Origin of the sequence: Brevibacillus sp. SYP-B805 (assembly GCF_011059135.1) — a bacterium.
In the GTDB taxonomy this organism is placed as follows: domain Bacteria; phylum Bacillota; class Bacilli; order Brevibacillales; family Brevibacillaceae; genus Brevibacillus_F.
On record NZ_JAALGD010000005.1, the window covers coordinates 73,300 to 188,642 of the forward strand.

Genomic DNA, 115,343 nt, shown 5'->3' on the forward strand with positions numbered 1-115,343 from the left:
CCACCCTCCTGTGCGGAGGCAGGCGCTTGACGGAAAACGGGCTGGGCAGGGGCTTCTTCGTGGAGCCGACCATCTTTACCGATACCCATCCCGGGATGAAAATCGTGCAGGAAGAGATTTTCGGCCCGGTGCTGGTGATCCAAACCTTCAAGACCGAAGAAGAGGCGGTTGCCCTGGCCAACGGGACCAAATACGGCCTGGCGGGCGGCATCTTTACCTCCGATGTGGCCAAGGCCCATCGCGTCATTCGGAAGCTGCGGGCGGGCATCACCTGGATCAACACATACCATCCGACCTTCAATGAAGCGCCGTGGGGCGGCTACAAACAGAGCGGCATCGGCCGCGAGCTGGGACCGTACGGGCTGGAGGAATACCTGGAAGTGAAGCAGATCAACGTGAACCTGAACGTGGTGCCGAGCGGCTGGTTCAAAAAGCGGAGCCCGGTCACCTCCTGATGCTGCATGGCACGGTTCGTCAATCAACATAACAGGCTGAACTTCCCGTGGAAAAGGGGAACCGGTGAGCCACCTTGCCTCCGTTGAGAGCAGGGTGGCTTTTCGCGTGGCAGGCCGAAGACCGCTGATGCGGTTGCAGCAAGATTTGCTATTTTCAGCCACTCCGGAATCGTCTAGGATAGAGGGAAGAGAGAGAAAGTGGATACAGATATTGGAAGGAGAGAAAACATGTCAGCGAAAATCGTCTTTTTTGACGTTGACGGCACCCTGCTCAATGACAACAAACAGCTGCCGGCGGATGCGAAGGAAGCGGTGCGCCTGCTGAAAGCGCAGGGCATCCGGACGGCCATCGCCACGGGACGGGCGCCCTACCACCTGAAGGATCTGGCGGCGGAACTGGGCATTGACACCTACGTCAGCTTCAACGGTTCCTACGTGGTATGCGAAGGCAAGGTGATCTACGAAGATACGCTTAAAACGGAGACGCTGGCCGAGATTGAAGCGATGGCCGATGCCCGCTCCCATCCGCTGGTGTTTTTGAACGCGGAGGAGTTCAGCTCCAATCGCGACAACCATCCTTATGTGCTGGACGCCTTCTCCCACTTAAAGCTTGCCATCCCTCCCTATGACCCCGACTTCTACCGGAAGAAGACGGTGCATCAGGGCTTTCTGTGCTGTCCGGAAGGCGAGGAGAAGGACTTTGTGGATACTTTTGCGGATGTCAGCTTTGTCCGCTGGCATCCGTATGCCATGGATATTCTCCCGCGCAACGGCTCCAAGGCCCGCGGCATCGAAGCGCTCCTGCACCATCTGGGCATTGCGGCTGCGGATGCGGTCGCGTTCGGCGACGGGCGCAACGACAAGGAGATGCTCGCCTTTGTCGGGATCGGCATCGCGATGGGGAACGCGCATGAAGAGTTGAAACCGTACGCCGATCTCATGACCAAGCATGTGGATGAAGGCGGGATCCGGCATGGTCTGGAAATGATCGGCTTGTTATAAGAAACGAGCATCCCGGACAAACAGGAGGGTATGGGCATGAAAAAACAGGTTTGGCGGGGGATAGCGGCGCTTTGCCTGAGCGCGTCGCTCATGTTGGGGAACACGAGCGCTGCCGCCGCAGCGGCTCCCGCCAAAACATCCATTTTGCTCGACGGATTCCCTCTGCCATTTCCGGTCGAGCCCGTGATCGTGCAGGGGAGCACGCTGGTGCCGTTTCGCGCGATCGCCGAAGCGATGGGCATCCAGGTCCAGTGGAACCCGCAGGATCAATCGATTACGGCGCGCAAGGAGAGCAAGGAAGTTCGCTTGTGGCTCAATAAACCGGTGGCGCTGGTCAACGGTCAGGCGGTTTCCCTGCCGGTCAGCCCGCGGGAAGTGAACGGGAGCACGCTGATTCCGCTCAGCTTCTTCAGCAATCAGTTTGGCGCGCAGGTAAGCTGGGACGGCGCGACGAAGACGGTGTCGATCGTAACGCCGCCGAAGCGGCTGTACAGCATGGCGTTTTATGCCATCTCGTCCTTTGCGGAAAGGGCGGCGATTCCCTCCTTTGATGCGGTGTCGTTCGGCTGGAGCCGCATTGACGGGGAGGGCAGGCTGACGCTGGCCGGCAAAGATTTTTACTGGCCGCAGCCGGCCGGAGAGGTTACTCCGGAGAAGATCGTGGCGGAGACCAGGGCCGGGGGGACGACGCCCTATCTGATGGTGTTCGCCAGCGACGGGACCGGGGAGCTGAGCAAGCTGCAGGCTGATCGGACGCTTCGGGACAAGGCGATCGCGCAGATCGTTCAGCTTGCGCAGGAAAAGGGATTTGCCGGGATCACGCTGGATTTCGAGGGGCTTGGCCTGGACGGGGATACCGCCCAGGCGAAGCTGCAGTATACGGAATTTGTCAGCCTCCTGTCCGAACAGGCGCGGCAGTTGGGGCTGAAGCTGGCGCTGGTGCTTCATCCGCTGAACGGCGCTTATCAGGGATATGACTACTTCACGCTGGGGGCGCTTGCGGACGAGCTGATCGTCATGGCGTACGCCTATGAAAACGAGAAGCAGCCGGAACCGCTCGCCAAGGTTAATGAAGCGATCCGGCTGGCGCTGGCGGAAGTGCCGAAAGAGAAGCTGCTCCTCGGCATCTCGATGGGCAGCGAAAACGAGCAATCTGTCGGGGCGAAGCTGGGACTTGTCAAGCGCTACGGGCTGAAAGGGATCGCCATCTGGCGGCTCGGCCTGATCGGCCAGCCCGCTTTTGCCGAAATGAAAAAAAGCATTGCGATGAAAGGAAACTGAGTGTGTCCCATACCGCACTCTTACAAGGAATGAGGGAATGATCTTGCAGCGTCTTACCAACACACGCATTGTCACCATCGCGGTGATGATCGCCACGTTTTTGGCGGCGATTGAAGGCACGATCGTCTCCACCGCCATGCCTACCATCGTTGGGGAACTGGGCGGGCTGACGATGATCAGTTGGGTCGTCTCCGTCTACATGCTGACGTCGGCTGTGACGTCGCCCATCTATGGCAAGCTGGCCGACCTGTTCGGCCGCAAGGTGGTGTTTGCCGTAGGCACGCTCCTGTTTCTCGCCGGCTCCATGCTGTCCGGTCTCGCCCAGACGATGGGGCAGCTGATCTGGTTCCGGGCAGTTCAGGGGATCGGGGCGGGGTCGATCACCCTTACCTACACGATTGTCGGAGATATCTATCCGTTCGAACAGCGGGGCAAAATCCAGGGCTATATGAGCGGGATCTGGGGCATTTCCGGCATCCTCGGGCCGCTGACGGGGGGATTTCTCGTCGATTACGTATCCTGGCGGTGGATTTTTTACATGAACCTGCCGTTCGGGATTCTCTCCGTCATCCTGATCTGGCTCTATCTGCATGAGAATCTGGAGAAAAAGCGGAAGCATGTCGACTATCCGGGGGCGCTTGCCTTCACCATCGGCATGAGCGCCCTGCTGTATGCGCTTCTCAGCGGCGGAACGACCCATCCGTGGGGGGCGCCGCTGATGGTGGTGCTGTACGCGGCGGCCCTTGTCGGCCTGGCGCTATTCCTCTATATCCAGTGGAAATCGCCGGAGCCGATGCTGCCGCTCATTCTCTTCAAAATCCGGGCGATCACGGTCTCCAATGCGGCCGGTTTTCTGCTCTCATCCGTGCTGGTGGCGATCTCCTTCTATCTGCCGGTGTGGATTCAGGGCGTGTACGGCCAGGGGGCTACCGCATCGGGCATGACGCTCTTGCCCATGTCGATCGGCTGGCCGCTGGCGGCCTCGTTGAGCGGCAGGCTGGTGGTCAAAATCGGCGCGCGCCAAACGTCCCTGATCGGGGCCGCCACGCTGGTGATTGCGGCGGGTTGGCTGGCGACGATCAGTGTGCATACCCCGCACTGGATGCTGTATGTCATGATGTTTCTGGTCGGCTTCGGGTTTGGCTTTACGTTCACCTCGTTTACGGTGACCACCATCTCGGCGGTGGATTGGCATCTGCGGGGGGCGGCGATGGCCTCCAGCACGTTTATTCGCGCGCTGGGGCAGACGCTGGGCATCGCCGTGTTTGGCACGCTGTTCAACCATGCGCTGACCGGGCGGCTGCCTGCCGATCTGGCGGCGCAAGGGTTTGACATCAACAAGGTGCTGCATCCGGATGGTGCGGCGAGCCTCCCGCCGGAGACGCTCCAGGCGGTCCGCGAAGCGCTGGCCTACGGGCTGGAACGGGTATTTCTGGTGCTCGCGCTGATTGCGCTGGCGGGTTTGCTGGTCACGCTTGCGTTTCCGAAGGCGGCGGACATGCGGCAGCAGTCGCAGTGAGGGGCGAGGAAGCAGGAAATCGCCGGATGGGGTACATATACGGGATCGATACCACGGGAAAAGAGGGGAAGCCGTGCGCGCCATTCTGCTGGGGATATTGTCCGCCTTCTTTTTTACCTTTACCTTCGTGCTGAACCGGGCGATGGATCTGTCGGGAGGCAGTTGGATCTGGAGCGCCTCGCTGCGATATCTGTTCATGGTTCCCTTTCTGCTGGCCATCGTGGCTGTGCGCGGAAACCTGCGGGAACTGTTTGTCATGATGAAGGGGAATCCGGGGGCCTGGCTGGGGTGGAGCTTCGTCGGGTTTGGACTGTTTTACGGGCCGCTCTGCTTCGCAGCCGCCTACGGCCCGGGGTGGCTGATCGCCGGTACGTGGCAGATCACCATCGTTGCCGGTTCGCTGCTGGTCCCTTTCTTCTATGAAGAGATCCGGACGGCCGAAGGGACGCGCCGGGCCAGACAGCGCATGCCGGTCAAGGGGCTGCTGATGTCGCTGATCATTCTGGTGGGAGTAGGGCTCATGCAGATGGAAGAAGCGGGGAGCCTGTCGCCGGGCGCAGCGCTCTACGGGATTGTGCCGGTGGTAGTCGCGGCGTTTGCCTATCCGCTGGGCAACAGGAAAATGATCGCGATCGCGCAGGGGCGCCTCGATGCGTATCAGCGGCTGCTCGGCATGACCCTGGCCAGCTTGCCCTGCTGGCTGCTGCTTGCCGCGTACGGGCTGGTGACGGAGGGGCTTCCAAGCGCGGGGCAAGCGGCGCAGTCGCTGGTTGTGGCGCTAAGCTCCGGAGTGATCGCGACGGCGCTCTTTTTCAAGGCGACGGATATGACGGAGGGACATGCGCAGAAGCTTGCGGCCGTGGAAGCCACGCAGTCGGCTGAAGTGGTGTTTGCCGTGCTGCTGGAAGCGGTGTGGCTGTCGGCGCCGCTGCCATCCATACAATCGCTCGTCGGCATCCTCCTCGTCATGGCCGGGATGATCCTGCACAGCTATTTCTCACACAGCCGTGCGGGAAAGAAACCGATCAACCCTTCAGCCTCCGTCCCGTAATCTCAGCCGCCGCAGGATCATCTTCTCCAGCCAACGCCAGGGCAGCAGGTTTTTGGCAAGGATCGCGACCGCGACACTTCTGCCTACCGGATAGCGCAGGCGCGGGGAAGGGTCCTTGGCTACCTGGACGATCAGCTTGACGACCTCGTCAGGAGGGGGAGCGGTTTCCGCAATCCGGCTGACGATCCTGTTCAGCGCCGTCATCGGTGCGGCATAAGGCGATCGGGGATTGACGGGCGCTTGCGGCCTGCTTTTTTCCCAGATCTCCGTCTTGTATGAACCGGGTTCGATCAAGGCCACATAGACGTTGCAGGGCAGCATTTCCAGGCGCAGCGCTTCGCTGAACCCTTCCACCGCGTGTTTGGACGCCGCGTAGGGGGCCAGGCCGGGAAAAGCAAACCGACCGCTGATGCTGCTTACATTGATGATCGTGCCCCGCCGCCGCTGCCGCATGTGAGGCAGCACCGCCCGCGTGACGGCCACCAGCCCGAAGAAATTGGTCGCAAACTGCTTCTGCCAGTCAGCCTCGGGGATCTCCTCGACAAAACCGCCGACGGCAATGCCGGCATTGTTGACCAGCACGTCAATGCGGCCGTGCCGTTCGATGGCGAAGGCAACGGCGCTGGCGATACTGTGCGAATCGGTCACGTCCAGGGAGATGATGTCGATCCTTTCGGCTACGCCGGCCTGCCTGGCCGCCTCTTCAAGCGGCCCGCGCCTTTCCGGATCGCGCATGGACGCCACCACGCGAAACCCTTCCCGGGCCAGCGCCACGCAGGCTTGCAGGCCAAATCCCGACGATGATCCGGTGACAAATGCGACTGCGTGATGCACCAGACACTCCTCCGATCATTCAACAATTTGGTGAACAATTTGCCACAAAATTGTTAACAGAATTATAACAAATAGTGATTTATATCACCCCACTTTCTTTGTATACTAAAGTGTGTTGGTGATGTAGGCGGGCTTGGGGGAGCAGTGACATGTCGGTGTTGACGCTTTACTCAAGGGGATGGCGGCGTGTTTGCTATTTATTTTCTTTATTGGATATCATAATGGATAAAGAAAAAAAAGACTCGCTGCCTGTTGCGCAAAGGGAATAATAGATTTCATGTCGGCTCTGCCGCTGGGTCTATTACAACACGAAAGAAAGTGGGGTTAAATTGTATGAAGAGTCGATGGCAACGAAACTGGCGCCTGCTCTCCATGTTGATGGCATTGGCGCTGGTGCTGACGGGATGCGGGAAAGAGAACCTTTCCACCTTGATCCCGCAGGGTCCGGTTGCGGAGAAGCAGTTCTTCCTGATGGTGCTTACTTCTTCGATTATGACTGGCGTCTTCCTGATCGTTATCATTATTTTGACCTACGTCCTTATCCGTTACCGTCAACGTCCGGGGCAGACGGGTATTCCCAAGCAAGTGGAAGGCAGCCACAAGCTCGAAATCTTGTGGACAGTCATTCCATTCCTGCTTTTGATCGTCATGGCTGTACCGACAGTAGCCATCGCTTTCGATCTGGCGAAGGAGTATTCCAATAAAGACGCGCTGCAGGTAAAGGTGACAGCGCATCAGTTCTGGTGGGAATTTGAATATCCGGACCTCGGCATTGTGACCGCTCAGGATCTGTACATACCTGCGGGCAAGAAGGTCGAGTTCACCGTCACTTCCGCAGACGTCATCCATGCCTTCTGGATTCCGGCGTTGGGCGGCAAGATCGACACGAACCCGGGTCTCACCAATAAAATCTGGCTGCAGGCTGACAAGCCGGGCACGTATTTCGGTAAGTGCGCGGAGCTGTGCGGCGCCTCCCACGCTTTGATGGATTTCAAGGTGGAAGCGCTTGAACCTGCGGCATTCGACGCATGGGCGAAAAAGATGAAGGCGGCGGAAGCAGCGCCGGCTCCAACGGCTACTGCTGCGGCTGCGCAAGGCCAGGAGATTTTCCGGAAAAGCTGTATGGGCTGCCACGCGATCGGCAACGAGGGGGGCAAGCTGGCTCCGAACCTGACCAATTTTGCCGAGCGTCATAAAGTGGCAGGAATCCGTGACAACAAAAAAGAGTTCGTTGCGGAATGGCTGACGGATCCGCAACAGGTGAAACCGGGCAACACCATGCCGAACCTGCATCTGAGCCCGGATCAAGTCAACGCGCTCGTTGAATATCTGTCTACACTGAAAGTGAACCAATAGTCGGGCAACCACATTGCGAGACGTTCAATAAGGAGGTAAAACCGTGTCTGATCATACACACGCAGCACCGAAACGGTCAGGTTTGTGGGACTGGTTGACCACCGTTGACCACAAGAAGATCGGGATTCTGTATCTCTTGGCCGGTGGCATTTTCTTCCTGTTCGGCGGAGTTGAAGCCCTGCTCATCCGTCTGCAGCTCTTGTATCCGGAACAGCAGGTTGTCGGTGCCGACACCTTCAACCAGCTGATTACCATGCACGGTACAACGATGATCTTCCTGGCCGTCATGCCGGTGATCTTCGGATTCATGAACGCGATCGTGCCGCTTCAGATCGGCGCGCGCGATGTGGCGTTCCCGTTTGTGAACGCGCTTGGTTTCTGGCTGTTCTTCTTCGGGGGATTGCTGCTTAATACGAGCTGGCTTCTCGGCGGAGCGCCGAACATGGGGTGGACGGCATATGCCACCCTGGCCTCCAACCCGAAATTTACCGGGCTCGGGGCAGACTTCTATGTGCTGGGTCTGCAGATCGCCGGTCTGGGTACGCTGCTGGGGGGTATCAACTTCCTGGTAACGATCATCAACATGCGCGCGCCGGGCATGACCTTCATGCGCATGCCGCTCTTTACCTGGACATCTTTCGTTACTTCCGCGCTGATTCTGTTTGCATTCCCGGCATTGACGGTTGGTCTCGTCTTCCTGATGTTCGACCGTCTGTTTGGCGCCAACTTCTTTAACCCGGATGCGGGCGGGAACGTGTTGATCTGGGAGCACATCTTCTGGATCTTCGGTCACCCGGAAGTATACATCCTGATTCTGCCGGCGTTCGGTATCATCTCGGAGATCGTCAGCACCTTCTCGAAAAAACGGCTGTTTGGTTACAGCTCCATGGTGTTCGCCACTATCCTGATCGGCTTCCTTGGCTTCATGGTGTGGGTTCACCACATGTTTACGTCCGGTCTCGGCCCGATTGCCAACACGCTGTTCGGGATCGCGACCATGCTGATTGCCGTACCGACCGGGATCAAGATCTTCAACTGGCTGTTTACCATGTGGGGCGGTCATATTCGCTTCACGACGGCCAACCTGTTTGCCGTAGGGTTTATCCCGACCTTTACCATCGGCGGGATGACAGGGGTTATGCTAGCAAACCCGGCGGCCGACTATCAATATCATGACACCTACTTCGTCGTCGCTCACTTCCACTACGTGATCGTCGGCGGTCTGGTATTCGGTCTGATGGGCGGTCTTTACTACTGGTGGCCGAAGATTTTCGGCAAGTTCCTGAATGAAACCATCGGGAAGTGGAACTTCTGGACGTTTTTCATCGGCTTCCACCTGACCTTCTTCCCGCAGCACTTCCTGGGCCTGATGGGGATGCCGCGCCGCGTCTTCACCTATCTGAAAGGTCAGGATCTGGAACTGGGCAACTTCATCAGTTCGATCGGTGTGCTTGGCATGGCGATCGGTACGATTCTGCTCTTTATCAACATCTTCGTGGCAGCGAAAAGTGCGAAACGCGCTCCGGCAGACCCGTGGGATGGCCGCACGCTGGAATGGGCGATTCCTTCCCCGGCTCCGGAATACAACTTCGCCCAAACGCCGCTGGTTCGCGGCCTGGATGCGCTGTGGACGGAAAAAATGGCTGGAAACAAGGGCATGACGCCTGCCGAGCCGCTTGGCTCCATCCATATGCCGTCGCCGTCGTTTATCCCGTTCGTCATGTCTGTCGGGCTGTTTATCGCCGGATACGGCTTCATGTATGCAAGCACCTGGGGAACCTACATCGTGGGCATCATCGGTCTCGTGATCACGCTCTTCTGCATGCTGTTGCGTTCCCTGTACGATGACCATGGCTATCATATCGAACCCGACGAGATCGAAGAAAAGGGGGTTAAGGCGTAATGGCAGCTGATCACGCTTTGCACACGGCGCTTCCGGATGAACCGGAAAAAGCCACCCTCGAAGGGAAGAACAAGGTGCTTGGCTTCTGGCTCTTCCTCGGGGGAGAAACCGTTCTCTTCGGTACGCTGTTCGCTACCTTCATCGCCCTGCGCGATCAGGTAAACGGCGGTCCAACTGCAAAAGAATTGTTTGAAATGCCGATTGTGGCCTGGGCAACCTTCCTCTTGTTGACCAGCAGCCTGACCAGCGTGTTCGCGACCCTTGCCCTGCACAAGCACAATCTGAAGCAGGTGCAGGCATGGCTGGTCGTGACCGTTCTCCTCGGCCTCGGCTTCCTGGGCCTGGAGATTTATGAGTTCGTTCACTATGTGCATGAAGGACACAAGATTTCCAGCAGCGCTTTCGGTTCCGCCTTCTATACGCTCGTCGGCTTCCACGGCGGCCACGTGGCGTTCGGGGTGCTCTGGATCACGACCCTGATCATCCAGTCCTTCAAAAAAGGCCTGACCGTTGTGACCGCACCGAAATTTTATGTAGCGGGCCTTTACTGGCACTTTATCGACGTGGTATGGGTATTCATCTTCACGGTCGTCTACCTGATGGGGATGATTGGCGGAAAGGCGGTGGCCTAAACCAATGGCAGCACATGCAAATCAGGATATGACACAACGGAAACCAAAGATCAAGAAAGAAGGCGCCAAGCGTCATCTGGTCGCTTTTGCGGCATCCATTATCCTGACGATCCTTGCCTTTGTCGCCGTCGCCTACGATGTGGTGCCGGCCGGATTCACGGTGCCGTTCATCATCTTCCTGGCCATCGTGCAGGCATTCTTCCAGCTTTATGTCTGGATGCATCTGGATCAAAAAGGACATGAGTTTCCGCGCGTCGGGATTTACGCAGGTATTTTTGTCATCGCGTTTATGATCTTTACCTTTGTTTACTGGGTATGGTAGGTTTTGTCGGGGGCGATAAGGATTGCCCCCCTTTCTTTTGGGACAGGTCAGCACAATCCCGTTCAGCTCTTTCATGACAAAGAGGAGGTTTGACGAATGCCCCAGCATCAACATGGCGGGCACACGGTCGATCCCGGGTTTTTCGGCATGTGGAGTCCTGATATCTTTCTGCTCACCGTCCTGGCTGCTGTCCTTTATCTGGTGATCGTGGGACCGTGGCGCAGCAGTTTTGAAGGAGCGGCACCGGTCAGTTCCGGAAAGAAAACGGTTTTTCTGCTGGGCCTTGCCTTCTTTTACATCGCGCAGGGTAGCCCGCTGAATTATTACGGGCATCAGTATCTGTTCAGCGCCCATATGGTGCAGCAGTCGTTTCTGTATCTGGTGGTGCCGCCGCTATTGCTGATCGGGACGCCCGAGTGGCTGCTGCAGGCGGTTTTCCGGGCGCGTGTGGCACGGAAAATCCTTGCCGTTTTCACCCATCCGATCGTGGGTGCGCTGGCGTTCAACCTGCTGTTTTCGTTTTACCATCTGCCGTTCATCTTTGATGAAATGGCGGTGAACCATACGGCGATGACCGCGTATCACGTGGGACTGCTGCTGGCGGCTTTCATGATGTGGTGGCCGATCGTCAGCCCGCTGTCGGATCAGACGCAGCTGTCCGAGCTGCGCAAGATCGCCTATATCTTTGCCAACAGCGTCCTGATCACCCCGGCATGCGCCTTGATCATCTTTTCGGGCAGCCTGCTGTACACCACCTACAGCCATGTGCCGGAGCTGATTCCCGGCCATACCGCCCTTGATGACCAGAAGCTGGGCGGCATCCTGATGAAACTGATCCAGGAAGGGGTCTACGGTTCCGTCCTGGCGTACACATTCTTTACCTGGTATCGAAAAGAACGGGAGAAGGACAAGATGGAATTTGCCGAGATTTTCGCGGCGAAGACCGGTGACAGCAAGAGCCGGGCATAACGAATCTCCCTGACATCATGGAGGAAGCATATGGCGACGTTCATACTGCCTACCATCAGCACCTCGTTTATCGCCCTGAGCGCCATCTTTGTGGCGGTGGGGTGGGTCTCCATTCGCAAGGGGAACCGGGAAGCCCATCAAAAATGGATGACCGTCGGATCGGTATTGGCAACCCTTTTCTTTCTGACCTACGTCTCCCGGACGGCTTTCGTCGGCAACACGATGTTTGGCGGACCCGACGATGTGAAAGTGTACTACCAGATCTTCCTGGTCTTTCATATCGTGCTTGCCACGGTGGCGGCCGTTATGGGCTTGATCACCCTGTATCGTGCCTACAAGAAGCAGTTTGACCGGCATAAACGGATCGGGCCGTGGACGGCCATCATCTGGTTTGTCACCGCGATCACAGGGGTCACGGTGTATGTCCTGCTGTATGTGCTGTATCCGGGGGGAACTCAGGACAGCGTAATCAAGGTGATCTTGGGTTGGTGAACAAACGGGAAAGACCGCTGCTGACCAATGGGCAGAGCGGTCTTTTTCCTTGATGGAGCTCCATCTGCCGCCAGCGGTTGGTGCGGCATCGGGGAGAAAATCGGCGTGTGCATATGTTGCAAGATTGTCAAGAATGACCGTTCGTGAACGGCGAAACATTTGCTACACTAAAGAAAGCAAGGGGGTTCATTCCCAGCCGTGTGAAGTTGACCCCACTGCTGGGATTGGCTACAATGGGTATCGGGATTACACCGATGCCTGGACGTTGACAGGCATAAGGCGAGCGTTGGCATTATCCCAGTTTGCTATGCCGGTTAGGAGGGTAACCAGTTGGATCAACAAGCAACCTACGAAGAGTCCATCGGTACGGAATCGTCCATGCAAATAGAGACGGTAACACCGGCAACCTGGCGGGATTATCTTCACCTGACAAAGCCGGGGATTACCATATCCAATTTGATGACGACGTTCACCGGGATGTGGCTGGCGGCGAAGGGCATGCCGGATCTGAAGCTGATGATTTTTACGCTGCTTGGCTCAGCTTTTTTTATTGCTTCCGGTGCGACGCTGAACAACTTTTATGACCGCGAGCTTGATCAGAAGATGAAGCGGACCAAAAACCGCGCCATTGCGTCGGGCAGAATTCACCCGCGCAATGCGCTGGCGATCGGGATCGCGCTGCTGGTGGCCGGTCTGATCGTGCTGGCGGTGTTTGCCAATCCGCTGGCGGCGGTCTGGGGCCTGGTCGGCCATATTTTCTACGTGTTGATTTACACGCCGCTGAAACGGGTCACCTCCCTGAATACCGTGATCGGCGGCATTTCCGGTGCGGCTCCCCCGGTTATCGGCTGGGTGGCCGTGACCAACAGCATGGATCTGGGGGCGTGGCTTCTCTTCCTGATTCTGTTCCTCTGGCAGCCGCCGCACTTCCTGGCGCTCGCCATGATGAAGGTGGAAGATTACCGGGCGGGCGGAATCCCGATGCTTCCGGTCGTGAAGGGTTTCTATGAAACCAAGCGGCAGATGTTCTTCTACGGCGCGGCACTGCTTCCGGCCTCCCTGCTCCTCTATCACCATTCCGAGGTAGGCCTCCTGTATCTGGCGACAGCATTTGTGCTGGGGTTGATCTATCTGGTTCTGTTAATGCAGGGGTTCAAGACGGAGGACGATCTCGCCTGGGCGAAGAAGCTGTTTGGATATTCGCTGATCTATCTGACCGTCCTCTGCGGTGCGGTGATCTTGAGCGTATTGCTGTAGGAAGCCGGTCGAAAACGGACATGCAGGCAACATCTCTTGCGCGGCAAGGGATGTTTCTCTGTGGAGAGTTGCATGGCAGCAGGAAATGAGGGAAAGGTATGGATAGATCGCTGAGATGGCTGGCGATAGCGGCGACGCTCGTCATGTTTGTGGTGATGGTCGCCGGTTCGCTCGTCACCAAGACGAATTCCGGGATGGGCTGCGGCAATGACTGGCCGCTGTGCAACGGCAAATGGGTCCCTGAATATACACTCGCTTCCATCATTGAGTACACCCATCGGGTCACCACGGGCCTGAGCGGAATTGTCGTCATTGTTTTTATGGTTGCGGCCTGGCGGCGATTCCCAGGGAACCGGGAAGTGAAGGGTCTCGCGATATTCGGCCTCTTTTTCATCGTGCTGGAGTCGCTCCTGGGGGCATCGGCCGTCATATGGCCGCAGTCATCGCCGGTGCTGGCGCTGCACTTTGGCTTCTCGCTGCTGGCCTTTACCGGCGTGCTGATGCTGACCATTTTCGTCTTGCAGCGGCATAAGCTGGAGCGGCTGCTGAAGCAGCGGGCGGGCCGGGGATTCCGCAACTACGTGTGGGCGGTCACCATCTATGCTTACGGAGTCGTCTATCTGGGGGCGTATGTGCGACACACCGGCTCGATGGGCGGCTGCGGCACGGACTGGCCGCTGTGCAACGGGAAGCTGATTCCCGAACTGACGGGACAGACGGGCATTCATTTTCTCCACCGCTTGGGCGCCGCGCTGCTGTTTTTCCTGGTGATCAGCGGCGCGGTCCATGCGATTCGCCGCTATCGCGAGACACGGCGCGACCTGTACGTCGGGAGCATTCTCGCCGCGCTGCTGATGACGCTGCAGATCCTGAGCGGCGGACTGGTCGTCTTTTTCAAGATGCATCTGTATGCGACGATCTTTCATTCGATGGTGATCACCTGTTTGTTCGGCACGCTCGCTTATCTGTGCGTGCAGGTGTTGAAAAGCCCCGCAGCTGACGTAAGCAGAGGGCGGGAATAGAAAAAAACGGTCGGGCTGCCGATAAGCTGGTCAAGTCATGGGTGTTGGTTCCTGCTCGCTCTCTTGACGACCCGCGAAGAAGTTGGCCATGTCCGCTCCGAAACGCGACGCGGGCAGGGGGCTCAACATCTGGGTGTTTCAGCGAAGTGAGACTCACGCCCCCTGTTGCCCCGCGTCTTACGTTTCTTCGCTGAGTTGGTCGTCAAAGGAGCGAGCTTGGCCCCATCACACCATGCTGTTTGATCGATCGGCAGTCCGCCGGCCTGTGGATTGGAGAAATGATACATTCCTTGCGAAACCTCGCTAAACAATAAAACGTTCGTCCTCATTCTGAGGTTGTCGATAAAATCGGCAGCCATTTTTATTTTGAAGCCCTCTCCTGCTGTTCATGCCAACCGTTTGCCGGCTGTTCGTCGGAAGCGGTTTTTTTCATGCGGCTCCAACCCGCTGTCTTTTGGTACAATGAAGAAGCAAACAAATGATCGATTGAGGTGGAGGCTGCGGATGCGCATATTGCATACGGCCGATTGGCATTTCGGCAGAACGCTGGAAGGGCGGGACCGCCGGGAGGAACAGACGGCTTTTATTGATGAACTGGTGCAGATCGTCGAGGAGAAGCGCGTGGATCTTGTCCTGATCGCTGGGGATGTCTACGACTCGGTCAACCCGCCTGCCTGGGCGGAGGAGCTGTTTTACGATGCGCTGGAGCGGTTGTCCGCAGGCGGCAAGAGGGGTGTGGTCGTGATCGCGGGCAACCATGACCAGCCGGAGAGGGTGCGCGCGGCGGCACCGCTTGCCTACCAGCATGGCATCGTGCTGCTGGGACTGCCGAAGGAAGCGCCGTTTGTGAGCGCTCCCCCGGCAGGAGAGGAACGGGTGCGGATCATCGAAGCCGGACCCTCCTGGTTTGAGCTGGCCATCCCCGGCGTCCCGCATCACGCGGTGGTGATCGCCCTGCCGTATCCCTCGGAGTCCCGCTTGAAGGAACTGATTAGCGAGCGCTTCACGCAGGAAGAGATGCAGCAGGCCTTTTCGGAGAGAATCGCCCGCCTGATGAACGAGTATGCGCAAAAGTTCCGGGAGGATACGGTCAATCTGGTCACCAGCCATCTGTTCGTCATGGGAGGCATGGAGAGCGAGTCGGAGCGGCCGATACAGATCGGAGGGGCGCTGACGGTGGCGCCGTCCGCTTTCCCCGCCAGCGCCCACTATGTGGCGCTGGGGCATCTGCACCGGCTGCAGAAGCTGGGCGACGCGCCGCTGATTCGCTACAGCGGTTCCCCCCTGGCCTATAGCTTCTCCGAGGCGGGGCAGAGCAAAGCGGTGGTGGTGGTCGACGTCATTCCGGGGGAGCCTGTCCGGGAAGAGATCGTCTACCTGGCGAGCGGTCGTCCGCTGGCGCGCTGGAAGGCGACGGAGGGCATCGCCCAGGTGGAGAAGTGGCTGGCGGAGGGCCGGGACGCAGGCGCGTGGATCGAGCTGGAACTGGTGGTGAGCGAGGCGATCGACCCGGCGGAATTTCAGCGGCTGCGCAAGCTGAGCGACGATTTCGTCAAGATCCAGCGCGTGCTGGTGCGCGATGAGGAGGAGAAGCAGGAGGCGCAGGCGGCCGGCAAGCGGGAAGAACTGAGCCCCGAGCAGCTGTTCCGCCGCTTTTATGAAAGAAAGCGCGGCGTCCAGCCGGATCAGCGGGTGGTAGAGCTGTTTGCCCGGTTGATGGCGTCCGCCCGGGAGACAGAAGGAGGGGAGCGGGAGTGAAGCCGATACGCTTGAAGCTTTCCGGCATGCACAGCTACCGGGAACTGCAGGAGATCGATTTCGAAAAGCTTTGTGAAGCGGGATTGTTCGGCATCTTTGGGCCGACGGGAAGCGGCAAGTCGACGATTCTGGATGCGATCACGCTGGCCCTGTATGGACAGGTTGTCCGCCAGGGCGGGAAATCCCACCCGCTCGAAGCGCTGAACCAGCTGGAGCAGCGGCTGTTCGTCTCGTTTACCTTCGAGATCGGAAAGGAGGGCGAACGGCGCCGCTACACGATCGAGCGGGAATTTGGCCTGGACAGGAAGGGGAACAGGCGGCAGCCGGAAGTGCGCCTGATCGAATGCGGCCGGGGGCCGGAGGAAGAGGACAGGGTGATCGAGTCCAAGGCCAATGCCGTGACGGCGGCCGTCGAGAACCTGATCGGCCTCACCCTGCAGGACTTCACCCGGGCGGTCGTGCTGCCGCAGGGGCAGTTCGCCCGTTTCCTCACCCTGAAGAGCAGCGAGCGCAATGACATGCTGCAGCGCATGTTCAACCTGCATGAATATGGCGAAAAGCTGAACGAGCGCCTCCGCGACGCCTACGAAACAAACAGGCAGGAGCGGCATCGGCTGGAGCTGGAGCTTGCCGCGCTCGGCGATGTCGGCCCGGAAGCCCTGGCATCGGCGAAGGAGGAATGGGAAGCGGCCAGCCGGCAGGAGAAGCTGTATCGCGACCAGCAGGAAAAGCTGGAGGAGCGCAGGCGGGAAGCCGAGCAGATCCATGGATGGCAGGAAGAGCTTGCGGCCATTCGCCAGCGTCTGGCTGATCTGGAGGAGCAGAAGGAGGAGATGGAGGCGCTGGCTGCCAGGGTCGCGGCGGTGGAAGCCAGCGGGCAGGTGTGGCCGCTCGTGCAGAAAGCCCGGCAGTTGGACGAGGAGTGGCGGCAGGCGGAAGAGGCGCTGCAGGCGCGGCGGCGCGAGCATGACGCGGCTGTCGACCGGATGGCCGAGAGCGAGCGGGATTATCAAACGGCTGCGGGGCGGCTGCGGACGGACGAGCCTCGCCTGATCGAACAGAAAAGCAAGCTGGCAGAAGCCGTGCAGCTGGAAGAAGAGCTGGCGGCGCTGCGAGCGGAGCTGACGGCGGGCAGCGAGGAACTGGCTGCCCTGCAGGGAGAGCTTGCCCTGCTGACGGAACAGATCGGCCGACAGGAAGAGGAGATCGCCGGATGGGAGGCGGAGCTGAAGGAACTGGACGGCAAGCTGCAGGAGGCAACCGTCAGTCCGCAGCGGCGCGCCTACCTGCAGGAGCTCCGTGATGCCAAGCAGGCGTGGGAACGGGAGCTTGGGAAGCAGCGGGAGCTGGAGCGGGAGTGCGCGGATGCGGAGAAAGCGATACATAAGCTAGACGCGCAGCTGAAGACGCTCCTTGCCTCCTGGCAGGAAGCCGCGCGCGAACGGGAGGAGACGCAGCGGCGCCTGGCCGAGGCGGAAGAGCAGCCGGTCGCCGACGAGCGGGAACTGGAAGCGGCGCGCGAAACGCTGGCGCAGGTGAAAGCGCTGGGCCGGGAATGGCGCGACGCGATCCAACGCCTTGCAGATTGGCAGAGAAGATGGACGGAGAACGAACCGCTCTGGCAGGCGGCCGCGTCCCGGGCGCAGGCGGCGGGGCAGCGGGCGGCCGAAGCGGAGGAGATGCTGGAAGGGAAGAAGCGTGAGCTGGAGGAGCTTCGCACCGCTTGGCTCGCCTGGCAGAAGGAGAATATGACCCGGCTGCTGCGAAGCACCTTGGCCGAGGGCGAAGCCTGCCCGGTATGCGGCTCCACCCATCATCCCTATCACGGGGAGGAAGTGGCCTGGACGGCGGCGGAAGCAGCCCGGCAGGAAGCGGAGGAGAAGGAATGGAACGAACGGCTGCAGACGGCCGAGGCGGCATGGAAGACGGCCGAGGAGGATCTCACAGGGGCGCGTGAGAAATGGCATGCGGCAAAGGTGGAGCAGGCTGCCGTCGAACAGCGCAAAATCGCCCTGACGGAAGAAAAGGCGGCGCTTGATGCCCGCATCCAGGCCATTGCCGCCGAATGCGGCCGGTTGGGCCCCTCCTGGGTGGTAACGGAGATCGAGCAACTGCTCCAACGCTACCGGGAAGCGGAAGCGGCGCTGCGGCACAAAACGGAGGAACGGGAGCGGCACAAGGCGCTGCTGGAAGAGATGCGGGACCTGCTCGCCCGGCAGCGTGAACGGGAGCTGGAACAGAAGGCGCTTTATGAGAAGCAGGCGGCCGTGCTGGGCGAATGGCAGGAAAAGCAGCGGCACTTGGCGGAGCGTTTGCAGGAAGCGGCCGGGCAGGCGGATCGGTTGGAAGCATCACTGCGGGCGCGGTGCACGGATATGCCGCTGGAGGAGATCGAAGCCGCCTATGCGCGCGTGGCGGAACTGGACAAGCTGGGCGCGCATTTAAAGAACCAACGGGCGCAGCGGGAAGAGCAGCTGCAGCAGGCAAAGGCAGCAGCCGAACAGGCCAAGTCGGAGCGGACGAAGAGGGAGATCCGGGAGGCGGCGCTGCGCGAGCGCCTGCAGGAGCGAAAGCTGCTCTGGGAGGAGAAACGGAACCGCTGGCTGGAGCGTACAGCGGGCCAGCAGGCCGCGCAGCTTCTCGCAGACGTGGAAGAGCGGCTGACTTCCCTGCGCAGCGCTTGCGCCGAAGCGGAGCAGAAGCATCTCCAGGCCGTCGAGCAGCGCCAAACAGCGCATGCGCTGCTGGTGAAAACGGAGGAAGCTTGCGCACAGCTGACCCGTCAGCGGGAGGAAGCGGAAGCCTCCCTGCAGCAGGCGCTGCGGGCGCACGGGTTTGAACAGATCGAGCAGGTGGAAGCGCTCTTCGGGGAACGGGAGCAGCTTGCCGGGTGGAAGGCGCAGATCGCCGAGTTCCAGACACTGCGCACCCAGCTTGCCTACGAAGCGGAACGGCTGACGCAAAAACTTGCGGGCCGCTCCATCACCACGGAGGAATGGCAGTCGGTCATGCAGGGATGGGCGGAGTTGCAGGAAGCGCTCCAAACGGCGCGGGAGGCCGTAGCCGTCGCGCGGGAGAGAGTGACCAACATCACGGCCAGCCACGAGAAATGGCAGACCCTGCAGGCGCAGCTGCAGGACGCGGCGGACGAGCAGAGCCGTCTGGAAGAGCTGCGCAAGCTTTTTGAAGGCAAGGCGTTTGTCCAGTTTATCGCGGAGGAACGGCTGGCTGCCATCGCCCGCGATGCCTCCTATCATCTGAAGCGCATGACGAACAACCGCTATGCGCTGGAGCTTGGCGATGACGGCGAATTTGTCCTGCGGGACGAGGGGACGGGCGGCATCAGAAGGCCGGTCAGCACCCTCTCCGGCGGGGAGACGTTTTTGACATCGCTCGCGCTCGCCCTGGCCTTGTCCGTGGAGATACAGATGCGGGGCGGGAGACTGGAGTTCTTTTTCCTGGATGAAGGCTTCGGCACGCTTGATCCGGAGCTGCTGGAAGTGGTCATGGATGCGCTGGAAAGGCTGCGGATGAGCGACTTTACCATCGGCTTGATCAGCCATGTGCCCGAGTTGCGGGTGCGCATGCCTCGGCGCCTGGTGATCACGCCGGCCGAGCCTCTGGGCGCAGGCAGCCGGATCGCGCTGGAAATCGATTGAAGGAGGGGCAACCATGGCGCTGCAGTTTATTCTTGGGCGCGCCGGCACAGGCAAAACCACACGCATCGTCAGGCAGCTGCGGGAACGGTTGCAGGAAAATCCGTTCGGCACACCGTTGATCTACATGGTGCCGGAACAGGCGACGTTTCAGGCGGAGTACAGGCTGGCTACGCTGCCCGGCCTTCACGGCATTATCGGGGCGCAGGTGCTCAGCTTCGGCCGCCTTGCCTACCGGCTGCAGCAGGAACTGGGCGGCACGACGCTGCTGCCGATCGACGAGATGGGCAAAAAGATGGTGCTGCGCATGCTGTTGGAGCGGCTGCAGGGCGAACTGGCGCTGTTTCACCGCAGCGCCCGGCAGCCCGGGTTTATCGGGCAGCTGGAGCGGATGATCAGCGAGTGCAAATCGTTCGGCATCACGGCGGAGCAGCTGGAGAGGGAAGAGTGGGGCAGCGGCACGCTGGCGCAGAAGCTGCACGATCTGCGGCTGGTGATGAACGCCTATGATGGCTATCTGGCCGGCAAATATTACGACACCGACGAGATGCTGGCGCGGGTGGCCGGCTTGGTGGCCGATTCCGCCTATATCCGGGAGGCGGAGATCTGGCTGGACGGGTTCAGCGGCTTTACCGTCCAGGAGTTGCGCATCCTGGAGCAACTGATGCGCCATGCCCGCCAGGTGACGATCTCGCTTTGTCTGGATCCGGCGGAGCGGGAAAGCGCGGCGGACGATCTGGCCCTCTTTTCACCCACCCTGAAAACGTACCGGCGGATCACGGAGATGGCCCGGGAAGCGGGTGTCGCCATCGAGCCGCCGATCTTGCTGGAAGAGACGAAGCGCTTTGCGTCCAGTCCACGGCTTGCCCATCTGGAACGGTACGCCTTCGCGTGGCGGAAGCCCAACGTTTGTCCGGAGCCGGCCCGTGAAGACGAGGTCGCCATCTGTCTGACGGCCAACCGTCGGGCCGAAGTGGAGGCGGCCGCCCTGCGGATTCTTTCCCTCGCCCGCGAGGAAGGGTACCGCTGGAGGGAGATGGCGATCATGCTGCGCGAGATCGGGCCGTATGCGGATGAGATCGCCAGCGTCTTTACCGATTACGGGATTCCGTACTTTCTCGACCACAAGCGATCCGTCATGCACCATCCGTTGATCGAACTGGTGCGGTCTGCCCTGGAAACCATTGTGACGCGCTGGCGTTACGACGCGGTGTTCCGCGCACTGAAGACGGACCTGATCGCGCCGGAGGACATGCCTGATCGCCTGCTGCGGGCGGAAGTGGACCTGTTGGAGAACTATGTATTGGCTTACGGGATTCAACCCGGTCACTGGGCCGCCCAGGAGGCGTGGATCTTTCACCGCGAAAGGGCGGAGTATGAAGGAATCGACGAGATCCGCAGACGGTATGCCGGCCCGCTGCTCAGGCTGGAATCGAGCCTGCGGGAGGCGGAAGTTTCCGATGTCCGCAGCATCACGGCAGCCCTGTATCATTTCCTCATGGATCTGGGGGTCCCGGCCAAGCTGGAGAAATGGCAGGAGCGGGCCGAAGAAGCGGGTGATCTGGAAAAAGCGCAGGAACACGGGCAGGTATGGAGCGGCCTGATGCAGTTGTTTGATCAGATTGTGGAGGCGCTGGGCGACGAGACGATGGATCTTTCCACGTATGCCCGCATTCTGGACAGCGGGCTCGAAAGCATCAGCCTGGGGCTGGTGCCGCCTGCCCTGGATCAGGTGCTGGTCGGTTCGATGGAACGTACCCGCCAGCCGGACGTGAAGGCCCTTTTCCTGCTGGGGGTGAATGACGGCGTCATACCAAAGCGGCATGTGGAGGACGGCATCCTGGACGAGGCGGAGCGCCACCGTCTGAATGAAGCCGGGATCGAGCTGGCTCCCGGCGCCAAGCAGCGGTTGATGGAGGAGCAGTATCTGCTGTACCGGGCGATCACCAGTCCGTCCGAGAGGCTGTGGCTCAGCTGCGCGCTGGCCGACGAGGAGGGCAAGGCGCTGCTGCCGTCCGCGGTGCTGGAGCAGGTGAAGGAGACGCTGCCGGGGATCGGCCTGCGCGTTTTCCATAACGAACCCACGGGAGAGGCCGAGACGGATGCCTTTCTGCTGGGACGGCCCGGCCAGGTGTTTGGCCATCTGCTGACCCTGTTGCACCAGTTGAAGAAGGGGGGATCGCTCTCCCCGTTCTGGTGGGAGGTATATGACTGGTTTGTTCGCCGCTCGACGGATGTCTCGCGGGAGCGCTGGCTGCTTTCCGGGCTGCGCTACGCCAACCGGGCTGCGCCTCTGTCTCCTGCCATCAGCCGGGCCTTGTACGGCACCGAACTGCGCATGAGCGTATCGAGGCTGGAGCGGTTCCAGGCCTGCCCGTTTGCCCATTTCTCGTCCCACGGCCTGCGGCTGACGGAGCGGGAGGTTTACCGGCTGGAGCGCTTTGACGTGGGAGAATTGTTCCACGAGTCGCTGAAACGGGCCGTGGAAAAGATGAGGCAGGAGAACCTGGAATGGGCCGGGCTGTCGGAAGCGGGCAGCATGAGGCTGGCAAGCGAGGTGGTCGATGAGGTGGTGCCGGCCACGCGCAGCAACATCCTGCAGCGGACGGCGCGCTACCGCTTCCTCACGGGCCGCTTGAAGCGGGCGGTAGGCAGAGCCATCTATGTCCTCGGCGAACATGCCAAGCGCAGCCGGTTCGTTCCGGTCGGCCTGGAGGTATCGTTCGGCCCCGGCGGCGATCTGCCGGGCTTGGACCTGCCGCTCGATGACGGCACCCGCCTGCAGCTGATCGGCCGGATCGACCGGGTGGATCAGTCGGTGGATACCGAGCAGCTGTATCTGCGGGTGATCGACTACAAGTCGGGGCCCAAGAGGCTGGCGCTTGCGGATGTGTGGAACGGGCTGAATCTGCAGCTTCTGGTCTATCTGGATGTCGTCCTCAGCCATGCGAAAGCGTGGTTGGGGCGGCCGGCCGAGATCGGCGGCGTCTTTTACTATCAGGTGGCGGACCCGATGATCACGGCGAAGCGCCTCTTAACCCCCGAGGAAACAGCCAAAGAGCGGACGGCGAAGCTCAAAATGAAAGGCTTGATGCTGGCCGACACGGAAGTGGCCAGATTGATGGATGCGCACGTGGAGGCAGGCTATTCCGATCTGCTGCCCTTCGGCTTGAAAAAAGACGGTACCTTTACGTCCGCCTCTTCCGTTGCCACGCCGCAGCAGTTTCAGGCGCTGCAGCAGTATGTGCGGAAGACGGTGAAGGAGCTGACGGCCCGGATGGTGGAAGGGGAGATCAGCGTGGCACCGTATGCGCAGGGGACGTTTACCGCCTGCCAGATCTGCGCATTCAAGCCGGTCTGCCATTACGATCCGCTGCTGGAAGGAAACCAGGTGAGACAGCTGGGGAAATGGAAGGACAAACAGGTGTGGAGCATGCTGACCACAGAGACGGGGGAAGGAGGAAATGGCGATGGCACAGCAGCAGACGAAGCCTGACCGCTGGACGGAGGAACAGTGGCAGGCGATCACCAGCCGGGGGAACAATCTGCTGGTGGCGGCGGCTGCCGGATCGGGGAAAACATCGGTGCTGGTGGAGCGGATCATCCGCAGGATCACCGATCCCGATGAACCCGTAGGGGTGGACGAGCTTCTGGTTGTAACCTTCACCAATGCGGCTGCGGCGGAGATGCGCCACCGCATTGGCGACGCGCTGCGGAAGGCGCTGGAAGCCAACCCCGGCTCCGCCCATCTGCGGCGGCAGCTGGCCCTGATTCAACGCGCGACGATCACCACCCTGCATTCCTTCTGCCTGGAGCTTTTGCGGCAGTATTATTATCTCGTCGACCTGGATCCCGCTTTTCGCATCGCCGACCCGATGGAGGCGGAGCTCATCAGGCAGGATGTGCTGGAAGCCAAGATGGAAGAATGGTATGAGCGCGATCCGGAGTTTCTGGCGCTGGCCGACGTGATGCTGGACGGGCAGGATGATGCGGCGCTGGCCGGCCTGCTGATGAAGATATACGACTTTTCCCGCAGCCATCCGGAGCCCGCGGCGTGGCTGAACGGGGTGGCGGCTGCGTTTGAAGTGGAGGAGAGCGCTGCGCTCGACAAGCTGCCCTGGGTGCGCAGCATCGTTCGCGCCCTGCAGCTGGAACTGCAGGCCATGGCTTCCCTGCTGGCGAAGGCGGCCGCGCTGGCCTCGTCGCCGGAAGGGCCGAATGCCTATGTGCCTGTCCTGGAACAGGAGCAGCAGATGGTGGCCCAGGCGGCATCCGCTGCGGGGCTGGGATGGGAAGCGCTGCATCGCGCTGTGCAGGGCATCGCCTTTCAGAAGCTTCCCCCCGCAAGAGAAGCGGATCAGGCATGCAAGGAGCAGGTGCAGGCGCTGCGGGAGCGCGTGAAAAAAAGAATCAAGGCGCTGGCGGAAGAATATTTCGCCCAGGAGCCGGCCTCCTATCTGCGCGATCTCGCCAACATGGCCCCCCATATGAAGACGCTGGTCCGGCTGGTAGACGAATACGGCCGGGCCTACCAGGCAGAGAAACGGGCCCGCTCGCTGGTCGATTTCGGCGATCTGGAGCATGTGGCGCTGGCGATCCTCCAGGAGCGGGACGCGGACGGCAGCCGGCGGCCATCCGAGGTGGCGCTTGGGCTGCGTGAACGTTTTGCCGAAGTGCTGGTGGACGAGTATCAGGATATCAATCTGGTGCAGGAGACCATCCTGCAGCTGGTATCGCGGGAACGGCCGGCCAACCGCTTTATGGTGGGGGATGTGAAACAAAGCATTTACCGCTTCCGTCTGGCAGAACCCAAGCTCTTTATGCAAAAATATCAGGCATATCGAAAAATCGAAGAGGCGGATGATACCGCGCAGGGATGGCGCATCGATCTGGCCGCCAACTTCCGCAGCCGCCGCGAGGTTGTGGACGCGGTCAACTTCCTGTTCCGCCAGATTATGACGACCGGCGTAGGGGAGATCGGGTACGGACCGGAGGCGGAACTGATCTTCCGGGCTTCCTACACGGAGGTGGAACCGGAGCGCCTGCAGGCGGAAGTGCACCTGATCGACCGGCAAACGCATGAAGAAGCGGCCCAGACCGGCGACGAGGGAACCGAGCAGGAGCAGGATGGCGAAGGAACGGAGCCGTCCCCGGCGGCCGCGCTGGCCGAGGAAGCCAGCATGGCCCAGCTGGAGGCGCGGCTGATCGCCCGCCGCATCCGCCAATGGATGGAACCGGGCGCAGGGGAGAAACCGCTCCTGGTGGAGGATCGGAAGGCGGGAGGACTGCGGCCGCTTGCCTATCGGGACATCGTCATCCTCGTGCGGGCCGCTGCGGGTTGGGCACAGGTGATGCGGGAGGAGCTGCGCGCAGCCGGCATCCCGGTCTTTGCTGAGGAAAGCGGCGGCTATTTCGCCGCCCCGGAAGTGGATTTGATGCTCTCGCTTCTGCGCGTGATCGACAATCCGCTGCAGGATATTCCGCTGGCTGCCGTCCTGCGGTCCCCGATCGGGCATGTGAAGGAAGAGGAACTGGCCCGGGTGCGGATTCATTACCCGACCGGCCCGTTTCATCAGGCGGTGCGGCTGTACATTGCGGAACAGCCGAAGGACAACGCGCTCTGCCGCAAGCTGAACGCTTTCTTTGCCCGGCTGGAGGCGTGGCGGACGCAGGCCAGACAGGGTTCGCTTGCCGAGTTGATCACCCGCATCTACCGGGAGACGGGGTATCTTGATTATGTCGCGGGGTTGGAAAACGGCCAGCAGCGCAAGGCCAACCTGCGGATGCTGTACGACCGGGCCAGACAGTATGAAGCGGGGTCGTATCGCGGCCTGTTCGGCTTTTTGCGCTTTGTCGACCGGCTGCAGCAGGCCGGCAGCGACCTCGGGGAGGCGCGCACGGTCTCGGAGAGCGAAGATGTCGTGCGGATCATGACCATCCACAAAAGCAAGGGGCTGGAGTTTCCCGTGGTGTTTGTGGCCGGATTGGGCAAAGCGTTCAACACCCTGGATATCAAGAGCCCGTTTCTCCTTCACAAGGATCTCGGCTTCGGCCCGCAGGTGACCGATCCCGATCTGCGGCTGCGCTACCCCAGCCTGGCCATGCTGGGGATCAGGCAGGAGCTGCGTCGGGAGCTCCTGGCGGAAGAGATGCGCGTGCTGTACGTGGCCCTGACGCGGGCGCGGGAGAAGCTGGTGCTGGTCGGCACGGCGAAAGATCTGGGGAAAAGCATCATGGCGTGGGGGCAGCAAACGACGGAGGGAGAGACGCTGGCGGATGAAGATTTGCAGCAGGCGAAGGGGTACCTCGACTGGATTGGCAGCTCCCTGCTGCGCCATCCGGCTGCCGGGCCGCTGCGTACCTATCCGCAGGCGCAGGGAATTGCGGCGGAGCCTGTCCCGGTACGGACGGTTCCCGACGATTCCCGCTGGTCGTTTCATTTCTATCCGGCTGCCGAGCTGGCCGCCTCCGATGCGGAGCAGGCTGCCGCAGAGGCTTGCCTGGAACAGATCCTGAATCGGGAACAGGTTGCCGACAGGCCGCAGGATGAAGCATGGCGGGCGGTGATCGATCGGGCGCTGTCCTGGAACGATCCGCATCAAGCCGCCGCGCAGACGGCGGCCAAATGGAGCGTCAGCGATCTGAAGCAGCGCACGGCAGCGGCAGGCGGCATGCCCTATCGTCTGCCCCGGATCACCCAGAAGCCGCAGTTCCTCGCCAACGGCCAGAAGAAAGGGTTCACGGCGGCGGAAATGGGGACGATCATGCATACCGTGATGCAGCATCTCGACCTGCGCAGCCCCCTGGATGCGGCAGATATTCGCCGGCAGGTGGACGGGCTCGTGGCTCGACAGCACTTGACCGTGGAGCAGGCGGAAGCGGTCGAGGCGAGGCAGGTGGCCGCCTTTTTCGCCTCGGAGCTGGGACAGCGGCTGAAGCGGGCGAGCCGGGTCTACCGGGAGCTGCCGTTTACCCTGGCCGTCGCGGCGCGGGAGATCCGGCCGGATTGTGGTGCGGAACTGGAAGACGAGAAGGTGATCGTGCAGGGGGTAATCGACTGTCTGTTTGAAGAAGCGGACGGCAGGCTGGTGCTGCTGGACTTCAAGACAGACGGGATCGCCGCCGAGCCGACCCCTCAGGCGATCGCGCAGCTCACCGACCGCTACGCGGGCCAGCTCCGCTACTACGCGAAAGCGGTGGAGGAGATCTGGAGGCGTCCCGTCGCGGAATGTTATCTCTACCTGTTTGCGGGCGGATTTGCCATCACCATCACCCGCTAAGCATGCAAAAAGAACCGGTCTCTGCCAGCAGAGGCCGGTTCTTTTCGTGTGGTGACATGCGTCCAAGCAAGGGGTGCCCTTTCGGAATAAGGTATGAAAAATACCCATGAAGGAGGGGGCCCGGTTGCAAGCGGGAAGCAAGTGGGAACAGGAAATCTTTTTGGCCGCCGTCTGTTATCAGGCGATGGAGAGGTATTGGGACAAACGTCGTTTTGTGTTGCCGAAGGGATATCGGCTGGTTGCATCCCTGGGAAACAGCGGCTTTCCACGGCTGGGAATCATCCTCGCATCAAGGCGAAACATCATTGTGGCATTCTGCGGGACGCAAAATCTCCCTGGGCTGGCGGCTGATCTGGATGTCGGGCGGGTGCGATTCCCATTTCTCTCCAATAGCGGAAAAACGGCACGCGGCATAACGGAATTGTACGCCGAAGTGATCCGCCCAAAAGTGTTCGGCACGCTGAAGAGGCTGCCGCAGAAAAAAGTGGTGATTACAGGCCACAGCATGGGCGCTGCGCTGGCGACGCTGTGCGCCCTCGATGTGGCGGCAAACACCAGGTTTTCCCGACCGACCGTGTGCACGTTCGGCTCACCGCGTGTCGGCAGTCCCCGATTTGCGAGGGTTTTTAACAACAGGGTGGGCCGCAGCATTCGTATCGTCAACGCCTATGATGTGGTCCCTCGGCTGCCTCCCGGTTTGTTCGGGTTAGGCTACCGGCACGTTCAGCGGAAACAGGTGGTTTGCTTCCAAAACGGTAATCCGGTTGCCAATCACGAAATCCGCCGATACTTCGACGCCTTGTGCAGGGAGAACCCCTCTTACTGCCGCAAGCTCTGCAGGACGCAAGTCGGTTTCTGTCCGAAACCTGATGGCGGTGCGAAAAAATAACGCGAGTCTGCCCAATCCGGCAGGCTATTTTTTTATAGTTGAATTTTTTTTAATGAAAATACAAAAATTTTCACTATACTAACTCTTCAGTTCCACGTATAATAGCTCCTTGTTGATAGAAATGCAAAAAACTCACAAACTAATCGGAACAACCATTCATCTGGAGGTGCGACATCATGGGGTTCATGCGGAAAAAGTCAATCGAGGCGCTCATTGAACAAACCTCGGAGAGCAGGGGCTTGCGCAAAGAGCTGGGCGCTTTCGACCTGACGATGCTTGGAATCGGAGCGATTATCGGAACGGGCGTCTTCGTCCTGACGGGAATTGCTGCGGCAAAACATGCAGGACCGGCGCTCGTTCTTTCGTTTGTTTTGGCAGGGTTGGCCTGCGTTTTTGCCGCGCTGTGTTATGCTGAATTCGCTTCCATGGTACCGGTGTCGGGAAGCGCGTATACTTACAGCTATGCGACGTTTGGGGAGTTGCTGGCCTGGATACTGGGGTGGGATTTGATCCTGGAATACGGGGTTGCGGTATCTGCTGTTGCCAGCGGCTGGTCGGGCTACTTCCGGGGGCTTCTGGAAGGATTCGGAATCAAGCTGCCGACGGCCCTGACAGGCGCGTACGATCCGTCCAAGGGAACGGTGATCGATCTGATGGCCGTGCTGATTATCCTGCTGATCGCGTTCTTGCTGGTGCAGGGGGTGCGCGAGTCGGCCAAGGTCAACAACGTGATCGTGGTCGTCAAGGTGGCGGTGGTCCTGCTGTTCCTGATTGTAGGGGTCGGCTATGTCAAGCCGTCCAACTGGACGCCGTTCATGCCGTTTGGCTTCACTGGCGTGGCGACCGGGGCGGCTACCGTCTTTTTCGCCTTTATCGGCTTTGATGCCGTCTCCACGGCGGCGGAAGAGGTGCGGAATCCGCAGCGCAACATGCCGATCGGCATCATTGCTTCACTCGCCATATGTACGGCATTGTATATCGCGGTTTCGTTGGTATTGACGGGCATCGTTCCCTATGAACAGTTAAACGTGAGCGATCCGGTCGCCTTTGCCCTTCGCTACGTGCAACAGGATTGGGCGGCGGGTTTGATTTCCCTTGGCGCGATTTGCGGGATTACCACCGTGCTGCTGGTCATGATGTATGGACAGACGCGGCTGTTCTTCTCCATGAGTCGGGACGGTCTGCTGCCCAAAATTTTCTCCCGCATCCATATGGAGAAGCAGACGCCGGTGCAGAGCACGATGATCGTCGCAGGGCTGGCCGCTTTCTTCAGCGGATTTGTTCCGCTGGAAAGCCTCGCGAAGCTGTCCAATATCGGCACGCTGTTTGCGTTTATCGTTGTCTCAATCGGTGTCATTGTGCTTCGCCGGACCAATCCGGAATTAAAGCGAGCGTTTCGTGTTCCCTGGGTTCCGCTGGTGCCGTTCCTGGCTGTGATTTTCTGCGGCTATCTGGTAATCAGCCTGCCGGCAACCACTTTTGTAAGTTTCTTCCTCTGGCTGGCGTTCGGCGTGGTCATCTATTTTGTCTACGGACGGCGGCACAGCAACCTGGCGCGGGGAGCGCGGGACTGAGAAGAAGGGGAACGTTCAGGTCAACGCTTCAAAGATGGAGAAACCGCTTTCATGCGGTATGCTCCATCTTTTTGTACTTTCAGGAAGTTAAGTTCGCTAACGCGATAAAGGTTGAAAGTATAAGAAAAACTTCGGCTTTCGCCATTAAGACTGGGCGACAAGCCGAGTTTTTTTAATTTTTTCCAGGGAGTGATTGACATCTCATACTTATCAAAATAAAATACATATTAAACAAAAAAGTATATAAAATAACAGGGAGATGGTGGACGATGAGCAGAGAACCACAGGTCGTGATGATTACCGGAGCCTCCCGAGGATTGGGAAGGGCGCTGGCTTTGGCGTTTGCCCGCACAGGCGCGTCGCTGGCGATCTGCGCGCGGAACGAAGAGGCGCTGCTCGGCGTGAAGCGGGAGGCGGAAGATGCGGGGGCGGCCCAGGTGCTGGCGATCGCCGCTGATGCTTCCCTTTCCCGCGATGTGGAGCGCTTCGTTGCCGTTGCGGAGGAGGCGTTTGGAAAAATCGATGTCCTGATCAACAATGCGGCCATACTCGGCCCCAGTCCGATGCCGTATCTCCTTGACTATCCGGAAGCCGATTTTCTGGAAGTCCTGCGGGTCAACACGGCTGGCCCGTTCCTCGTCACCCGCCGCGTGCTGCCGGGGATGCTGCAGCGCGGAGACGGGTCGATCATCAATGTAACTTCGGAAGCGGGCATCAACGGCTATGCCGGCTGGGGCGCATACAGCGTCTCCAAGTTTGCCGTCGAAGGGCTGACCAAGGTGTGGGCACAGGAAGTGGACGGCACGGGCGTGCGGGTGAACATGGTGGATCCGGGCAGCATGAATACCGTGATGATGCATCAGGCCGATCCCGAACCCGATTACCCGCTCGCCGAACCGGAGAGCGTCGTGGACGTCTTCCTGTATCTGGCCTCCGATGCGGCACGGGGAATCAACGGCCAGCGCTTCTGCGCGCAGGCGTTTGACCGGGAGGAGATGTCCCGATGACTGCGGCCGAACCGTTTTCCTTCACGCTGCCGGCATCGCTGAACGCCTGCATGCCGCCGGAGCGGAGGGGAATCCGGCGCGATCACGTGCGCATGCTGGCGGTGGAGCGGGCGACAGGAGCGATGGTTGATGGCCGCTTTTTCGAACTTCCCACATTTTTGCGGCCGGGGGATCTGCTGGTGCTGAACGCCAGCCGGACACTGCCGGCATCGCTGTCGGCCGAATGGCACAATGGCCGGAAAGTCGAAGTAAGGCTGGCCCGCCGTGTAACCGACCGCGAATGGCAGGCGCTCGTGGTGGGGGAGCGGGCGGCGGCGGGAGAGACGCTGCGCTTCTCCGCCGACTTGACGGCCCGCGTGCTGGAGGCGGCCCCGGGGACACCCCTGGTGACTCTCTCCTTCTCGCATGCGGGCATCGACCTGTACAACCGGATCTATCGGCTGGGGGAACCGGTCCGGTACGAATATGTGGATCATCCCTGGGAGCTTGATTACTACCAGACGGTCTACGCGAGCGCACCCGGGTCCGTGGAGATGCCGTCCGCAGGCAGGGCGTTCAGCTGGGAGCTGCTGTTCCGGCTTCGGCGGAAAGGGATCGGGATTGCCTACCTGCAGCTGCATACCGGGTTGAGCGATCTCCTGGACGATTCCCGGCCGCATCATCCGGCCGAACATGCGGAAGCATACGCGGTGCCAGCCGCGACGGCTGAAGCGGTGAACCGCTGCAAAGCCTCCGGCGGCCGGGTGATCGCCGTCGGGACAACGGTTGTGCGGGCGCTGGAGACGGCGGCGGATGAGCGGGGAATCGTGGCCGCGCAGACGGGCTGGACCCGGCTGCATATCGACGGCGGGTACCGGCTGCGGGCCGTAGACGGGCTTATCACCGGGTTTCATGAACCCCGGGCAAGCCACCTCGACCTTCTCACCGCCTTCCTTGGCCCCGACCTGTTGGGCCAGGTGTACCGGATGGCGCTGGAGAAGGGGTATCTCTGGCATGAATTCGGCGATATGAATCTGATTCTGTAGGAGGTCTGGAGGCAGTCAGGGATGAGGTTTCATCATGCGGCGCTGGAAGTGAGCGATCTGGACCGGTCGCTCGCCTTTTACCGGGAGCGGCTGGGATTTGTCGGGGAGCGGCAGTTTGCCTGGCAGGGCGAAAAGATCGCCTTTCTGGCCTTGGGCGAGATGCGCCTGGAGCTGGTGGAAACGGGGAAGAGGCCGCAGCATGGGCAGTCGCCTGTCCATCTGGCCTTTCATGTGTCCGATCTGGCCGACGTGATGCGCAGGTTTGAGCAGCAGGGTTTGCATCCCGAGGAAGGCCCGTATCTGCTGGACAATGGTTGGAAAACGGCGTTTTACCTCGGGCCGGACGGGGAGCTTCTGGAATTTTTGCAAACGGAAGAGGACAAAGGCGGCGAGTGAATGCGTCGCTTCAGGGGGAGGGTGCAACCTTGTGGAACATTTTTCCTTTTTATTCGTATATAGGATGTGAAAGGAAAAGTGATCCGGAGGGATTCGAAGTGAAACCGATTCGCCTTTGGCTGTCTATTTGCATGATTTGTGTACTTGGATGGTCCGGATTAAGCCGCTCCCTGGCCTTCGCAGCCAACACCAATCCCGCCCGATCAGAAACGATTCTATCCGAGTCCTCGGTCGAACATATGAGAAGAGTGGTCGTACATTCATCAGAAATCCTGCTCGAAGAAAAATGGTATAACCCTGCAAACGGAAACGAGCGCACAGATACGATTTCCTACTATAGAAACCTCGTTGAAACAAGCAGCCCCATAAAAACGATCGGATTTGACAAGTGGATCTATCAAGGGAATCGCGGTTATCATATCCACATGCAAGAAGGAAAAATAACAGGAGAAACATGGCTTAGACCGCAATTCAACAAACCATATGATTCATTGTTTACACATGTTATCCAGAGCTATCAAGACGGAAACATATGGAAACCGCTTGGCTACAGGCTTGCCGATGAAAGAAGAGGACTATGATGAGAACGGCCAGATCATGCAAACCCGTTTCTATTTCTTTGATTACGTAAGTGACCCCTTTGGTGATCTTTTCAAAAACCTGGCAGGTCCGACCAACGAAGTTGTTCCGCTGCAAGAAATAAAGTGATCAAACAGAAAATCCAAGCGAAGAAGGATATCGCTTGGATTTTTCTTAGTTGTTCTTCTTCGCTGACTCCTGGAAGCGGTCCACAAGGGGAACGGCGGAATCGGGAAAGCTTGCCATAGCCAACGTTTTGACGGCTGTGGTAAAGTGGGAGAAGGAAATGATTCCCGCTTGGCGCGAAAGAGGAACGAGACGATGAACATTTCTGCGGCATATACCCTTTGTTTCGTGAAAAGAGGCGATGCCCTCCTGATGCTGAACAGAAACGCCTGGCCCAATATGGGCTTGTGGAACGGGCTTGGCGGCAAGGTGGAACCCGGGGAGACGCCGGCTCAGAGCGTGGTTCGGGAAGTCCGTGAAGAAGCGGGGATATCGCTGGTGGACGTCCGTTTCGCCGGGATATTGACGTGGATCCATGAACAGCGCAGCTCGGACATCCACCTCTTTCTGGCCGAACTGCCGGAGGATTTCCCCTATCCGGCCGTGCGGGAGACGGCAGAGGGGATCCTAGCCTGGAAACCGATCGCGTGGGTGCTGCATCCGCGCAATCTGGGCGTGGTCAGCAACATTCCGCGCTTCCTGCCGGAACTGCTGGCGGGGAAACAGCCGTGCCGGTTCCTGTGCCGCTACGAGGGAGAAACGATGGTGGAATATACGGTGTCAGCGCTGGAAGCACGCATGACCGAAATGACGAAGTGATGCGCCCGGATCGAACAAATCTTTTATTTCGGAGTGGAGCGGATGAGACGCAGATGGGCAAATCGACGTTTGGGTTCACGGGTGAACGCGCACGAATTAGCCGTACATGCTGTGGAGAAGGCGGGATTCAGGGGGTATGTGTCCAGCTGGACGCTGACGGACGTGCAGGAACCGTTAACCTTCACTTACGGAGACAGGCAGGTCTGCGTCGCCGATAAAGGCTATACCTGGCTGCAGTACTTTCCTGCAGGCGAAGCGTATACGCTGACGGCGATGTATGACGCGGCCGGTCAGGTCATCCAATGGTATTTCGATATGTGCAGGGAGCATGGCATCGGGGATGACGGCGTCCCCTGGTTTTATGACCTGTATCTGGACATCCTGGTGCTGCCGACGGGCGAGGTGATGGTGCTCGACGAGGAGGAGCTGGAGGCTGCGCTGGTCGATGGCATCGTTTCGGCGGCCGAGTACGAGCTGGCTTGGCGGACCGCGAGGAAGCTGCTGGAAGAGATCGAGCGCGGCCATCTTCCCGCACAGCTGGAGCAAATCCGGGAAGAGATCGCTGCACGGGATCATGCCATGATGCACGGCGAATCCGGCCCGGCGGGGAAGAACGACAAGGCTGTCGCTCGGAAGACATAACCTGGCAGAGACCGCCCCTTTATTGGGGGGCGGCCTTTTTATGTGCGAAACCCTCGTTTACTTCCCTCCCATTTTTTCCAAACAGGGATTTACAGGGATCGACAGGAGGGATATTATGAAAGAAAAGGGAATTGTGAGTGAGTACTCACTTCGGAATATCGTGGGAGGGAATGACATGCACAAACGAAAGGCATCCTTGCTCGGCGGCAGCGTGCTGCTGCTCTTCTTGACCGCTTGTTCGGCGGATACGGGCCTGTCGGACCTGTCCGGCACCATTGAGGCGGAGGAAGTGCCGATCGTGGCGGAAGTAGGCGGCAGCGTCTTGAGTGTGCAGGCGGAGGAAGGGGACGTGCTGAAGAAGAATCAGGTGATCGCGGAGCTGGATAAACGCAGCTACCAGATCGGCGTGAACGAAGCGGAAGCCGTGCTGGCCCAGGCAGCGGCCAAGCTGGAAGAAGCGAAGGCCGGCACGCGCAGCCAGACGGTGAAAAAAGGAATCGCCGGCGTGCAGCAGGCGAGCGCCAACATCCAGCTGAGCGAGGCGCGGCTGAAGCAGGCGCAGGCCAATCTGGAGAAAGCCAGGGAACAGTTGGCGCAGGCGGAATCCCAACTGGCAGGGGCGGAGCGGACGCTGGCGTATCAGCAGCAGCGACTGCGGGAAGCATTGGAGCTTTACCAGAAAGGGGCGCTCGCCAAGCGGGATTTTGACACGCAGCAGGAGGCGGTCAATCAGGCCGAGACGCAGGTGAACCAGCTGAAGGCGCAGGTTTCCGCAGCAAGGGCCCAGTATGCAGGCGCCCAGGAAGATCTGGAGGCGGCACGCGCCCAGATCGCCACGGCCAAAGCCCAGTGGGAAAGCTCCGCAGCCGAACTCGATCTGCTGCAGGAAGGCAGCACGGACTATACCATCAAGCAGTTGATCGCCGCCGAAAAACAGGCGCAGGCCAAGCTGGATCTGGCCAAGCTGCAGCTTGAAAAAGCGACGATTACCGCACCGGAAGACGGCATCCTGCTGCGCAAAAACATAACCGAAGGGGAAGTCGCCAAAGCGGGTGCCACCCTGTTTACGATGATGAGAAAAGACAAGCTGAAGGTGAAGGTGTACATTCCGGAAGCGGAGCTTGGCAGCGTCCGCGTCGGGGAAAAAGTCAGCCTGAAAGCGGACGCGTATCCGGACCAAACCTTTACGGGTGTGATCCGATCCATCTCCGACAAGGCGGAATTCACCCCGAAAAACGTCCAGACCAAAAATGAACGCACCAAGCTGGTATTTGCCGTAACCATCGATGTGGAGACCGGGCTGGATAAACTGAAGCCGGGGATGCCGGTGGATGTGCGGCTGGGTCAAGGGGTGAAATAACCATGGAGTACGCCATTCACTGTGAAAACCTGACCAAACGCTTCGGCGACCGCATCGCGGTCAACAGCCTGTCGATCTCGATCCGAAAAGGCTCGATCTACGGCTTCCTCGGGCCGAACGGTTCGGGCAAATCGACGACGATCCGCATGCTGTGCGGCCTCCTGGTGCCGACCTCCGGCAAAGGAACCGTACTCGGGTACGACGTGATGACCCAGAGCGAGGAGATCAAACAGCGCATCGGCTACATGTCGCAGAAATTCAGCCTGTATGAAGATCTTACCGTGGAAGAAAACCTGGACTTCTACGCCGGCATCTACGGCATTGACGGAGAACGGCGGAAACAGCGCAAAAAAGAGCTGATCGCCATGGCCGGATTAACCGGCAGGGAGAAGCAGCTTGCCGGTTCCTTGTCCGGCGGGTGGAAACAGCGGCTCGCCCTCTCCTGCGCCCTCCTGCACCAGCCGGAGCTGCTGATCCTGGATGAGCCGACCGCAGGGGTCGACCCCGTGTCGCGCCGCATCTTCTGGAACGTGATCCGCGATCTGGCCAGACAGGGCATCACCGTGCTGGTCACCACCCACTACATGGATGAGGCGCAGACCTGCGACTGGATCGGCTTTATCTTCTTCGGCAACCTGCTCGCCCAGGGGACGCCCGCAGAGCTGATCGCCCGCCTGCAGGTGGACAATCTGGAAGATGTGTTTGTGACGCTCGTGCAGCGGGAAGAGGAGCGGCAGGCCGCCGCGCGAAACCGCAGAACGGAGGAACGGGCATGAAACGGTTCAGCATGTCTCGCTACCTGTCCATCGTGCGCAAGGAGATCATTCAGATCAAACGGGATCGCCCCAGCCTGGGGATTGCCCTGATGATGCCGCTGCTGCTGATGCTGCTGTTTGGCTACGCCGTCAATACGGATGTGAACCATATCCGGACGGCCGTGTGGGACCAGAGCAAATCGGCGGCCAGCCGCGAGCTGGTCGACAATTTTGTAAATACCCAATACTTTGATGTCGCCGCCTACACGGAAAGCTACGCCGAGATCGAACGGCTGATCGATGACGGCACGGTGGATGCGGCCATCGTCATTCCGCCCGATTACGCCCGCAAGCGGGACAACAACGAACCGGTGAGCGTGCAGATGCTGATCAACGGCTCGGACCCGAACATCGCACGCACCGCCAGCGCCAACGCGCAGCTGATCGTGCAGAACAAAGCCATCGCCCTGCAGGAGCGGCGGATGCAGAAGGAAGGCATGGGGAAGCTGGAACAGCCGATCCAGCTGCAGGCCCGCGTGCTGTTTAACCCCAACATGGAGAGCATCGTCTTTAACATTCCGGGGTTGATCGGGCTGATCATGCAGAATGTGACCATGATCCTGACCGCTTTTTCCCTGGTGCGGGAGAAAGAGCGGGGCACGATGGAGCAGCTGATTGTGACGCCGATCCGCCCCTTTGAGCTGATGCTGGGCAAGATTACGCCGTATGTCTTCATCGGGCTCCTTTCCTTTACCATCGTCCTGGTACTGGGCATCTACTGGTTCGGCGTCCCGCTGAAAGGCAGCTTCCCGCTCCTGATGACCTTGTCGCTCTTGTTCCTAATCACGACGCTGTCGCTGGGCATCTTTCTCTCCACCGTCGCCAAAACGCAGCTGCAGGCGATGCAGATGGCCTTTGCGCTGATCCTGCCGAGCGTGCTGCTGTCCGGATTCATGTTTCCGCGCGATACGATGCCAACCGTGATACAATGGTTAGGTGGCTTGGTTCCACTAACCTACTTTTTGGAAATCCTGCGCGGGATCTTCTTGAAAGGGGTGGGTCTTGACTCGCTGTGGAGGGATACGCTGGGGATGGCCGCGTTTTTCGTGCTGATCCTCACCATCGCCATCCTGCGGTTCCGCAAGAAGATCGAGTAGTCTGCGCGAGGAGGGGGCACTGACGATGAGCGAGCACATCTTCGAGGAAAGTTTGAAGCGATATGTCGAAGAACTGAAAGACGAAAAGGAGATGACGGAAAAGCAGCGCCAGATCCTGCGGGCGTCGGTGAAGCTGTTCGCCGAAAAAGGATTTCACGCCAGCTCCACGGCGGATATCGCCAAGGAGGCCGGGGTGGCGGAAGGGACGATTTTCCGCCATTACAAATCCAAAAAAGATCTCCTGCTGGCGGTGGTCGCTCCGGCGCTGGTCAAATTTGCCGCCCCGTTCATTTTGAAGGATGTCCGCAAGATATTGACCGAGCAGGAGCAAAAGCCGTATGCGGAAGTGATGACCATGCTGCTGCACAACCGCCTGCAGCTGATCGGCGCCAATCTGAAGCAGTTCCGCATCCTGCTGCAGGAAGCCTTTTTCCACGAGGAGCTGCAGGAGGCGATCCTGAAATCCGTGATCAAGGAAGTTACGACCCTGGCCGGCCAATTCGCCGAGGAGCGCATTGCCCGCGGCGAACTGCGGCCGCTGCCGCCGGACGTGATTGTCCGCACGTTTGCTTCCATGATGTTCGGCTTGGTCTTGTTCAAATATGTGCTGCCGGAGAAATACGATCAGTACTCGGATGAAGAGCAGATCGCGATGACCGTGGACATCCTGATGAACGGCATTGCCAACAAGCCGGCGCAGCCATAGGGTAAGGCAGGTGGTGCCGAGCCCTTTTTGGCCGCGCGGCTGGCTGCAATATTCGAAATGTTCGAAAGAGCCACTCGGAAAAGGTGCCCGCTTCGTGGTATACTGTTGGGAAACACCTAGATACATAAGGAGTGGAAAGCATGCAAATATTATCGGAGCGGGAATGGAGCCGGTACCGCGAGAAAAACAAAGACCGCGGACGCCTCCTGATCGCTTGTCCCGACCAGCCGGGGATCGTGGCGGCCGTATCCCGCTTCCTGTATGAGCAGGGAGCGAACATTGCCCAATCGGACCAATACACGACCGATCCGGAAAACGGCATTTTCTACATGCGCGTGGAGTTTGATCTCCTGGATCTGGAGGGGCGGCATGCCGAGCTGTGCAGCCGGTTCCGGGAGGTGGCGGAGCGCTTTGACATGCGCTGGTCGCTGGTGGAGGCCAAAAAGCGGAAGCGGATGGCGATCTTTGTCTCAAAGGAGGATCACTGTCTTCTTGAACTGCTGTGGCAGTGGAATTCCGGCGCCCTGCACGCCGACGTCGCCATGGTGATCAGCAATCATCCCGACTTTCGCGAGATGGTGGAGTCCTTTGGCATCCCGTATTACCATATCCCGGTGACCAAAGAGACGAAGGCGGAAGCGGAAACCGAGCAGCTTGCCCTTGTCAGGCAGGGGGTGGATCTGATCGTGTTGGCGCGCTACATGCAGATTCTGTCGCCGCGCTTTCTGGAGGATTTCCCGAACCGGATCATCAATATCCATCATTCCTTCCTGCCCGCCTTTGTCGGCGCGAAACCGTACGAGCAGGCGTTCAAGAGGGGAGTGAAGCTGATCGGGGCAACCGCCCACTACGTGACGGAGGAGCTGGATGCCGGCCCCATCATCGAACAGGACGTCCAGCGCGTCACGCATGCGGACGATGTGGAAGCGCTCAAGCAGATCGGCAGGCAGGTGGAGCGCACCGTCCTGGCCCGCGCCGTCGCCTGGCACCTCGAAGACCGCGTGCTGGTGCATGGAAACAAGACCATCGTCTTTCCATAACGAAAAAAAGCCGGGCAGGGGAGAATCCGGACAGCCCGATTCCCCCACGCACCCGGCTTTTGTCATGGCTAGTGGATATCTTTCTTCTTAAATCTGCCGCCTCTCACATCATGGATGTTGCCGATCGCCAGGAAAGCGGACGGGTCCACCTCTTCCACGATCGACTTCAGCTTGGCTTCCTCGAGCCGCGTGATGACGCAGAAGATCACTTTTTTATCATCCCCCGTATAGCCGCCTTCCCCGGTCAGATAGGTAACCCCCCGGCCGAGGCGGGCGAGGATGGTATCGCCGACCTCCTTGTGATGATCGCTGATGATCCATACCGACTTCGACTCCTGAAACCCTTCAATGGTCAAGTCGATCATCTTGAAGGCGATGTAGTAGGCGATCAGGGAAAACATGGCCCGGTCCCAGTCAAAGACAAAACCGGCGCTGCTGAGAATGAACAGGTTGAAAAACATCACGATCTCGCCGACGGAAAACGGCGTTCGTTTGTTCAACAGAATCGCCACAATCTCCGTACCGTCCAGGGAGCCGCCGTTGCGGATCACCAAACCGACCCCGATTCCAAGGATAATTCCGCCAAAGACAGCGGCAAGCAAGGGATTATCCGTCAAAGCGGGGACGGGATGCAGCAGGGTGGTGCCGATAGACATGACGGTGACGCCGAACAGCGTGGAGATGGCAAACGTTTTGCCGATCTGCTTGTAGCCGATGATGAGAAAAGGCAGGTTGAAGAGAAACAGGAACAGCCCCAGCGCCCACTGAGTGAGATGGGCCGTGATGATCGAAATTCCGACAATTCCGCCATCAATAATGTTGTTTGGGACCAAAAAAATCTCCAGTCCCACCGCCACCAATGTCGCACCAATCAGGATAAACAGGGCGCGCCGAATGATTTTGGGCAGCGACTGCCGCTGATGGGCAATTTTTTGGATGGTGTCGTGCAAAAAAACCTCCCCCTTTCCGTACTCTCTCTCTATAAGTATAAAGGATTTCCCTTGGAAAGTCCCGTTTGGGAGCAAATGGCTGCGCATATCTGACCATGATGGAAGCCATCCCCCATGACATGCGGACGTTCTCAACAAACAAAATGCAGCCAGCTTTCACGGGAAGCATGGCTGCATGCTTTACGGATTCGGGCTGCCGATACTCTTGATTTTGTTCACGATCAAGGCGATCGCCTCATCCGCCTCCGGTCCGTGCAGAAGCAGATGGCCGGAGCGGGTGAAGAGATGGGTGGTCACGTGCCGGCTGCCGACTGCGTTGCGCAGGTGTTCGGCGCTGACGGCTTGCACGGTATCGTCCAGCTGTCCCTGCAAGATCGCGTACGGGCAAGTGATGTCCGGAAGCATCGCCTTGGTCTCTGCCAGCAGGCGGCGGAATTGCAGCATGCTGGCGAGGGGAATGCGTGTGGCACCGCGCACGTATCGGGGGAAATGCGCCTGGAAATCGTCGGCCAGATTGCGCAGTGCCTGCCGCACGTCCCAGTAGTAATACGGGGTATTGATGGTAAACAGCCAGGCGACCGGATAGCGGACCGCCAGTTGAAAAGCGAGCAGCCCGCCCATGGAAAAGCCGATGATTACAATCGCATCGGCCCGCATGCGCAGGCGCTTGTACCCTTCTTCCGCCGAAGCGATCCAGTCGTGCCGGGTGCTTTTGACAAGCGCGCGCCGGTTCAGGCCGTGTCCCTCCAGTGTGGGACATTCCACGGCATAGCCTTCTTCTTTCAGGGCCCGGGCGAGCGGGAGCACTTCGCCCACATCGCCCGCAAACCCGTGCAGAACCAGGCAGCCAAGCGCAGCCATCAGCCGAGCGCAATCGTTTTCAGCTGGGGAGAAACCAGCAGCTTCGGCTGGGTGCATGCCTGAATATCCTCAACCGTGTAGCCTTCCGCCACTTCCGTCAGGACGAGCCCTTCCGGGGTTACATCGAGGACGGCGCGGTCCGTGATAATGCGGTTGACTACCTGTTTGCCCGTCAGGGGCAGGGAGCACTGGTTCAGGATCTTGGGTTCGCCATGCTTGTTGACGTGTTCCATGATCACGACGATGCGTTTCGCGCCGTGTACCAGATCCATCGCACCGCCCATGCCTTTCACCATTTTGCCGGGAATCATCCAGTTGGCCAGATCTCCCTGCGCCGATACCTCCATCGCGCCGAGGATGGCGAGGTCGATATGGCCGCCGCGGATCATGGCGAACGATTCCGCGCTGGAGAAGTAGGCGGCGCCGGGGATGGCCGTCACCGTTTCCTTCCCGGCGTTGATCAGGTCCGGGTCCACTTCCTCTTCCGTCGGATACGGCCCGATCCCCAAAAGACCGTTCTCCGATTGCAGGACAACCGATTTGCCGGGCGGGATGTAGTTGGCTACCAGGGTAGGCATGCCGATTCCGAGGTTGACGTAGAAGCCGTCCTGGATCTCCTGGGCGGCGCGCATGGCAACTTGTTCACGAGTGAGCGTCATAGGTATCCTCCTTTTTTCTCCCGTTGTTCTACTGCGTGCGGACGGTGCGCCGCTCGATCCGTTTCTCGAAGGACGGGGCCTGAATCAGGCGCTGTACGTAGATGCTCGGCGTATGAATCTGATCCGGGTCCAGTTCTCCGACCTCCACGATCTCTTCCACTTCGGCGATCGTAATCTTGCCGGCCGCCGCCATCATCGGATTGAAGTTGCGGGCTGTCTTGCGGTACACCAGATTGCCCAACTTGTCCGCTTTCCACGCCTTGATCAGCGCGAAATCGCCGGTAATGCCCCGTTCCAGCAGGTACTCCTTGCCGTCAAAGACGCGGGTCTCACGCCCTTCCGCGATGGGGGTGCCTACGCCTGCGGGAGTGTAGAAGGCGGGAATGCCGGCACCGCCTGCCCGGATACGCTCTGCCAGCGTGCCCTGCGGAGTCAGTTCAACCTCCAGCTCACCGGCCAGGAATTGGCGCTCAAACTCCTTGTTTTCTCCCACATAGGAGGAAATCATCTTTTTGATCTGTTTTTCCCGCAGCAAGAGTCCCAATCCCCAATCGTCCACGCCGCAGTTGTTGGAGACGACGGTCAGATTTTTGACTCCTTTGTCCCGCAGAGCGATGATCAGGTTTTCCGGAATGCCGACCAGACCGAATCCGCCTACGAGCAAGGTGGCGCCGTCATGGATGTCGGCCACGATTTCCGCATAAGAGTCATAAATCTTTGCCATGAACTTCACTCCCGTCAGTATTCTCTGAACACGTTTTGTGAAAACGCTTCCTTTATCAAGTTTAATCTTATCAGACAACAGAGGGAGGGGGGAAGTGGTTTCGTGCAAAATAGGAGGGATTGTCCGGAAAGCAGCTTTGATCCTGGGAAGGCAAGCTTTGGTTCCTTAAAGTGATGAAGCAGTGTAAAACAGGTGGGGGCCTGCGCTATCCTTCTTGGTGGTGGATCTGCTTCCGGAAAAAGTACGATCGGCGATCGGTATGAAAAAGACTTGCAAAAGCATCGCTCAAAAAGACGAGGACGGAGAGATTGTCCATGATCCTGACAGACTGGACCAATTCTACCGGAAACAAGGTCTAATATCGTAAAAGAATAATAAGCATGGTAATACATCGCATTATGGAGGTGTTGCCATGTGCCGGATTCGAGACATGATCTTTTTAAAAAAATAACCGAATCGGTTAAAATGAACGGGAAAGAATATATGCGTCACTTATGTTGAGGAGAATAAGAGAAAAATAAAAAAGACCAAGGGAGAAAAAAAGTAAAACGGAACAACGGCGCCCATATTAAGGCTGTTGTTGAGCGAAACGAACGTAAGTTGGCTGAGTTAAGAGGCGTTCAATTGTCGAATCGTGAGGCAGCCGCTGCTTCTCAGACTCGATAATAAACATCATCATATGTAAAAGTTGGCCTTACAGCCTGTAGACAAAGTTCCGAAGTCTGCAGGCTTTTTTGGTTCCAATTTAGGGGGGCGCAGTCCTTCGTATTCCTCCCAGTAGTAGACCGGCATCAGCTTGATTTCTCCCTTGTACGCCTCTTTCGCTTCCTGCGCGGAGATAACAGCAAAAAAAGCACGGACGTTTGTTGTGAGCACCTTTTGCGTTCCGATATAATGCTAATGATGTCAAAATCGGAGGAGGAGAGAGTGCGTACCGTCAAAATCGCCATTGACCTGATCTTGGTATGTCTGCTGCTGGCCGGCATCTGTTACGCTTCGTCGCAGCCCTATGAGAAGCAGGATATCCGCAAACCCATCGAACAGCATCTGGGGGGCGGGCTGTTGGAGCAGCAGCTGGACGGGCTGTCGTTTCAGTACGCCGGAAAGGAACTGAACATGCAAACGGTCGGCTTCGCCGCGTTGGTCGAATTTTTTATCCGCAAGGGAACGCATTTTCTCACCTTTGCCCTGCTGGCCCTCCTGGTCTACCGCTTCCTGCGCAATCTGTGCACGCCTGCGGTGGCGATCCCCTGGAGCGGACTGATCAGCCTTTTTGCCGCCGTGCTGGACGAGTGGCATCAGACGCATACGCCCCATCGCACAGGCATGCTGGTTGACGTGCTGCTGGACGCTGCGGGCATTTTCACCGCCCTGTTGGGCATCGTCCTGCTTGCTGTGCTTTTCCGCAGTTCCCACAGTCCGACCCGCTGGCATCACCGCCGGGAACAGCGATTCTGAGTAAGGAAGGGGCCGTCCCCCCGCTTGTCGCGGAAACTGCCGGGCGAAAAGGCATGCGGAAGATTGACGTTTCATAAAATGATATTCTCTGCTATACTGAAACTGAGGCTTCAGGTAGAGGTTCTCGATACTTTCTCGAATCAATAAAAGGAGTGCAAACTTAATGGCAGTACAAGTGGGAAGCATCATCGAGGGAAAAGTGACAGCCATCAAGCCGTTCGGGATGTTTGTGGCGATCAGCGAAACGGAACAAGGGCTGGTGCACATTTCCCAAGTGGCGAATGGTTTTGTCAAGGATATCAACGAACACTTTTCCGTCGGAGACACCGTCAAAGTAAAAGTGCTCTCCATTGATGATGCAGGTAAAATCTCGCTTTCCGTTCGGGCTGCCCTGCCAGTGGAAAACCGCGATGACCGGCGTGGCGGCAATCGCGGCGGCGACCGCGGCGGGTACGCAAAACGCGACAGCGCTTCTTCCTTCGAAGACAAGTTGAAGAAGTGGCTGAAGCACAGTGAAGAGAACCTTGCCACCATTAACAAGAAGCAAGCAAAACGCGGCTACTAAGCCTGACGATAACGCAGGGAGCTGCCCCACCATGCCGGGGCGGCTCTTGTTTATTTTTCCTTTTTGGGCAACACTACCGGAAAAAGGGGGATTTTGCATGATTGCTGCCGACCTGTGCCTCCCGGATTCCCTGCTTGACATCAGGGAAGAGCCCTCCGTCATCACGGGAGTCAACCTTTATACCATCACCTACCCAAGCGGCGGCTTTCGTGTAAAGGCCGCCCTGGCGGTGCCGGAGAGCCCGAAGCCGCTGCCGGCGCTGTTGTACTGCCGAGGCGGGATCAATCGGGTGGGAAGGGTACGGCCCGAGCGGATTTCGCAGATGGCTTCTTTCGGTCACATCGTATTGGCTCCCTACTACCGGGGAAGTGAAGGAGGAGAGGGGCGGGATGAATTCGGCGGCGCGGAGCGGGAAGATGTTTCGATGGCGTACGGGCTCCTGCGCCGATGGCCGCTGGTTGATCAGAACCGCATCAGCCTGTACGGCTTCTCCAGAGGCGGAATGATGGCGCTGTTGGCGGCGGCGGAGCATCGCGGTTTTCATGCGGCGGTCGTGTGGGGCGGCGTAAGCGATCTGCTGCTGACGTATGAGGAGCGGCCCGACCTGCGCCGGATGCTGCGGCGGATTGTGGGAGATCCGGTGAAGCGGCGGGACGCCTACATAAGCCGCTCGCCTCTTTACCGTGTGCAGGAGATCCATTGTCCGGTCCTGATCATTCATGGAACGGAGGATCAAAACGTCAGCGCGTCCCACGCGAAGCGGCTGGCGGATGCCCTGGCCGCCTGCGGCAAACCGCACGAGCTGTGGCTGGCGGAAGGGGAGGGCCATCTGTTTGATTCCCGCCAGCTGGAAGCCTACACCCGTCGTATGTTCGCCTGGCTGGCGCAATCGTTCGATCGGTAACGGCAGCAAAACCACGCCCCAGTCAGGAGCGTGGGCTTGCGGCCGGACTCATCAGAAACGATGTCCCCGTTGGAGCGCCACCTGATTGTCGGTGGCATGGGCAGCGTGAGGCGCCAGCGGAACGGCAGGGATCTGGCCGGTGTGTTGCATGGCATATGGACTGTAGAATTGCTGCAGGGACTGGATGGCTTGCGGCATGATGTCGCCCCGGTAGACGAGGGCAACGGGAGATACCACGTTGGCGTAAGCGGTGTGCCGTTCATCGTAGGGAGGCTGGTTGGCAAACCACTGCGCCTGGCGGGAATGGAAGGCTGCCTGCTGCTGATGGTACTGGGCCTGCTGCTGGTGCGCTGCGGCATACTGCTGATGGGTCTGGGCCAGTTCATGGCGTTCGTGGTGTTGCGGATGCGGAAAACGTGCCATCATCGTCATTCTCCTCCTGAATGGAACCGTTTTGGAAACATGGCGAGCATGCGCTGCCGTTATGAGTATGTCCAGAATAGCGGCGATCATGTATAAAGCCGCACCGGCAACGGCATCCTATAGGAACCAGACACAGGCGGCTGCTGCCGCGAGAGGGGGATGCAGATGCCTAGAGAGTTTACGGAGATCCCGCAGGTGGACATACCTGACGAAATCACCCGGGTGGATTTGCCGGAAATCGGGGAAACAACGCCCCATCCCCGGCCCGACAGTCCGCAGGCAATGCGGGATGCAAGCGAAACGAACCAGGCCGCCATCGGGTTTGTGGAATAGGAAAGGCGCCGACTGGAAGAGCGCCGCGTAACGCCTCCGTTCATGGAAAAACGGGGGCGTTTGATTTCAGCCCCCTTCTCTCCCGCTCATCGTGTCAAAACCTTTGGAACAGGCTCAACACGCTTCGACGCTTTCTCTCCGCTGCGGAAGCCATGTCCGGTATTTGAATCGGCGTAACGCCGGTGGGTTCCTCTTCATTTGACGATGCGCCGGTGATGATATCATAGGGTTGACTGACCAGCCGAACCTTCGTTACCTTGCTCGTCCATTCGTCAAGCGCGACCAGATCGTCCGCATTCACTTCCCTCAAAGAGGTTTTGCCCAACGCACGAATGGCTACTTTCATCTCTTCCACAAAGGAAATAAAAAAATTTTCCAGAGACAGCGCCGCCTTTTCCTCATCAAACTCGTCCTTTTGGTCGCCTGAGTAAAAGACAAGTTGGGTTGGAGGTTCCCACGGTAAGCTTTTTGTCACCTGATCATGGGTCATAGCCCAAAGCAGGGCTGTTCCCAAATAAACACCGTCCGCTCCCAAGGCGATCGCTTTCAAGCATTGGCCAGGCGTAGCATATCCTCCACCGCTCAAGAGGCTGATCCGGTCTTTGACTCCCCGCTTCTGGAGATAGTGAACAACACGAGACAAGGCGAAAATCGTCGGCAGCCCAAAGTCGTCTTCAAGAATGGGCGCACCTCCTTTGGTACCTGCCTGCCCGCCATCCAGACTGATAAAATCCACCCCAGCCTGTATAGCCGCTTCCAGGTCGGCTTCCAGCTTCCCGCTGGCACACAGCTTCACGCCAATGGGGATGCCTCGGGTTATGGTGCGCAGTTTATCGACCAGGGACTGCAAGTCCTCCTGTTTGGCAATTTCCAAATGACGGGAAGGGATGACGAGGTCTTCATCGTCAGCAATCTGCAGAAGCTCACGGGCTCTTCCCTCCAAAAAGGCGGACGGGATTCTGCTCGCAGCCCCTGCGGTTGCTCCTTGACCGAGATGAATCTCGATGGCATCTGCCTGTCTGAGAATCTCCGGATCTTTTGACCAATGACCGGAATGGTACTGCAGGATGTAATATTTGGCGCAATTCCTTTCTTCGGGCAAGAAAGGTCCTTCGCCTGAGTTGGTCGCTGTTCCCACCGCAGCCGTTCCGTTCGCGATGGCGATTTTTACTTTCTCGGATACACCGATCCCGTATCCCATCGCGCCCGCCAGCAAGGGGATGTTCAGGATGAGCGGCTTTTTGGCACGCGGGCCGATCGTAATCATCATTTCTACGGGTGCATTTTCAGGTGCCGGAAGCGTGGCAAGCTGAGCGGGTGAAAAAACCAGACCGTCAAAATCCAGATACTTGCGTGGACTGCCAAACGGTCGTTCGATTACTCCTCCGCTGGCTGCACGCAGGCTGTTTTCAACGACAATCCGGGGACTTGTTCTCGTGAGCGCCGATACCAACTCCCAGAGATTTTCCGGATAACGGTCAGACATCAATCGTTTCATGAAGCGCCCCATCCCCCATTTCATTAAAGGACGGGCCAAAATGATTGCGATCAGTCCTGCACAGAGAATGGCCAGTGATGCACCGGCAAACGCCCCAACGAGAAAGGGATCCAACTTTATGGTCATGTCAGCCTCCTTGCACCCTTTTTCATCCATCATTATTTCGATCTTGAGCGCTGCCTATGCGTCGGGCCCGGAAAGTCCCGGTAACCGGCCACCATCTGCTCCAAGACAGCCAAGCATGTTTTTTATCCATGCCGCGAATTTGTGGATGGACAATTTTCCAATTATCTGCAAAAGTAGTAGATGGGATAATCGGAAAGGCAATTGAGGGGGAGAATGATGGCCCGAATCCTGATCGTAGACGATGCAGCATTTATGAGACATATGCTCGCACAAATGGTTGCCGGCGTACATGAGGTGTGTGGAGAAGCTTCCACCGGGGTGGAAGCGGTGAAAAAGTATAAGGAACTTCGCCCGGACATCGTAACCATGGACATTACCATGCCCGACATGCAGGGAATTGATGCCGTTCGAGAAATCATCGCATTTGATCCGGATGCAAAGATCTTGATGTGCTCCGCGATGGGACAAAGACAGATGGTGCTGGAAGCCATGAAAACCGGAGCCAAGGATTTTATCATCAAACCGTTCCAGAAGGAGCGAATCCTTGATGCGATTTCCCGCTGGGTGTAAGCGGGGGAACAACCATCCACGGATAGAAAGCAGACGGGCCCGTCTGGCTGTGGCGTTGCTGTAGCCGGGCGGGTTTTGTTCTTGCTATAATCGTAAGTAAGCTCGTTTTTGTGGAAAAAGAGGGTGTGAACTGTGTCCGTTCAGCCTGACTACTTTGAACAATACCAAAATGCCGATATCGACGAATTGGCCGATGCCATCGGCGAACTGCTCAACAACCCGATCACGATCGAGGATGCCGACCACAAGCTGATCGCCTACAGCTCCCATGGGGAAAGCACGGACCAGGCCCGCTGGTCGACGATCATGGGACGGCGCGTGCCGGAGAAAGTGTTGACCCGCCTGTGGAAGGAAGGGGTCTTTCAGCAGCTGCTGACCGAGGATAATCCCGTTCATATCCCGGCCATCGATGAGGTGGGGCTGGGAAAGCGCGTCGCAATCGCCATCCGCAAAGGAAATGACGTGCTGGGCTACATCTGGGCGCAGGAGGTCAACCGGCCGTTTACCGACGCCGACGACGAAATCCTGCGCCAGGCCGCCAGAATCGCCGTGCCGCGCCTGGTGCAGCGGCAGGGAAAGCGCAAGGCGGAGGAGCAGCGCAGAAAGGAGTTTTTCTGGGAGCTGCTGCTCGGCAATCATGCCAGCGAGACGGCGATCAGAAGGAAAGCGGAGAGTCTGGAAATGGAGCTGCCGGCCCCGTACCTGATCTGCATCATCGATGCCCCGGGAGGCCAGCTCGATCGCTATCTTTATCCGCTCATCATGCGCGACAAGCTGCTGTGGGTCACGGACGGCTCCCAGCTGATCCTGCTGATGGGCGGCAAGACGGCCGGCCTGCGGGAGGGCGGATCGCTGGCCAGGGTGACGGAGCAGTTCCTGGCCGAATCGCTGGATAAACTGGGGGATCGCGTGGATGCGGGCAGCCTGGTTGCCGGCTACGGCCAGCCGTACAAAGCTTATACGGATATCGTCCGGAGCTATCGGGAAGCGCTGCACGTGCTCCAGGTGAAGCGCCTCTTCAGCCAGGAGACCCGGCAGATCTACGGGTTTCACGACCTCGGCATCTACCGCTTTCTCCTGCAGCTGAAGAAATGGGGAGAAGCGGAAGGCTACGTCAATAACCGCCTGGCCCGTCTAATAGAATATGACCGGGACAACCAGACCAATCTGAAGGAAACCCTGGAGACGTTTCTCGATACGGCGGGCAAGGCGAATGTCACGTCGCAGCGTCTGCATATTCATATCAATACGCTCAGCTATCGGCTGCGCCGCATCGAAGAGATCATGGAGATCAACCTGGACGACCAGAATCAGCGCACCGCCCTCTATCTGGATCTGAAGCTGGATAAGCTGGGAAAGAGCGCTGACCATTTGTGAATTTTCACAAACAAAGCTCGACAGGATTTATGGAATCACTGAAGAGAATCGCCTGAAAGCGCAGTAAAATGAAAGTATACCAACCATTTGACGCGCAAGTAAGGAGGACGAGTACGATGATCGTGGGGGTTCCCAAAGAGATAAAAAACAATGAAAACCGTGTGGCGATCACACCGGCGGGTGTGGCGGCGCTGGTGCAAAACGGCCACAAGGTCCGCATCGAGACCAATGCCGGATTGGGCAGCGGCTTTACCGACGCCGAATATGCGGCAGAAGGCGCGGAGATCGTGCCGACCGCGGCGGATGCCTGGGCGGCCGATATGGTAATGAAGGTAAAAGAACCGCTCCCGAGCGAGTATGGCTACTTCCGTGAAGGCCTGATCCTGTTCACGTATCTGCATCTGGCGCCGGAGCCGGAATTGACCCGCGCCCTGATGGAGAAAAAAGTGGTCGCCATCGCGTATGAAACCATCCAGTTGGACAACGGTGCCCTGCCGCTCCTGTCGCCGATGAGCGAGGTGGCCGGACGCATGGCCGTGCAGATCGGCGCACAGTTCCTGGAGAAGCCGTATGGCGGCAAAGGCGTGCTGCTCGGCGGCGTGCCGGGCGTACCGAAAGGGGAAGTAGTTATTATCGGCGGCGGCATCGTAGGGACCAACGCGGCCAAGATGGCGGTTGGGCTGGGGGCCAACGTGACGATTATCGACCTGAGCACAGACCGTCTCCGCCAGCTGGAAGATCTGTTCCAGGGACGCGTGCAGACGCTCATGTCCAACAGCTACAACATTGCCAATGCCGTCAAGAAGGCGGACCTTCTCATCGGCGCGGTGCTGATCCCGGGTGCCCGTGCTCCCCGCCTGGTGACCGAAGAGATGGTGAAAACCATGGCGCCGGGCTCGGTCATCGTGGACGTGGCGATCGACCAGGGCGGCTCCATCGAAACGATCGACCGCATCACCACACACGACAATCCGACGTATGTCAAACACAACGTCATCCATTACGCGGTTGCCAACATGCCTGGCGCCGTAGCGCGCACCTCGACGCTGGCGCTGACCAACGCGACGCTGCCCTACGCGCTGCAGCTTGCCAACAAAGGATACCGCGAAGCGATCGCAAGCAATCGTCCGCTGGCCAAAGGCGTCAACCTGATCGACGGCAAGGTAACCTACAAGGCTGTTGCCGAGGCGCACGGCCTGCCGTATGAACCGATCGAGTCCGCTTTGCTGGTGACCAACTGACACAGCCCGAAGCCGCAGGGCAAATCGCAAGTCTGACGGAAAAAGCGTAAAAACCAAAGATCCCGTTTCGGATCTTTGGTTTTTTCATAAGTGGAGCCCCCGTTTTTCATATGCGTGCTGCATGGTCGAGCGGGGTTTATCGATGATTCCTATCTGCCTGATGCGGGAATTCAGGGGGGATTCGGTTGATCAACGCGCTGAAAAAGCAGGTTTTGTACATCAAGTTCTTTTATTTTCTCATTTTCTTCGGTCCCGGCTTCCTCTTTCCGCTGCTTAGCGTATATCTGCATGACGGAGTAGGCTTGACTTCCGCGCAAATCGGCACCGTCATGTCCATCGGCCCCATTGTGTCGGTTCTTTTCCAGCCTGTTTGGGGAATCGTGGCGGATCGAACCCAGAATCCGAGATTGGTGCTGACATTGGCCCTTGTGGGATCTGCCGCTGCGGGAATGTTCTATTCGTTCGGAGACACTTTTGGGCGGATGATGATCGCGACCGTGATGATGTTTATTCCTTTGTGCGCGTTAACGCCGATCAGCGACAGCGTAACCGTCAGTTTTGCCAATGCGAACAAGCTGAATTACGGCAGTTTCCGCCTGTGGGGGGCGGCCGCTTATGCCTGCGCATCCTTCCTAGCTGGAAAAATGGCGGAAAAGTACGGATTTTCCGTCATCTTCTACGCTTACACGGTCAGCCTCCTGCTTGCCGCGCTGCTGTCGCTCTCTCTTCCGAATGACCGGCAGACGGAACAAATCAAGCTGAAAACAGGGTTGAGCGGCCTGTTTCGGGATTCCAAGTTCGTGCTGTTTTTGGCCGCCACATTTTTGACGTTCGGTCCGATGGATGCCAACAATACATACCTGGGGTTATTTCTGCAGCATATCGGGGGAACGGTTGCCGGAGTTGGGCTTGCCTGGTTCTTGATCGCGATGGCGGAAGTCCCGTTCATGAAATTCGCCGGCGTCTTGACCGGAAAATACGGAACCTTGCCGATTGCCGCTGTCGCCATGATCATCTCCGGTTTGAGGTACATCCTGTACGCTTTTTCTCCCCCGATTGAAATCGTTTATGCAAGCACCATCGCGCAAGGATTCTCTTTTGGTTTGTTTGTTACCGCCAGCCTGCAATATGTGCAGGAGATTGCTCCGAAAGAAATGAGGCACACGGCTGTGGCCGTCTTTTCTGCCGTCGCCTACGGGATCGGCAACTGGTTCTTTACGCTGCTGGGGGGAATTGTGCTTGATTCGTTCAGCATATTTGCCATGTACCTATTCTTCGGGATCGTGACGGGTGCAGGGCTGATTTTGTTTTTCGCCATCCATCGATTTGAAAAGATGACAACACGAAAGAAAAGGGAAGGCGCAACAGAAGGGATACCCCGCATGTGATGTTTTCGACAAGGGGACATCCCTTTTCATTTTTTTCCTTTACCGGATGCTTCCTTTCCACTTTTCTTCTCCTTATGGTATGCTGGTGGACGTGGAAAAGAGAGCGGAGGGGTGGAACACATGTACCAACTGGTAAGAAGCTTCCTGTTCGGGATGGATCCGGAGGTGGCTCACGAACGGACCATCGAATTGTTGAAGCGGGTGGACAACACGCCCGGGGGGAAAACCCTGCTGCGATCCATCTACGGATTCCGGGACGAGCGGCTGGAGACGACGCTGTGGGGCATCCGCTTCCCCAATCCGGTCGGGCTGGCCGCCGGGTTTGACAAGAATGCGGAGGTGTTTCACGCCTTGGCCGCGCTCGGCTTCGGGTTCGTGGAGGTGGGGACGATCACCCCGCTGGCACAGCCCGGCAACGAGAAGCCGCGTTTGTTCCGGCTGCCCCAGCACCTGGCGATCATCAACCGGATGGGGTTCAACAATCACGGGGCATACGCCGCATCGCAAAACCTGATCGATTACCGGTATGCCGAGATTCCGATCGGCATCAACATCGGCAAAAACAAGACCACGCCGAACGATGAGGCGGCGGGCGATTATGTGAAATGCATGAATACGCTGTATCCCTACGGCCATTATGTGGTCATCAATATCAGTTCCCCCAACACCCCAAACCTGCGCGACCTGCAGGAGACGGAGAGTCTGCGCGAGCTGCTGAAGGCGGTGAAGGGCAAGGCGAAAGAGCTGGAGCTGCGCGGCGTGGAGGCCAAACCGATCCTGCTGAAGGTGGCTCCCGACATGGCGGACGAGCAGATGCGCGATGTGGTACAAGCCGCCGTGGAGGAAGGGGTTTCCGGGATCATCGCCACCAATACCACTCTGTCGCGGGAAGCGGTAGAAGGAGACCCGCTGGCGGCGGAGGCGGGCGGGCTCAGCGGCAAACCGCTGGTGGAACGATCCACCGCCTGGGTACGGGAGATCTATCAGGAAGTGGGAGACAAGGTGCCCATCATCGGCGTAGGGGGCATCTTCAGCGGCGAGGATGCGTACCGCAAAATTCGGGCGGGAGCCAGCCTGGTTCAGGTCTATACCGGCCTGGTTTACCAGGGACCGGGGATCGCCCGCCAAATCAACAAGCAGCTGCTCCGCTTGCTGGAGCGCGACGGTTTCACCCACATCAAGCAGGCGGTAGGGGTGGACGCGCGCTGATCGTTCTTTTTTTTGCACAACAAAGAACCGGCTGCACCGTGTCATCGGGTGCAGCCGGTTTGTAACGTGAATCGGGTGCTCCCCGATTCTTTTCATCCAGAAATTCAGGTGGAATGCTTCGCGTAGTATTCAGCCAAGGCGGAAAAAGATTTCTTCGGCTCCCACGGCAAATCGTGATAGGTTGTCCCATTTCGATCGGTATAGGTTTTGACCACACTGTAACTGGCCATATCCAGATCATATAAGGCATTTTCGTTATACGGATAGTTCGGCATGACAAACGTAAATACAAATGCTCCATCTACGTTTTCTTCGTGAAAAATCTCCAACAGTTCAATCAGATAATGGGCCTGCACGCTTTCATCCCGGATGAAAGCGCCTTTCAGCTGTTTGGGCGTTTTGCTCCAATCCACAATGGCCCAACCGTATCCTCCCTTATCTTCAGCCCCTTGGTAGGTGCAGCAGCCGAACTCCGTGATGACCACCGGTTTCCCGTGTTTCAAGTAATCTCTTAACTTTTCGCGGTAAGTGTATTTATTCATCGCTTCGCGGTAATAATCAACAGAGACGAAATCAAACGGCTCCCATTTCACATTTTCCCACGGACCGGATGCATACGTGAGCCGGCCATGAAAATGTTCTCTGATCACCGTTACAGCATTAGACAAGAAGGCATTTAGACGTTTGTTGAAAGAGCCTCTTCGAATCGTGCTTTTCAGCAAGCGCCAGGGTTTCATGAAAGTGCCGATTCGGTCAAATGCCGTCTCTCCATCAACGAGCCCCTTCATAAAAAACGTAAGCTCACATCCGGCGACAAACACAACATCCGGCGACTGCATCCGTAATTTTTCGGCTGCCTTGGCACATTCCCCAAAATAAATCAGCGTTTCCTGTTCGTCAGCGTCAACATAAGCCGGGGAAAACCAGACTTCCACCCCCTGTTGAATCGCAAATTCAGATGCCATCACAAGCCTTGAAATCTCCTGACCGGAAATCCTTACGGCATTACAGTGCAAATCATTTTTGATGATTTCCATTTCGCGTTTCACGATGGCAGGATCGAATATGTCGCGGGATGATGAATCTTTCCCCCTGGTAAACGTGCCTACGTCGTAATTGATGCCCCTGCGCTTGATCATTTGATTGCAGCCCATCTCCTTTGCGTTTTCTGTAATCATTTATATTCATGTAAAGAAACTCCTGCCAGCATAGTGTGCGAACAGGAGCAAGCTTGTATGCCCTGTACCAATGCAAAAGCCCTCCTCAACCGAGAAGGGCTTTGCTATTGGGGCGATTTTGAGGAAATTTTGAACGAAATCTTACAGATCGTAGTAAAGTTCGAACTCTTTCGGATTGACGGTGCGTTCCACTTGCTGGATTTCCGCGCGCTTGAGGGAGACCCAGTTGTCGATCACGTCTTTGGTGAAGACGCCGCCTTCGAGCAGGAAGTCATGATCGGCTTCGAGCGCATCCAGGGCTTCGCTGAGGGAGCCCGGAGCGCTGCGGATTTCGTGCTTCTCCGCGTCGCTCAGTTCGTAGATGTTCTTGTCGATCGGACCATAGCCCAGTTCACGCGGGTCGAGTTTGCGCTTGATGCCGTCCAGACCAGCCATCAGCATGGCCGCGAAGGCGAGGTACGGGTTGGCAGTGGAGTCCGGCGTGCGGAACTCGATCCGGGCTGCTTTCGGTGTCACGGCAGCGACCGGGATACGGATGGCAGCGGAACGGTTTCCTTTGGAGAAGACCAGGTTAACAGGAGCCTCGTAGCCGGGAACCAGCCGCTTGAACGAGTTGGTGCTCGGGTTGGTCAGCGCGATCAGGGCCGGAGCGTGATGCAGGATGCCGCCGATGTAGTAGAGGGCGGTATCGCTCAGGTTGGCGTAGCCACCTTTTTCGTAGAAGAGCGGAATATCGCCGTTGAACAAGCTTTGATGCACGTGCATGCCGCTGCCGTTGTCACCCACGATCGGTTTCGGCATGAAGGTGGCGGTTTTGCCGTATTTGGCGGCTACGTTGCGCACGATGTACTTGAAGAGAAGCAGATTGTCTGCAGTACGGGTCAAGGTGTCAAAACGGAAGTTGATTTCCCCTTGGCCGGCGGTAGCCACTTCATGGTGGTGGCGTTCGATTTTCAGACCCGCCTTGGTCATCAGGGTACACATTTCATTGCGGATGTCCGCCTGCGTATCGGTCGGCTGTACCGGGAAGTAACCGCCCTTGTTGCGCACTTTGTAGCCTAGGTTTTGCCCTTCTGCGCCGGTGTTCCAGAACGCTTCCTCGGAATCGATGTGGAAGAAGGAACCGGACGGACCGGAGGCATAACGAACATTGTCGAAGATGAAAAATTCGGATTCCGGCCCGAAGTAAGCGGCGGTAGCCAGCCCGGTCGAACGGAGATATTCTTCCGCCTTGATGGCGATGCTGCGCGGGTCACGCTCATAGCGGTTGCCTTCCGGATCGTGGATGTTGCAGACGATGTTCAGAGTCGGCGCTTCCACGAACGGATCGATGAACGCGGTCGCCGGATCCGGCATCATCACCATATCGCTCTCTTCGATGCCTTTGTAGCCGGTCAAGCTGGAACCGTCAAAGGCAACGCCGTTGACAAACGTCTCCTCGTCGACAGCATACGCGGGAATCGTCACATGATGCTGGCGGCCCAGGACGTCGACGATGCGGAAATCCACATATTCGATTTTTTCTTCTCTAATGATGTCCAAAACTTTTTTTACATCCATTTTCTCCACCTCTTCACGAATGTTTGCGATATAATAACGAAAAATGTTCGTATTTAACCGTTTCTTATAATTAGGATTATAGGTTCTCCCCAATCGTATGTCAATATGTTTTCTGACGTATTGTGTAAGAATTTCTTACATATTGATGGAACTTACCAAAAGGCTTCTTCTTCGGTACAATGGAAGCAGCATGTATCCGTAATTCGACAGGCTGTCAAAGGGGGCAGGAAACATGAAGGTGTTGGTGCTGGGAGCAGGTGCGGTTGGCGGTTATTTTGGCGGCAGATTGGCCGAGCGGGGCGTGGATGTCACCTTCCTGGTGCGGGAAAGGCGGCGGCAGCAGCTGGCCGAGCGGGGACTTGTCGTACATAGCGTGAACGGAGACTTTCGCATTCAGCCGCAGGTGATTGTGGCGGGAGAAGGGGTGCAGCCCTATGACGTGATTCTGCTTTCCACGAAAGCGTATCACCTAGCTGACGCCATCTCCCCCATCGCGAATTATGTCGGTGAACAGACGGTGATCATTCCGCTCTTGAACGGGATCTCCCATATCGGGCTGCTGCAGGAAACATTCGGGGCGGAACGGGTGCTGGGCGGGCTCTGTTTCATCGAAACGACCCTGAATGAAGCGGGCGATGTGGTCCAGACCAGCCAGGTGCACGATCTTGTCTACGGGGAATGGGCAGGCGGCCGCACCCCTCGTGTGGAAGCGCTGGAGAAGCTGTTTGCGGGAGCGGCTGCCGGGTTTCGTCTGAGCGAAAACATCCAGCAGGAGATGTGGCATAAATATCTGTTCATCACCACGCTGTCGGGCATGACGACCTTGATGAACGCGGCGGTCGGTCCCATCCGGGAGGCGGCCTGCGGGCCCGAGCTGACCCGGCAGCTTGCGGACGAAGTCGCCCAGGTGATGCGGGCGGCAGGCGCTCCCATTGCGGATGATATCGTGGACAAACAGATGCAGCTCTTTGCCAAACAAGGATATGGGATGAAATCATCCATGCTGCGCGATATGGAGAAGGGGCTGCCGGTGGAGGGAGAGCATCTGCAGGGCTACCTGTTGAAGCTGGCGGATGCCCATGGCGTGGATACGCCGCTCCTGCGCATTGTGTACACCAATCTGAAAGTATATGAAATCAAGCGGACGGAGCAGCAGTAGGGTATAATAGGATGGAGAAGGAGGGGTGTCTGTGGAAGTCATCAAAATCTCCCCCCGCGGCTACTGCTACGGCGTCGTGGATGCGATGGTCCTGGCGCTGAAAACGGCTCAAAATTTTGAACTGCCGCGTCCGATCTACATCTTGGGCATGATCGTTCACAATTCCCATGTGGTGGAAGCTTTCGAGCGGGAAGGCATCATCACGCTGGACGGCGAAGACCGCCTTTCCCTGCTTGACCGGATTGAGAAAGGCACCGTGATCTTTACCGCGCACGGCGTATCTCCGGAGGTGCGCAGGAAGGCCCGGGAGAAAGGGCTGACGGTGGTCGATGCCACATGTCCCGATGTCACCAAGACGCATGAGCTCATCCGGGAAAAAGTGGCGGACGGTTATCATGTGATCTATATCGGCAAAAAAGGGCATCCAGAGCCGGAGGGGGCGGTGGGAATCGCTCCCGACAAGGTGCACCTTGTCCAGACGCTGGCGGAAGTGGAGGCGTTGGATCTTCCGAGCGACAGAGTAATCGTCACCAACCAGACGACGATGAGCCAGTGGGATGTCAAGCATCTGATGGATGCCATCATCCAGCGGTACCCGCATGTGGAAGTGCACAATGAGATCTGCCTGGCCACCCAGGTGCGGCAGGAAGCCGTGGCGGCACAGGCGGGAGAAGCGGATCTCTGCATCGTGGTGGGGGACCCGCGCAGCAACAACTCCAATAGGCTGGCCCAGGTGGCCGAAGAGATTGCCGGGGTGCCGGCTTACCGGATTGCGGATCTCTCCGAACTGGATATCGCCTGGTTGAAAGGCAAGAAGAAGGTAGCCGTCACGTCGGGGGCCTCCACTCCCACGCCGCTGACCAAAGAGGTGATCCACTTCCTGGAGCAGTTCGACGAGTCCAGGCCGGAGACATGGGAGAAGCGGCGAACGGTCAACATGGCGAAAATTCTTCCTGCCGTCAAGTAAGCGAAACGGGCACATCCGGTGCCCGTTTTCCTTTATCCGGCAAATCTCCCTGCCGAAAGCGCTAGCGGATGGTAAGCGTTCCGCGATAGTCGGCCCCGGCAGGGTTAAATAGGTCGGAATGGATAAGGTAGGTGCCTTTTAGCGCGTGCGCGAGGGGAAGCGTGACCGATTCGCCCGGTTTCAGGACGGGGATGCGGAGAGCAAGCTTGTCGATCACCAGATGGTGGGGGCGGGCATCGGTATTGACGATCACCAGCGCGGCGGTTTCCCCCTCGCTGCAGAGGAGAGCGTGCGGTGCGTAACCGGCAGGCGTGATCCGGAGGGTTTGCACGCGCTCCCGCTCCGGTGCCGCGGTGGATGACGGGTCGGCGGAGCGCATGCCGTGCAGGGCGAGCAGCAAAAAAATCAGCACGAAAGCAATCAGGGGATGACGAAACTGTAAGAGGGTGGTGGTACGCGTGTTCACGATGGATGTCAGCTCCTTCCTGTCATGTCAGGTAGGTATAGCCTGTCCATTTCATGGCGGACCAAAACCACCGCCACAAGCAAAATGAAAAAGAGGGTGAAAAGGATGGAACGCGAAAAACTGCAGGAGGATCTGGAGTTTTCCAGAATGGTGTATGGGATGTGGAGGCTTGCCGAGTGGAACATGACGACGAAGGAGATCATCGCACGGATCGAAGGCTGTCTGGAGCTTGGCATCACCACGTTTGACCATGCCGACATCTACGGGAACTATACCTGCGAGGAACGATTCGGAGAGGCGCTGGCCCAACAGCCTGCACTCAGGGAACGGATGGAGATCGTGACGAAATGCGGCATCAGGCTGGTTTCCCCCCATCGCCCCGCAAACAGAATCAAGCACTATGACACGAGCAAGGAGCATATCATTCAATCGGTGAACCAATCCCTGAAGAACTTCCGTACGGATACCATCGACCTGCTGCTCATCCATCGGCCTGATCCGCTGATGAACCCGGAGGAAGTGGCCGAAGCATTTGCAGAGCTGAAAAAAGAGGGAAAAGTCAGGCATTTTGGCGTGTCCAACTTTTTGCCGTCCCAGTTTGATATGCTGCAGTCCTATCTGGATGTTCCCCTGGTGACCAACCAGGTGGAGGTATCGGTTGCGCACCTTAACCAGTTTGACAATGGCACCATCGACCACTGCCTGCGGAACCGGATAAAGCCCATGGTCTGGTCGCCAGTCGCGGGGGGCCGTCTTTTCTCTTCCGATGAAGAGCGGTATATACGCTTGCGCGGCACATTGTCTGCGATTGCGAAAGAAGTGAACGCGGCCTCCATAGATCAGGTGATGTACGCGTGGATTTTGCAGCATCCCGCCACCATGCTGCCTATCATCGGGTCGGGCAATTTCGAGCGGGTAACGTCTGCGGTACAGGCGCTGGAGATCAAGCTGACGCGTCAGCATTGGTTTGAGATTTGGCGGAGTTCGTTGGGCAGAGATGTGGACTGACGAAAAGAAATGCTCCTGTTATCCCTGGATAAACTTGAACGTGTCGTTTAACAACAAAGCGAGCCGCAGCTTTTGACGGGTTTCGGCATCGCTCAGGCGGACCTGCAGGATCTGCTCAATGCGTTCAAGCCGATAGCGCAGTGTATTGTAGTGGATGTGCAGGCTGGATGCGGTGGCGCGCAGTTCGGATTCGTTTTCCAGAAAGGTTTTCAGCGTTTCCAGCAGATTCCCCGATTGTCGATGCTCGGCGAGCGTGAGCGGGCGCAGCGTCTCGACGCAAAACGCCCTGATGGCGTCCAGATTGGAAACATCAAGGAGCAGTCCGGCAAGCCCGAAGGATTTGGCCCACACAATGGGTTCCTGATGACCGAGCCGTTCGTGCCAGGAAAGCGCATTTTTGCATTTGGAAAATTCATGGCGATAGTCACTCGGCTTGCTGCATGGATCGCTGATGACGGTGAATACTTTTGCCTGCGGTAAAGACGCCTTGATCAGCGCATGGATTTCTTCGGCCCCTTTCATGAGGGTTTCCTGATTGGCGATCGCGGCCACCAGGCAGGTATTGTCCACCGTTGACAGGGGAAATCTCGACACATCCAAAGTCAATTGGACCGAATTTAACACCCGGTTGACAATTTCCTGTTGGGACGGAGGAAGAGAGTCGGTCATACACATGCTGACAATCAGATGACACGGTTTCCAGAGATTAATCCCGAGATGCTTGGCCCGTTCGCCCAGGACCGCTTCCTGTTCACCCTGGAATAGCAGTTGATGCAGAAGTGCGGTACGCAGATAAAATGTGTTGATCCTTTTGATCTCCTTGGTGCTGATTGCCAGAGCAAGCAGCGTCGTCGCCCGTTCGATGGCGATCCGGTCGATTTCGTCGTACTCTTCATCGGCAGGACGTACGGTGGCCAAGATGCCAACCAGAACATGGTTGCTGACGATGGAGGAACACATGATGTGAAAGTTGGATTGTTCCATAAAAAAGCAGTTGACGATACTGTTCTGTTCCGAAAGCGTATGGATGCCATTTTTTGCCTGGCGGACGATCGCGGAGATGACCTCCGGGTTCAAACGAGCGTGCGGGTGGTTGCGGTGCAGAATATGGCCGGATGCATCAAGAAACCAAGTCTCGCAAGACAACAGAAGCGATAAGGAACGAATGACAGACTCGACGGCTTCCTTCTGAAGCGCCGCTTCACTCAGCTGTTGATGCACGCGAATCAGACGCTGGGATTGGTCATAAAGCTGCGCATTGCGAATGGCTACGCTGGCCAAACTGGCTAAACTCGCCAGGAAATCGATTTCTTCCTCCGTGAATTCCCTGTGCGTGCGCATGGCAGCGTACAGCACCCCGATCACGTCAGCCCCCAACAGGAGTGGGACGGCAATGGCAGAAATAATCCCCTCGTAATCGATGGCAGCTTCTACATTAGGGTCTCTGCGGGTTTCATGCGGGTAGTCTGTAAACGAGTGGGGGCGCTTCGTCAGGACAACGCGCCCTCCGATTCCTTGGCCCAGGCGTTGTTCCACGCCGATCAAGTTGGGGCTGCTGCCGGATGAAGCGCGGATGGTGATCGTCTGTTTTTTTTCATTGTACAAGGCAATATAGCCGATATCGGTCTGCAGCAGCAGGCGCACCGTCTCGCAAACTCGATGGAGAACTTGCTGAAGCGGAGCCAAAGAAGCAATGTCAAGCGTTAGCTGTTGGAGAGCGATACTGCGCGCCATTTCCTCTCGCGGACGAGCTGTCCGCTGTTTCCGTTTCTCCAAAGCGAGGAGAAAATGGCTGATCGCATCCCGGAGACAGTCCGGGAGCGAATGCATGTCCAGCGAGAGATGCTCTGACGATACTTCTCCTTCCTGCTCCACCAACGTTGTCAATTCTTCCATAAAATCCGCCATTTCCAGCACCGATATCTTATCAAGTGTTGACAATTGAACCACCCAACTTTTGTAGAATATTTACATATTACATTTGCAATTTTAATGATATTCTGACAATAAGAGAATAACAAGTTTAGATATTTGGAAGACGAAACCATCGATCCCCTTTAGGTTGGGCAATGATCGAGGGTGGATGCAGGGAGGGACGAACATGGCAGCGATGAACCTCGGTTATCTGTTATACCGTTCGGCAGCAGCATATCCGGATCATCCGGCCATCATTCACGGCGACGCGGTGCTGACGTACCGGGAGTGCAACGAGCGCGTCAACCGGGTTGGGAGTGCACTGCGCCGGCTTGGCCTGGAGCCGGGGGACCGGGTGGCCATCTTTTCGCCGAACCGCCCGGAGATCCTGGAGGTGCTGTTTGCGACGTGGAAGGCAGGCCTGGCAGCCGTCCCGATGAACTTTCGCCTCCATCGGGACGAGGTACGCTACATTTTGAACCACAGTGAAGCCAAGGTGCTTGTGTATGCGGGAGTGTACCAGGATGATATTGACCGCATCACCGGGGATCTGACCGCGACCCGTATTGCCGTCTGCCTGGATGGCCCAGGAGAGAACGGGCGGAATGATGCCTTAACGGTGCTTGCGTATGATGAACTGCTGAAACAAGGGGATAACGCAGAATGGGTGGAGCCGGTGGAGGGAGACGACCTGGCATGGCTCTTTTATACCTCGGGTACCACGGGTCGGCCCAAAGGGGCCATGCTGACCCACCGTATTCTGCTGCTGGCGGCTCTGAACACCTGTGCAGACATCTATCCGTTCGGGCACGGCGATATCGGGCTGCATGCGGCACCGCTCAGCCATGGTTCTGGCCTCTATTCCCTCCCTCTTATCGCCAAGGGGGGGACAAACGTAATCTTTCCCGCTTCGCGCTTTGATCCGGAAACGGTGTTTGCGTTGATTGAAAAACACCGGATTACCGTGCTGCCGTTTATGGCCCCAACCATGGTGAAGCGGCTGATTGAATCGGAAGCGCGAACCAGGTACGACTTGCGCAGCCTTCAGTGCATCATATACGGCGGTGCCCCCATGTACGTGGAGGATCTGACAGCAGGGCTGAAGGCTTTCGGGCCGGTGTTCGCGCAGGTTTACGGGCAAGGCGAATGTCCCATGACGATTACCGGCCTGGGCCGTGACGAGCACAACCTGCATCAACCCGAACGGCTTGCCTCTGCCGGTACAGCCAGGATGGGCGTGCAGGTATGCATTCAGGACGCGGAAGGAAACAGGCTGCCGCCGGGGCGCATCGGAGAGATAGCCGCGCGCAGCGAGCTGGTGATGAAGGGGTACTGGCACAACCCGGAGGCTACCTCGGAGGCGATTGTAAACGGGTGGCTGCGTACAGGCGATGTCGGGTACATGGACGAGCACGGTTACCTCTATATTCTGGACCGCACGAAAGACATGATCATCAGCGGCGGCAACAATATCTACCCCCGCGAAGTGGAAGAGGTGCTGTTGTGTCATCCTGCCGTACAGGAGGTTTGCGTCTTCGGCGTCCCGGACCCGGAATGGGGGGAGGCGGTAAAGGCAGTTGTCGTGCTGAGGCCTGGGCACGAGGCCGCAGAAGAGGAGCTGATTGCGTTTTGCCGGGATCACCTGGCCAGCTACAAGAAGCCTCGGTCCGTAGACTTCCTCGAGGAACTGCCAAAGAACGCCTATGGCAAGGTGCTCAAGCGTGAACTGCGTGCCAGGTACTGGGAAGGGAATGCGCGCCTGGTATAACCGTTGCTGCAGGTTCAATTCGATAGCGGGAGGGTGAAGTGGAATGCGTCAGGTATCGATCATCGGAGTGGGGTGCACGCCGTTTGGCAAGCTGAAAGGGCGGTCGATCAAGGATCTTGCCCTGGAAGCATGTCGAGAGGCATTGTCTGACGCCGGCGTTGCCCCTTCCCAAATTGAAGCCTTTTACCTCGGCAACTTCGCCGGGGGCATGCTGGCACGGCAGGAGCTTACCGCTGCTTTGGTGGCCGGAGCCCTCGGGATTGGCGCGGTACCGGCCACACGGGTGGAAGGAGCGTGTGCGTCGGGCGGAATCGCGCTTCGCCATGGCTATCTGATGATCGCCGCAGGCTGCTGCGACGTGGTGTTGGTGGCCGGGGTGGAGAAGATGACGCAGGCCGGCACAGAAGAGGTGACAGCGGCGCTGACCGCAGCGGCCGACCGGCAGGCTGAGGGCTCTACCGGGCTTTCCTTTCCCGGGTTCTTTGCCGCTGTGGCCCGTCGTTATATGCACGAATATGGAGCCACACTGGACCACCTCTCTGCCGTTGCTTACAAAAGCCGGGAGAACGCCCAGCGAAACCCGCGGGCCCACTTCTACGGAAAGCCGGCTGCCCTTGACGCAATCAGCCATTCCCGGCTGATTGCCGATCCCCTTCGGCTGTACGACTGCTCCCCCATCAGCGACGGCGCAAGCGCGTTGGTATTGGTGGCAAGCGAGCGGGCCAAGGAGTTTGGCGGCCAGCCTGTCGACATCCTTGGTTCGGCCCAGGCCACAGGCAGCACCACGATCCAGGAGATGGACGACCTGTGCAGCCTGCAGGCGGTGGTGAAGGCGGCCAGCCAGGCTTACGAACAGGCCGGGGTGGGGCCCGAGGACGTTGACGTGGCCGAAGTGCACGACTGCTTCAGCATCGCCGAACTGATCGCGCTGGAGGATCTGGGGATAATGCCTCGGGGAGAAGCCGGCCCCCGCGCTGCGGCAGGGGAGACCAGGGTGGGGGGACGGGTGGCGGTGAATCCTTCGGGCGGCCTCCTTTCCAAGGGGCACCCGATCGGAGCTACAGGCGTGGCCCAAGTGTTCGAGGTGGTGCGGCAGCTGCGGGGGGAGGCTGATAACCAGGTTCCGCATGCGCGCATCGGTCTCACGCATAACGTGGGCGGCTGCGGCGGAGTTGCGACGGTTCATATCCTGGGAGCGAGGTGAGCAGGACATGGGACATGACGCCATTCAATTTCCGGTTTTGCGCTGCAGCGGCTGCGGCCGGGCACAGCTGTCCGGCAGGATCGTCTGCCGCTTCTGCGGTGGGACGAACTTGCAGGAAGACAGCCTGCCGCCGGAGGCCGTGCTGGAAACCTACACCCGCATCCGCGTGCCGCCGGTGGAGTTTGTTGAGCAAGCTCCTTATGTTGTGCTGGTGGCCCGCATGGGTGAAGGGGTCCGGGTTACCGGCCGCCTGTTGGGGGATCAGGAGGCCGAACTGCCGATCGGCGCCCCCTTGCAGTTCGTGCGGCGGGATGAGATTGCAGCGTGGTTTGCGCCAGTCCAGGAATCCGCCACAGCAGTTGGACAGGCAGGGGACGAGGATGTGATGCAGCCTTGTTGATCATGATGCCAACAGCCGCACCGTTTACATGGGCCGCAGTCTTACCATAACAGTTACAGGAGAGGAGGAAGTGCTTTGAATATCCGTGTCCTCTTTGCCAGCATTTCTGGTTCGATCATCGAGTGGTATGATTTTTATCTGTATGGTTCAGCTACCGGCTTGGTTTTTTCCACGCTGTTCTTTCCAACCCAGGATCCTGCCATCTCGCTTATTCTCGCCTTTTCCACCTTCGGAGTCGGCTATGCCGCCCGGCCAATCGGCAGCGTCTTGTTCGGCCACCTGGGCGACCGCGTGGGGCGAAAGGCGGCACTCATTTATACGCTTGTCGGCATGGGAGTCAGTTCGACGTTGATTGGGTTGCTTCCTACCTATGAAACTGCCGGTCTGATCGCCCCCCTTTTATTGGTCTTCCTGCGGCTGATCCAGGGAATCGCATTGGGCGGCGAATGGGGGGGAGCCATCCTGTTGGCGACAGAATCCGCGCCAAAAGGAGTTCGCGGGCTGTACGGTTCGATTCCTCAGCTGGGGGTGCCGATCGGGTTGGTTACCGGGACCTTAAGCTTTTCGCTGATCAGCCACTGGACGACCAACGAGCAGTTTTTGAGCTGGGGGTGGCGCATTCCCTTCCTCTTTAGTATCGTGCTCGTCAGTTTGGCCATCTGGATCCGAAGCGGCATCGAGGAAACCCCTGTTTTTCAAGAGCAGAAGGAAAGCGGCGATATCGCGCGGGTGCCCATCATTGAAACGATTCGCAGCGACTGGAAAAACGTGCTGCGTGCAATCGGCTTGAAACTGGGCGACGGGTTCCTCAACGTCTTCACGATGTCTTATGTGATTACTTTTGCGACCGCTTACCTGAATTACTCCCGTGATATTGCCCTGAATGCATTGACGATCGGGTGTGCCACCATGCTCGTCACAATCCCGATCATCGGATATATTTCTGATTTTATCGGGCGCAAGCGCATCTATATCGGAGGGCTGATGCTGCTCTTCCTGCTCTCTGTTCCTTATTTTTCCCTGATCGGAAAAGGGGCCGGCTGGTTGTATGTCATGCAGGTGGTCATGCTTGGAATCATCTGGGGAGCTATTTTTTCCACGCAGGGAACCTATTTTTCCGAACTGTTTCCGCCGAAAGTCCGCTATACCGGGTTATCGGTCGGCTATCAGATCGCGGCCGCCATTGTCGGTTTCGGACCGCTGATCTGGACATCCATGGCGAAATCGTACGGTCCATCGCCGTGGATATTTGGCGGATTCATGATGGCAGGCATCGCCATCAGCCTGGCATTAAGCCTGTTCACCCCGGAGACCAGGGGCATCGCCTACTCGCGTTCCATGGCTTCCGTACTATCCAAAGATTCGTAGGGATGGGATCTATGCACAGCAGATCAGCGGGTAACCGCCGGCGGCAGCGCAATGCTGCCCGGGGTGCCCGCTTTATTTTTCCATGACTGCGGAAAGGGGGGCACTTCACACGCTGCGGAGACGCCTCAGCCGTCAAGGGAGAAAAGGGAGGTTGGCTGCCATATAGACCGCGACCAGCCAGATGATCACCGCCGAGATACGGTTGAGAGAACGGATCAGGCGGCCGGATGTATCCAGCCTTCCCGCCGTTCTGCCGGCAAGGGAAAGGGTGAAGAACCAGACCCAGGAGACCAGGATGCAGGCGATGGTAAACCCCCATTTCTCGCTGCCCCCGTAACCAAGCGAGCTGGTTCCGATTACGCCGATGGTATCCAGGATGGCGTGCGGGTTGAAAAGGGAGACAGAGGCGGCGAACACCACCTGCTTTTTGGCCGAAAAGCTGCCATGCGTCTCCCCGTTGATGCCGGGCCTGCTGTTCCAGGTGAGCCAGCCCATGTACGCCAGAAAACAGAATCCCGCCGCAAACAGGATCGTCTTGATCCACGTAAAGGTGAGCACGACAAGGGAGACGCCCATCACAGCAAGCAGAATCAGGAGCGTGTCGCACAATGCCGCCGTAATCACCACGGGCATTGCCCGGACAAGGGACGGCTGTGCGGCTCCCTGATTAAAGACAAACACATTTTGGGCGCCGAGCGGCAGAATCAGTCCCAAGGCAAGAACGAGTCCATGTATGAATGCTTCCAACACGCGTATCCCTCCAGGCAAAGGTTCTTTTCCCAGCTTAAAGAAAATGGCCGCCGCTGTCTCCAGCCAATTGGTTTGCAAGGACCCCAACCAATTTGTACAATAGACGAAAAATAAGCGGAGGAGGGATGGGCATGGCGCAGTGGATGGCGGACTGGCAGCCGGACAAGCGCGCGCCGGTTCCTTTGTATCGGCAGATCATCCGGTATATTCGGAACAAGATCACCAACGGGGAGTGGCCGGTGGGCAGCCGGATTCCGACGCAGCGGGAGCTTGCCCAGGCGTTCGGCGTCAATCGCAGCACGGTGATCACCGCCCTGGAGGAGCTGAAAGCGGAAGGGCTTCTGGAAGCGGTGGAGGGGAGCGGCACGCGGGTGTCCCCCCTGTCGTGGGCGGCCAAACTGTCGCCGATGCCGCCGGATTGGCGCTCCTATGTGGAAGCCGGCATTCATCAGCCCAATCTGCCCACCATCCAGGAGATTAACAGGGCCGAACATGACCCCGCCATCATCAGGCTGGGAACGGGTGAGCTGTCGCCGGATCTCCTGCCGGTGGATCTGCTGGAGACCATCCTTCGCCGGCTGCCGCGCAAGATGATGAATCTGGGTTACTCGGAGCCCAAGGGACTTTACGCCCTGCGGCAGCAGATCAGCGAGCATCTGCGCGGCTTCGGGATCGAGGCGTCCCCGTCCGCCATTCTGGTCGTCTCCGGTGCCCTGCAGGCGCTGCAGCTCATCTCCGTGGGGCTGCTGCAGCGCGGCTCCACCGTCTTTGTGGAGAAACCCTCGTACCTCTATTCGCTGCATGTGTTCCAATCGACGGAGATGAGATTGTTTGGCGTGCCGATGGATGATGACGGCATACAGACGGAGTGGATCGTCCGGCACAAACGCCTGCAAAACGGGGCGCTGCTCTATACCATTCCCTCCTTTCACAACCCGACGGGCATCGTGATGACGGAGGAGCGGCGGCGGCAGCTGATGGACGTGTGCGAAAAGGAGCGGCTCCCCATTCTCGAGGATGATGTTTATCGCGAGCTGTGGCTGGATGCGCCCGTTCCTCCGCCGTTAAAGGCACGGGATAAAAACGGACTGGTCCTCTATGTGGGCAGCATGTCCAAATGCGTGAGCCCGGGCCTGCGGATCGGATGGGTGGTCGGGCCGGAGCCGGTGATTGACCGGCTGGCCGATGTGAAGATGCAGACGGATTACGGCTCCAGTGCGCTGTCCCAGCTGGCGGCAGCGGAGTGGCTGGCGAGCGGCGTCCATCAGCAGCGTCTGGAACGGGTGCGAGCGGGACTGAGGGAGCGCCGGGCGATCGCCCTGCAGGCACTGGACGCCTGCTTTTCCGATCTGGCCAGCTGGCGTGTACCGCAGGGCGGGTTTTATCTCTGGGTGAAACTGCATCAGCCGATCTCCATGCGGCAGCTGTTTGAGATGGCCTTGGCGGAAGGCATCCTGCTCAATCCCGGCCATGTATACCATCGAAGCGCCGATCGGCATCTGCGCCTCTCCTACGCGTATGCGGACCCGCAGCAGCTGTGGAGCGGCATCCACCGAATCTCCGAACTGGTGCGCGCGCTGGCGTTCCGCCGCTTGTGATCCGGCCGTAGGCTCCCGCCCATTATGGCACAGTTGCATTCCCGTACATAGGTATCTGCATAGGATAAAAGGAGGGAATTGAATGAAAGCATGAGAGGAGAATGAATATGTACGGCCAATCAAGCCATCCCTATCAATGGTATCATCCAGTGCACAGCAGCAATTGGAGTTATCAGTGGAATCCACATTATTGCTATTATTGGACCAACAACCATTGGTATCCTTATTATGGAAATATCGTATTGAAAGATTATGGATCGAAACCATTTGTCGTGAATATTGACCAAGCTGCCAAGCAAAACAATACGTACCGCACCGCTTTGTGGACAGGGAAACACTTCCAGGTGACCCTGATGAGTATTAATGTTGGGGATGACATCGGTTTGGAAGTCCATCCGACAACTGACCAATTCATTCGTATCGAAGAAGGCCAGGGACTTGTGCAAATGGGGGATAGCAAAGATAGACTGGATTTTCAGGAAATGGCCTATGATGACTACGCCATCATGATACCAGCCGGAAAATGGCACAATGTAACCAATACAGGCAATAAACCGCTTAAAATTTACGTTATCTATGCGCCGCCTGAGCATCCATATGGTACGGTTCATGAAACAAAAGCAGATGCCAGGTCTGCTTAAGTTGTTCGCCATACTAGAAATAGATGCAACATGCCTCATCGTAACTGGTGAGGTTTTTATTTTGGTCAGGAGGCGGTTATTTGCAACCATGCACCATAACGGCCATGTTTGTCAGGAACAGTAGATGTATTCGCAAATTCGGATGAAGGAAAGAGAGCAATGGATGTTGAATTGTCCAAAGAAATATCTGGAAGGGAAAATGGTGGAGAGGACATGAACAAACAAAAGCTTGAATCCTACTGTCTCAATCTTCCTGGTTCCGTTCATGATTACCAAACGGATTGGGAAGCCGATCGGTATCAGGTGGGAGGCAAAATATTTGCGATGATCGGCTGCGATCCCGCAGGAAAGTCTATCCTTACTGTAAAATGTGATCCACATCGCTCTGAAGAATTGAGAGAAAATTACACTGGGGTAATTCCTGGGTACTATATGAATAAATCTCACTGGATCTCAATCTATTTTGACGCGAACATTCCAGATGAAATCTGGGAAAAGCTGATTTTTCATTCCTATGAATTGGTCTTTCAGAAATTACCTAAAAAAATACAAAAGCAAGTGAAACCGTGATATCCAGGATAATCAACAAATATTTTTGCTATGACATAGCACGATATCCAATCTGGAGGTTATGGAAATGAAAATCAGCAAGGATAATGCTGAACATTACTTATGGGGGGAGATTTGTGATGGATGGCATTTGGTCAAAAATCAAGATTTAAGTGTCATTCATGAACGCATGCCAGCCAATACTTCGGAAGTAAGACATTATCATGAACGTGCACGCCAATTTTTCTTTGTTTTATCTGGTGTTGCGACCATTGAGATAAATGGTAAGGAGTTCATTTTAACTCCGCAAGAGGGAATAGAAGTTCCGCCCTTAACGCCACATCAAGTGTTTAACAGGTCGAATCATGAAGTTGAGTTTTTGGTGATTTCCCAACCAACCTCTAAAGGCGACAGGGTTATTGTGTCCTAATCGTTTCGCTACAGAAAAAATATGAACATGAAACCGGTAGAAGAGATCGGCAGACAAATGAGGGTCCGAACGTAACATCCGTGATAGCGGGAACCTTTCGCGGACTTTGAATGGGGGGAAATCATGAACCAGGAACAAGCGAAAATCATGATTGAAAAAAAGCTGAACGCAACCGTTGATTCCAATCCAAAACTCCTTAATGCTTATTTGCTGGTCCACTCAGATAAACTTCATATTCACTGGAATATGGCTCACGGGCAAACAGGCGATCAGCCTGCGAATCCGGAGCAGCCTTATCATACGGCAAGCATTGGAAAAACGTTTACTGCCGTGATTATTGCCATGTTCGTTGAAGAAGGAAAAATAAGCTATCGTGATCCCATCGCAAAGTATCTACCGGAAGATATCATACAGGGCTTGCATCTCTATAAAGGCAGAGACTATTCCAGTGAAATTCGTATCGAACATCTGGTAAGCAATACATCAGGACTGCCGGATTATTATGAGGATATACCGAAAGGCGGCAAACATTTTCTGAAGATTCTGCTTGAAGAACCTTCACGAGTCTGGACCCCGCAAGAAACCATCCAATGGTCAAAACAATATCTCCGCCCCCGTTTTTCACCAGGAAATGGCCTGCATTATTCCAATACAGGGTTTAACCTTTTGGGATTGATAATCGAAAATATTGCATCAAAGCCTTATCATCAAGTGCTTCATGAGTACATTTTTCAGCGACTCAACATGAAGCACTCCTATTTATCCCAGTACTCGGGGCCCGCAGTAAAAAGCAGGTACCCTGTAGCCAGTCTGTATTCATTGGATGGCCCCATCAACGTGGAAAACTACCGCAGTTTCAGCAGTTTGTATGCAGCAGGGCAAACGGTCAGCACGTCCGAAGATTTGCTTGTATTCATGAAAGCATTGGCAGGAAATCAGCTCATCCAGCCGGAATCACTTGCAACCATGCAGAAATGGACAAAAATGTGGATGGGCGTTGACTATGGTTATGGGCTCATGAGGGTCCGGATGCTGCCATTTATTCAGAAGTATAACCTCTGGGGACATATAGGTTCGACCGGTTCCTTTATGTATTACAATCCGGTTATGGATGTGTATATCATCGGCACTTTCAATAAAGTAGGGTATGTAGGTCCAAGTGTTCGCTTTGCCTTTTATATTCTACGAACCTTATCAAAAATGCGGGATTGAGTAGGCACATGCCTGCATCGGGCAAACGTCCTCTGCTCACCCGAAAAAAGAATATCGAAGCCCCTCATCGTTTTCGAGAGTGATCTCACATGCGGCACTGCTATCGATGAAAAACCAATGGAATTATGTTATCGTAACAGTGCGAATTTTAACGAAAGTTAACGAAGGGTGAGATAGTTTTGGAGATAACCCCGGTTGTACTAATGGGCAAAAAGGTCAAATTGACTCCAATGGAAATGAACCACATGGAGTCTTTGTACGAGGCTGGAAGATACCCGAATATTTGGACGGTGACACAAGGACGAATCGATTCCCTTGACGACGCGAGGGAGTATGTGAGGAAGGCACTGGAACAAAAGAATGCGCTTCCGTTTGTCATTATTGATCAGGAATCACAAAAAATTGTGGGAAGCACGCGGTTCTATGATATCTCTGTTCAAAACAGAAGTTTAGAGATCGGCTCCACCTGGCTTACCCCTGCAATGTGGAGAACTTATGTCAACACCGAATGCAAATATTTGTTGCTGAAGCATTGCTTTGAAACGCTGGGGACGATACGGGTTCAATTTAAGACGGATAGTCGGAATATCCGATCTCAAAGGGCACTTGAACGGATTGGTGCTGTCAAAGAGGGTGTTTTGCGAAACCATATGATTCTACCGGATGGTTATGTCAGAGATTCCGTTTATTACAGCATCATCGACAGGGAGTGGCCGGAAGTAAAGCTTCGCCTTGAGCAATTCATGGGGCAATAAGTTAGTCTTGGAGTTGAACAGAAACCTTCGGGCGAATCGAACCACAAGCTCTCGGGATGGCCGACAGAACCTCATCCTTTTTAGGTGAGGCTTTTTTATTTTGATTAAGGTGGATAGGAAAAATCTTCCGCTGTTTCCAAACATGATGAACGCCGGAGAACTTGTCACCTCAGCAGACGTTGCCTCTGATCAGATGATTCGTGAAGCAATTGCTAGTACTTATCCGAAACATGGTATTCTCTCTGAAGAAACCACCGATGGAGTCTGGGCGAAAGATATCTTCGAAGGTCCTCTTTGGATTATTGATCCGTTGGACGGAACGGTAAACTATGCACGTTATCTTCCTCATTTTGCTATCTCCGTGGCCATCGCAGTAGATGGCGTTGTTTGGGCAGGTGCTGTGCATGCTCCAGATTTGGGTGTTACCTATGTAGGTGTTCGAGGAGGAGGAGCTCATTGTAATGGTGAAAAGCTTCATGTTCATCGTTTTGAAGCCTTATCGGAAGCGGTAATCGGTACGGGATTCCCCCATGATAAAGAAAAAGTACACCCGGCGCTTGCAAGAGTGAATCTCTTAACCACCCATTGCAGAGACATCCGCCGTTTGGCTGCTCCGACAATAGATATCTGTTATGTGGCATCCGGCCGTCTGGACGCGCATACAGAGAGTTTAGCTCCGTGGGACGTCGCAGCAGCAGGTCTCATCGCTCGTGAAGCTGGAGCAATTACTGGCCACGTTGGAGCAGTCCCTGCGGATATTCCACTTGATTTATGCGGAGAAGAAATCGTTTGTGCTAATCCTGGCATATTTGAAGAGCTTCTCTCTTTACTACGAAAGGGACAGCTATCAAAAGGGGGAGCAGGCTGCATTGCTGAAAACTCTTCCCCTTGATGACCATGGCGGCGTTCGCATGGGTGGGAAGTAATCCCATTTGGGCTGTCATTCTCGTGTTTATTTGAGGGATATCAGGGTTTGCGACGGTGACCCCGTTGAATATGCTTGTGCTAAAAAAAGCGGGGGAAGCGGCCGATTTGGCTTCGTCGCTCAACATTTCCGCTTTCAATATTGGAAACGCCCTGGGTGTGGCCCTTGGCGGGGTGGTGATTCAAACCGGTTTCGCCCTCCGCGGGGCCCTGCTGCCGGTGCAGTGATCAGTATGGTTGGGCTTGCATTGATGCTGGTCATCATGATGGTAGACAGACGGCCAACGGTATGATGCAAAGGCGTTGTTCGGCGCCGTGGACACGGTGAAGGCGGAAATAACTGAGCAGGGACGCCCTGCAATTGGGGGCGTCCCTTGATTGGTCAGTACGGAAACTGCGTCGCGTACCCGCTGAACTGTTGGTAGGCCTGATCCAGCTTTTGCTGCTGTTCCGCCTCCAGTTTGTACCAGCCTTTTTGAAACATGAGATTGTACAGCTCGCGGGCGGATTGATGCGTCTCGTTCAGAATCTGCATCATGTCGGCGTGCAGCTGCTGGTGGCTTGCCTCACGCACCGCCACATTCAGGCTGTCCGTCAGATACTTGCAGGTGGAAAGACCGTCATTGAGGAAATCCCGGTCGTTCATCTGCGGACCTTTTACCTGCGGCAGTTGGCCGGATTCGGGATTGGCAATCTGGTTCGGATTCTGGCTTTGGGTCTGATTCTGCATCGGAAACATCTACGCTCTCCCCCTTACTGCGACCGCGGCACGCCGGCCATGGCCTGGTTGTTGTTCACCTGCAGGTGGGTGAGCAGTTTCTGGTAGTGGCGCTGATGCATTTGTCCGGCTTTGTCGAGGGCCTGCTTGATCTGGGGATCGGACGCCTGCTGGGCAAAGAAATGAAACTTCTTGAACGCGTTCAGCTCCCAGGAGAGTGCATCTTTCAGATAGAGCAAATCTTTGTTGGTAATGACACGCGGCGGAACCTGCATGGAAGGCTTCGCCTGGGCCTGCGGCATGGCAGGCGTCAAGGTTGCTTGCATGGGTGTAACTCCTTTCTGATGAAAAATCCTACACCCATTAGCATGAGCAGCCGGTCAGGAATTATGCTTGTCGATGACGATCGAGAGCAGGTGGACATCGATGCTCGCGGGCGCGATATTCAGGCAGTAGCCCAGTTCTTCGTACAGCACTTCCTGCAGTTCCCGGACGACGGGGCGGATGGAGGAGCCGAACGGAAGGCGCAGCGTGATCGCCACGGTGATGCGCGGCAAATCCTCAAAGGAGTAGACCGTCTTGTGCACGCGGACCACCTCCGGGAAACGGGAGCAGGCGGCCTGCACGATTTTGCGCAGAACCTGTTCATGGATCTGGATGCGCCCGCCGGAGAAGGTCGGATGGACGACGGTGGTTTCCCCAATCACCTCTTTTTTGGGGGAGAGGATCTTCTGGGCGGAGGCGATCAACCGCTGGATCAGGTCTTTTTCCACTTCCACGCGCGGGATCGGAATCACATGCTTGCCCTGCGTCTCCCGGATATAGCGGGCCGCTTCGATCTCCTTGGCGGGTTTGATGCTCTCGATCGGAATATATTCAATCGGGGCGTCCAGCTGCAGCGTTTCCACGATGCGCCGGATCATTTTGCGGGACGTGCCCAGGACCAACAGCCGTTCCAGGTTCAGGCGTTCCAGTGCCCGGCGCACCTCTTCCGCATGGTCGCGGTAATGGAAGATCGCCCGTTTGACCGCTTGAATCCTGGTTTTTTCGTATTTGGCGGAGGTACCCGCGATTTTGCGCCCCTGATAGATCAAAATCCCGTCATCGAGAATGGCATCGATTTGCAGGCGATGGGCCAATTCGAGGGCGCTGGAACTTTTGCCGGTACCGCTGGTGCCGTACAAGGCGTAAATCCGCATGGGGGACACCTCCCGTTGCTTGAGGTTGGTCACGTACGTCAAGTATAGCACGGGGAGGCTCCGGCGGGTAAGCAGGTCCGTTCAGGCACCGCCGCCGACATGCTGGTATTGTTCCCCCAGCTCGCGGGCCCTTTCCGCAGCCCGCAGAATGGCCGCGGTGACGGCTTCCCGAAAGCGAAACGATTCCAGCACTTCCAGTCCGGCCTCGGTCGTGCCGCCGGGACTCGTTACCTTGCGGCGCAGCACGGCCGGCTCCTCCCGGGTTGCGAGCAGCATCTGCGCTGCCCCCAGGAGCGTCTGCACGGTAAGCTGGCGCGCCATCTGCGGGTGAAGCCCCGCTTTGGTCCCAGCCCCTTCCATCGCTTCCACCAGATAGTAGATGTAAGCCGGGCCGCTGCCGGACAGGCCGGTGATGATGTCAAGCTCCTGCTCCGGAACGGGGTAGACGGTTCCGATGGAGGTGAAGAGCAGGGTGGCGATCTCCAGGTGTTCCGCCCCGGCATGACGGCCGGCGGCAAGACCGGTGACGGACAGGCCGATCGCTGCTGATGTATTGGGCATCGTCCGGATGATTGGGCAGTCAACCCCCAGCCAGCTTGCGATCAGATCGGTCGAAACGCCGGCGATCACGGAGATCACCAACTGCTCTGGTCCCACCAGCCCGCGCAGGGAGGTGCATGCTTCCGCAGCATCCTTCGGTTTCATCGCGAGGATCAGCGTATCGCAGCTTTGCACCAGGGCTTTCCTGTCCCGCATGATCCGGACGCCGAAGCGTTCCTGCAGCTGCTGCAAGCGGCCATCGTCCGCACGGTTGGTCACATGGATCCGGTCGGATGAGAGCAGCTGCTGGCTGTGGATGCCGGCAAGCATTGCCTCGACGATTGACCCCGCGCCTAGAAAAGCCATCCGCATCGACTGCAGCCGATCGCGTGCGCTTGTTATTCCCATGTCTCTTGCCTCCTTCTCGTGGTGATGGTTCAACGGATCTGTCCGCTGCCGCGGATCAGGTACTTGCAGGATGTCAGGGCATGCAGCCCCATGGGACCGCGCGCATGGATTTTTTGCGTGCTGATGCCGATCTCCGCGCCGAAGCCGAATTCGCCGCCGTCGGTGAAGCGGGTGGACGCATTGTGATAGACAGCGGCCGCATCGATCCGGGCCAGAAACTGTTCGGCACTGCGCTCATCGCGGGTGATGATGGCTTCGGAATGGCCGGTGCCGTGTTCGGCGATATGGGCGATGGCTTCGTCCACGCCGCCAACCGTGCGCACCGCCAGGATCAGGTCGAGGTATTCCGTATCCCAGTCCTGCTCATCGGCGGGGCGGAGAATCGATGACAAGGCGGAATGCAAGCTGCGCGTCTGCTCGCATGCCCGCAGCTCGACACCCGCATCGTGCAGCCGCTGCAGCAGCGCCTGCTGATGGGCGAGGGGCCACTCCCGGTGGATCAGCAGGGTTTCCGCCGCGTTGCAGACGGCGGGGCGGCTGGTCTTGGCGTTCAGGACGATCGCCTCCGCCATGTCATAATCGGCGCTTTGATCAATAAAGATGTGGCAGTTACCTACGCCCGTTTCCAGCACGGGGACACTGGAGCTTCGCACGACGCGGTTGATCAGCTCGGCGCCGCCGCGCGGTATCATCACATCGACGAGACCGTTCAGGGAGCACAGGATGTCGATGGCTTCATGTTCGGTCTGGGATAGGTATTGAATCGCTTCTGCGGGAAGATTCAGAGAGTTCAGGGCGCTTCGGATGCTCTCGACCAGCGCCAGGTTGGAGCGCAGGGCGGTTCGGCTTCCCCGCAGGACGATCGCATTGTTCGTCTTCAGCGCGATGGCGGCTGCCTCGACCGTCACATTGGGCCTCGCTTCATACACCATGCCGATCACCCCGAGCGGCACGCGGACCTGTTCGATCTGCAGGCCGTTGGGACGCTGCCAGGAGGTGATCACTTCCCCGACAGGATCGGGCAGGGCAGCCAGTTCCTGCAGGCTGGCGGCCAGGGCTTCCATGCGCCGGTCGGTTAGCAGCAGCCGGTCGAGGTAGCTGGCAGGCAGCCCGGCCTCTTTCGCTCGTTCCACATCCTCCGCGTTGGCCGCCAGGATGGCCGCTTGATCATGGATAAGCTGTCGGGCAATGGCAAGCAGGGCATTGTTTTTGTCGGCGCTGCTCAGGCGAGCCAACTGGCGGGATGCCTGTTTCGCCAGCTTGGCCTGTTTTTCCACTTGTTCGCGCAAAGCGCTTGCGGTTGTTCTCATCGTCTCTCCTCCCATCCTTTGTCTATCACGCATGGTTGACGGCGGCGACGGCCAGGGCAGGAATCCACTGGTCGCGGTGAATCACCGTGCTGCCCCGTTTGCCATCCGCAGCGGCGGAAGCAAGGAGGGCGCCCAGATCGCTCGCGGCCAGGCGGCTTACCCCGCGTCCGATCAACCTGTCGTTGTGGTACACTTCGATCACGTCACCCGCCGCGAAGCTGCCGGCCACCTCCTTGATGCCGGCGGCAAGCAGGCTGCGCTGTTTGGCCAGCAGCGCTTCCGCCGCCCCGTCGTCCACGCTGATCCTGCCGTGAACCGGCGAGTGCAGGGCGATCCACTGCTTGTTCTTGGGCAGGAAGCCCGGCTGCCGGTTTTCCCGGGAAAAGCCTATATAGGTGCCATTGCCTGCGCCGTGCACGATGTGCCGCAAATCGTCGTCGCTCTCCATCTGCCCGATAAAGCTGGGGACGCCCAATGCCAGCGCCGTTTTGGCCGCCAGCAGCTTGGAGCGCATGCCGCCGGTGCCGAGGCGGGAAGCCCCGCCTGCCAGCTGTTCAATCTCTTCCGTAATGGCCGGAAGAGAAGAGATGCGCTTGGCATCGGGATGCTTCCGGGGGTCTTTGTCGTACAAACCGTTGGTGTCGGTCAGGATGATGTAGAAATCCGCGTGAACAAGGCCGGCCACCAATGCGCCCAGCATGTCGTTGTCCCCGAAGGTAAGCTCTGCCACGGATACCGTATCGTTCTCATTGATCACCGGTATGATGTTTTTGGCCAGCAGCAGGGACAGCGTCTGAAAGGCGTGATGGTAGCGTTCACGGTCGGAAAAGTCGCTGCGGGTAAGCAGGATTTGGGCGATGGTGAGGTTGTGTTCGGCAAACAGGGTGGAGTAGGTCTGCATCAGGACGCTTTGCCCGATCGCGGCCGCCGCCTGCTTGGCGACAAGCGTGCGGGGTCGCTGCTGATACCCCAACAGTTTGTAACCGCTCGCCACAGCCCCGGAAGAGACGAAGACGATCTCGTGGCCATCCGCCTTCAGCTTGCTGATGGCGTTGACCAGGCGCGACATTTTCCGCAGATCGCAGCCGCCCTGTGGAAACGCCAGCGTACTGCTCCCCGCTTTGATGACAATCCGCATCTTTTCCTTCATCACCGAATCCCTCCTCTCCAAATGAAAAAACCCTTTCATCCTTCGATAAGGACGAAAGGGTATCTCTTTCGCGGTACCACCTTACTTGACGGCAGTCGGCCAAATATGACCGTCGACTTTCCGCGTCGCCTTGTCGCTCCGCTGCTCACGTAGAATCTACGCTCCGCTGCTCGCGACTGCTGCTCCTTGAAATTCTCGGTCCTATTTGCCCGCTTCATTCAGGCCGTCCACTCTCTTTCTTTGATAACAGGAGAAAGCAACCTGTCCGGGTCGTCCCCGGCCGCTCCGGGACGGGTTCGGGCCGTTTCGCGGACGAAATCTTTCAGCCGGTGGATTTCGTTCTCTGTTCCGGAAAGAGGACCCTACTATTTCCCTTCAACGCTTTTCATTGGTATCGGGTTGATGTTTCAATAATTATGCTATCATCTGCATAAAAATGTCAAGCGTCAAGCGGTGCATCACTTGTATTTTTCGCTGCCGTAAGCGCCGATCCGCTTGGAAATCTCATACTGCCTGGTTTTTTTGTCGCGGACCAGCCGGTAGCGGACGGTCCGGTTCGCGGCCATTGAGGGAAGGGTGATGTCGCTGACGGTAGCCGTAATGCCGGTGGCGTCCGATGTGACGGAGGTGTTCCGCGTGGAGATCAGGACCGGCGTATCGGTCCGGTCAGGGGCCAGATAAGCCTTGCCCTTGACCAGCTTGATGTTCAGGTTGTCGTACATCGTTTCGGCGATCGGTCTGCTCCAGAAACGGGAGAAATATGCCAGGATTTTCTTCTTGCTGTCAAAGCGCTTGGGCAGCTCGCGGAACACCATGCCGTCCTCGATCACCTTCTTGCCGCCCGGATTGGAGGCGGCGGCGTAATGCAGCTCCTCGATCAAATGCTCGGCCCGGTTCAGGAAGAGCACAATGTCCCGTTTGTTGGCCGCCATGTTGTGGATGGCCGTCTTCTTCAGCTGCCGTTCTTTTTGCTGCTTCGCCTGCGTTTTTGCTTTTCCGGCCTGCTTGCCATCGCCGCAGCCGGTAATCAGCAGGCAGAACGCAAGCAGCGCCAGCCATTTTTTCATAAGGGACACCTCGCATGGAATCGGCATTATTTATAGAAATAGCATGCGTCTCAACCGCTGCGGAAAGCCAAGTTAACTTTTTCCATGGCAGGGGAGCCTCTTTACAGGAAAGAGTGACTTGTCTCTTTCCTGTCGATCGATTACTATCAAAAAGAACATAAATACTGTCCGATCGCAGAGGTGAAACCATGTTTGGATTCGGCAAAAAAGCTAAAAAATTGGAGGGAACGGATTTCCTCCTGATCAAGACAGATGAGGCGCGGAACCGGACCTTTTATCTGGTGGCATTCCCCAGCATTGTGTCCAATGACGTGGTCAGCATGCTGAAAAAGCTGGAGCGTTCGTCTTTCAACAAACCGGAATTTCTGGGGGAGATCGGCGGATTTCGCATCCTGACCCACATCGAAGGGGCAACAGGCTTTGACATCATCGACGAAGCGGATATGGAAGGGCATCCGGTGCAGATTCAGGACTTCGCCAACATTCTGCTGCGGCGGCTGGAGGCGCTGGAGGAGAGCGGCAAGTTCGAAGACTCCGAGGATCTTGCCTTTATCATGGGTGAGCTGACGATGCTCCGGGACGGCAGCTTCGTACCGCAAACATAAACGGTGATCGACGCGCCGCACAAGGCGAATTTGAGATTGCAAGCACACCCCGTTTCGATTACAATGAAAAATGAACGATGATTCAGTTTCCGGTCTGGAAGCGGAACAAATAAACATTCCACAACAGTGCTGCGTGGGATGTTTTTTTACACCGGGTTTATGAATGAGTATTCATTCAAAGAGGGCGGGTGCACATGAGACGGGCTGTACCAAAATAAGGTAGAAGGTGAACAGCGCATGGAGCACTGCCCAAACAGCGCCATACGTAAGGGGAGGGTACTTGATGGAACGCAAAATTCGCAAGGCGGCCGTTCTCGGCTCCGGCGTCATGGGAGCGGGGATTGCCGGACATCTGGCAAACGTGGGGATTCCCACCTATCTGCTCGACATCGTACCGCGTGAACTGACAGAGGAGGAGAGCAGGAAAGGGCTGACACTGGCTGATCCGGCCGTGCGCAACCGCATCGCGCAGGCGGGCAAGGAGCGCTTGATGAAGGAGAAGCCCGCGCCGCTCTACGACAAGGCCAACATCGATCTGATCACCGTGGGCAACCTGGAAGACCACCTACACCTGCTGGGTGATGTGGACTGGATCATCGAGGTGGTGGTGGAGAATCTGGACGTGAAGCGGAAAGTCCTCGAACAGGTGGAAGCGCACCGCAAACCGGGAACGATCGTTTCGTCCAACACCTCGGGCGTTTCCATCAACGAGATGTGCGAAGGCCGCTCCGACGAATTTCGGGCGCACTTCCTCGGCACCCATTTTTTTAATCCTCCGCGTTATCTGAAACTTCTTGAGATTATACCGGGACGCGACACGGATCCGGCCATTGTGGACTTCATGATGCGCTTCGGCGAATTCGTGCTCGGCAAAGGGACGGTTCTGTGCAAAGACACCCCCAACTTCATCGCCAACCGCATCGGCACGTTTGGCCTGCAGGTATCGCTCCAGGAGATGGTGCGGCTCGGCCTTGGCGTCGATGAAGTGGATGCCCTGACCGGACCGGTGATCGGCCGCCCGAAAAGCGCCACTTTCCGCACGCTCGACGTCGTGGGGCTGGATACGTACGTGCACGTCGCCAACAACGTGAAAAACAAGAGCCGGGACGAAGCCGAAAAAGCGGTGTTCGAGGTTCCCGCCTTCGTGCTGAAAATGGTGGAAAACGGCAGGCTCGGCCAGAAATCCGGACAGGGCTTCTTCAAACAGGTGAAGAGCGCCGAAGGGAAGGAAATCCTGGTCCTCGACTACAACACTCTGGAATACAGACCGCGCGTCAAGGCGAAATTCCCTTCCCTGGAGGCGGCCAAGACGGCGAAAACGCTGCCGGAAAAACTGAAAGCGCTTGTATACGGCAAGGACAATGGCAGCCAATTCCTCTGGAGCGTCTTCAAGCGGGTGCTGCTGTACGCGGCGGAGAAAGCCTACGAGATCGCCGACGATATCGTCGCGGTCGACAAGGCGATGAAATGGGGCTTCGGCTGGGAGCTCGGCCCGTTTGAGACCTGGGATGCCATCGGCGTGGAGAAATCGGTCGCCCGCATGAAAGAGGAGGGCGAGAAGATCCCGGCCCTGGTGGAAGAGCTGCTCGCCAGCGGCAAAACCTCTTTCTACCAAAGAAACGAAGGGCGTGTCTCCGCATTCGCCATCGGCGGCACCTACAAAGAGGTCGAAGAGAAGAAGGAAACGATCAACCTGGCGGCCTTGAAAGAGCAGGGCAAGCTGATCAAGAAAAATGCGGGCGCCGCGCTGATCGACCTGGGCGACGGCGTAGCCTGCCTGGAGTTTACCTCCCCGCATAACGCCCTCGGGGTCGATGTCCTGCAGATGGCAAGCTACGCCGCCGAAGAAGTGAAGCGCAACTTCGCGGGTCTGGTGATCGGCAACCAGGGCAAGAACTTCTGCGTCGGCATGAACCTGGCGATGGCCCTGATGGAAGCGCAGGACGAGAACTGGTTCGAGCTCGAAATGATGGTGAAAAATTTCCACAAGGTCGGCGAGGCGTTCCGCGCGATGGGACGGCCGGTTGTGGCCGCACCGCACGGCATGACGCTGGGCGGCGGCGTGGAAGTATGCTTCCTGGCCGACCGCGTGCAGGCTTCGGCGGAAACCTACATGGGTCTGGTGGAGGTCGGCGTGGGCCTGCTGCCTGGCGGCGGCGGAACCATGGAAATGCTGTTCCGCGCCATGGAAAACGTGCCGGAGGGCGGCACCGTGCCGGTTGACCCGTTCCCGTTCGTGGCACGCGCCTTTGAGACGATCGCCATGGCCAAGGTATCGACCAGCGGCAAGGAAGCGATCAGCCTCGGATACCTGCGGCCCACCGACCGCATCAGCATCAACCAGGATCACCTGCTGTACGACGCGAAGCAGCTTGTGCTGCAGATGGATAGGGAAGGCTTCACGCCGCGCAGGCCGCGCAAGATCCGCGTGATCGGCGAGACCGGCTATGCCACCCTGCGGCAAAACATCTACGCGATGCGGATCGGCGGCCTGATCAGCGAACACGACGAGCTGATCGCCAGCAAGATCGCCTACGTGATGTCCGGCGGCAGCGTCCCGGCGGGTACCGAAGTAAGCGAGCAATATATTCTCGAGCTGGAGCGCAAGGCGTTCCTGGAACTGATCAAAACCCCGAAAACGCAACAGCGGATGCAGCACATGCTGGCCAAGGGCAAGCCGCTGCGCAACTAGGAAAAGGAGGAGTAACCATGAGAGAGGCAGTCATCGTCGCCGGCGCGCGCACGGCCGTCGGCAAGTCGAAACGGGGCAGCTTGAAGGATGTCCATCCCGTCGACATGGGTGCCGCAGTTGTGCAAGACTTGCTGCGCCGCGTGCCGCAGTTGAATCCGGCGGAAATTGAAGACGTGATCATCGGCAACGCCGTTCCGGAAGCGGAGCAGGGCATGAACTTTGCCCGCCTGATCGGACTTCGCGCCGGGCTTCCCACCAATGTTTCCGGCATCACGGTCAACCGCTTCTGCTCCTCCGGTCTGCAAACGATCGCCTACGCGGCCCAGCAGATCATGGTGGGAGGCGCCGATGTCATCATCGCCGGCGGGGTGGAAAGCATGAGCCTGGTGCCCATGACCGGGCACAAGGTGGCGCTCAACCCGACGCTGGTGGAAACCATGCCGGAGGCCTACATGAGCATGGGACATACGGCGGAGCAGGTAGCGCGCCGCTACAACGTCAGCCGCGAAGACCAGGACGCCTTCGCGGTGGAAAGCCATCGCCGCGCCGCTGCGGCCATCGCGGCGGGCAAGTTCAAGGACGAGATCGTTCCCTTCCCCGTCAAACAGGTAACCGTGGACGAGAGCGGCAAGGTGCAGGTGAAGGAGTTTACGTTTGATACGGATGAGGGCGTGCGTCCCGACACCTCGATGGAGGCGCTGGCCAAGCTGAAGCCGGTGTTCCATCCGCAGGGCACCGTCACTGCGGGCAACTCTTCCCAGACCAGCGACGGCGCGGCCGCCGTGATCGTCATGTCGGCGGAGAAAGCGGCGGAGCTGGGCGTGGAGCCCATCGCCCGATTCCGTTCCTTCACCGTGGGCGGGGTGGACCCGGACGTGATGGGCATCGGGCCGGTCGTCGCGATCCCGAAAGCCTTGAAAATGGCGGGACTGACCCTGGCCGATGTCGATCTGTTCGAATTGAACGAGGCGTTTGCCTCCCAGTCGGTGGCGGTCATCCGCGAACTGGGCCTCGACCCGGCGAAGGTAAACGTAAACGGCGGGGCGATTGCGCTGGGCCATCCGCTCGGCTGCACCGGCGCCAAGCTGACCGTCTCTCTGCTGAACGAATTAAAGCGCCGGGGCGGCAGGTATGGTGTCGTCACCATGTGCATCGGCGGCGGGATGGGCGCCGCAGGCGTGTTTGAAATGGTGTAAAAAATTCCTTAGAAGGAGTGTTGAAAGATGTCCGAAACCCAAGCATTGATTCGCGGCGGCAGCTTTTTGATCGACGCCGGTTCGGCCGACGACGTGTTCACGCTGGAAGAGCTGACCGATGAGCAAAAGATGATGGCGGATACGACCGAGGATTTTATCCGCAACGAAGTACGCCCCCACATGGAAGAGCTGGAGCACCAAAATTTTGACCTGTCCGTAAAACTGTTGAAAAAAGCAGGGGAGCTGGGCCTCCTGGCTGCAGACGTGCCGGAGAAATACGAGGGCCTCGGCCTCGACAAGATCAGCGCCGCGCTGTTGGGGGAAAAATTCGCCCTGGCCCGCGGCTTCGCCATCACCTTCGGCGCACACGTGGGCATCGGATCCCTGCCGATCGTCTACTTCGGCAATGAAGATCAGAAGCGGCGCTACCTGCCTGACCTCGCGACCGGCAAGCGCATTGCCGCCTACTGCCTGACCGAGCCAGGCTCCGGCTCCGACGCGCTGGGCGCCAAGACGACGGCCAAATTGTCGGAAGACGGCAAATATTACATCCTGAACGGCACCAAGCAGTTTATCACCAACGCCGCCTTCGCCGATGTGTTCATCGTCTATGCCAAAATCGACGGCGAGCATTTCTCCGCCTTTATCGTAGAGCGTGAGTTCCCGGGCGTCTCGGTCGGTGCGGAAGAGAAGAAAATGGGGATCAAGTGCTCCTCCACCCGCCCGCTGATCCTCGAAGACGCGAAGGTGCCGGTCGAGAACCTGCTCGGCGAACCTGGCAAGGGCCATGTGATCGCGTTCAACATCCTGAACGTCGGCCGCTACAAGCTGGCGGTTGGCACGGTCGGCTCCGCCAAGCACGCGCTGCACCTTGCCACCACTTATGCCAAAGAGCGCAAGCAGTTCAAAACGCCGCTTGCCAACTTTGCCATCATCAAAAATAAGCTGGCCAATATGGCCACCAAAATCTATGCGGCCGAATCTTCCGTCTATCGCACGGTTGGCCTGTTTGACGCCGCGCTCTCCAGACTGGGCGACAAGGCGGAGGACGGCCGGGAAGTGGCCAAAGCGATCGCCGAATACGCCATCGAGTGCTCCATCAACAAAGTGTTCGCTTCCGAAGTGCTCGACTTCTGCGTGGATGAGGGCGTCCAAATCCACGGCGGCTACGGCTTCATCCAGGAGTATGAAATCGAAGGGATGTACCGCGATTCCCGCATCAACCGCATCTTCGAAGGAACCAACGAAATCAACCGCCTGCTGATCCCGGATACGCTGGTGAAGAAAGCGATGAAAGGCGAACTGCCGCTGTTGCAAGCGGCTGCCGGCCTGCAGGAAGAGCTGATGAGCTATTATCCGGAAGAGATCGAGGATGCGCCGCTCGCCCAAGAAAAACATCTGATCGAGATGACACGCAAGATCATCCTGATGGTGGCAGGCTCCGCGCTGATGAAATACCAGCAGGCCATTGCCCAGGAGCAAGAACTGCTGACGATTGCGGCAGACATGCTGATCGAGCTGTACGCGATGGACAGCATGGTGAAGCGCACCGAGAAGGCCATTGCGAAGAACGGTCTGGAGAAAGAGCAGCAGAAGCTGGATATGACCGCCGTCTATGTGCACGAAGCGTTTGACAGGGTGGAAGCATGGGCGAAGGAAGCGCTGGCCGCCATGGAAGAGGGCGACGATCTGCGCCTGCGCCTCTCCATCCTGAAAAAGCTGACGCGCCGCAATCCGCTCAACACCATCCATCTGAAACGGGCGATCGCCGAGCGTGTGATTGCAGCGGACGGCTACGTCGTGTAATCATCCGCCGCTTTGACAACCGGAAAAGAAGCTGGGGAACGCTCCTCAGCTTCTTTTTGACGGTTTGCAAACGGGAAACGGGTGATAAAAGTCATGGTGGGGTGGAGAGACGAGAAGCGAATGAGGGGGGGAGCGGCTGCCGTGAACCATTCAAAGGTATTGCAGGAAAACATGGTGAATGTAAACCGGCTTCTGGTGAAAGTCAGCGGGATTGGGATCACGATTCTTTACGGCTTAAGCTTTGCGCTCAGCTATTTCGGGTTGATTGACATCGGTTTTGGGGATTTGTCGATTGCGACCGCCACGTCGTATTCGATTTATGCGGTGACGCTTCTGCTCTATCGCATCCCGCGTTTCCGCAGCCATTTTCATTACATTTTTCCGCTGGAACTGTATGTAACGGTCGCGATCGGGAACTACTGTTTCCACGCGCCGATTGCCACCTTTCCCATCTGGCTGCTCCCGATTATTTATGCGGGGCTGTATGCCCATCGCGGCTCGATGCTGCTTGTCACGCTTCTCGTCTTGTTCACAGCGCCGCTGGAAGCGTACTATACAGGGGGTGCATCGGTCAGCGACATTGCGATGGCGAGCGTCGCGATGCTGTTGATCGCCCTCCGGATGATTTCCCTGGTCGGAAGCTCCCGTGCCATCATCGCCAAGACGGAAGAAGAGATCCGGAAAAACGTGCGGCTGCAGCAGGAAAATGAGCGGTTGATGAAGGAAGTGGCAGATACGGCGGAAGAAGTGGGCCGGGTGGTGGCGCAGATGATGCAGGTGGCGCAGGAAACGCGGCTGGCGATGGCCCAGATTGCCAGCGGGGCGGATGAAATCATCGCGCGCAGCCATGCTTCCCAACAGGTGCTGCTGGATAACCAGGCCCAAGTGGAACAGCAGGTGGCCAACGCGGCTCATATCGGCGAGGCAGCGTCGCAGGTGGTCCTGCATACCGACCAGGTCCGGGCGCAGGCGGCCGCCGGAGAAGAGGTGGTCGGACGGATGGTCGCCGTCATTCGGACGATGGATGACCAGTCGCGGGAAACGGCGGAAAAAGTACGGCTGCTGACCGGTCATACCGAAGCGATCAATACGTTTAGCAATCAGATTGCGAATATTGCCAAAAATGTGACGGTTGTGGCGATCAATGCTTCGATTGAAGCGGCGCGGGCTGGTACGGCAGGGCGCACCTTCCAGGTGGTGGCCGAGCAGGTACAGGCGCTTGCCAGACAGACCTCGGAAGCGGCGGAAGCGATCGGCAGCCTGGCGGAACGGGTCAAAACGGATCTGCAGCAGGTGAACCGGACGATTGAGGAGAACTCCGCCGTGGTGCAAAACGGGGTGGACATCTCGGCGGACGCCCGGCAGAAGCTGCAGGCGATCAGCAAGGCGGTGGAGGAGATTCACCTCCTCCTGCAGGGCGTAGCGGGCGATGCGGCCGCCCAGCAGGCCTCCGCCAACCAACTGGCGGCCGGCATTTCCACCCTGCGCAGCAAGACGGAGGAGACCATGGCCAACATCGAAGTGGCGGCAGCCTCTACCGAAGAAACCGCCGCGATCATGGACGAATACGTGCAGGTGGTGGAGCGGCTGCGAGAGCGGGCGGCCGCCCTGCAGGAATTGATCGCCAGATTCGACGCCCATGCCGGGCAGCATGGTGGAAGGACGGAAAAATGAAGGCGTTTCGTATTGAGAGGTCAGCCGGAACATACCGGTTGACCTTTTTTCTTGAAAAGGGTTTGCCGTTTCGGGAGCGGCTGCAATCCCCGTTAGCTTAATAAATCCGTCTAATATTCGTAGCCCCTAACCTTCGAAAATACGTTTATATCCGCTAAATCACCTGATTCATCCAAGCTAACACGACGCAATGTTCCCTCAAATGTAAAACCAGCTCGCTCTGCAACCCGAATGCTAGCGGTGTTTCGGCTATCACAACGAATCTCAATACGGTTCGCTTCTAATTCACTAATTGCAAAGGATGTTAAACCGTTAACTGCTTCCGTCATTAGCCCCTCTCCAGTACGTGATGTCCTAAGCCAGTATCCAATTTCAAACTTGCGAACCTTCCAATCCAAACGGTGGAGTCCACTACTTCCTACAAACTCACCCGTAAACTTATCAATCAAGTGAAAAACTAAATCAGAACGCTCTAAAAAGTTAAGCCTAGCTTTCCGTACATATGCTTCTGATTCTTCAACCGAAAGGATGTTTTTTACAAAAGGTAACCATGGTCGCAACTCATTTACACTTTCACAAATAGCCTCGTTTACAAGAAGTCCGTCTCCCCATTGTGGAGCGCGAATTATTAGACGACAGTTTCAAATTCTTCTGGAAATGAAAGCAAAATGGGATTTCCGTTCACGGTTTAGCCCCCTTAAATATCCATAAATTTCCATAATAATATCATAATAAAACCTTTTTGATCAATAATTCAAAATGGGTATTGAGCAGTACTGCCCGTTACAGAGAAAAGCCCTGCTGGGCGGGCAGCGAAGCGGAGCAATGAAAACGGCCCCCTCTTTCACATGATCGCCCCCTCCATGCGCATATCTAATTTTGTCAACTGAACATGTGACGATGTTGCGTTTTCCTTTTGTTGTCCCCCTTTATGTAACCGCTTTATATTTATATCGTAACCGCATTCATACGTTTTTCGATCAATCGAAGGGGGAGGTATTACAAATGGCAGCGAACATGCAACAAAGTGCGGATTCTTCCGTTCGCGTCGGCGTCCAAAAGTTTGGCCGCTTTCTGAGCGGTATGGTAATGCCCAATATCGGGGCGTTTATCGCCTGGGGATTCATTACCGCCTTGTTTATCCCGACGGGCTGGATTCCCAATGAAAACCTTGCCAAGCTGGTAGGACCGATGATCACCTACCTGCTGCCGTTGCTGATCGGCTATACGGGCGGTAAAATGGTTCATGACACCAGGGGCGGGGTCGTCGGTGCCGCAGCCACCATGGGGGTTATCGTCGGCACGGATATTCCGATGTTCCTGGGAGCCATGATCATGGGACCGCTTGGCGGTTGGGTGATCAAGCAGTTTGACAAGGCCATCGAAGGAAAAGTCCGTTCCGGCTTCGAGATGCTTGTCAACAACTTCTCCGCCGGGATTATCGGCGGCCTGCTGACACTGCTGGCCTTTCTGGCAATCGGTCCTGTGGTAGCCGGACTCAGCAAGGCCCTTGCTGCCGGTGTGCAGGTGATCGTCAATGCCGGCTTGCTTCCGCTTGCCAGCATTTTCATCGAACCAGCCAAAATCTTGTTCCTGAACAACGCCATCAACCATGGCATCCTCAGCCCGCTGGGTGTGGAACAGGCGGCCAAAGCGGGCAAATCGATCTTCTTCATGCTGGAAGCCAATCCGGGCCCGGGGTTGGGAATCCTGCTGGCTTACTGGCTGGTTGGTAGAGGATCGGCCAAACAATCTGCGCCAGGTGCGGTGATCATTCACTTCCTGGGCGGGATTCACGAGATTTACTTCCCGTACATTCTGATGAACCCGCGTCTGGTATTGGCGGTCATGGCTGGCGGTATGACCGGCGTGTTCACCTTTAGTCTGTTTCATGCAGGGTTGGTTGCGCCTCCTTCGCCGGGCAGCATCTTTGCCTTCATCGCCATGGCACCCAAAGGCGGCCTGCTGCCGGTATTGGCTGGCGTGGTTACGGCTGCTGCGGTTTCCTTCTTCATTGCGGCTCTCCTGCTGAAAGCAAGCAAGCAGGATGCGGAAGAAGGCGATCTGGATAAGGCAACCGCCAAAATGAAGGAACTGAAGGGGACCCAAAACGTGGCGGCAGCGGTTCCCGCAACCGCAGAGGTTTCCGCAACGGCCGCAGCTCCTGCAAGGACAGTGAACAAAGTGGTCTTTGCCTGCGATGCCGGAATGGGGTCGAGCGCGATGGGTGCTTCCACCCTCCGCAAGAAGTTTAAAGATGCCGGACTGGACATTACCGTCATCAATACGGCCATCAACGAGATTCCGGATGATGCCGATGTCGTGGTCACGCACAAGAATCTGACAGAGCGCGCGAAGCAAAAAGCTCCTCATGCCGAACACATCTCCATTGAGAACTTTTTAAACAGCCCTGAGTATGATCGGCTTGTGCAGCGCCTAAAATAATGGGGACCAAACGCTAGTTTGCGGGCAAACTAGCGTCCATTCTTTTTTATCGTAAGGGGCTATGGCGATGCGTTTCTCTTCCAGACAAAAAATGATTCTTGCCAAACTGCTGCAGGAACCTCAAGGAATCACCGTCAGGGAGATTGCCGAAGAGATTGATGTAAGCACGCGGACGGTCCATCGCGAGCTGGATGAACTGGAGCCGGCGCTGGAAAGCTACCGGCTGCAGCTGATCAGGAAAATCGGCATCGGGGTTCGGCTTCAGGGAGAGGCGGCGGCCAAGGAGGCGCTGCGCCAGGATCTTGAGAAGGCGGCAGCGGATGATCTGACGCCGCATGAACGGAAAATCATCATCCTCTGTACCCTCCTGGAAGCGACCGAGCCCGTGAAGCTGCTTTCGCTCGCGCATGAGCTGAAGGTGACGACGGCAACCGTGAGTCACGATCTGGACGAATTGGAAGAGAAGATCAAGCAGTACGGTCTGCGTCTGGTCCGCAGAAGGGGATACGGCATCGAACTGCAGGGAAGCGAGACCGCCAAAAGGCTGGCGATCACCAGCCTGATTTCCGAAAATCTCAACGAATACGAGCTGATTGCGGCCCTCAAGGACTCTATTCATCAAAAGGCACAGCACCGAACCAATTCGGTGTCGGAACGGCTGCTGGGCCTTATTGAAAAAGAGAAGCTGCTGGTGGTCGAAAGCGCCCTGCATGATTTGAAGGACGACCTGCCTTATCCCCTGGCGGACAGTGCGTTTATCGGCCTGGTAATTCATCTTGCCCTCGCCATCGAACGGGTCGAAAAAGGGGAAAAGATCCATTTCCATCAGGAATACCTGCATCAACTCGCCGACACGCAGGAGTATCAGGTGGCGGAAAAATTGCTGCGCCGACTGGAGACCCTGTTTCAGATGGAGATCCCCAGGGAGGAAATCGGCTATATTACCATGCACCTGCGAGGGGCGAAGGTCAGGAATTCCTATCAGGATCACTATTTGTCCGACAATGTGGAGCTGATGTCCAAGGTCAAGCAGTTGATTGCATACTGCGGCAGCAAGCTGGGTGTTGATTTCGAACACGATCAGTCGCTGCGGCACGATCTGTTGACCCACATGGAGCCGGCCCTGTACCGGCTGATGCAGGGCATGCGGATCCGAAACCCGCTGCTGGATCAGATCAAAAGAAATTACCCCGACCTGTTCGCATTGCTGGCGGATGCCGTCCGGCAGGTATTTCCCGAACTGCACGTGCCGGAGGAGGAAGTCGGCTATCTGGCCATGCATTTTGGGGCCTCGTTGGAACGATTGCACCGGCAGCATGCCCGTTATGACGCGCTGATTGTATGTGCAACCGGCATTGGATCATCCAAAATCCTGGCCAGCCGGATCAAGAAAGAGATTCCCGAGATCGAAGGGCTGCGCAACGTCTCCCTGTTTGAGGTGAGCAGCGTTCCCAAGAGTGAATACGATCTCATCATCTCGACTGTGCAGCTTCCCTTTCACCAGGATGAATACATTTTGGTCAATCCATTGTTGACGAAAGAAGATATCGATCAGATAAAGGCTTTTCTGAAAGGGCTGGCGAGAAGGCAGTCTCTGCCCGCGGCCAGCAGGAACAAGCAGGCGGTTCGCACCTTTGAACAGCTGCGCTCCCTGCAGATTGTCCTGACGTTTGTTCTGGGGCTGCTGGAGCGGTTTGCCTATCGGCGCATTCGGCCTCCCATCGCCGGGCTGGAAGCTGCCTTGGATGAGATCTGCGGGGAAATCGAACAGCAGGGGATCATTACCGATCGGCAAGCGGTCGTCAAGCAGCTGCTGGATCGGGAAAAGATAGGCGGCTTGGGGATTCCCGGGACGCGGCTCGCGTTGTTTCACTGCCGCAGCGATCAGGTCCAGGATGCTTTTTTTGGCGTATTTGAGTTGCCTGAGAGCCTCCGGATCCGTTCCATGGAAAATGAGTGGATCGACGTCAAGACGATTCTGCTCCTGCTGGCGCCGAAGACGATGCCCAAAGAAGGCCTGGAAGTGCTGAGCGAGATCAGTTCGATCTTCATCGAGGATGAGGCGATTCGCTTGTTCAGCTCCGGCGAGGAAAAACGAATGCATGCTTATTTGGCAGAAACACTGAGAGACTATACGCACAACAGGATGAGAGTGGAGGAATAACCATGGCACAACACATCATTTCGACTGACAAAATCAAGCTGAACGCCGACGTGGCAAACAAGAGAGAAGCCATCGAGCTGGCCGGACAGCTGCTTGTGGAAAATGGCCATGTGGCACCTGACTATATCGGGAAAATGCTGGAGCGTGAAGAATTGCTGACGACCTACCTGGGCAATGGGGTAGCCATTCCGCATGGGACGAACGAATCGAAGCAGCTGATCAAATCCAGCGGCATTTCCATCGTGCAGGTTCCGAAAGGCGTTGATTTCGGCGACGGCAACATCGCGCATGTGATCATCGGCATCGCCGGCGTAGGCGATGAACATCTCGACATCCTCTCCAAAATTGCGGTTGTCTGCTCGGAGGAGGAGAACGTAAAAGAGATCGTGCAGGCCACCTCGGCCGAGCAGATTATCGCAATCCTCGAAAGGGGGGAATAACGATGCTGGCCGTTCATTTTGGAGCCGGGAACATTGGCAGAGGGTTTATCGGGCAGCTGCTGCATCAGGCAGGTTACGAGGTATGCTTTATCGATGTGAATAAAGACCTGGTCGATGAGATCAACCGTCAGAAAGCATATGTGATCCGTCTGGCGGAAGAAGGGGAAAAGACGATTACCGTAACAGGCATAGGGGCCATCCATGGGCAGGATGAAGAAGAAGTCGCCAAAGCCATCGCGCGGGCGGACCTGGTGACAACCGCCGTCGGCCCCCATATCCTGCGCCATATCGCACCGGTGATCGCGAAAGGAATTGCGCGGCGCGCTCAGGAGAATCAGCAACCTCTCAACGTGATCGCCTGTGAAAACATGATTGGCGGCAGCACGCAGTTGAAGTCGCATGTTTTTGCACTGCTCTCCGACCGGGAGCAGGAATGGGCGGAGCGTCTGGTCGGATTCCCGGATGCTGCTGTCGATCGCATCGTCCCGCTACAAAAGCATGAGGACCCGCTCATGGTGACGGTGGAGCCGTATCATGAATGGGTGGTGAATCGGGCGCAGATCAAGGGAGACGTACCGGCGATTGACGGCGTCACCTTTGTGGACGACCTGACCCCTTATATCGAAAGAAAACTGTTTACCGTCAATACGGGGCATGCGATGATTGCCTACCTGGGCTATGTGCGGGGCTACGAAACCATCGCGCAGGCGATCCGGGACGAATCTGTCTATTGGGCGGCCCGGGGGGCATTGGAAGAGTCGGGTGCCATGCTCGTCGCCAAACACGGTTTTGATCACACCGAGCATGAGCACTATATTCAAAAAATCCTGAGCCGCTTTGAAAATCCATATATATCGGACGAAGTGACACGCGTCGGGAGATCCCCGCTGCGCAAGCTGTCCCCGGATGACCGGTTGGTCGGCCCCGCCCGACAGGCGCTTGCGTACCACATACAGCCGACACATCTGGCGATGGGGATTGCGGCCGCGCTGCAATTTGACTATCCGGAAGATCAGGAGGCCCGGGAATTGGCCGCCAGCATCCGGGATCAAGGGATCGAACACACCATCACCACCTATATGGGAATTCCCCAGGACTCGCCGCTGTTTGGCCTGATCATGAACCAGTGGAAGGACCTGCAATCGAATAAAGGATAACGTGGGATAAACGCAAGCCAGCCGATTCCGGGAGAAGAACGGCTGGCTTGCTTTGTCACAGAAGAAAGTTCTTTATCGAGCTTAAGCGACGAAGTAAGGTTGGGGCCCCCGCCGACACCAGCAAGAGACCCCATTCGGCAAAGCATCGCTATCGCCGAGTGGGTGGAGCGTTCGCTTGAGTCGGCGGGGTTTTGTCCGGCTGCTGTATCAACATGATCGGTGCTGTGAAACATGGTAAGATGGAGTGGCAACCACGTGCAAGGGAGAGTGTGAGCAGGGATGGACAAGGTCATGTTTATCGAAATCGGCATGGGAATCGATCTTCATGGACAAGATGTGACGAAGGCGGCGGTCAGGGCCGTGCAAAACGCGATCCATCATAACTCGATGCCTGGCTTACGGTCGGTACTTCCTGGCAACGACATCCGGAACATGAAAGTGCATGTCAGGCTGGCCGTGCCGGCAGACAAGGAGAAGCTGGACCTGGATGCCGTGAAAGCGGTGCTGCCTTACGGTCAGGTATCGTTTGAGGTGATCGATGGAGGCATGCTGACCACGAGCGGTGTTGTACTGGCAGACAAGGAAGACAAAAACGACCTGGTCTATGTCGTGATCGCAGCGGTGGAAGTGGGATACTGATCGATACTGATCCGACCGGTGTGTGGAGGCCTGCTGCGGCAGGCCCAATCACTTGTATGTAATTATATACCGGGTACATTAATGATCTTGATTCATGAAAAGAATTGAGATATTCTTTTTCTTTAGGGAAACTACCAAATGAGGAAAGGATACTCCTATGACTGCTCAACAACATCGCTTTGACATCGTCATCGTTGGAGGAGGGCTGGCCGGTTTATCGGCGGCCGCGTACCTGTCACACAAGGGAAAAAAGGTTGCCGTCCTGGAGCGCGGGGTATTGGGAGGCAGGGCCGTTACGCTGCCCATCAAAGGCTTTCATTTTAACTTTGGGGCCCATGCGATTTATGGGCGCGATACTTCCATGCTGCGCTACTTTGAAAAAGAACTGGGGCTCTCCATCGATTGGCGGGATTTCCAGCCAAGCAAGGCGAAATACGATTTGGGAGACGAAGTGACGGATGTGCCCGCCAACATACAGGGATTGTTCCGCACGAAACTGCTGATGGGGCTTGACAAGGTCTCCTTCACGTTCAACATTCTCAAAACCATGCTGAAACTGGAGACGGGTCATCCGCACCTGTCCATCCAGAAGTGGCTGGAGAAAAAGGAAGTGGCCGAAGATGTGCGTGAAATGATGCTGACGCTGGCATCTTCCAACTTCTTTACCAAGGAACCGGAAAACATTCCGTCCGATGTATTTTTCCGCTACTACTCCCGGCTGTTCCTCACCAATAAGCCGGTGGCCTATATCGGGGGCGGCTGGCAGGCCTTGATCCAGGAATTTGTCCGGGTCATTGAAGAACACGGCGGCGCGATCTTTACCAAAACCAAGGTGGAACGCGTCTCCTTTGAGAACGACCGGATCACGGCGGTTCACGCGGGGGAAGAGAGCTTTTCCGCCAAGCAGTTTATCATGTGCATACCGCCGAAGGAGCTGGACAAGGTCATGCAGGGCTCCAAAGTGGAAGGGATTGTGAAGCATTACGCCAAATACGATCCCACCTATGTGATGGTGTACGATATCGGGCTGAAAAGGCGGATCGAGAGCCCATATACCTACATCTACGACAAGCAAAACAACATGTTTATCACGGATATTTCCTATTATGATACCAGCTGCACACCCGAGGGCGGACAGCTGCTGCAGGCGACGGCTTATCTTCGCCAGGAAGACATGGGAAACAAGGACGTGCTGGAAGCCTGCAAGGAAAAAATGGAGCAGCTGTACGACAAGCATTTTCCGGGCTGGCGGGAGGAACTGGTTGTCCCTCGGATATCGCAGCGCGCGGTGGTGCAGGAGATCAAGTGGACGATGCATCAGCAGGCCATGCCGATTTTCTTCCCCGAATACCGCAACCTGTTTTTTGCGGGAGACTGGTGCCAGGGGCAGGGGCAGCTGTCGGAGCTCTCCTTCTCCAGCGCGTTTGCCGCTTGCGACATGATCCTGCAGCACTAGCAAAGAAAATGGATAGAGAAACAGCCCGAACGCTGTTTGCTCTATCCATTTTTTTGCCTAAAGGAGTTATTGGTTCACGGGTTCATAAATCGCTTCCCAGCCGGCCGGGGTGACGAACAGGCGGATCGCCTTGATCTTCCGGTCGTCCATCAGCGTGAAATAGTGGCGGTAGTAGGACGGTACGGAGATCAGATCGCCCGGCTCCAGCTCCACGTCGAAGTAGCGGCCATCTTTCCCCTTGATGGCGAAGATGCCGTGGCCGTCCACGCAGAAGCGGCATTCGTCGTCCGTATGGTGATGCTCGTGGTCAAACTTTTTCAGCAGCGCATCCAGGTTGGGGGTGTTTTCGGACAGTACGACGATGTCAGCGGTGATATAGCCGCGGCGGGCGCTGATGTCGTCGATTTCCGGCCTGAACGCCTCGATGATCTGCTGTTTTTCCTCGTCGGTCAGGTTGTAGTTGTTCCGGAGATTGTCATCCAGACGGTCTACCCCCCAGTGCTCGTAGATGACTTCCTGCGAGTTCAGGAATGCCTCCACTTCCTCCTTGCCGGTGATGTACTCATTCGTGTCGTGAAAACGTACTTTTGCCATTTTTCATCCCATCCTTTCTGAATGATTAAGATATGGTAGGCACCGCGGCGTGGCGCAGCTGCAGCCAACGCAGGTGATACTCGAACAAAAATTCAAAAGACTCCAGATGGCGCTTCGCTTCGAAATCGTTCGCCCCCCAGGCGTAAATGCCGTGGTTCCGGATCAGGACGCCGGGGATCTCCGGCGTAATCACCTTGCCGATGGCGTCTGCCAGCTTGGGGATGTCGGCATAGTTCTCCACGATGGGCACCGAGATGCGGGCGTTTTCCTCCCAGATGCCCAGCCCCTTGATCAGCTCCTGCCCCTGGATGGTAAAGGCCCGCTGGCCGAAGTAAAGCTCGGAGATCAGGTTGTTGCCGAGGGTGTGCACATGGAAGCAGGCGCCGGCCTGGGGGATGCGTTTGTACACCACCGCGTGAATCAGGGTCTCCGCGGAAGGCTTCAGTGCGGTCGGCTCCACCGGTTTGGCGTCGCCGTCCACGATCAGATAATCTTCGGGAGTGAGCTTTGTTTTATCCTTGCCGCTCGCCGTGACGGCAAACAGCAGCGGATCGTCGGCCAGCTTGATCGACAGGTTGCCGCTGGTGCCGGGGAACCAGTCCCGTTTGGCAAAGGCGAGCTTCACCTCGTCCAGGCGTTTGAATGCGTCGATGCGCTTCTCCAATGTAGGCGTCATCGGGTTTCTACCTCCAGTCCGGCGTGCAGGGAGTCCAGGATCGCGATCACATCGTGGAATGTGGCAAACGGTTTGTACGGCAGCCCCAGCTCCGCGCATTTTTTCTCCAGGAAGGAGCGGGCGATGACGAAGTCTGCGATCTTGGCCCCTGCCAGATCCGTGATGCTGTCGCCGATGACGACGCGGAAGCAGGTGTCCGGATCGTAACGGCGGATAATGGTGGTTTTGCACATGCCGCAGTCGTTGTGGCAGTGCTCGTCGCAGGCGTGCGGCCAGGTGATCGTGATGGTCTCGCCGCTGAAATCGCTGCCGTTGCAGTAGATGGGGCCGCGCAGATTGAACGGCGCGAGGATGGGATCGACGAAGAAGTCGATGCCGCCGCTGGTGATCAACAGTTCGATCCCCCGCTCGTCGCAAAAGCGGACGAACTCGGCAAACCCGGGGCGAATCCTGGCTTCCTGCACGATAAATCGCGTGATCTCGTCTTTCAGCGCAGAGGGGAGCAGGGAGAACAGTTTGCCCACGCCTTCGCGGACGCTGATCTTCTGCCCGAGAATCTGTTCCGTGAGGGCTTCCCACTCGGGCGGAGCGAACCTGCGCATGATGGCGACGATGTTGTCTTTTTCCGTGATGGTGCCGTCGAAGTCGCAGAAGAGGACCAGCTTCCTGCTCACCGTCCGCCACCCCACTTGGCCAGGGCTGCGGCGAGCGGTTCGGAACTCTCCGCTGCTTCCGCGAGCGGCTTGCCGGCAACCGCTGCGGCGATCGCCGCGACGAACGCCTGCCCGCCGGCGGCCGCGCCGCCCGGATGGCCGTGGATTCCTCCGCCCGCATTTACCACCTGATCATTGCCAAAGTCGGCGTACAGCTGCGGCACCAGACCGGGATGAATGCCTGCGGACGGCACCGGGAACGAGCGTTTCAGCCCGATGTCGGTCGACGTCAGATTGCCGGCCAACTGCAGGGCCTCGGCCTTCTCCATCGCCACACTGCCGTAGGGGGAAGGGAAGAGAACCAGGTCCGCACCGGCGAGGCGCGTCAGCTTGCCCAACAGCAGCGGCGCGGCGATGCCGTAATCCGGCGAGGGATAGAAAGCGCCCGCCAGCGCCGGATGGGCCATTAACGGCACCGTGACATCGGGATCGGCCGCGAGCCGGTGCAGGGCATCGAACCCGTACGCCAGCACATTGAACAACAGGCAGTCGGCACCGGCTTCCACCGCCCGTTTCGCCCGGTCGTTCAGCTCGTGGACGGGGCCGGTCAAATTGGCGGCGTAGAGCACCGGTTTACCGGTCTTCTCCTGGGTTTCCCGGGCGATCTGCCTGAACGCCCTGATCCGCTCCAGAAACGGCGCCCGATCATCCGCAAAGAAAATTTCGTCATCTTTAACCAGATCGACACCGCCCTCCGCCTGGGCGCGGAACTGCGTTTTCAGATCATCGAAGGGAAGACCGAGGCATGCTTTGAAGATGCTCATCAGCAGGGGACGGTCAAATACCCCCAGGCGCTCCCGGATGCCGTCGATCCCGTATTTGGGGCCGGGAAAGGCTGTGAAAAACGAGGGAGGGAACTGAATGTCAACCAGTTTGATCCTGCCGTCCATGGAAAGCTTGCCGAAGACGCCGGTCAACAGCGACGGAATATCCGGCGTGAAGTTGCGCACCGGGTAGCTGACGGTGATCAGGCCGCGCGTTTCCCCGTTCCCCAGCTGTTCCAACGGTTCCGCCTTGACCGCTTCGCCCAGGTAAGGGCGCAGTTCCGCCTGCTTGGCGGCCGGCAGATCGGTCCAGGAGCCTACGGTCATGCCGACGGCGATGGCTTCCGCTTTTTTGGAAAGGTCTTTTGCTTGCGTCAGATAGGTAACGGTAATGCGTTCTTCGCTCATGCCCAACAGGCCTCCTTGCCAAGTAAAAAAGCCTCCCTGCGAGAAGGAGGCGCTGCGCTGCTTGCTGTCAGTTCTCCTCTCATCTCTCAGCCAACCACCCGTCAAGTGATCGCTGCAGGATTTAGCACCGTTTCGTCATCCGTATCGGATCACGCCGGTTGCCGGGCATCATCGGGCCAGTCCCTCAGCCATCTCGCGATAAGAGTATGTGTTTCGTTTCGATATGAAGCTCACTGCATTGCGTTACCCCCATCATATGACGTCCCCAAATGGGAAGTCAACCCCGATTTTCACCGGGAAACACTTTGGGCGCAAAAAGGGTGTTGACAGCCGTCTGCCAGGAATGTATGATTCAAACTAACATGAGCACCCGAACGGCAGACCCTGGTACGCTGCCGTTCGGGTCCCGGAAAAACCGCATAAGCTTGGATACCTTATCCAGAGAAGGTGGAGGGACTGGCCCGATGAAACCCGGCAACCGACACGCGCTACCGGCAGGAGCGCTGTGCACGGTGCTAATTCCTGCAGAAACAAAAGTTCTGGAAGATAAGGGGGAGACAAAGCGCAAGCGCGTAAGAGACGACCTCTTTTCTTCAACGGAAAAGAGGTCTTTTTGATTTTCCACATCCAACATTTGCAACCGATGCAAGAGGGGAGATAGAGAGCATGGCGTATCGTGCATTAACGGAGCAAGAGGCGGTCGCGTACGTGAAAGGCATTCCCGATCTGTTCGACCAGGGAGCGGAGCTGACGAGTCGCGAGATCGGGGACGGCAACCTGAACCTGGTGTTTCATATCCGGGAGGAAGCAACGGGGAAAAGCGTCATCGTCAAGCAGGCCCTGCCTTATGCCCGCGTTGTGGGGGAATCCTGGCCGCTGACGGTCGACCGGGCGCGGATCGAAAGCGAGGCGCTGCGCCTGCAAGCCAAATTTGTGCCCGATCTGGTGCCGAAGGTATACGCCTTCGACGGGGAACTGGCCCTGACCGTGATGGAGGACGTCAGCGACCACGTCCTGATGCGCAAGGGACTGATCCAGGGCAACCGGTATCCGCTGTTCGCCAAGCAGATCGGCCGGTTCCTGGCCCATACGCTCTTTTTCACATCCGATCTAGGCGCCCATCCCTATGAGAAAAAAGCGCTGGTCGGAAAATTCATTAATCCGGAATTGTGCAAAATTACGGAAGATCTCGTCTTTACCGATCCTTACGAGGATGCGCCGACCAACAACTTCAACCCGCTGATTCGTCCGCAGGTGGAGGAGATCTGGCGGCATGCCGCGCTGAAGCGGGAGATCGCCGAGCTGAAATACGGCTTTTTGACACGGGCCGAAGCGCTGCTGCACGGCGACCTGCATACAGGCAGCATCTTTGTCACCGAGACCAGCACCAAGGTGATCGATCCGGAGTTTGCGTACTACGGGCCGATCGGGTTCGACATCGGGGCCGTGATCGCCAACCTGCTGCTGAACTACGCCGGTCAGCACGGCCTGAAGCCCGATCCCGAGGATCGCGCATCGTACCGGAACTACCTGCTGGAGACGGTGGAAAACGTATGGAACGAATTCGTCTCCCAGTTCGTGCAGCTGTGGCACAAGCAGGCGAAAGAGCGGAGTGCCCATGTCGAAGGCTTCTGGCAGTCGTATGTGAACAGGCTGCTCGCCGATGCCGCCGGCTATGCCGGATGCAAGATCCTGCGCCGCGTCATCGGGCTGGCCGGTGTCGCCGATCTGAACAGCATCGCGGATGAGCGGGTGCGGGCGGAAGCGGAGCGTCTGGCGCTGGCAATCGGGCAGGCCCTGATTCTGGAGCGCAGAACGCTCAGCGAAGCGGCTGACATCACTGAGATCGTGCGCCGGGAGACGGCACGCTTTTATCAGGAGGCAACAACGGTATGACAACCACGACCCGTCTGACTCCCGTGAAGTGGGACGAGGACAGACTGCTGCTATTGAATCAAACCCTGCTGCCGACAGAGACGGTTTATCTGTCCCTCACCAGCATCGAGGAGGTCTGGGCGGCGATTCGTCATCTACAGGTGCGCGGCGCCCCCGCGATCGGGATGGCGGCGGCCTATGGCCTGTATCTCGGAATCCGGGACAGCAGGGAAGAGACGTTTGAATCCTTTTGGGGACAAGTGGCGGAGCGGGCGGCATATCTGGCCACCGCCCGTCCGACGGCCGTCAACCTTTTCTGGGCGCTGGACCGCCTGAAGGAGCGGGTGCGGCAGGAGGCAGGCAAGTCGGTGGCGGAGATCAAGGCGGCGGTGCTCGCCGAAGCGCTGGCCATCCAGCGGGAAGACGAAGAGGTATGCCGCCGCATCGGCGAGCATCTGCTAACCCTCCTGCATGACGGGATGGGGGTATTGACCCACTGCAATCCCGGCGCGCTGGCGACGGCGGCTTATGGGACGGCGACCGCCCCGTTCTATCTGGCGAAGGAGCGCGGATGGAACCTGAAGGTGTACGCGGATGAAACCCGGCCGGTGCTGCAGGGAGCGCGCCTGACGGCATATGAACTGCAGCAGGCGGGCATCGATGTGACGCTGATCTGCGACAACATGGCGGCCATGGTCATGGCCCAGGGAAAGGTGCAGGCCGTGATCGTCGGCACCGACCGGGTGGCGGCCAACGGGGACGTCGCCAACAAGATCGGCACCTACGGCGTAGCCGTACTGGCGCATGCGCACGGGATTCCGTTTTATGTCGCGGCCCCGCTCTCTTCCATCGACCTGGAAACGCCGACGGGTGCGGAGATTCCGATTGAAGAACGTCCCGCGGAGGAGATTACCCGCGGCTTCGGCAAACAGACGGCTCCGGAGGGGATCAAGGTGTACAATCCGGCGTTTGACGTCACCCCCGCCCGTTTGATTACGGCCATCGTGACGGAAACCGGCATTTACAAGCCGGAAGAGATCGCGCAGGCGAAAAAATAACGAGCGACACAGCGAAACGTCCGTTTTCCCGGGGGAAGACGGACGTTTCCGCATCATTCATCAACCAGCCGGTTCAGCAATCGAACAAACCGGGGTAGTTCATTTTCCAGCTTGGAGAAGAAGGCGAGGTCGGCTTCCTCCACGATCTTCACCGCTTGGGAAACAATGCGTTCCCCTTGGGTGGTCAGGGTAATGAGGTTGGCTCGCGTGTCTTTCGGATGGGGGGTTCGCTTGATATAGTTTTTCTTCTCCAGCGTGCGCAGCACCTGGGAGGTCATCATCACGTCCACTTTGGCGTGCTGGGCCAACTGGACCTGGGTAACGCCCATTCTCTCGTTCTGGCCACTGAGCCACCAGCACGAAGCCAGCAGTACAAACTGAACATGGGTGAGATCCACACGCTGCAAAGCATGCCGAATATGCTTCTGCCAGGTATTCGTCACCTGCCAAAGCAGAAAACCGGGACTTTCACTTGGTTTGTCAAAAATCGAGTCCATACATTCCTCCAACGTCAATCCCCATGGCCTGTGAGATGATTAAGAAGTCATCCCGATCAATTTCAAAGTGCCCCGTGCGAAAGCGGTATCCCCAATGCGGATTCCCCTTGGTGAAGCTGAGGCGGTCCAACAAGTTCCGGATCGGAACCTCCTTACATGCATAATAATCGATGTTGCGGCGAAAGGGAATGAACGATGCGCTCATGGGGAACTCGTACACGTCATGATCCCGAACTCTCCCAATCGCGGTAAATGCCTGCAAAGGTTGGCCGGAGTGAAGATCCGTTTTGGGGGAATAGTAGATGAGCCAATCTCCCGGTTTCATGCGCTTCAAGGGAGCGGCCTTCCCATGGCACAACTGGGCAAAGCCGCCTTCCACGCCCTTTCGGACATGAGATTTCGAAACGACGCCGATCCAGAAACGAACGCCATCGGAGTTCACATCGTTCCCCTGCCTGTCCGTTCCATTTGTTGAGCCATCGCTGCAAGTGCCGCAACGGCATGAGGAAGGCCGTGGGCAATCCCTTCGCCGATCTGCGGGCCGAGCGCCTCGGCGTTTGCCCCGGAAATCAGCACCGTGTGCGTCACGCGTGTACCGTTTTCCAGCGGCTCCAGCTCATGTGTGAACGTTATCGTAATCCCGGCTCCGGGAATGGCCGTTACATCCGAAAAACGCTGCAGCGGCTTTACCTCCGCAATGACAAATTCCAGGGCATCCTGTCCTTTCGGCTGCAACATGCCTTTTGTTCCCTCTTTGAATTCTCCAAAAAGTTCAGCGTTCTCAATGCCTTCATCCCATTGTTGCCACGTATGGACGTCTTGATAAAGCTTCCAAATGGTTTCCGCTTTGGCCGCTGTCGTTACGCTGTGTGCAAATTTCCACATGCCGCATCGCTCCATTCATCATTTTATATTTGTGCTTATAATAAGTGTATTTATAATATGTGTCAAGATAACATGCGCCGGTGGCGAAATGGACATCCGCATCCTTGCGTCTGACCCCGACTTCCGGATTCACGCTTGCGCAAACAGGGGGGAGGTGCTACAGTACGGGAAATACGTTATTTCCATATTGAGGGAGGGGTGGAAATGGAGTACATCAGCTTCGCCGCCGACGCTTATCTGAAGGTGCTGGACAGATCCGACGCCCGGGCCATGTACAGCCTGACAAACCGCAACCGGAGCTACCTGCGGCAATGGCTTCCCTGGGTGGATGGCGTCACGTGTCTGGAAGATAGCGCCCGCTTTATCGACATCACGATCCAGCAGCGTCACAGACAGCAGGGGATCCACTGCGGCATCTGGTACAAGGGGGAACTGGCCGGCGTCCTGGGCGTTCACGCCATCAACTGGCCGAACCGGCGCACCGCCATCGGATACTGGCTCGGGGAGGAGTTTCAGGGACGGGGATTGATGACGAGAGCGGTGGCCGCCTATCTGGACAACCTGGTGTTCGGCCGCTGGCAGCTTAACCGGGTGGAGATCGCCGCCGCCACGGAAAACCGGAAAAGCAGGGCCATTCCCGAGCGGCTGGGTTTCCGGTTGGAGGGCATCCTGCGCTGCAACGAATTTCTCTACGACCACTACGTCGACCATGCCGTGTACGGGCTGCTCGCGTCAGAATGGCGCACGAACGGCTAGCACATCCTACGTGATTTTTTTGATTTTCCGATACAGGGTATTGCGGCCGATCCCCAGCATCCGGGCCGCCTGCGCAATATTTCCATCCGCTGCCTTCAGGGCAGCAAGAATCGTTTCATGTTCAACCGCTTCGAGAGAATGAGACGCTTTCTCGCCATTTTTGGCGAGGCTGTTCAGAATATAGGGAGGGAAGTGGCGGATCCCGATGCACTCTCCCTGAGACAGAAAAGCTGCTTGCCTCAAGGCGGCGATCAATTCCCGCACATTGCCCGGCCATTCATACTGTTCAATTAATTTTTTGGCTTCCTGGGAGAGAGACAGCGCCACGCCCCCCAACTCCTTCGCCACCGTTTCAAGCAGATGCTCGGCCAACACCAGACGATCGTTCCGTTTGCGCAGGGGCGGCAGCACGATATTGATCCCCTGCAGACGATAAAACAGGTCCGCCCGAAACCGGCCTTCCTGCACTTCCTGCCATAAATCCTTGTGGGTGGCGGCAATAATCCGCACATCCACCTGGATCGGTCGGACACCGCCGACCCGGGTCAAGGTGAATTCTTGCAGCACGCGCAGGAGAGCAACCTGTACATCGGGGGGCATCTCCGCGATTTCATCGAGAAACAGGGTTCCGCCGTTGGCCATCTCGATCTTTCCGGGATGGCCGGTTTGCTTTGCTCCCGTGAAGGCGCCCGCTTCGTATCCGAACAGTTCACTTTCCATCAAGCTTCGGGCAATCGCTCCGCAATTGAGTGCGACAAAAGGCCTGCCGGATCGGGGGCTTGCCGCATGAATCGCTTGGCTGACCATCTCCTTGCCGGTTCCGCTTTCCCCGGTGATCAGGATGCTGTACTCGGTTGCGGCCGCCCTTTTCGCCAGCTGAAGGGCGGTCTGGAAATCGGGATCGCTGCCGAAAATATCGGCAAACGTATATTTGATCGAGCTGTTCCCGCTTGTTTGCGCTGGTTTTGCCGCTTTTTTGGCGCTGTCTTCACGGTAGGCGATGAGCGGAGGACGAGTATCCATCAGCAGCGATCCTACCAATTTGCTTGTCCGGTCATGCGCCTTACAGATAACATGCACCTCCTGGGAAGAACAGCTGCCCGACCTTTGCAGCAGCAGTTCGGCACCGGTGATCAGCTCGGAAAGCGGCCTTCCCGCCAGCTTTGCAGCATGCAGATGGAACAAGGAGCGGGCTTCCCGGTTGGCTCCGGTAATAACCCCTTCTTCATTGACGGCCAGCAGCGCAGGATGGCGGTTATCCTGTTCCGGATACAGCGCGAGAACCACCTGCCGGTCAGGACGGTTGATCAGCAGCCAATCCTCGACGTTGCGCGCCATCACATCGATCATGGCCAGCACGGAGGGGTGATATTCCTTGTGGTATCCGCTTATGTCCAGAACCGCGAGCAGGTCGCCGGAGGGGTCGAAAATGGGCGAGGCTGCACAGAACAGAAAGCGGTTCTCCTCGCAATAATGATCCGTCCCCAAGACGGCCAGCGGCTGCTTCTCGGCGATGACCGTACCGATTGCGTTTGTTCCCTTTACCTGTTCGGCCCAGCATGCCCCTTTGGATAAATGCACTTTTTGGGCATCGCTGACAAACGCAGGGTCCCCCATGTTTTCCAGAATGTACCCGGACGAATCGGAGACGAGCACCATGGAATGGGAGGTTTTCAACCAGCCGTACAACCGTTCCAGGGTCGGGGTGATGCTGTGCAAAAACTGCCGCCGCTCTTTTCGGTACCGTTCCAGTTCCGCAGCTTCCAGAATGGCTTCTTCCGATTTTGCCGGATTGACCCCGTACATTCTGCTCCGTTCCCAAGACAGTTTCAATGAAGGATTGATGGGTGCCAACATATCCATCACCTCTGTCAAAATATTCCTACTATTACCTTAACATACTTGTTCTCCTGATGGGGGGAGAAAAATATGCAGCCAGTGAGGTTGTTCCAAAATGGAACGCGCCCGTGCCGTTATGGAACACGAAAAGGAGAGAGAGGAGAAAAAAAGCAGGTTTCTGTAAGCGGTTTCAGCTTGGCACGGTTATTGCTTTTTTCTGGCAGGTGAAAGTCACATTTTAATCCAGAATGGGGGGAGTTGTCATGAAAACAGATACTGCTGTTGAACTTGATCCACGCGTCCAGTCCTTTCTTGAAAGCGGTATCCAAAAATTATTCATTGGAGGTGAATTTGTCGAATCAATCTCGGGAAAAACGTTTGACAGCCTGAATCCCGCGACAGGCGAAGTGCTGGCGCACGTCTATGAAGCGGACCAACCGGATGTGGAACGGGCCGTGCAAGCGGCTGAGCGGGCGCTGGCGGGTCCCTGGTCGAAGCTGACGGCAAGCGAACGCGGACGGCTGCTCTGGAAGCTGGCGGACCTCATGGAGGAACATGCCGAAGCGCTGGCGCAGCTGGATACCCTCGACAACGGCAAGCCGATTCGCGAGACGCGCAGTGCCGATGTGCCGCTGGCGATTGACCATTTCCGCTATTATGCCGGATGGGCAACCAAGATTCATGGCGAAGTGATTGAAAATTCGGTAAGCAATCACATGTTCACGTATACCCGCCGCGAACCGGTGGGTGTCGTCGGCCAGATTATTCCATGGAATTTTCCACTGCTGATGGCGGCCTGGAAGCTGGGGGCCGCTCTGGCAACCGGTAATGCGGTCGTGATGAAAACGGCCGAGCAAACACCGCTTACCGCCTTGTACCTGGCCCGCTTGATCCGGGAGGCCGGGTTCCCAGATGGCGTCGTCAACATTTTGTCAGGCTTCGGTCCGACGGCGGGTGCGGCCATTGTCAAACACCCGCGGATTCGGAAAGTAGCGTTTACCGGTTCCACGGAAGTCGGCAAAACCATCATGAGGGAAGCGGCTGATAACCTGAAACGGGTTTCCCTGGAACTTGGCGGAAAATCGCCCAATATCATCTTCCCGGATGCCGATTTCTCGAAAGCCATTCCCGGCGCCTTGATGGGGATTTTCTTCAATCAGGGGCAGGTATGTTGTGCCGGTTCACGTTTGTTTGTGCATAAAAAAGTGTACGACAACTTCCTGTCCGACATGAGCAGTTTCGCCGCGAAGATCAAACAGGGACCGGGGCTGGACGAATCGACGGAAATCGGGCCGCTGGTATCAGAGGAACAGTTTAACCGGGTCTCCTATTATCTCGAAAAAGGAAAGGAAGAAGGGGCCGTTCCCCTCACCGGCGGAGAACCGCTTTCCGGTCCGGGGTACTTTGTGCCGCCTACGATCTTCACCAACGTGCGGGATGGCATGACGATCAGCAAGGAGGAGATCTTTGGGCCGGTTGTGGCAGCCCTCCCGTTTGACGATGAGGAACAGATCGCCGATGTCATCCGCCGCGCCAACGACAGCGAATACGGGCTGGCTGCCGGTGTATGGACGTCTGATGTGCGCAAGGCTCATCGGGTCGCGCATGCCCTGGAAGTGGGGACCGTATGGGTAAACTGCTACAATGCGTTTGACGCCGCCGTTCCGTTTGGCGGTTACAAGCAATCCGGATTCGGACGCGAAATGGGAAGCTACGCGCTGGAACTGTATACCCAGGTAAAAGCCGTTTGGATGAATCTCGATTAATATATTAGATAGGAGTGTTTGGTAGATGAAAGCAGCGGTTGTCAATCAATTCCATCAGGAGCTGAAAATCACGGAGGTACCTGTTCCTGAAATCGGATATGGCGAGGTGCTGGTAAAGATTAAAGCGTGCGGCGTGTGTCACACCGATCTGCATGCTGCGCACGGGGACTGGCCGGTCAAGCCGAAGCTCCCGTTGATCCCCGGCCACGAAGGGGTGGGCGTCGTCCATGCAGTCGGCGAGGGTGTAACCTCGCTGAAAGTGGGGGATCGCGTTGGCATTCCCTGGCTGTACTCCGCTTGCGGCGAATGCGAGTATTGCTTGACGGGATGGGAAACGCTGTGCAAGAGCCAGCTGAACGCCGGGTACTCCGTGGACGGCGGATATGCCGAGTATTGCAAGGCACCTGCCGCTTATGTGGCCAAAATTCCCGACAACCTCAGCTTTGAAGAGGCAGCCCCCATCTTTTGCGCCGGTGTGACCACCTACAAGGCGTTAAAGGTGACGGAGGCGAAACCGGGGGATTGGGTCGCGATATACGGCATCGGTGGACTGGGGCACGTGGCGCTTCAATATGCAAAAGCGATGGGATTCAATGTGATTGCCGTCGATATCCAGGATGAGAAGCTGAAGCTGGCCAAAGAGTTGGGCGCTGATCTTACCGTAAACAGCAGGGCTGCCGACCCGGTTCAGGAGATTGCGGAGAAGGTCGGAGGGGCTCATGCGGCCGTAAGCGTAGCCGTAACCAAGAAGGCGTTCGAACAAGCTTATCGTTCTGTAAGGCGCGGCGGAACCCTGGTCGTGGTTGGTCTCCCCAATGACGAACTGCCCATTCCGATTTTTGACACGGTGTTGAATGGCGTGACGGTGCGAGGCTCCATCGTCGGTTCCCGCAAAGACTTGCAGGAAGCGCTGGATTTTGCGGCACGGGGCAAGGTGAAAACCATCATCGAGACCCAGCCCCTGGAAAAGATCAACGAGGTCTTCAGCCGCATGGAAAAAGGGCAAATTAACGGCCGGGTTGTCTTGACACTGGAGTAGAGGCGCGTTTGAGATTCAATTGACAAAAAAATGCAGGTCATTTACAATTCGTGGGAAAAGGGTTGCGTTTGACGCATCCCTTTCTTTTGTTGTCGGAATTGGGGTGAGTAGCATGCAGACCTTGCTGCAATTATCGTGGTTCTTCCGCACGTACTGGAAACGATATGCGTTGGGCGTTGCCTTCCTGTTTCTGATTGACGTGCTGATGCTGTGGCCGCCGCGGCTGATCGGGGAAACGGTCGACCGGATCCGCAACGGATCGTTGACGTCAGCCGGTCTGAGCGCTACGGTTTTCATTCTGCTCGGGCTGGGCCTTGTGCTGTACCTGATGCGCTTTTTGTGGCGGTATTTGCTGTTTGGCGGTTCGCTGATTCTGGAACGGACGCTGCGGCAGCGGCTGTTCGCCCACCTGACGCGGTTGACGCCATCGTTTTACCACCGCCATCGCACCGGGGACTTGATGGCGATTGCCACCAACGACATTCCGGCGATTGAACAGACAGCGAGCGTTGGTGTTTTGACCTTGGTCGATTCTTTGTTTATGACGCTTCTGACGCTGTCGATGATGATGGTGACGATCGATTGGCGCTTGACGCTCGCCGCCCTGGTCCCGATGCCGTTTCTTGCCTGGGCCACCGCTTACTACGGCAGGCTTCTGCACGAACGGTTTTACCTGGCTCAGCAAGCGTTCGGGACGATGAACGATCATGTCCAGCAGTCCATCTCCGGCGTGCGGGTGCTGCGCGCGTTTGTCCAGGAAGAGAAGGACGTGGAAGCGTTCCGGCGGGTCAGCGAGGAGACCCTGGAGCGCAACGTCAGCGTTTCCCGCATCGACGCGCTGTTTGAGCCGACCATTGCCGTCATCATCGGCTTCAGTTTCCTGATCGGGTTGGGTTATGGCACGTATCTCGTGTTTCACAGCGATATTTCTCTCGGGGATCTGGTTGCCTTCCATCTCTATCTGGGGCTGTTGATCTGGCCGATGTTTGCGTTCGGCTGGTTGATGAACATTTTGCAGCGAGGCAGCGCTTCCCATAAACGGCTGCAAGAGCTGTTCGCCGAGCGTCCCGATGTGGCCGATGCGGCGGAGCCGGTCACAGAGTTGCCCTCCAGCACGGTGGAGGCCCGCCGGTTTACGTTTACGTATCCCGGTGCGGAAAAACCGGCGTTGACGGACATCACCTTTTTCCTGCGGGAAGGGGAGACGCTGGGCATTGTCGGACGTACGGGGAGCGGAAAATCCACCCTTTGCCGCGCGCTGCTGCATCTGTACCCGGTAGAACCTGACGCGCTGTATATCTCCGGCGTCCCGATGGAAAAGATCGCGTTATCCGCGCTGCGGCAAAAAATTGCCTACGTGCCGCAGGAACATCTGTTATTTTCCCGCACGATTGAAGCCAACGTGGTATTCGGCAAACCCGGCGCTTCCCGGGAAGAGGTGCTGAAGGCCTTGGAACAGGCGGAGATGGGCAGCGATTTGTCGCAGTTTGCCGCAGGGGTGGAGACAATGGTGGGGGAGAAAGGCGTGACCCTTTCCGGGGGACAAAAACAGCGGATCTCCATTGCGCGGGCCCTGCTGCTCGATGCCGACATCCTGATCCTCGACGACAGTCTTTCCGCCGTCGACGCCCGCACGGAGGAACGAATCCTGCACCATCTGCGGGAGCAGCGAGCGGGCAAGACGACGATTATTACGGCCCATCGTCTGTCTGCCGTCCAGCATGCCCAGATGATTCTGGTGCTGGACGAGGGACGGATCGTGGAGCGGGGGACCCACGAGGAATTGATGGAGCGAAACGGCTGGTACGCGGAGCAGTACCGTCGTCAGAAAATGGAACAAATCGTGGCCGGTGAGGCATAGAGAGGAGAGAAACATGAGCGGGCAAAGCGTTTGGCGCCGGCTGGCGGGCTTCGCCATGCCGTTTCGCCGGCATATTTTGGGCGCGCTGCTGCTGTTGCTGCTGGGCACCAGTGCCGAACTGGCCGGTCCTTTTGTGGCCAAAATCATGATCGATAACCATATTCTCGCCATTCAGCAAAAGTGGTACCGGTTTGATCACCAACCGGTCGATCAGGAGGCACAGCCTGTCGGCGTAGCGATTGACGATGCCTATTACGTGCGGGAGGATTGGCTGCCTGCACTGGCCCCGACGGAGGATGCGGGCAAGGCAAAAGTCGTGCAAATCGTCATGGAAGGCACGGTTTATAAGGTGGAGGACCGACAGCTGACCAAGGATCAGGTATTCGCGCTTTACAGCCGCGACGTGGTGCCGATCCTTGTCCTGACAGCCGGTTACGCCGTGCTGATTCTGCTCAGCGCCGGATTTAACTACATCCAGCTGATCACCCTGCAAACCATTGCGCAGCGCATCATCCAGCGCATGCGGATGAAGTTGTTTACCCATCTGCAAAAGCTGCCGATCAGCTTCTTTGACAGAACGCCTGTCGGCCAGCTGGTCTCCCGGGTGAGCAACGATACGGAAGCGATTCGCGAACTGTACGTCAGCGTGCTCGCGACGTTTGTCCAAAACGGCATCTACCTGATCGGCATTCTCGTTGCGTTATTTGTCATGCAGCCGGAACTGGCCCTGTTCTGCTGTCTGACGGTACCGCTGATCGCCGTGCTGATTGTCACCTACCGGTACTACAGCTCGCGCTACTACGCGATGATCCGCAGCCGTTTGAGCGACATGAACGCCACGATCAACGAGATGATCCAGAATATGACGGTCGTGCAGGCGTTTCGCCGCGAAGAAGGGGTGCAGCAGGAATTTGCCAGAGTGAACGACGAGTACTTCAAGATCCGCCTGAAGGAAAACAACCTGGAGTCGCTCCTGCTGCGGCCGGCGGTGGACCTGATCTGGAAGATCTCCCTGACCGTGATTGTCTGGTACTTCGGCTCCCGCTCGTTCCACAGCGCCATTTCCTTTGGAGCGCTGTTCGCCTTCGTGGACTACATGGGGCGATTCTTTGAGCCGATCAACATGATCATGAACCGCCTTGCCCAACTTCAACAGGCGGTGACGTCTGCAAAGCGGGTGTTTGACATTCTTGACACACCTGCCGACGCAGCGGAGGGAGGGCGGCACGCCATTCCCAGGCCCAAGGGAGAGGTGGCTTTCGAAAATGTGTCGTTTGCCTATCACGGTGACGAGTACGTATTGAAAAACGTCTCTTTCACAGCCAAGCCGGGACAGACCGTCGCGCTCGTCGGCCACACCGGGTCGGGGAAAAGCTCGCTGATGAACCTGCTGCTTGGCTTCTATCCGGTCACCAAGGGGCGCATCACCATCGACGGCATCGATATGGCCGACATCGCCCCCCGCGCCCTTCGCCGCCACGTCGGGCTGGTGCTGCAGGATCCGTTTCTGTTTACCGGCACCGTCGGCTTCAATATCCGGCTTTACAATGACGCCGTCAGCGATGAAAAGGTCGTCGAAGCAGCCGCTGCCGTCAAGGCGGATGATTTCATCCGGCAGCTGCCGGGCGGGTATGAGGAGCAGGTGGTGGAGCGCGGTTCCACGCTTTCGGCTGGTCAGCGGCAGCTGATCTCCTTCGCGCGGGCACTTGCGGCCGATCCGGCCATTCTGATCCTGGATGAGGCGACGGCCAGCATCGACAGCGAGACGGAATCGGCCATCCAGGAGGCCCTGCAGGTGCTGGCAAGGGGACGGACGACGTTTATCATCGCGCACCGGCTCTCCACGATTCAGCATGCGGACCTGATTCTGGTCCTCTCCCGCGGGGAAGTGGTGGAGCGGGGGACCCATGAGGAATTGATGAACCTGGGCGGCGTTTACCAGAAAATGTACCTGCTGCAGCAGGGGGAGGCTTTTGCGGATGCGCTTTCCTCTCCTCATTGACAGGATCGGCTGCCGGGAGAGGACCGGAGCTGCCCGCTCAGACAAAGGATGGATAGGAGACAAAGAGAGATGCCTGCTTCACGCTTAACCTTTTACACCTTGATCGTCGTGGTGGCGATCGCGGGATTGAGCCAGGGGCTGACGCTGCCGCTGCTGGCCGTCCTGCTGGAAAAGCAGGGCGTGTCGTCGGTGGCAAACGGCGTGAACGCAGCCGCCCTGTACATCGGCATGATGGCGGTCTCTCCCTGGCTGGAAATCCCGCTTCGCCGTCTGGGGTTCCGGACGACCCTTTTGATTGGCTTGGCGCTGATGGCCTTGGCTACGATTCTGCTGCCCCTGTCCCATCATCTGATACTGTGGTTTGTCTGGCGCATGCTGCTGGGCATCGGGGATTCCGCGCTGCACTTCTCCAGCCAGCTGTGGGTAACCGCCATCGCTCCTCCGGACAGGCGCGGGCGGGATATCTCCATGTACGGCTTGGCCTACGGGATCGGGTTCAGCGTCGGGCCGCTCGGGTTGAATCTGCTGCCGTTCGGTGCCTGGGCGCCGTTTGCCGCGCTGCTGGCCGCCTACGCGATTGCCTTTCTGATGATGGCCCGGCTGCAGAATGCGTATCCGGAAGAGTCATCCCGCCCCTCCGCCGGCCATAACAGGTATGCGCTTGTGTTTCGCCTCGGCTGGTGGGCGCTGCTCCCCTCCTTCCTGTACGGGTATATGGAAGCGTCGCTCAACGCCAGCTTTCCGGTCTATGCGCTGCGGGTGGGCTTATCCGTGGAGTCCGTCTCCGTCATCCTCCCCGCTTTTGTCATCGGCAGCATCCTGCTGCAGCTGCCCATCGGCAGTTTGAGCGACCGCATCGGCCGCAAAAAGGTGATGAGCGTTTGCGCCGGCATCGGGGCGATCGCCTTTTTGCTCTTTCCGCTTGCGGATCAATCGGTCTGGCTGATGATGCTGATCCTGGCTGCGGCCGGTGCTGCAGTAGGTTCCTTTTATTCGCTGGGGCTTGCTTACGCCGCCGATATCCTGCCTTCCAGCCTGATGCCGACGGTGGGCGTGATCGCAGCGATGAATTTCAGCGTTGCCAGCATCCTAGGCCCGAATCTGAACGGCTATGTACTGGATCATCTGCCCCCCGGGCTGATCTTTGCCTTGATGGGGGTTCTGCTCGGTCTCTTCGTCTTGGCAGGTGGGTTGTTTCGGGAAAGGCCGGGCGGCGAAGAGCGGGGCGACACGCTTTCCGCATCAATGAATACGGGCCAGCTGTCATAGGCTCGGCAGCTTGTCCCTCGTAAAAAAGGCCGTTGACAGATGTCAACGACCTTTTTGCGTCCAGCGAAAGGGGCCTTCCTTAGTTCTCTGCTTCCAGGACAATCACCAGCAGAATGAACAGGACCAATGTCAAGAAAAAGTTGTCTCTAAAAAAGCTACCGGACATTTGCTACACCCCCTCACGAAACCGCAGTTTCGTGGGGCGACCAGCCCCACATAATCACAATATGTGGGACAAGGGAGTGTTGCTTTGGTTGTTTGTCCTGATGTTGGAGAAAAACGTCATTTGTCCAACAGCCATAGGCCGTTCCGGAAGAGAAGGCCTTTGCGGGATGTCACGTTTTGGAACGGCGTACTTTTACCACATAGGTTTTGGCGATCATGTCGTGCCAGCCCCGTTTGCGGTCGCTCCAGCCCACCCACAGGTAACCGAGGCCGAGGGGGATGACAGCCAGCAGCTTGCCAACCACCTCGCGTAAAATCACCTGACCCAGCGTCAGCTTGCCCTGTGCCCCTCCGTTGCGGGCACTGATCACCCGGATGCCGGTAAGCATTTTGCCCAAGGTTTGCCCTGTCCACCAGGTAAGGAGAATCGTGTACAAAAAGTCGACCACCATCTCGATCCAATCGATGGGAGAGAAGGCTACTGCCTCATAACCGGCCATGCGGCGCAACGGGTTGAATATCAGAAAGCTGAGGCCGACGAGAAGCAGCGTGTCTGCAAGCGTGGCGGCTGCCCGAATCCAAAAGCCGGCGTACCTGTGGGATTCGTTCGCCGCTCCATCAGGGGTGGGGCCGCCCGACCGTGCACGGGCGCCTGTCAGTGCCGCAGCATCGGTGTTGAGAAAATCCTCGGGCATCTCGATCTCTTTGTTGTCATCCTGACTCATGGGTGTGTCTCCTTCCTGTTGTAGCAGGTATTGACCAAGCAGCTTCCTGGAGGTAGCTTTTGCCCAATCGGCGTGGATTACTCATCGATGGGTGCGGCCGAAACCTTGCCGGGCGATCGGTTCGCAATTTGGGGATTGACGTTTAACGGTTATCAATTTAGAATGATTTTAATAATATTTCCTTTACACAAAAAAATTCACCGCCTGAAAAATAATAATAATCATTATCAATTGAAGTTGCTGTTACCTGCGGGTAACAGCAATCGCCGTTTTTAGGGATGAAATAAGGTTGATTCTCTTTCTCAGTGAAAATGGATACGGAGGGTGATGGGCATGTTTCAAGCAATTGCGATGGCTGTGTCGGCCTTGGGGCTTTTCATCAGCTGGCTGTACGGACCCGTGGCGGGAATCGATTGGGCCTGGGGGGCCATCCTCCTGTGCGGAATCCCGATCGCCTGGGGGGCTCTGCAGGAGCTGTGGCAGGAGCGCAACATCAACAGCGATCTTCTCGTAACCATCGCCATCATTGCCGCAGTATCGATCGGGGAGACCTTTGCAGCCGGCGAGGTCGCCTTCATCATGATGCTCGGCATGTGGCTGGAGCATCGCACCGTGGCCAAGGCTGCGTCCGCTCTGGAAGAGATGGTCGGGCTTGTTCCGGAAGTGGCCCGGGTAAAAAGGGACGGGGAATGGGTGGAAACGCCACTCTCCGATGTGAAGGAGGGCGAGCTGATTCTGGTGAAGCCCGGCGAACAAATCCCCGTCGATGGCATGGTGGTGGCCGGACAGGCGGCGGTCAACCAGGCGGCGTTAACGGGGGAATCGCTGCCGGTTGAGAAACGGATCGGGGATGAGGTATTCGCCGGTACCACAAGCACCAACGGAATGATCGAAGTGGAAGCCC

At 57.5% G+C, this 115,343-nt stretch carries 104 protein-coding genes, 1 pseudogene and 2 riboswitches (2 of these 107 only partly in view); of the genes and pseudogenes, 76 read left to right on the forward strand and 29 right to left on the reverse strand.

The window, feature by feature from the left end:
* From G3578_RS08180 to G3578_RS08200, 5 genes are all read left to right on the forward strand, one after another.
* On the forward strand, positions 1–455 hold the end of the coding sequence (locus tag G3578_RS08180; RefSeq protein ID WP_165211237.1) for an aldehyde dehydrogenase family protein. Its footprint begins 1,066 nt before the window's first position; 455 of the gene's 1,521 nt are visible here — the last part of the coding sequence; its start codon lies off the left edge, out of view; it ends in the stop codon at positions 453–455.
* Positions 456–683: 228 nt separating this feature from the next.
* Positions 684–1,457 (forward strand): Cof-type HAD-IIB family hydrolase, encoded by a 774-nt coding sequence (locus tag G3578_RS08185; RefSeq protein WP_165211240.1) that lies wholly within the window; start codon positions 684–686, stop codon positions 1,455–1,457.
* Between the two features lie 36 nt (positions 1,458–1,493).
* Positions 1,494–2,738, forward strand: a complete 1,245-nt coding sequence (locus G3578_RS08190) for a stalk domain-containing protein (RefSeq protein ID WP_241254524.1) — start codon at positions 1,494–1,496, stop codon at positions 2,736–2,738.
* A 37-nt stretch (positions 2,739–2,775) separates the two neighbouring features.
* Positions 2,776–4,257, forward strand: coding sequence for an MDR family MFS transporter (locus tag G3578_RS08195; protein ID WP_165211246.1), 1,482 nt, complete (start codon positions 2,776–2,778; stop codon positions 4,255–4,257).
* Positions 4,258–4,330: 73 nt separating this feature from the next.
* Positions 4,331–5,308 carry a multidrug resistance efflux transporter family protein gene (locus tag G3578_RS08200; RefSeq protein WP_165211249.1) on the forward strand — a complete coding sequence of 326 codons (978 nt, stop codon included), beginning with the start codon at positions 4,331–4,333 and terminating at the stop codon, positions 5,306–5,308.
* Here the strand turns inward: G3578_RS08200 and G3578_RS08205 are convergent.
* The gene (locus tag G3578_RS08205; protein ID WP_165211653.1) at positions 5,291–6,145 is read right to left on the reverse strand and encodes an SDR family oxidoreductase; all 855 of its coding nucleotides are present in this window, start codon (positions 6,143–6,145) and stop codon (positions 5,291–5,293) included. The genes G3578_RS08200 and G3578_RS08205 overlap by 18 nt on opposite strands.
* Positions 6,146–6,475: 330 nt before the next feature.
* On the opposite strand from G3578_RS08205, the gene coxB reads away from it, so the two are divergent.
* From coxB to purU, 26 genes are all read left to right on the forward strand, one after another.
* Positions 6,476–7,498: a cytochrome c oxidase subunit II gene (gene coxB, locus G3578_RS08210; RefSeq protein WP_165211252.1), complete on the forward strand. Its 1,023-nt coding sequence runs from the start codon at positions 6,476–6,478 to the stop codon at positions 7,496–7,498.
* A gap of 43 nt (positions 7,499–7,541) precedes the next feature.
* Positions 7,542–9,401 (forward strand): cytochrome c oxidase subunit I, encoded by a 1,860-nt coding sequence (ctaD, locus tag G3578_RS08215; RefSeq protein ID WP_165211255.1) that lies wholly within the window; start codon positions 7,542–7,544, stop codon positions 9,399–9,401.
* Positions 9,401–10,033, forward strand: coding sequence for a cytochrome (ubi)quinol oxidase subunit III (locus G3578_RS08220; RefSeq protein WP_165211258.1), 633 nt, complete (start codon positions 9,401–9,403; stop codon positions 10,031–10,033). The genes ctaD and G3578_RS08220 overlap by 1 nt, the downstream gene beginning before the upstream one ends.
* Positions 10,034–10,037: 4 nt before the next feature.
* Positions 10,038–10,355 (forward strand): cytochrome C oxidase subunit IV family protein, encoded by a 318-nt coding sequence (locus G3578_RS08225; RefSeq protein WP_165211261.1) that lies wholly within the window; start codon positions 10,038–10,040, stop codon positions 10,353–10,355.
* A gap of 96 nt (positions 10,356–10,451) precedes the next feature.
* Positions 10,452–11,324, forward strand: coding sequence for a cytochrome c oxidase assembly protein (locus G3578_RS08230; RefSeq protein ID WP_206529571.1), 873 nt, complete (start codon positions 10,452–10,454; stop codon positions 11,322–11,324).
* A gap of 30 nt (positions 11,325–11,354) precedes the next feature.
* Positions 11,355–11,816, forward strand: a complete 462-nt coding sequence (locus G3578_RS08235) for a DUF420 domain-containing protein (protein WP_165211264.1) — start codon at positions 11,355–11,357, stop codon at positions 11,814–11,816.
* A gap of 330 nt (positions 11,817–12,146) precedes the next feature.
* Positions 12,147–13,073, forward strand: coding sequence for a heme o synthase (gene cyoE / locus G3578_RS08240; protein WP_206529572.1), 927 nt, complete (start codon positions 12,147–12,149; stop codon positions 13,071–13,073).
* Positions 13,074–13,171: 98 nt separating this feature from the next.
* A complete protein-coding gene (locus tag G3578_RS08245; RefSeq protein WP_165211267.1) occupies positions 13,172–14,095 on the forward strand; it encodes a COX15/CtaA family protein in 924 nt (307 codons plus the stop codon).
* A gap of 504 nt (positions 14,096–14,599) precedes the next feature.
* Entirely contained in the window at positions 14,600–15,853 is a 1,254-nt protein-coding gene (locus G3578_RS08250) for an exonuclease SbcCD subunit D (RefSeq protein WP_165211270.1), read from the forward strand.
* Entirely contained in the window at positions 15,850–19,512 is a 3,663-nt protein-coding gene (locus G3578_RS08255; RefSeq protein WP_165211273.1) for an AAA family ATPase, read from the forward strand. Before G3578_RS08250 ends, G3578_RS08255 begins: the two co-directional genes overlap by 4 nt.
* A 13-nt stretch (positions 19,513–19,525) precedes the next feature.
* Positions 19,526–23,005, forward strand: a complete 3,480-nt coding sequence (gene addB, locus G3578_RS08260; protein WP_165211276.1) for a helicase-exonuclease AddAB subunit AddB — start codon at positions 19,526–19,528, stop codon at positions 23,003–23,005.
* A complete protein-coding gene (gene addA / locus G3578_RS08265; protein ID WP_206529573.1) occupies positions 22,974–26,789 on the forward strand; it encodes a helicase-exonuclease AddAB subunit AddA in 3,816 nt (1,271 codons plus the stop codon). Before addB ends, addA begins: the two co-directional genes overlap by 32 nt.
* A 124-nt stretch (positions 26,790–26,913) precedes the next feature.
* Positions 26,914–27,678, forward strand: a complete 765-nt coding sequence (locus G3578_RS08270; protein WP_165211282.1) for a lipase family protein — start codon at positions 26,914–26,916, stop codon at positions 27,676–27,678.
* 176 nt (positions 27,679–27,854) lie between these two features.
* The gene (gene bcaP, locus G3578_RS08275; protein WP_165211285.1) at positions 27,855–29,252 is read left to right on the forward strand and encodes a branched-chain amino acid transporter BcaP; all 1,398 of its coding nucleotides are present in this window, start codon (positions 27,855–27,857) and stop codon (positions 29,250–29,252) included.
* A 269-nt stretch (positions 29,253–29,521) separates the two neighbouring features.
* Complete coding sequence (locus G3578_RS08280; RefSeq protein ID WP_165211288.1) at positions 29,522–30,259, forward strand: SDR family NAD(P)-dependent oxidoreductase; 738 nt, start codon at positions 29,522–29,524, stop codon at positions 30,257–30,259.
* Positions 30,256–31,284, forward strand: a complete 1,029-nt coding sequence (locus G3578_RS08285; protein WP_165211291.1) for an S-adenosylmethionine:tRNA ribosyltransferase-isomerase — start codon at positions 30,256–30,258, stop codon at positions 31,282–31,284. The genes G3578_RS08280 and G3578_RS08285 overlap by 4 nt, the downstream gene beginning before the upstream one ends.
* Before the next feature lie 21 nt (positions 31,285–31,305).
* Entirely contained in the window at positions 31,306–31,680 is a 375-nt protein-coding gene (locus G3578_RS08290; protein ID WP_165211294.1) for a VOC family protein, read from the forward strand.
* A gap of 98 nt (positions 31,681–31,778) precedes the next feature.
* Positions 31,779–32,261, forward strand: a complete 483-nt coding sequence (locus G3578_RS08295) for a hypothetical protein (protein ID WP_165211297.1) — start codon at positions 31,779–31,781, stop codon at positions 32,259–32,261.
* Positions 32,242–32,388 (forward strand): hypothetical protein, encoded by a 147-nt coding sequence (locus G3578_RS08300; protein ID WP_165211300.1) that lies wholly within the window; start codon positions 32,242–32,244, stop codon positions 32,386–32,388. Before G3578_RS08295 ends, G3578_RS08300 begins: the two co-directional genes overlap by 20 nt.
* A 192-nt stretch (positions 32,389–32,580) precedes the next feature.
* Entirely contained in the window at positions 32,581–33,084 is a 504-nt protein-coding gene (locus tag G3578_RS08305) for an NUDIX hydrolase (RefSeq protein WP_165211303.1), read from the forward strand.
* 42 nt (positions 33,085–33,126) lie between these two features.
* The gene (locus G3578_RS08310; protein ID WP_165211306.1) at positions 33,127–33,726 is read left to right on the forward strand and encodes a ribonuclease FAU-1 family protein; all 600 of its coding nucleotides are present in this window, start codon (positions 33,127–33,129) and stop codon (positions 33,724–33,726) included.
* A gap of 175 nt (positions 33,727–33,901) precedes the next feature.
* Entirely contained in the window at positions 33,902–35,086 is a 1,185-nt protein-coding gene (locus G3578_RS08315; RefSeq protein ID WP_165211309.1) for an HlyD family secretion protein, read from the forward strand.
* Between the two features lie 2 nt (positions 35,087–35,088).
* Positions 35,089–35,862 (forward strand): ABC transporter ATP-binding protein, encoded by a 774-nt coding sequence (locus G3578_RS08320; RefSeq protein WP_165211312.1) that lies wholly within the window; start codon positions 35,089–35,091, stop codon positions 35,860–35,862.
* Positions 35,859–36,998: an ABC transporter permease gene (locus G3578_RS08325; protein WP_165211315.1), complete on the forward strand. Its 1,140-nt coding sequence runs from the start codon at positions 35,859–35,861 to the stop codon at positions 36,996–36,998. The genes G3578_RS08320 and G3578_RS08325 overlap by 4 nt, the downstream gene beginning before the upstream one ends.
* 25 nt (positions 36,999–37,023) lie before the next feature.
* Positions 37,024–37,704: a TetR/AcrR family transcriptional regulator gene (locus G3578_RS08330; RefSeq protein ID WP_165211318.1), complete on the forward strand. Its 681-nt coding sequence runs from the start codon at positions 37,024–37,026 to the stop codon at positions 37,702–37,704.
* Between the two features lie 140 nt (positions 37,705–37,844).
* Positions 37,845–38,744: a formyltetrahydrofolate deformylase gene (gene purU, locus G3578_RS08335; RefSeq protein WP_165211321.1), complete on the forward strand. Its 900-nt coding sequence runs from the start codon at positions 37,845–37,847 to the stop codon at positions 38,742–38,744.
* Between the two features lie 68 nt (positions 38,745–38,812).
* On the opposite strand, the gene G3578_RS08340 is transcribed toward purU, so the two are convergent.
* The 4 genes from G3578_RS08340 to G3578_RS08355 form a co-directional block, all read right to left on the reverse strand.
* On the reverse strand, positions 38,813–39,682 hold the full coding sequence (locus tag G3578_RS08340; protein WP_481752732.1) for a YitT family protein: 870 nt from the start codon (positions 39,680–39,682) through the stop codon (positions 38,813–38,815).
* Between the two features lie 192 nt (positions 39,683–39,874).
* A complete protein-coding gene (locus G3578_RS08345; RefSeq protein ID WP_241254526.1) occupies positions 39,875–40,612 on the reverse strand; it encodes an alpha/beta hydrolase in 738 nt (245 codons plus the stop codon).
* Positions 40,555–41,214, reverse strand: a complete 660-nt coding sequence (locus G3578_RS08350) for a CoA transferase subunit B (RefSeq protein WP_165211327.1) — start codon at positions 41,212–41,214, stop codon at positions 40,555–40,557. Before G3578_RS08350 ends, G3578_RS08345 begins: the two co-directional genes overlap by 58 nt.
* A gap of 28 nt (positions 41,215–41,242) precedes the next feature.
* Entirely contained in the window at positions 41,243–41,938 is a 696-nt protein-coding gene (locus G3578_RS08355; protein WP_165211330.1) for a CoA transferase subunit A, read from the reverse strand.
* Positions 41,939–42,865: 927 nt separating this feature from the next.
* Between G3578_RS08355 and G3578_RS08360 the strand changes: the two genes are divergently transcribed.
* The 3 genes from G3578_RS08360 (at position 42,866) to G3578_RS08370 (ending at position 44,865) form a co-directional block, all read left to right on the forward strand.
* Complete coding sequence (locus G3578_RS08360) at positions 42,866–43,396, forward strand: VanZ family protein (RefSeq protein WP_346773978.1); 531 nt, start codon at positions 42,866–42,868, stop codon at positions 43,394–43,396.
* A gap of 163 nt (positions 43,397–43,559) precedes the next feature.
* The gene (locus G3578_RS08365; RefSeq protein WP_165211333.1) at positions 43,560–43,961 is read left to right on the forward strand and encodes a S1 RNA-binding domain-containing protein; all 402 of its coding nucleotides are present in this window, start codon (positions 43,560–43,562) and stop codon (positions 43,959–43,961) included.
* 97 nt (positions 43,962–44,058) lie between these two features.
* Positions 44,059–44,865 (forward strand): alpha/beta hydrolase family protein, encoded by an 807-nt coding sequence (locus G3578_RS08370; RefSeq protein ID WP_165211336.1) that lies wholly within the window; start codon positions 44,059–44,061, stop codon positions 44,863–44,865.
* A 51-nt stretch (positions 44,866–44,916) separates the two neighbouring features.
* On the opposite strand, the gene G3578_RS08375 is transcribed toward G3578_RS08370, so the two are convergent.
* A complete protein-coding gene (locus G3578_RS08375; RefSeq protein ID WP_165211338.1) occupies positions 44,917–45,291 on the reverse strand; it encodes a hypothetical protein in 375 nt (124 codons plus the stop codon).
* A 162-nt stretch (positions 45,292–45,453) separates the two neighbouring features.
* Between G3578_RS08375 and G3578_RS08380 the strand changes: the two genes are divergently transcribed.
* Positions 45,454–45,621, forward strand: coding sequence for a hypothetical protein (locus tag G3578_RS08380; protein ID WP_165211341.1), 168 nt, complete (start codon positions 45,454–45,456; stop codon positions 45,619–45,621).
* Between the two features lie 94 nt (positions 45,622–45,715).
* On the opposite strand, the gene G3578_RS08385 is transcribed toward G3578_RS08380, so the two are convergent.
* A complete protein-coding gene (locus G3578_RS08385) occupies positions 45,716–47,245 on the reverse strand; it encodes an FMN-binding glutamate synthase family protein (RefSeq protein WP_165211344.1) in 1,530 nt (509 codons plus the stop codon).
* Positions 47,246–47,461: 216 nt separating this feature from the next.
* On the opposite strand from G3578_RS08385, the gene G3578_RS08390 reads away from it, so the two are divergent.
* The 5 genes from G3578_RS08390 to G3578_RS08410 all read left to right on the forward strand — a co-directional run bounded on the left by G3578_RS08390 (position 47,462) and on the right by G3578_RS08410 (position 53,030).
* Complete coding sequence (locus tag G3578_RS08390) at positions 47,462–47,815, forward strand: response regulator (protein WP_165211347.1); 354 nt, start codon at positions 47,462–47,464, stop codon at positions 47,813–47,815.
* A gap of 132 nt (positions 47,816–47,947) precedes the next feature.
* Entirely contained in the window at positions 47,948–49,192 is a 1,245-nt protein-coding gene (locus G3578_RS08395; protein WP_165211350.1) for a helix-turn-helix domain-containing protein, read from the forward strand.
* A 116-nt stretch (positions 49,193–49,308) separates the two neighbouring features.
* On the forward strand, positions 49,309–50,433 hold the full coding sequence (gene ald / locus G3578_RS08400) for an alanine dehydrogenase (protein ID WP_165211353.1): 1,125 nt from the start codon (positions 49,309–49,311) through the stop codon (positions 50,431–50,433).
* Positions 50,434–50,618: 185 nt separating this feature from the next.
* Positions 50,619–51,821 carry an MFS transporter gene (locus G3578_RS08405; protein WP_165211356.1) on the forward strand — a complete coding sequence of 401 codons (1,203 nt, stop codon included), beginning with the start codon at positions 50,619–50,621 and terminating at the stop codon, positions 51,819–51,821.
* A gap of 120 nt (positions 51,822–51,941) precedes the next feature.
* The gene (locus tag G3578_RS08410) at positions 51,942–53,030 is read left to right on the forward strand and encodes a quinone-dependent dihydroorotate dehydrogenase (RefSeq protein WP_165211359.1); all 1,089 of its coding nucleotides are present in this window, start codon (positions 51,942–51,944) and stop codon (positions 53,028–53,030) included.
* 104 nt (positions 53,031–53,134) lie between these two features.
* Here the strand turns inward: G3578_RS08410 and G3578_RS08415 are convergent, their stop codons facing one another.
* Entirely contained in the window at positions 53,135–54,169 is a 1,035-nt protein-coding gene (locus G3578_RS08415; protein WP_165211362.1) for an abortive infection protein, read from the reverse strand.
* Between the two features lie 180 nt (positions 54,170–54,349).
* Positions 54,350–55,768 (reverse strand): type I glutamate--ammonia ligase, encoded by a 1,419-nt coding sequence (glnA, locus tag G3578_RS08420; protein ID WP_165211365.1) that lies wholly within the window; start codon positions 55,766–55,768, stop codon positions 54,350–54,352.
* 232 nt (positions 55,769–56,000) lie between these two features.
* Between glnA and panE the strand changes: the two genes are divergently transcribed.
* Both panE and G3578_RS08430 read left to right on the forward strand, forming a co-directional pair.
* Positions 56,001–56,927, forward strand: a complete 927-nt coding sequence (gene panE / locus G3578_RS08425) for a 2-dehydropantoate 2-reductase (RefSeq protein WP_165211368.1) — start codon at positions 56,001–56,003, stop codon at positions 56,925–56,927.
* A 31-nt stretch (positions 56,928–56,958) separates the two neighbouring features.
* Positions 56,959–57,894: a 4-hydroxy-3-methylbut-2-enyl diphosphate reductase gene (locus G3578_RS08430; protein ID WP_165211371.1), complete on the forward strand. Its 936-nt coding sequence runs from the start codon at positions 56,959–56,961 to the stop codon at positions 57,892–57,894.
* 61 nt (positions 57,895–57,955) lie between these two features.
* On the opposite strand, the gene G3578_RS08435 is transcribed toward G3578_RS08430, so the two are convergent.
* Positions 57,956–58,360 carry a cupredoxin domain-containing protein gene (locus tag G3578_RS08435; RefSeq protein ID WP_165211374.1) on the reverse strand — a complete coding sequence of 135 codons (405 nt, stop codon included), beginning with the start codon at positions 58,358–58,360 and terminating at the stop codon, positions 57,956–57,958.
* A gap of 105 nt (positions 58,361–58,465) precedes the next feature.
* Here G3578_RS08435 and G3578_RS08440 point away from each other — a divergent pair, with 105 nt between their 5' ends.
* Positions 58,466–59,368 (forward strand): aldo/keto reductase, encoded by a 903-nt coding sequence (locus G3578_RS08440; RefSeq protein WP_165211377.1) that lies wholly within the window; start codon positions 58,466–58,468, stop codon positions 59,366–59,368.
* 18 nt (positions 59,369–59,386) lie between these two features.
* On the opposite strand, the gene G3578_RS08445 is transcribed toward G3578_RS08440, so the two are convergent.
* Positions 59,387–61,309 (reverse strand): helix-turn-helix domain-containing protein, encoded by a 1,923-nt coding sequence (locus tag G3578_RS08445; protein ID WP_165211380.1) that lies wholly within the window; start codon positions 61,307–61,309, stop codon positions 59,387–59,389.
* Between the two features lie 160 nt (positions 61,310–61,469).
* On the opposite strand from G3578_RS08445, the gene G3578_RS08450 reads away from it, so the two are divergent.
* The 4 genes from G3578_RS08450 (at position 61,470) to G3578_RS08465 (ending at position 66,022) form a co-directional block, all read left to right on the forward strand.
* Positions 61,470–63,050: an acyl-CoA synthetase gene (locus tag G3578_RS08450; RefSeq protein ID WP_241254527.1), complete on the forward strand. Its 1,581-nt coding sequence runs from the start codon at positions 61,470–61,472 to the stop codon at positions 63,048–63,050.
* Between the two features lie 43 nt (positions 63,051–63,093).
* Entirely contained in the window at positions 63,094–64,254 is a 1,161-nt protein-coding gene (locus G3578_RS08455) for a thiolase domain-containing protein (protein ID WP_165211383.1), read from the forward strand.
* A 7-nt stretch (positions 64,255–64,261) separates the two neighbouring features.
* The gene (locus G3578_RS08460; RefSeq protein ID WP_165211386.1) at positions 64,262–64,654 is read left to right on the forward strand and encodes a Zn-ribbon domain-containing OB-fold protein; all 393 of its coding nucleotides are present in this window, start codon (positions 64,262–64,264) and stop codon (positions 64,652–64,654) included.
* A 75-nt stretch (positions 64,655–64,729) separates the two neighbouring features.
* The gene (locus G3578_RS08465) at positions 64,730–66,022 is read left to right on the forward strand and encodes an MFS transporter (protein ID WP_165211389.1); all 1,293 of its coding nucleotides are present in this window, start codon (positions 64,730–64,732) and stop codon (positions 66,020–66,022) included.
* 132 nt (positions 66,023–66,154) lie between these two features.
* On the opposite strand, the gene G3578_RS08470 is transcribed toward G3578_RS08465, so the two are convergent.
* A complete protein-coding gene (locus G3578_RS08470; RefSeq protein ID WP_165211392.1) occupies positions 66,155–66,772 on the reverse strand; it encodes a LysE family transporter in 618 nt (205 codons plus the stop codon).
* A 131-nt stretch (positions 66,773–66,903) separates the two neighbouring features.
* On the opposite strand from G3578_RS08470, the gene G3578_RS08475 reads away from it, so the two are divergent.
* From G3578_RS08475 to G3578_RS08510, 8 genes are all read left to right on the forward strand, one after another.
* Complete coding sequence (locus G3578_RS08475) at positions 66,904–68,370, forward strand: aminotransferase-like domain-containing protein (protein WP_165211395.1); 1,467 nt, start codon at positions 66,904–66,906, stop codon at positions 68,368–68,370.
* 107 nt (positions 68,371–68,477) lie between these two features.
* Positions 68,478–69,011, forward strand: a complete 534-nt coding sequence (locus G3578_RS08480; RefSeq protein ID WP_165211398.1) for a cupin domain-containing protein — start codon at positions 68,478–68,480, stop codon at positions 69,009–69,011.
* 213 nt (positions 69,012–69,224) lie between these two features.
* Positions 69,225–69,581, forward strand: a complete 357-nt coding sequence (locus G3578_RS08485; RefSeq protein ID WP_165211671.1) for an MmcQ/YjbR family DNA-binding protein — start codon at positions 69,225–69,227, stop codon at positions 69,579–69,581.
* A 67-nt stretch (positions 69,582–69,648) separates the two neighbouring features.
* A complete protein-coding gene (locus G3578_RS08490) occupies positions 69,649–69,990 on the forward strand; it encodes a cupin domain-containing protein (RefSeq protein ID WP_165211401.1) in 342 nt (113 codons plus the stop codon).
* Positions 69,991–70,113: 123 nt separating this feature from the next.
* Positions 70,114–71,202 (forward strand): serine hydrolase domain-containing protein, encoded by a 1,089-nt coding sequence (locus tag G3578_RS08495; RefSeq protein ID WP_165211404.1) that lies wholly within the window; start codon positions 70,114–70,116, stop codon positions 71,200–71,202.
* Positions 71,203–71,405: 203 nt separating this feature from the next.
* Positions 71,406–71,957 carry a GNAT family N-acetyltransferase gene (locus tag G3578_RS08500; RefSeq protein ID WP_165211674.1) on the forward strand — a complete coding sequence of 184 codons (552 nt, stop codon included), beginning with the start codon at positions 71,406–71,408 and terminating at the stop codon, positions 71,955–71,957.
* A 109-nt stretch (positions 71,958–72,066) separates the two neighbouring features.
* Positions 72,067–72,849 (forward strand): inositol monophosphatase family protein, encoded by a 783-nt coding sequence (locus G3578_RS08505; protein WP_346773981.1) that lies wholly within the window; start codon positions 72,067–72,069, stop codon positions 72,847–72,849.
* Between the two features lie 89 nt (positions 72,850–72,938).
* Complete coding sequence (locus G3578_RS08510; protein ID WP_165211409.1) at positions 72,939–73,109, forward strand: MFS transporter; 171 nt, start codon at positions 72,939–72,941, stop codon at positions 73,107–73,109.
* Between the two features lie 154 nt (positions 73,110–73,263).
* Here the strand turns inward: G3578_RS08510 and G3578_RS08515 are convergent, their stop codons facing one another.
* The 7 genes from G3578_RS08515 to G3578_RS08545 form a co-directional block, all read right to left on the reverse strand.
* A complete protein-coding gene (locus G3578_RS08515; RefSeq protein WP_165211677.1) occupies positions 73,264–73,611 on the reverse strand; it encodes a spore coat protein in 348 nt (115 codons plus the stop codon).
* A 23-nt stretch (positions 73,612–73,634) separates the two neighbouring features.
* Positions 73,635–73,925, reverse strand: a complete 291-nt coding sequence (locus G3578_RS08520) for a ferritin-like domain-containing protein (protein ID WP_206529575.1) — start codon at positions 73,923–73,925, stop codon at positions 73,635–73,637.
* Positions 73,926–73,979: 54 nt separating this feature from the next.
* The gene (locus G3578_RS08525; protein ID WP_165211411.1) at positions 73,980–74,798 is read right to left on the reverse strand and encodes a hypothetical protein; all 819 of its coding nucleotides are present in this window, start codon (positions 74,796–74,798) and stop codon (positions 73,980–73,982) included.
* A gap of 81 nt (positions 74,799–74,879) precedes the next feature.
* Positions 74,880–75,746, reverse strand: coding sequence for a pyrroline-5-carboxylate reductase (proC, locus tag G3578_RS08530; RefSeq protein WP_241254528.1), 867 nt, complete (start codon positions 75,744–75,746; stop codon positions 74,880–74,882).
* A gap of 29 nt (positions 75,747–75,775) precedes the next feature.
* Positions 75,776–77,056, reverse strand: coding sequence for a glutamate-5-semialdehyde dehydrogenase (locus G3578_RS08535; RefSeq protein ID WP_241254529.1), 1,281 nt, complete (start codon positions 77,054–77,056; stop codon positions 75,776–75,778).
* Positions 77,057–77,081: 25 nt separating this feature from the next.
* Positions 77,082–78,206: a glutamate 5-kinase gene (gene proB / locus G3578_RS08540; RefSeq protein ID WP_206529576.1), complete on the reverse strand. Its 1,125-nt coding sequence runs from the start codon at positions 78,204–78,206 to the stop codon at positions 77,082–77,084.
* A gap of 458 nt (positions 78,207–78,664) precedes the next feature.
* The gene (locus G3578_RS08545; protein WP_206529577.1) at positions 78,665–79,273 is read right to left on the reverse strand and encodes a hypothetical protein; all 609 of its coding nucleotides are present in this window, start codon (positions 79,271–79,273) and stop codon (positions 78,665–78,667) included.
* 188 nt (positions 79,274–79,461) lie between these two features.
* Here G3578_RS08545 and G3578_RS08550 point away from each other — a divergent pair, with 188 nt between their 5' ends.
* From G3578_RS08550 to G3578_RS08570, 5 genes are all read left to right on the forward strand, one after another.
* Positions 79,462–79,878, forward strand: coding sequence for a hypothetical protein (locus G3578_RS08550; protein WP_165211419.1), 417 nt, complete (start codon positions 79,462–79,464; stop codon positions 79,876–79,878).
* A gap of 283 nt (positions 79,879–80,161) precedes the next feature.
* On the forward strand, positions 80,162–82,570 hold the full coding sequence (locus G3578_RS08555) for a 3-hydroxyacyl-CoA dehydrogenase/enoyl-CoA hydratase family protein (protein ID WP_165211422.1): 2,409 nt from the start codon (positions 80,162–80,164) through the stop codon (positions 82,568–82,570).
* 17 nt (positions 82,571–82,587) lie between these two features.
* On the forward strand, positions 82,588–83,766 hold the full coding sequence (locus G3578_RS08560; protein ID WP_165211425.1) for an acetyl-CoA C-acetyltransferase: 1,179 nt from the start codon (positions 82,588–82,590) through the stop codon (positions 83,764–83,766).
* A 27-nt stretch (positions 83,767–83,793) separates the two neighbouring features.
* Positions 83,794–85,572 (forward strand): acyl-CoA dehydrogenase family protein, encoded by a 1,779-nt coding sequence (locus tag G3578_RS08565; protein ID WP_165211428.1) that lies wholly within the window; start codon positions 83,794–83,796, stop codon positions 85,570–85,572.
* Between the two features lie 93 nt (positions 85,573–85,665).
* A complete protein-coding gene (locus G3578_RS08570; RefSeq protein WP_165211431.1) occupies positions 85,666–87,246 on the forward strand; it encodes a methyl-accepting chemotaxis protein in 1,581 nt (526 codons plus the stop codon).
* 110 nt (positions 87,247–87,356) lie between these two features.
* On the opposite strand, the pseudogene G3578_RS08575 reads toward G3578_RS08570, so the two are convergent.
* A pseudogene (locus G3578_RS08575) lies at positions 87,357–87,931 on the reverse strand (GNAT family N-acetyltransferase).
* A gap of 320 nt (positions 87,932–88,251) precedes the next feature.
* Between G3578_RS08575 and G3578_RS08580 the strand changes: the two are divergent.
* From G3578_RS08580 to G3578_RS08605, 6 genes are all read left to right on the forward strand, one after another.
* Complete coding sequence (locus G3578_RS08580; RefSeq protein WP_165211434.1) at positions 88,252–89,691, forward strand: PTS mannitol transporter subunit IIBC; 1,440 nt, start codon at positions 88,252–88,254, stop codon at positions 89,689–89,691.
* Positions 89,692–89,758: 67 nt separating this feature from the next.
* On the forward strand, positions 89,759–91,855 hold the full coding sequence (locus G3578_RS08585) for a BglG family transcription antiterminator (RefSeq protein ID WP_165211438.1): 2,097 nt from the start codon (positions 89,759–89,761) through the stop codon (positions 91,853–91,855).
* A gap of 2 nt (positions 91,856–91,857) precedes the next feature.
* Positions 91,858–92,295 carry a PTS mannitol transporter subunit IIA gene (locus tag G3578_RS08590; protein ID WP_165211441.1) on the forward strand — a complete coding sequence of 146 codons (438 nt, stop codon included), beginning with the start codon at positions 91,858–91,860 and terminating at the stop codon, positions 92,293–92,295.
* Positions 92,296–92,297: 2 nt separating this feature from the next.
* Positions 92,298–93,452, forward strand: a complete 1,155-nt coding sequence (locus tag G3578_RS08595; protein WP_165211444.1) for a mannitol-1-phosphate 5-dehydrogenase — start codon at positions 92,298–92,300, stop codon at positions 93,450–93,452.
* A gap of 279 nt (positions 93,453–93,731) precedes the next feature.
* Positions 93,732–94,091: a Lin0512 family protein gene (locus tag G3578_RS08600; RefSeq protein ID WP_165211447.1), complete on the forward strand. Its 360-nt coding sequence runs from the start codon at positions 93,732–93,734 to the stop codon at positions 94,089–94,091.
* Positions 94,092–94,248: 157 nt separating this feature from the next.
* On the forward strand, positions 94,249–95,547 hold the full coding sequence (locus G3578_RS08605) for a phytoene desaturase family protein (protein WP_165211450.1): 1,299 nt from the start codon (positions 94,249–94,251) through the stop codon (positions 95,545–95,547).
* A 66-nt stretch (positions 95,548–95,613) separates the two neighbouring features.
* On the opposite strand, the gene G3578_RS08610 is transcribed toward G3578_RS08605, so the two are convergent.
* The 4 genes from G3578_RS08610 to G3578_RS08625 are packed head-to-tail and all read right to left on the reverse strand — an operon-like array spanning position 95,614 to position 98,702.
* Complete coding sequence (locus G3578_RS08610; protein WP_165211453.1) at positions 95,614–96,141, reverse strand: 1,2-dihydroxy-3-keto-5-methylthiopentene dioxygenase; 528 nt, start codon at positions 96,139–96,141, stop codon at positions 95,614–95,616.
* Between the two features lie 25 nt (positions 96,142–96,166).
* Entirely contained in the window at positions 96,167–96,817 is a 651-nt protein-coding gene (locus G3578_RS08615; protein WP_165211456.1) for a methylthioribulose 1-phosphate dehydratase, read from the reverse strand.
* Entirely contained in the window at positions 96,814–97,491 is a 678-nt protein-coding gene (locus tag G3578_RS08620) for a 2-hydroxy-3-keto-5-methylthiopentenyl-1-phosphate phosphatase (RefSeq protein WP_165211459.1), read from the reverse strand. Before G3578_RS08620 ends, G3578_RS08615 begins: the two co-directional genes overlap by 4 nt.
* Complete coding sequence (locus G3578_RS08625; protein WP_165211462.1) at positions 97,488–98,702, reverse strand: 2,3-diketo-5-methylthiopentyl-1-phosphate enolase; 1,215 nt, start codon at positions 98,700–98,702, stop codon at positions 97,488–97,490. The genes G3578_RS08620 and G3578_RS08625 overlap by 4 nt, the downstream gene beginning before the upstream one ends.
* 76 nt (positions 98,703–98,778) lie before the next feature.
* Positions 98,779–98,907, reverse strand: a riboswitch (SAM riboswitch).
* A 226-nt stretch (positions 98,908–99,133) separates the two neighbouring features.
* Positions 99,134–99,255: riboswitch (SAM riboswitch) on the forward strand.
* 113 nt (positions 99,256–99,368) lie between these two features.
* On the opposite strand from G3578_RS08625, the gene mtnK reads away from it, so the two are divergent.
* Positions 99,369–100,598: an S-methyl-5-thioribose kinase gene (gene mtnK / locus G3578_RS08630; RefSeq protein WP_165211465.1), complete on the forward strand. Its 1,230-nt coding sequence runs from the start codon at positions 99,369–99,371 to the stop codon at positions 100,596–100,598.
* Entirely contained in the window at positions 100,595–101,635 is a 1,041-nt protein-coding gene (mtnA, locus tag G3578_RS08635; protein WP_165211468.1) for an S-methyl-5-thioribose-1-phosphate isomerase, read from the forward strand. Before mtnK ends, mtnA begins: the two co-directional genes overlap by 4 nt.
* A gap of 53 nt (positions 101,636–101,688) precedes the next feature.
* Here mtnA and G3578_RS08640 read toward each other — a convergent pair whose 3' ends face one another.
* The 3 genes from G3578_RS08640 to G3578_RS08650 are packed head-to-tail and all read right to left on the reverse strand — an operon-like array spanning position 101,689 to position 103,017.
* The gene (locus G3578_RS08640; RefSeq protein ID WP_165211471.1) at positions 101,689–102,132 is read right to left on the reverse strand and encodes a MarR family winged helix-turn-helix transcriptional regulator; all 444 of its coding nucleotides are present in this window, start codon (positions 102,130–102,132) and stop codon (positions 101,689–101,691) included.
* Positions 102,116–102,574, reverse strand: coding sequence for an EVE domain-containing protein (locus G3578_RS08645; RefSeq protein WP_165211474.1), 459 nt, complete (start codon positions 102,572–102,574; stop codon positions 102,116–102,118). Before G3578_RS08645 ends, G3578_RS08640 begins: the two co-directional genes overlap by 17 nt.
* Positions 102,571–103,017, reverse strand: coding sequence for an SRPBCC family protein (locus G3578_RS08650; RefSeq protein ID WP_165211477.1), 447 nt, complete (start codon positions 103,015–103,017; stop codon positions 102,571–102,573). Before G3578_RS08650 ends, G3578_RS08645 begins: the two co-directional genes overlap by 4 nt.
* Positions 103,018–103,221: 204 nt before the next feature.
* Here G3578_RS08650 and G3578_RS08655 point away from each other — a divergent pair, with 204 nt between their 5' ends.
* Complete coding sequence (locus G3578_RS08655; protein ID WP_165211480.1) at positions 103,222–103,773, forward strand: GNAT family N-acetyltransferase; 552 nt, start codon at positions 103,222–103,224, stop codon at positions 103,771–103,773.
* A 6-nt stretch (positions 103,774–103,779) separates the two neighbouring features.
* On the opposite strand, the gene G3578_RS08660 is transcribed toward G3578_RS08655, so the two are convergent.
* A complete protein-coding gene (locus G3578_RS08660; protein WP_241254530.1) occupies positions 103,780–105,579 on the reverse strand; it encodes a sigma-54-dependent Fis family transcriptional regulator in 1,800 nt (599 codons plus the stop codon).
* 296 nt (positions 105,580–105,875) lie between these two features.
* Between G3578_RS08660 and G3578_RS08665 the strand changes: the two genes are divergently transcribed.
* From G3578_RS08665 to G3578_RS08685, 5 genes are all read left to right on the forward strand, one after another.
* On the forward strand, positions 105,876–107,378 hold the full coding sequence (locus G3578_RS08665; RefSeq protein ID WP_165211486.1) for an aldehyde dehydrogenase family protein: 1,503 nt from the start codon (positions 105,876–105,878) through the stop codon (positions 107,376–107,378).
* Between the two features lie 25 nt (positions 107,379–107,403).
* Positions 107,404–108,417, forward strand: coding sequence for an alcohol dehydrogenase AdhP (adhP, locus tag G3578_RS08670; protein WP_165211489.1), 1,014 nt, complete (start codon positions 107,404–107,406; stop codon positions 108,415–108,417).
* Between the two features lie 112 nt (positions 108,418–108,529).
* The gene (locus tag G3578_RS08675; RefSeq protein WP_165211492.1) at positions 108,530–110,278 is read left to right on the forward strand and encodes an ABC transporter ATP-binding protein; all 1,749 of its coding nucleotides are present in this window, start codon (positions 108,530–108,532) and stop codon (positions 110,276–110,278) included.
* Positions 110,279–110,291: 13 nt separating this feature from the next.
* The gene (locus tag G3578_RS08680; RefSeq protein ID WP_165211495.1) at positions 110,292–112,280 is read left to right on the forward strand and encodes an ABC transporter ATP-binding protein; all 1,989 of its coding nucleotides are present in this window, start codon (positions 110,292–110,294) and stop codon (positions 112,278–112,280) included.
* Positions 112,281–112,349: 69 nt separating this feature from the next.
* On the forward strand, positions 112,350–113,549 hold the full coding sequence (locus G3578_RS08685) for an MFS transporter (protein WP_165211498.1): 1,200 nt from the start codon (positions 112,350–112,352) through the stop codon (positions 113,547–113,549).
* Positions 113,550–113,884: 335 nt separating this feature from the next.
* Here the strand turns inward: G3578_RS08685 and G3578_RS08690 are convergent, their stop codons facing one another.
* Complete coding sequence (locus tag G3578_RS08690; protein ID WP_241254531.1) at positions 113,885–114,439, reverse strand: RDD family protein; 555 nt, start codon at positions 114,437–114,439, stop codon at positions 113,885–113,887.
* Positions 114,440–114,469: 30 nt separating this feature from the next.
* Here G3578_RS08690 and G3578_RS08695 point away from each other — a divergent pair, with 30 nt between their 5' ends.
* The gene (locus G3578_RS08695; RefSeq protein ID WP_165211501.1) at positions 114,470–114,715 is read left to right on the forward strand and encodes a hypothetical protein; all 246 of its coding nucleotides are present in this window, start codon (positions 114,470–114,472) and stop codon (positions 114,713–114,715) included.
* A gap of 57 nt (positions 114,716–114,772) precedes the next feature.
* Positions 114,773–115,343 carry the 5' portion of a heavy metal translocating P-type ATPase gene (locus G3578_RS08700; RefSeq protein WP_165211504.1) on the forward strand. The gene runs 1,346 nt beyond the window's last position, so the window shows 571 of its 1,917 coding nt (coding positions 1–571); it begins with the start codon at positions 114,773–114,775; its stop codon lies off the right edge, out of view.

Excerpts from the sequence above, each read along its gene's own strand:
- G3578_RS08525 (WP_165211411.1), bottom strand. The coding sequence starts at position 74,798 with ATGCGGATTTACGCCTTGTACGGCACCAGCGGTACCGGCAAAAGTTCC.
- G3578_RS08375 (WP_165211338.1), bottom strand. The coding sequence starts at position 45,291 with ATGATGGCACGTTTTCCGCATCCGCAACACCACGAACGCCATGAACTG.
- G3578_RS08520 (WP_206529575.1), bottom strand. The coding sequence starts at position 73,925 with ATGCAAGCAACCTTGACGCCTGCCATGCCGCAGGCCCAGGCGAAGCCT.
- G3578_RS08380 (WP_165211341.1), top strand. The coding sequence starts at position 45,454 with ATGCCTAGAGAGTTTACGGAGATCCCGCAGGTGGACATACCTGACGAA.
- G3578_RS08460 (WP_165211386.1), top strand. The coding sequence starts at position 64,262 with ATGGGACATGACGCCATTCAATTTCCGGTTTTGCGCTGCAGCGGCTGC.
- G3578_RS08560 (WP_165211425.1), top strand. The coding sequence starts at position 82,588 with ATGAGAGAGGCAGTCATCGTCGCCGGCGCGCGCACGGCCGTCGGCAAG.
- G3578_RS08480 (WP_165211398.1), top strand. The coding sequence starts at position 68,478 with ATGTACGGCCAATCAAGCCATCCCTATCAATGGTATCATCCAGTGCAC.
- G3578_RS08250 (WP_165211270.1), top strand. The coding sequence starts at position 14,600 with ATGCGCATATTGCATACGGCCGATTGGCATTTCGGCAGAACGCTGGAA.
- bcaP (WP_165211285.1), top strand. The coding sequence starts at position 27,855 with ATGGGGTTCATGCGGAAAAAGTCAATCGAGGCGCTCATTGAACAAACC.
- G3578_RS08195 (WP_165211246.1), top strand. The coding sequence starts at position 2,776 with ATGATCTTGCAGCGTCTTACCAACACACGCATTGTCACCATCGCGGTG.
- G3578_RS08555 (WP_165211422.1), top strand. The coding sequence starts at position 80,162 with ATGGAACGCAAAATTCGCAAGGCGGCCGTTCTCGGCTCCGGCGTCATG.
- G3578_RS08290 (WP_165211294.1), top strand. The coding sequence starts at position 31,306 with ATGAGGTTTCATCATGCGGCGCTGGAAGTGAGCGATCTGGACCGGTCG.
- mtnA (WP_165211468.1), top strand. The coding sequence starts at position 100,595 with ATGACAACCACGACCCGTCTGACTCCCGTGAAGTGGGACGAGGACAGA.
- G3578_RS08235 (WP_165211264.1), top strand. The coding sequence starts at position 11,355 with ATGGCGACGTTCATACTGCCTACCATCAGCACCTCGTTTATCGCCCTG.
- G3578_RS08580 (WP_165211434.1), top strand. The coding sequence starts at position 88,252 with ATGGCAGCGAACATGCAACAAAGTGCGGATTCTTCCGTTCGCGTCGGC.
- G3578_RS08550 (WP_165211419.1), top strand. The coding sequence starts at position 79,462 with ATGTTTGGATTCGGCAAAAAAGCTAAAAAATTGGAGGGAACGGATTTC.
- G3578_RS08495 (WP_165211404.1), top strand. The coding sequence starts at position 70,114 with ATGAACCAGGAACAAGCGAAAATCATGATTGAAAAAAAGCTGAACGCA.
- G3578_RS08415 (WP_165211362.1), bottom strand. The coding sequence starts at position 54,169 with ATGATCAAGCGCAGGGGCATCAATTACGACGTAGGCACGTTTACCAGG.
- G3578_RS08365 (WP_165211333.1), top strand. The coding sequence starts at position 43,560 with ATGGCAGTACAAGTGGGAAGCATCATCGAGGGAAAAGTGACAGCCATC.
- G3578_RS08545 (WP_206529577.1), bottom strand. The coding sequence starts at position 79,273 with ATGAAAAAATGGCTGGCGCTGCTTGCGTTCTGCCTGCTGATTACCGGC.
- G3578_RS08355 (WP_165211330.1), bottom strand. The coding sequence starts at position 41,938 with ATGGCAAAGATTTATGACTCTTATGCGGAAATCGTGGCCGACATCCAT.
- G3578_RS08185 (WP_165211240.1), top strand. The coding sequence starts at position 684 with ATGTCAGCGAAAATCGTCTTTTTTGACGTTGACGGCACCCTGCTCAAT.
- G3578_RS08190 (WP_241254524.1), top strand. The coding sequence starts at position 1,494 with ATGAAAAAACAGGTTTGGCGGGGGATAGCGGCGCTTTGCCTGAGCGCG.
- G3578_RS08330 (WP_165211318.1), top strand. The coding sequence starts at position 37,024 with ATGAGCGAGCACATCTTCGAGGAAAGTTTGAAGCGATATGTCGAAGAA.
- G3578_RS08610 (WP_165211453.1), bottom strand. The coding sequence starts at position 96,141 with ATGGCAAAAGTACGTTTTCACGACACGAATGAGTACATCACCGGCAAG.
- G3578_RS08310 (WP_165211306.1), top strand. The coding sequence starts at position 33,127 with ATGAGACGCAGATGGGCAAATCGACGTTTGGGTTCACGGGTGAACGCG.
- G3578_RS08410 (WP_165211359.1), top strand. The coding sequence starts at position 51,942 with ATGTACCAACTGGTAAGAAGCTTCCTGTTCGGGATGGATCCGGAGGTG.
- G3578_RS08320 (WP_165211312.1), top strand. The coding sequence starts at position 35,089 with ATGGAGTACGCCATTCACTGTGAAAACCTGACCAAACGCTTCGGCGAC.
- G3578_RS08615 (WP_165211456.1), bottom strand. The coding sequence starts at position 96,817 with ATGACGCCTACATTGGAGAAGCGCATCGACGCATTCAAACGCCTGGAC.
- G3578_RS08595 (WP_165211444.1), top strand. The coding sequence starts at position 92,298 with ATGCTGGCCGTTCATTTTGGAGCCGGGAACATTGGCAGAGGGTTTATC.
- G3578_RS08500 (WP_165211674.1), top strand. The coding sequence starts at position 71,406 with ATGGGCAAAAAGGTCAAATTGACTCCAATGGAAATGAACCACATGGAG.
- G3578_RS08665 (WP_165211486.1), top strand. The coding sequence starts at position 105,876 with ATGAAAACAGATACTGCTGTTGAACTTGATCCACGCGTCCAGTCCTTT.
- G3578_RS08370 (WP_165211336.1), top strand. The coding sequence starts at position 44,059 with ATGATTGCTGCCGACCTGTGCCTCCCGGATTCCCTGCTTGACATCAGG.
- G3578_RS08390 (WP_165211347.1), top strand. The coding sequence starts at position 47,462 with ATGGCCCGAATCCTGATCGTAGACGATGCAGCATTTATGAGACATATG.
- G3578_RS08450 (WP_241254527.1), top strand. The coding sequence starts at position 61,470 with ATGGCAGCGATGAACCTCGGTTATCTGTTATACCGTTCGGCAGCAGCA.
- G3578_RS08675 (WP_165211492.1), top strand. The coding sequence starts at position 108,530 with ATGCAGACCTTGCTGCAATTATCGTGGTTCTTCCGCACGTACTGGAAA.
- G3578_RS08245 (WP_165211267.1), top strand. The coding sequence starts at position 13,172 with ATGGATAGATCGCTGAGATGGCTGGCGATAGCGGCGACGCTCGTCATG.
- proB (WP_206529576.1), bottom strand. The coding sequence starts at position 78,206 with ATGAAGGAAAAGATGCGGATTGTCATCAAAGCGGGGAGCAGTACGCTG.
- G3578_RS08315 (WP_165211309.1), top strand. The coding sequence starts at position 33,902 with ATGCACAAACGAAAGGCATCCTTGCTCGGCGGCAGCGTGCTGCTGCTC.
- G3578_RS08590 (WP_165211441.1), top strand. The coding sequence starts at position 91,858 with ATGGCACAACACATCATTTCGACTGACAAAATCAAGCTGAACGCCGAC.
- G3578_RS08230 (WP_206529571.1), top strand. The coding sequence starts at position 10,452 with ATGCCCCAGCATCAACATGGCGGGCACACGGTCGATCCCGGGTTTTTC.
- coxB (WP_165211252.1), top strand. The coding sequence starts at position 6,476 with ATGAAGAGTCGATGGCAACGAAACTGGCGCCTGCTCTCCATGTTGATG.
- G3578_RS08585 (WP_165211438.1), top strand. The coding sequence starts at position 89,759 with ATGCGTTTCTCTTCCAGACAAAAAATGATTCTTGCCAAACTGCTGCAG.
- G3578_RS08485 (WP_165211671.1), top strand. The coding sequence starts at position 69,225 with ATGAACAAACAAAAGCTTGAATCCTACTGTCTCAATCTTCCTGGTTCC.
- G3578_RS08225 (WP_165211261.1), top strand. The coding sequence starts at position 10,038 with ATGGCAGCACATGCAAATCAGGATATGACACAACGGAAACCAAAGATC.
- G3578_RS08325 (WP_165211315.1), top strand. The coding sequence starts at position 35,859 with ATGAAACGGTTCAGCATGTCTCGCTACCTGTCCATCGTGCGCAAGGAG.
- G3578_RS08650 (WP_165211477.1), bottom strand. The coding sequence starts at position 103,017 with ATGTGGAAATTTGCACACAGCGTAACGACAGCGGCCAAAGCGGAAACC.
- G3578_RS08440 (WP_165211377.1), top strand. The coding sequence starts at position 58,466 with ATGGAACGCGAAAAACTGCAGGAGGATCTGGAGTTTTCCAGAATGGTG.
- G3578_RS08690 (WP_241254531.1), bottom strand. The coding sequence starts at position 114,439 with ATGAGTCAGGATGACAACAAAGAGATCGAGATGCCCGAGGATTTTCTC.
- proC (WP_241254528.1), bottom strand. The coding sequence starts at position 75,746 with ATGGGAATAACAAGCGCACGCGATCGGCTGCAGTCGATGCGGATGGCT.
- G3578_RS08605 (WP_165211450.1), top strand. The coding sequence starts at position 94,249 with ATGACTGCTCAACAACATCGCTTTGACATCGTCATCGTTGGAGGAGGG.
- G3578_RS08350 (WP_165211327.1), bottom strand. The coding sequence starts at position 41,214 with ATGACGCTCACTCGTGAACAAGTTGCCATGCGCGCCGCCCAGGAGATC.
- G3578_RS08600 (WP_165211447.1), top strand. The coding sequence starts at position 93,732 with ATGGACAAGGTCATGTTTATCGAAATCGGCATGGGAATCGATCTTCAT.
- G3578_RS08305 (WP_165211303.1), top strand. The coding sequence starts at position 32,581 with ATGAACATTTCTGCGGCATATACCCTTTGTTTCGTGAAAAGAGGCGAT.
- G3578_RS08345 (WP_241254526.1), bottom strand. The coding sequence starts at position 40,612 with ATGCACCCAGCCGAAGCTGCTGGTTTCTCCCCAGCTGAAAACGATTGC.
- G3578_RS08515 (WP_165211677.1), bottom strand. The coding sequence starts at position 73,611 with ATGCAGAATCAGACCCAAAGCCAGAATCCGAACCAGATTGCCAATCCC.
- G3578_RS08660 (WP_241254530.1), bottom strand. The coding sequence starts at position 105,579 with ATGTACGGGGTCAATCCGGCAAAATCGGAAGAAGCCATTCTGGAAGCT.
- G3578_RS08685 (WP_165211498.1), top strand. The coding sequence starts at position 112,350 with ATGCCTGCTTCACGCTTAACCTTTTACACCTTGATCGTCGTGGTGGCG.
- G3578_RS08385 (WP_165211344.1), bottom strand. The coding sequence starts at position 47,245 with ATGACCATAAAGTTGGATCCCTTTCTCGTTGGGGCGTTTGCCGGTGCA.
- G3578_RS08625 (WP_165211462.1), bottom strand. The coding sequence starts at position 98,702 with ATGAGCGAAGAACGCATTACCGTTACCTATCTGACGCAAGCAAAAGAC.
- G3578_RS08220 (WP_165211258.1), top strand. The coding sequence starts at position 9,401 with ATGGCAGCTGATCACGCTTTGCACACGGCGCTTCCGGATGAACCGGAA.
- mtnK (WP_165211465.1), top strand. The coding sequence starts at position 99,369 with ATGGCGTATCGTGCATTAACGGAGCAAGAGGCGGTCGCGTACGTGAAA.
- G3578_RS08490 (WP_165211401.1), top strand. The coding sequence starts at position 69,649 with ATGAAAATCAGCAAGGATAATGCTGAACATTACTTATGGGGGGAGATT.
- addB (WP_165211276.1), top strand. The coding sequence starts at position 19,526 with ATGGCGCTGCAGTTTATTCTTGGGCGCGCCGGCACAGGCAAAACCACA.
- G3578_RS08680 (WP_165211495.1), top strand. The coding sequence starts at position 110,292 with ATGAGCGGGCAAAGCGTTTGGCGCCGGCTGGCGGGCTTCGCCATGCCG.
- G3578_RS08565 (WP_165211428.1), top strand. The coding sequence starts at position 83,794 with ATGTCCGAAACCCAAGCATTGATTCGCGGCGGCAGCTTTTTGATCGAC.
- G3578_RS08455 (WP_165211383.1), top strand. The coding sequence starts at position 63,094 with ATGCGTCAGGTATCGATCATCGGAGTGGGGTGCACGCCGTTTGGCAAG.
- G3578_RS08300 (WP_165211300.1), top strand. The coding sequence starts at position 32,242 with ATGAAAGAAGAGGACTATGATGAGAACGGCCAGATCATGCAAACCCGT.
- adhP (WP_165211489.1), top strand. The coding sequence starts at position 107,404 with ATGAAAGCAGCGGTTGTCAATCAATTCCATCAGGAGCTGAAAATCACG.
- G3578_RS08280 (WP_165211288.1), top strand. The coding sequence starts at position 29,522 with ATGAGCAGAGAACCACAGGTCGTGATGATTACCGGAGCCTCCCGAGGA.
- addA (WP_206529573.1), top strand. The coding sequence starts at position 22,974 with ATGGCGATGGCACAGCAGCAGACGAAGCCTGACCGCTGGACGGAGGAA.
- glnA (WP_165211365.1), bottom strand. The coding sequence starts at position 55,768 with ATGGATGTAAAAAAAGTTTTGGACATCATTAGAGAAGAAAAAATCGAA.
- purU (WP_165211321.1), top strand. The coding sequence starts at position 37,845 with ATGCAAATATTATCGGAGCGGGAATGGAGCCGGTACCGCGAGAAAAAC.
- G3578_RS08570 (WP_165211431.1), top strand. The coding sequence starts at position 85,666 with ATGGTGGGGTGGAGAGACGAGAAGCGAATGAGGGGGGGAGCGGCTGCC.
- G3578_RS08475 (WP_165211395.1), top strand. The coding sequence starts at position 66,904 with ATGGCGCAGTGGATGGCGGACTGGCAGCCGGACAAGCGCGCGCCGGTT.
- panE (WP_165211368.1), top strand. The coding sequence starts at position 56,001 with ATGAAGGTGTTGGTGCTGGGAGCAGGTGCGGTTGGCGGTTATTTTGGC.
- ald (WP_165211353.1), top strand. The coding sequence starts at position 49,309 with ATGATCGTGGGGGTTCCCAAAGAGATAAAAAACAATGAAAACCGTGTG.
- G3578_RS08655 (WP_165211480.1), top strand. The coding sequence starts at position 103,222 with ATGGAGTACATCAGCTTCGCCGCCGACGCTTATCTGAAGGTGCTGGAC.
- G3578_RS08535 (WP_241254529.1), bottom strand. The coding sequence starts at position 77,056 with ATGAGAACAACCGCAAGCGCTTTGCGCGAACAAGTGGAAAAACAGGCC.
- G3578_RS08640 (WP_165211471.1), bottom strand. The coding sequence starts at position 102,132 with ATGGACTCGATTTTTGACAAACCAAGTGAAAGTCCCGGTTTTCTGCTT.
- G3578_RS08285 (WP_165211291.1), top strand. The coding sequence starts at position 30,256 with ATGACTGCGGCCGAACCGTTTTCCTTCACGCTGCCGGCATCGCTGAAC.